Consider the following 112,801-nt stretch of genomic DNA (forward strand, 5'->3'; position numbering starts at 1 on the left):
GCACCGAGAACGAAGGCGCGGAGCACGCCGACCCCGAGGAGATGCCGGACACCGACGAGCTCGAAGAGCCCAGCGTCGCCAAGGAGCCCGGCGAGGAGCCGAAGGCGCCGCCTCAGCAGGACGAGGAGCCCAGCCACCACGCCGTCGGCATCGGCGTCATCGACTCCGACCCGAGCGAGACGGACGAGCCGGGGGCTTAGGACGCTTCACGCCCGCTGTCGGCCAGTGTCCCGGTCACATCCTGGCCGGGAACGACGAAGCACTGCACCATCCGGTCGTGGCGCCCGCCCTTCCATTCGCCCTCGAGCGGCGTGAAGTACGAGAAGTCGACCGACGAGCCCTCGAAAGGCTCCCCCACGAAATCCTCGAACTCGGCGTAGCAGCCCTCGTCCGCGGCCTGGACGACGGCGTCGTCGCCCGGGTACGGCTGCCGCGGCAACGAGAACACGTGGAAGACCTCGTACGGATGCGGGTCGTCGCACGGGATCGCGCGGACCTGCGAGACCTTCCCTTCCCCATCGGGACCGCCCTCCCCGTCGGAGTCGGCGAAGCAGTCCCCCGCGACCAGTTCGAAGACGTCGAGGTCGCCGCCCACCGTGATCGTGCCGCTGGCATCGCGATAGACCATGCCGGACATCTCGTAGAAGCTCGCCTCGCTGCAGCCAGTGAGCATCGGAACGGCGAGCAGGAGCCCCGCACCACCGGCAACCGAAGATCGCCTCATGATGTCTTCGCTCCGCTGCCCTCGGCGCTGCCCGTGACCATCTCCTCCTCGTGGCCGAGGACGCACAGGACCTGGCGGTCGCCGCGACGCCATGACTGCTCGGCGGGCGTGTAGTACCAGAATTCGAGCGGCGAGTCCTCGTACGCCTCACCGACATAGGCCTCGAAGGCCGGGTAGCAGACCTCGTCCGCCGCCGACCAGACGTCTTCTTCACCGGGATACTCGTTGTCGGGGAACTCGTCCGCCGGGAACCGCGACTCCGGCAGAACGATGTCCGCGTACAGCTCGTACATGTGGGGCTCGTCGCAGGGCACCGGGTAGACCGCCGAGCTCCACGAGGGCGCCGACTCGTCGAGCTCGGGGATGTCGTAGCAGTCGCCCACATCGAGCGCGTCCAGGCTGACCTGCAGGTGCGTCGACGGATCGTCGTCCGCCGGGGGGATGACCGGGCCGTTCTGAGCCTGCATCATCCCGCGAGCGACCCCGTACATCACCTCCGCACATCCCGCGAGCATCGGTGTGGCCACGAGGAGGATGACCCCCGCGGCCGCAGCGGCGGGAAGGCGCCCACGACGGGTTGCTGTCGACATGTGTTCCCCCAGGAGTGCGCGCCGAGCTGACGGCGCCAGCGTACCGCCCGGGGACCCATCCGCACACGATGCCGCCGATAGGATGGGGGCGTCCCCCGGCATCCCGAGTCTTGGAGCCCAGCCGCGTGAGCACCCCCGTCGCAGACACTGTTGAGAACGCCGTCGCCACGCCGGAGAAGGAGCAGCCGTACGCGGCGCTCGGCCTCAAGCCCGACGAGTACGACCGCATCCGCGAGATCCTCGGCCGCCGCCCCACCTCGGGCGAGCTGGCGATGTACTCCGTCATGTGGAGCGAGCACTGCTCCTACAAGTCCTCGAAGATCTACCTGCGCCGCTTCGGTCAGAAGGTCTCGGACGAGATGAAGGAGCGGCTCATGGTCGGCATGGGCCAGAACGCCGGCGTCGTCGACGTCGGCGAAGGCTGGGCCGTCACCTTCAAGGTCGAGTCCCACAACCACCCCAGCTACATCGAGCCGTTCCAGGGCGCCGCGACCGGCGTCGGTGGCATCGTCCGCGACATCATCTCGATGGGCGCGCGCCCCGTCGCCGTCATGGACCAGCTGCGATTCGGTGACATCGACGACCCCGACACCGCCCGCGTGGTCCACGGCGTCGTCAGCGGCATCAGCTTCTACGCCAACTGCCTCGGGCTCCCCAACATCGGCGGCGAGACCGTCTTCGACAAGGTCTACCAGGGCAATCCGCTCGTCAACGCGCTCGCGGTCGGCGTCCTCCGCCACGAGGACATCAAGCTCGCCAACGCCACCGGCGCCGGCAACAAGGTCGTCCTGTTCGGCGCCCGCACGGGCGGCGACGGCATCGGCGGCGCCTCGATCCTGGCATCCGACACCTTCGCCGACGGCGGCCCGACCAAGCGTCCCGCCGTGCAGGTCGGCGACCCCTTCGCCGAGAAGGTGCTCATCGAGTGCTGCCTCGAGCTCTACCAGGGTGAGCTCGTCGAGGCGATCCAGGACCTCGGCGCCGCGGGCATCTCGTGCGCCACGAGTGAGCTCGCCGCCAACGGCGGATCGGGCATGAAGGTCGACCTCGAGAAGGTGCTGCTGCGCGACCCGTCGCTCACGCCCGAGGAGATCCTCATGAGCGAGAGCCAGGAGCGCATGATGGCGATCGTCGCTCCCGAGAAGCTCGACGCCTTCCTCGCCGTCGTGCAGAAGTGGGATGTCGAGACGAGCGTCCTCGGCGAGGTCACCGGCGACGGCCGCCTGCAGATCTTCTGGCACGGCGAGCAGATCGTCGACGTCGACCCCTCGACCGTCGCAGTCGACGGCCCCGTCTACGAGCGTCCCGTCGCCTACCCGACGTGGATCGACGCGCTCCGCGACGACTCCGCCGCGCACCTCGAGCGCAGCGACGACCCGGGAGTCCTGCGCGAGCAGTTCCTGAAGCTGCTCGGCAGCCCGAACCTCGCCGACACCTCGTGGGTCACCAACCAGTACGACTACTACGTCATGGGCAACACGGCCCTCAGCTTCCCCGACGACGCCGGCATGATCCGCGTCGACGAGGAATCCGGCCTCGGCTTCGCCATCGCGACCGACTGCAACGGCCGCTACTGCCAGCTCGACCCGTACGCGGGTGCGCAGCTCGCCCTCGCCGAGGCGTACCGCAACGTCGCCGTCACCGGCGCCGAGCCCACCGCGGTCACGGACTGCCTCAACTTCGGCAGCCCCGAGAACCCTGAGGTCATGTGGCAGTTCGGGCAGGCCGTCGACGGTCTCGCCGACGCGTGCTTCGAGCTGGGCGTCCCCGTGACCGGCGGCAACGTCAGCTTCTACAACCAGACTGGCGACCAGCCCATCTTCCCGACCCCGGTGGTCGGTGTGCTGGGCATCATCGACGACGTCGCCCGCCGCATCCCCAGCGGCTGGCAGGATGCCGGCGAGAACATCTACCTCCTCGGCACGACCTCGACCGAGCTTGACGGCTCGGCGTGGGCCGACACCGTCCACAACCACCTCGGCGGCCGGCCGCCGAAGGTCGACCTGGCCGGTGAGAAGACCCTCGCGGGTCTGCTGCAGGCCGCGCGCGACGAGATGCTCGTCTCCAGCGCGCACGACCTCTCCTCCGGCGGCCTCGCGCAGGCTCTGGCCGAGGCGACGACCCGGTTCGGCGTCGGCGCCCGGGTCTGGCTGCGCGAGATCATGGAGCGCGACGGAGTGGATGCCGCGACCGCCCTCTTCAGCGAGTCGACCGGCCGCGTCATCGTGTCGGTGCCGCGCGAGGAGGACGTGAAGTTCCGCGGTCTGTGCGAGGGACGCGGGTACCCCGTCCTCCGCATCGGCGTGACCGACTCCGCACCCGAGGGTGAGCAGTCCACGCTCGAGATCCAGGACGTCTTCTCGATTGCGGTTCCCGAGCTGCGTCGAGTCGCGAAGGCGACGCTCCCCGCCGCGTTCGGACCCGTCGTCGACGAGGTTCCCGCGTGAGCGACGACCCGGAGTACGCCGAGTTCGTCGGGCGCAAGCGCGCCCGGACGAAGGTGATCGCGTGGACCGTGATCGTCTCGATGGTGCTCGTGGGCGGTGGGGCGACCGTCCTCACGCTCCTGTTCGGCTGACCCGGGTCATGGACGCCACCGCGCCTGCCCTGCCGGGTCGCGCGGTGCTGCAGCAGCGCTGGAGCGGCGCGTGCTTCCTGCACTGGCGCGTCGATCCGTCGGAGGTCGCGCCGCTGTTGCCGAAGGGGACCGAGCCCGACGTCTTCGACGGGTCGGCCTGGGTGGGCCTCATCCCGTTCGTCCTCAGCGAGTTCCGCTTCCTCCCGCTGCCGCCGGTACCCTTCGTGGGTCGTTTCGTCGAGATCAACGTCCGTGCGTACGCGAAGGATGCCGCCGGCCGCCGCGGCGTCGTCTTCCAGACGCTCGAGGCCGAGCACCTGCTGCCGGTGCTGGGCGCCCGGGCCGTCTTCGGACTGCCGTACCGGTGGGCGAATGCCGCGGTGCGCACGGAGGGAGATGCGATCGAGTACGCGTCGCGACGTCATCCGGGGTTCGGCGATCGGGTGCGCACCCGCATCCGGGTCATCCCCGGAGCCGAGGCCGTCGACGACGACCTGAGCCGGTTCCTCACGGCGCGGTGGGGCTTCCACGAGCGGCACCTCGGACGAACGATCTGGGCCGCGAACGAGCACGAGCCGTGGCCGCTCGTGCGAGCGGAGGTCGACCGCCTCGACGACGGTCTGCTGGCGGATGCCGGTTTCCCCGGTCTCGCGGATCGCGCACCCGACTCCGTGCTCGCGATGCCGGCCGGGCACCCCGGTGTGGTCACCCGGTTCTCGGGTGCGCGGGTGGTCGGCAGCTGAGAGCGCTGTCACCCCGCGCGGCTAGCATGGCGGCATGCAGCTCTGGATCGTCGCGATCGGGGCCGCGGTGGCGGAGTTCTGGTGGGTCGCTCCCGCCGCGGTCGGCGCCGGCGCGGCCAGCGTCTTCGGGGTGCGACGCGGCCGGAGCACCCGTGCACGACGACTCGGCCTGACCGCCGCGCAGCGCGAACTCCAGCAGGCGCGCTCCGAGGCGGTGGGCGCGCGCGCCGCGGCGCGCGTCGCGCAGGCCGAGCTCGTCCGCGCCGAAGCCGAGCGTGCCGCCGGCCGTGCGCGGCCCGACGACGTGCGCACCGCGCGTCGCGCGCTCGAGACCGCTCAACGGGCCAGAGCCGCGGCGACCGCGACGATCCGCGTCGCCCGTGCCCGGGTGAGCGCCGAGCGCGCCGCCGTCCCCGCCCGCGGCACCGACCCGAAGCACCTCCCCCTCGCGCGTCTCATGGCCGCCCACGATGCGATCGCCGCACGCTGGATGGAGTACGAGACGGATGCCGCCCGCCGCCTCGCCTTCCCCGCCCTGAGTGACGTGCGCGTCCCTGCGACGGCCGAGTTCCTGCGCCTCGAGGGCGTCGCCCGCGAGCACCGCCCGGCATCCCCCGCGGCGAAGCTGACCCCCGAGCAGTTCACGACCTATCGCGCGGCCGTCGACGACGTCGGCCGTGCCTTCGCCGCCGCCGAGCAGGAGGCCTGGCGCCGTGCCGGTCACCGGCCCGCCGACGCTCCGTCCGACGCTCCCGCCGCGCCCGTGTGGACGGTCATCGCGGGTGAGGCGATCGCGCGGTCGGTCGACGGCATCACTCGTGCGGCGGAGGGCGCAGCATCCGCTCTCGACGCCTACCGGTCGCGGCGCGGCGGTCGTGACGATCGACCCCGCACGTAAGGTGTAGCGGGTGGACGGATTCTGGGCCTTCGCCGGCAACTACTGGTGGCTCGTGTTCCCGCTCTTCGGTCTCGCCTCGGCCGCAAGCGGCTCGTGGGCGTCCGCCTCGAAGCGTCGGCACAAGCAGCGCCTGGAGATCATGAAGGCGAAAGCCGAGCTCACCGCCGCTCGCGCCGCAGCCAAGCGGGGAATCGGCTCGGCCTCCGCAGCCGAGATCGAGGCGCCGTCGCAGTCGCTCGCCGATCAGCTCGACGACCTCCGCGCGGTGCACGACGAGGTCACCCACCGCTGGCTCGACTACGAGCTCGACGTCGCGAAGCTCATCGCCTTCCCGTCGATGAGCGACGGCCGCGACCCTCTCACCGCCGGCTTCCTGCGCGCCAAGAAGGTCGCCGACCGCGCGCGCCCGGCGGACGGCGTCACGCCTTCCGCCGAGCAGGTGCGGGAGTACCGCAAGGCGGTCACCGACTTCGAGGTCGCCTTCGACCTCGCCGAGCGGGAGGCACGTCGGGTGCGGGACTCCGGATTGACGGATGCCGAGCGCAAGCGGCTCGCCACGGCATCCCGCATGCTCGCCGTCGCGACCGACGAAGCCGCCACCCCCGCCGAGCGGCACCTCGCCTACCAGCGCGTGCGCGAGGAGATCGACGGCCTCATCGCCCTGTCGGACGACGCCGTCAAGGTGCTCGAGAAGAAGGTCGCGCAACCGCTGACGGAGAGGCCCTCGACCGAGCCGCCCACGGCCTGAACGACGAAGGGGACCCGGCCGCAGCCGGATCCCCAGGAGGTCACTGACGGATCAGTCGGTGACGATCGTGTCGTAGGCGTCGGGGTTCGCCTCGAGCCAGGCGTCGACCGCCTCGGCTTCCTTGCCCTCGCCGTACTCGTTGACGACCATGTCCTCGAGGGAGGCGTACTGCTCGTCGTCGAGGGCGATGCCGGCGATGTACTCCGCGGCCTCCGGGTACTCCTCGGCGAAACCGTCGGTGCCGAGGAAGTGCAGCGCCTCAGCGTCACCCATCGCGCCCTTCGGGTCCTCGAGGTCCTTCAGGCCGTACCGGTCGTTGGCCCAGAACGGCCGCCACGAGGTCACGACGATGTCGCGCTGCGCCGCCTCGGCGCTGTCGAGCTCGGTCAGCATCGCCGCCGTGGACGAGGTGACGAGCTGGTAGCCGTCGCCGAGACCGTACTCGGGGATCATCGACTCCTGCGTCTGCTTGGTCAGACCGGCGCCCGGCTCGATGCCGTAGATCTTGCCGCCGAAGCGGTCGGCGTTGTCCTTCAGGTCCTCGATGGAGTCGATGTCGACGTACTCGGGCACGGCGATCGTGAGCTTCGCGCCGCCGTAGTACTCGCCGAGGTCATCGATCTTGTCGCCGTACTGGTCCATGTAGGACTTGTGGGTGAGCTCGGGCCAGGCCGACGGGTAGATGTCGACGTCGCCCTGCGCGAGACCGGCGTACAGCGGGCCGGCCTCGGTGAGCTCCTGCATCTTGACCGTGTAGCCGATCTTCTCGAGCTGGTCCTGCAGCAGGTACGCCGTGCTGAGGCCGTCGGTCCACGACGGCAGGTAGCCGAGCGTGATCGTCCCGAGGGAGGCGTCGCCGCCGTCCGAGCCGCCGGAGCTCGATCCGCCGGCGACGTCGTTGCCCGTCGCACAGCCGGCGAGGGCGAGGGATGCCGCCGCCCCGATCGCGAGGATGCCGGTCAGGTGTCGCTTGTTCATGAATGCCTTCCGTATGTGATTGCTGGTTCCGTATCGTGCAGGTCAGGGAGGGGTCAGGCGGTTGCGGGGACCGGCTCCGGCGCGGAGGCCGGACGCGCGTCCTTGGGGCCGCGGCGGCGCGCGAGCGCGCCGAGCAGTGAGCCGCGCTGCTCCTTCAGCGCGCCGAGGGCGCCGGTGAGGCGGTCGAGGTAGACGGCGAGGATCACGACGCTGAGGCCAGCCTCGACGCCCTTCGCGATGTCGACGGTGGACATCGCCTGGACGATCTCCTTGCCGAGACCGTCGGCGCCGGCGATGCCCGCGATGACCGCCATCGACAGCGCGAGCATGATCAGCTGGTTGACGCCCGCCATGATGCTCGGCATCGCGAGCGGGAGCTGAACACCGCGGAGGATCTGTCCCGGCGTGGCTCCGAATGCATGTCCGGCTTCGACGGTCTCGCTGTCGACGCCGCGGATGCCGAGCTCGGTGAGCCGCACGCCCGGAGGCAGCGCGAAGATGACCGTCGCGACGACACCCGGAACGACGCCGATGCTGAAGAAGACGATCGCGGGGATCAGGTAGACGAACGCCGGCATGCTCTGCATGAGGTCGAGCACGGGGCGCAGGATCGCGCTGAACGTGTCGTTGCGCGCCGCCGCGATGCCGAGGGGGACGGCGATGACGACCGCGATGATCGCTGCGACGAGCACGAGCGCGAGCGTCTGCATCGAGGTCACCCACTGACCCACGCCGAGGATCAGGGCGAAGCCGATCACCGTGACGAGCGCGAAGCGCCACGAGCGCAGCAGCCAGGCGAGGGCGGCGAACAGGACGATCACGGCGACGATCGGGAGCGAGAGCAGCGCGTTCGCCAGCGCGTCGACGAACCAGCCGACGACCGCCGAGACGCCCGACAGCAACCACCCGAGGGTGTCGCGGATCCAGGCGACGCCGGTCTCGGCCCACTCGCCGAGGGGGATGCGGAAGTCACCCATCAGCGCACCTCCTCCTTCTCGGATGCCGGAGCTCCGACGGCGAGCGCCTCGTCGATCTCGGCGCCCGGCACCGGGTCGAGGATGACGGGGATCTCGGTCGTCTCGGTCGTCGACGGGCCGAGGGCGGTGAGCAGCGTGATGCGCGGGATGACGCCGACGAGGCGACCCTCGGCATCCGTCACCGCCAGCGGCAGCGGCGACTCTGCAGCGGGGACGAACAGATCCATCAGGACGTCGTCCTGATGGACGGCCTGCGGCACCGGCCGGAGCAGCGCGGAGATCGTCGTCTCGCCGCGTCGCACGAGCTTGAGCGCGTCGCGGTCGGTGAGCATGCCCAGGAGCTTCCGGCTGCGGTCGGTGACGTAGACAGCGGCCATCCGGGCGTCGCGCATGGTGCGCAGCGCCGTTCGCGGACCTGCCGCCTCGGTCACTGAGACCGAGCCGGGGCGCTCCATGACGTTGGCGGCGGTCAGGACGCGGGCCCGGTCGACGTCCTGCACGAACTGCTCGACATAGTCGTTGGCGGGGTCGGTGAGGATGTCCTCGGGCGTGCCGATCTGCACGATGCGGCCGTCGCGCATGACGGCGATGCGGTCGCCGAGGAACATCGCCTCGTTCAGATCGTGCGTGATGAAGACGATCGTCTTCTGCAGGGTCTGCTGCAGTTCGAGCAGCTGCTCCTGCATCTCGCGGCGGATGAGCGGGTCGAGCGCGCTGAACGCCTCGTCCATCAGCAGGATGTCGGTGTCGGCGGCGAGCGCGCGGGCGATCCCGACGCGCTGCTGCATACCGCCCGACAGAGCGGACGGCAGCTTGTCGCCCCAACCCTCGAGGCCGACGAGGGCGAGGATCTCCTCCGCCTTCGCGAGGCGCTCGGCCTTGCCGACGCCCTGCAGCTCGAGCGGGTAGGCCACGTTGGCCGCGACCGTGCGGTGCGGCAGCAGGGCGAAGTGCTGGAACACCATCGCGATGCGCTCGCGACGGATGCCGCGGAGCTTCGCCGCCGGGATGCCGGTGATCGGCTCGCCGTGGACGAGCACCTCACCGTCGGTCGCGTCGTGCAGCCCGTTGAGCATGCGGATGATGGTGGACTTGCCCGAGCCCGACAGGCCCATGATCACGAAGATCTCACCCTTCTCGACGCGGAAGCTCGCGTCGATCACGGCAGCGGTACCCGCATCGCGGACGGCGTCCCGGCGTTCTCCCGCCTGCAGGCGCTTGACGGCCTGGGCGGGAGATCTTCCGAAGACTTTGAACAGGTTCTTCGCTTCGACAGCGGCAGTTGTCACGTGCTTCCCTCGGCGGGCGCGCACGCGTCCGCATAGGTAGCGCCCGGGTGGCGGTCACCGGCATCCGCACGAGCGAAAACGTCACTCGAGTGCAGCGCTCCGACGACGAACATCGGGCTCGTCATCCAGACCGCCGACCATACGCCCGCTCGTCGTCGACACCTCAGGATGTCGGTTCGAAGGGGCGCGGACTGGTCGTCGAGGGCGCGAGGCCCTTCTTCGACGGTAACGAAGATGGTTGATCGGGATCAAATCGATCCATCAGGTTGCATGAACATTCGGCGGTGGGTATCACGCGCGCGCCAGGGGCGATCATCTCGGCCCGATCGGCGAGAATCGGAGAGGCCGGGAAAAGGGAGCAGCATGAGCGATTTCGCACGACGCGTGGACGCGACGACCATCGAGCAGCTGCGAGCGACGGGGGCGACCAAGTGGTCCGCCGACGACGGGACGCTGGGCGCGTTCGTGGCGGAGATGGACTTCGGGATCGATCGGAAGATCACCGAGGCCCTCCATCGCGCGGTCGACGACGGCGCGTTCGGCTACATGCCGCGCGGGATCAGCGCCGACCTGTCCGAGGCGACGACCGAGTTCGTCGCCCGCCGGTACGGGTGGCAGGTGGCGGCATCCGACGTCCAACCGGTCCCCGACGTCATCATGGGTCTCGAGCTCGCCATGGAGCACTGCTCCGCGCCGGGCTCGAAGATCATCGTCCCGACACCGTCGTACATGCCGTTCCTCTTCGTGCCGCCGATGCGCGGGCGCGAGGTGATCGAGGTGCCGCTCGCCGTCCGCGACGGCCGCTACGAGTTCGACCTCGACGCCCTCCAGCGCGCCTTCGACGACGGGGGCAACCTCCTCCTGCTCTGCAACCCCTACAACCCGGTGGGGCGCGTGTTCTCGCGGGACGAGCTCCTCGCCATCTCCGAGGTCGTCGAGCGCAACGGCGGCCGCGTCTTCTCCGACGAGATCTGGGCCCCGCTCGTCTACAGCGGCGCGACCCACATCCCCTACGCGACGGTCTCGCCCGCCGCGGCGCAGCACACGATCACGGCGATGAGCGCGTCGAAGGCGTGGAACCTCCCTGGCCTCAAGTGCGCCCAGCTCGTGCTCACGAGCGACGCGGATCGCGAGACCTGGGAACGGCTCGGTCCCTTCGCCGGCCACGGCACGAGCAACCTCGGGGCCATCGCCAACGCGACCGCGTACCGTGACGGCGACCCGTGGCTCGCCGATCTCGTGCCCTACCTCGAGCAGAGCCGCGACACCCTCCTCGACCTGGTCGCCGAAGAGCTGCCCGGCGTATGGATGCCCGAGCCCGAGGGGACGTACGTCGGCTGGCTCGATTTCCGCACCGTCGGGCTCGGCGACCGCCCGGCGGACTTCTTCACCCGCGAGGCGGGAGTGACCCTCACCGAGGGCTCGATGTGCGGGATCGCCGGAACGGGCTTCACCCGCCTCATCTTCGCGACGCCGAGGCCGATCCTCGAGCAGATCGTGCGCCGCCTCGGGCAGGCCGTCCGGTCCGCCTGAGTCCCACCCACCCTTCGCCGCGCACGAGAGTCTTGACACCTTCTTGGTTCCATGGTTACCTACTCATGTAACTAACCAACGAACATCGCGGAGTCGGAATGGTCGATGAAGGACGCCCGCTCTTCCAGCAGATCGCGGAGAGCATCGAGGACTCGATCATCGACGGCAGCCTGTCCGAACAGGACCAGGCACCGTCGACGAACGAGCTCGCCGCCTTCCATCGCATCAACCCGGCCACCGCAGCGAAGGGGATCACGATGCTGACGGACAAGGGAGTGCTGGTCAAGCGACGCGGCATCGGCATGTTCGTCGCCGACGGCGCGCGCGACCTCCTGCTCACTGAACGCCGCGCGGCCTTCGCCGATCGCTACCTCGATCCCCTGATCACCGAGGCCCGCAAGCTCGGCCTCGGCCCCGACGACCTCGCGCGCCTGCTGGCGGAGCGCGCCACCGCATCCGGAACGAAAGGAACCGCACGATGACCGCCGTCATCGAGGTGAAGAACCTCACCAAGCGCTACCGTGACACCACCGCTGTGGACGACGTCTCGTTCACCATCGAGCGCGACTCGATCTACGGGCTGCTCGGCCGCAACGGCGCCGGCAAGACCACCGTCATGTCGATCCTCACGGCGCAGAACTTCCCGACCGCGGGCGAGGTCCACGTGTTCGGCGAATCGCCCTACGAGAACCCCGCCGTGCTCAGCCGCATGTGCTTCGTGCGAGAGAGCCAGAAGTACCCCGACGACGCGACGCCGCTGCACGCCTTCCGCATCGCACGCCTGTTCTACCCGCGCTGGGACCAGGCCCTCGCCGACACGCTCATCGCGGAGTTCCGACTGCCCGTGAAGACGCGGATCAAGAAGCTCTCCCGCGGTCAGCTCTCCGCCGTCGGCGTCATCATCGGCATCGCCGCGCGGGCCGAGGTCACCTTCTTCGACGAGCCGTACCTGGGCCTGGATGCCGTGGCCCGCCAGATCTTTTACGACCGGCTCCTCGAGGACTACGCGGAGCATCCGCGCACCATCATCCTGTCGAGCCACCTGATCGACGAGGTGTCGAACCTGCTCGAGAAGGTCATCGTGATCGATGCCGGCCGCATCGTCATGGACGAGGACACCGAGTCCGTCCGCGGGCGGGCCGCGACGATCGTCGGCGAGTCGACGGCCGTCGAGGCGTTCGTCGCCGGCCGCGAGGTCATCCACCGCGAGAGCCTCGGCCGCGTGACCAGCGCGACCATGATCGGCGAACTGAGCCGAGAAGACCGTGCCGAGATCGCGGCATCCGGTCTCGACGTCACTCCCGTCTCCCTGCAGCAGCTCATCGTTCGGCAGACGCAGAGCGCCGCCACCACCGACGAAGGAGCACTCCGATGAACCGCACCGTCAACGTCGTGCGCATGCAGCTGGTCAACCGCGCCACCTATGTCTGGGTGCCGTTGATCGTGCTGGGCGGCACGCTCGTGATCACGCTCGCCATCTTCGGTCTCATCGCGAGCAACGGGGTCGACGCGGAGATGTTCGGCGGCGGCGCCCAGGCACCCCTGTGGTACTTCGGCGTCGTCGGTGTGCAGGCGCTGACCCTGACCTTTCCGTTCTCGCAGGCGATGAGCGTGACGCGGCGCGAGTTCTACGTCGGCACCCTCCTGACGGCCGCGCTGACCGCTGTCGTCCTGGCCGCGCTGTTCATCGTGGGCGGACTCATCGAGCAGGCGACCGGCGGGTGGGGAATCGGCGGGTACATGTTCTACCTGCCGTGGGTGTGGTCGCAGGGGCCGGTCGTCGCAGGACTGTTCTTCTTCATCCTCGCGATGCTGTTCTTCGTGGTCGGATTCTGCGGCGCGACCGTCTACAAGCGCTGGGGCAACCTGGTGCTCACGATCGTCCTCGTCTCGCTGGGCTTCGTCCTCATCGGCGCCATGTGGCTGATCGGGCAGCTGCGGGCATGGGGCGACGTGTTCGGATTCTTCGGGTCGCTGACCCCCATCGCACTGACCGGCGTCATGGTCCTGGTCGGCGCGCTCCTCGCCGCTCTGTCGTACGGGATGCTGCGCCGCGCGATCGCCTGAGCAGAGACCGGCCACCGGCGCGGCCGGGGATCGTATCGACGGTCCCCGGCCGCGCTACGATGCGGATCACCGACCCGACGCTGGGAGCACCATGGCACGTCTGAGCCCCGATCCGACCAACGATCTCGACGCCGTCCGGGTGGCCGTCGCGGAAGAACTGGGCGGAGCGGACGCGGAGTTCACGGCGCGACTCGACGAGGCGCTTCCCGTCCTGCACGACCTGTTCCTCCAGCTCTACGGCGAGCGCGAGGACGGCCGGGAGTCGCTGGCAGCCGTGGTCGCGTCGGCGGCTGCGAGCTGGCGTGACCGACCCGCCGATCTGAAGGCGCTCGATCGACGGCGGATCGCAGACCCGGGGTGGTACCTGTCGGAGAGGATGCTCGGCGGCGTCTGCTACGTCGACCGGTACGCGGGGTCGCTGCGCGGCATCCGGGATCGCATCCCCTACTTCCAGGAACTGGGGCTCACCTACCTTCACCTCATGCCGCTGTTCGCCTCACCCGAAGGGAACAACGACGGCGGGTACGCGGTGTCGAGCTACCGGGCCGTCGACGAGGAGCTCGGCACGATGGCGGACCTCGCGGAGCTCGCAGCCGACCTGCGCGAGGCCGGGATCTCGCTCGTCGTCGACTTCATCTTCAACCACACGAGCAACGAGCACGAGTGGGCGCGGAAAGCGGTCGCGGGCGTCCCCGGGTACGAGGACTTCTACCTGATCTTCCCCGACCGGACGATGCCCGATCGGTACGAAGAGACCGTCCGCGAGATCTTCCCCGACGACCACCCCGGCGCGTTCGTGCAGCTGCCCGACGGACGCTGGATCTGGGCGACGTTCTACCACTTCCAGTGGGACCTCAACTATGCGAACCCCGCGGTGTTCCGCGCCATGGCGGGCGAGATGCTGTTCCTCGCCAACCAGGGTGTGGAGGTGCTGCGGATGGACGCCGTCGCCTTCATCTGGAAGCGGCTCGGCACGACGTGCGAGTCGCTGCCCGAGGCGCACCTGCTGCTGCGCGCCTTCAACCAGGTGCTGTCGCTCGGTGCGCCGTCGGTGTTGTTCAAGTCCGAGGCGATCGTGCACCCCGACGAGGTCATCAGCTACATCTCGACCGAGGAGTGCCAGCTCTCGTACAACCCGCTGCAGATGGCGCTCGGGTGGGAGGCGCTCGCGACCCGCGACGGCCGCCTGCTGCAGAAGGCTCTCGACGAGCGGCATGCCCTGCCCGCGGGGACAGCCTGGGTCAACTACGTGCGCAGTCACGACGACATCGGCTGGACCTTCGCCGACGAGGATGCCGCGACCCTCGGGATCGACGGCTACTCCCACCGCCGGTTCCTCAACGACTTCTACGTCGGCCGGTTCCCCGGCACCTTCTCGCGCGGGGTGCCGTTCCAGGAGAACCCGAAGACCGGCGACGCCCGCGTCACCGGGACGACCGCCTCGCTGGCCGGGGTCGAGGCGGGTGACCCGGGCGGCGAGGACCGCGTGATCCTCGCCCACGCGCTCGCGCTGTCGACCGGCGGCATCCCCCTGCTCTACCTCGGTGACGAACTCGGCCAGCTCAACGACTACAGCTACCGGGACGACCCGGCGCACGCGGACGACAGTCGGTGGGTGCACCGCCCCGCCGCCGATCCGGCCGCCTTCGCGGCGCGGCACGACCCGTCGACGGTCGCGGGCCGCATCCACTCACGCCTGACAGCGCTGATCGAGGCGCGTCGGCGGACGCCGGAGTTTGCCGACATCCCGCTGACGCCGTTCCACACCCCGCATCTGTCTGTCGTCGGTTTCCAGCGCATCGGTGGGGGCGTCGTGCTCGTGCTCGCGAACGTCGGCGACGACGCGGTGACGATCGACGCGCAGACGCTGTCGGGGTTCCGCGCCGACGCCACCGACGTCGTCACCGGCGATGGCGTCGACCTGTCGGGCGGGCTCGAGCTGCCGGCGCACGGGTTCCGTTGGCTGCGGGTGCGGCCGGTCTGACGCCGCCTGTCATGGGATGCAACGGATGCCGCGCGCCGCGCCGCGGCATCCGTCGCTGCGTCGGCGTGTCGCCGCGGATCCATTGCATCCGCTGACGGGACGTCAGACCGTGCGCACCGTCCCGCCGTCGACGACGTACTCGGCGCCGAGGATGGCGGACGCCCGGTCCGACACGAGGTATCCGATGAGGTCCGCCACCTCCTCGACCTCGGCGAAGCGTCCGAGCGGGACGCCCCCGAGCGAATCCATGACCCGCTGCTTCGCCTCGTCCCGCGTGATCCCGTTCGCCTCGGCGATGCGGTCCGCGAAGACCTCGTACCCCGCGGTGCGGATGCCGCCGGGGCTGACCGCGTTCACCCGCACACCCCGGGGGCCGACCTCGTTCGCGAGGCCCTTGCTGTAGGTCCGCAGCGCCGCCTTCGCGGCGGCGTAGGGCAGGGTCGCCTCGTGAAGCGGCTGCTCACGCTGGATCGACGTCACGTGCACGACGACTCCTGAACCCTTCTCGAGCATCGCCGGGATCAGCGCGCGGTCGATCCGCACGGCGCCCAGCAGGTTCAGCTGGAGCTCGGCGATCCACTGCGCGTCATCCGCGGCGGCGAAACCGCCGGGAGGCGTCGAGGACCCGCCGACGACGTGCACGATGATCTCGGCACCTCCGGCCTCGGTCAGGGCCGCGGCCACCCGGTCGGTGCCGTCGGCCGTTGTGGTGTCGGCGGCGACGAACCGGTCGGGGTGGGCATACTCCTCCGGCATCGACCGTGCCGTGACGTAGACATCGGCACCGAGTTCGCGCAGTCTCGCGGCGACGGCTGCGCCGGTACCCTTCGTGCCGCCGGTGACCAGTGCGCGGCGCCCGTCGAGGCGTTCGCGATCCGTGTTCGACATGCGTCTTCCCATCTCTCGTTCTTTCATGTCCTGCAGGACAGTAACATAACTACTGTCCTGTGAGACATGAATTCGAGAGACAGGTCAGTCCCGGGCGGGCAGCAGGCCTCGCTCCAGCATCCGCTCCGCCGATGCGATCGCATCGGTGACGAAACGGGCGGTGAGCGCCGTGTACTCGCGGACGTCCTCGTGGGACCACCCCTCGAGGACCTCCGCGATCATGCGGTCTCCGAGGGCGTAGACACCGTGCGCGGCCGCCTCGCCGGCCTCGGTCAGGGTGATCAGGGTCGCCCGACCGTCGGCGGGGTCCGTCGACCGGGTGACCCAGCCGGCAGCCTCGAGTCGGCGGATGATCTTGCTCACGTGCGACGCCCCGGTGCCGAGCACCTCGGACAGCGCGGTCGGGCGCATCGGCCCCCAGGCCAGGAGGTGCCGCAGCGTCGCGTGCGACTGCTGATCGATGCTCTCCCCTGTCTGGGCGAGCACCTTGCCCTGGAAAGCGGGCGAGTCCCACAGCAGGATCAGCGCGCTGAGGTTCGCCAGCAGATCGGAGCGGTACGGGAAGTCATCGGCCGTGCGGGGCCGGCGTGAGTCCGGGTCGGGTGTCTGTGCCACGCCAGAACTCTAGCGGCGCGGAGGGGAATTTATTGTCCCGAGCGACAGTTCTTGGTATTACTGTCCTGTGGGACGGTAATTCACACACAGACCACGAGGCGACTCGTGGATGAAGGGATGGACATCATGAGCAAGACACTCCAGATGCAGGAACTGCCCACCGCGGCGCGGGGGTTCGTGGACGCCTGGCAGGCGCACGACGCGGGCGGGGTGAAGGCGCTGTTCACCGAGGATGCGGTGGTGTCGGACGAAGGCCGCACGCACCGCGGGCGGGCGGAGATCGACACCTGGGTCGACGAGACGATCGACCTCTTCACGACGACCGTCACGTTCCTCGGCGCCCGTGAGGTCGACGACATGGTCGGCGCGTCGTACCGGCTCCAAGGGGACTTCCCCGGCGGCGTGGTGGCGCTCGAGTATCAGTTCTGGACCGACGACAGCGGCCGGATCACCAAGCTCGACTTCGCCGACACCGCGTTCTGACGGCGCCGATGCGTCACGGGATGCAACGGATGCCGCGCGCCTCGCCGCGGCATCCGCTGCACCGTCGGCGTGCCGCCGCACATCCATCGCATCCGCGAACGCCTGCGGAGCACAGACCGGGCTCAGCGCTCCTCGGCGGCCTCGGTGTGGTGACGGATGACCTCGGCCACGACGAAGTTGAACCATTTCTCGGCGAACTCGGGGTCGAGGTCCGCCTCGAGAGCGAGACGACGCAGGCGCGCGGTCTGCTGCTCCTCGCGCGACGGGTCGGATGCCGGCATCCCGTGCTCCGCCTTGAGGACGCCCACCTGCTTCGTGCAGCGGAATCGCTCGGCGAGCATGAAGACGAGGGCCGCATCGATGTTGTCGATGCTGGATCGCAGGATCTGCAGCTGGGCGTTCGGGTCGGTCATGATTCCTCCGGCGTCGAGCGTATCGCGACGGGCGCGGCCGCTCAGCCGTGCAGGAAGTCCTTGCGCGCCGGCACGGGCTCGGGCGCGAGCCACACCTTCACGACCACCCCGACCTCGGACGGCGCGGTCTCGGGCAGCGTGACCCGGAGCGCATCGACGCCCTGCGACCACTCGACGGCACCGGCGCCGAGCACGGTCAGCTCGGCGATCCGGCGGCCCAGCAGCCCGCTCCCGCGACCCCACGAGCGGATCGTCGCCATGCCGTCCTCCGGCCACCGCAGCACGACCGCGTAGACGTAGTCGCCCGTGACGTCGATGCGCGTCGTGAAGCGCACGTCCTCCGACGTGAACGGGGCGAAGCCGTCGTCGATCATCGACCCCGCGACCACCTCGGTCGGCCCCTCGCCGGGAATCAGCCACGGACGCGAGCCGAAGATCGCCTCACCGTTGACCGTCAGCCAGTCGCCGATGCCCTCGAGCAGCGCCCGCTCGGGTTCGGCGATCGTCCCGTCGGCCTTCGGGCCGATGTTCAGCAGCAGGTTGCCGTTCTTCGCCACGACGTCCACGAGCTCCCCGACGAGGTCGTCGAGGGTCTTGTAGTCGTGGTCCTCGATCCAGCCCCACGACGTCTTGCCGACCGACGTGTCGTTCTGCCAGACGTCGGGACGGATGCCGCTCATCGCGCCGCGTTCGATGTCGTAGACGGCGCTGCCCTCGGCGAACGCGGTCCACTTGTAGTTGATGACGACGCCACGGCCCCACTCCTGGCCGCGGTTGTAGTAGTACGCCGCAAGCTGCCGGATGTACGGCTCGAACGCGGGCTGCTCGAGCCACCAGTCGAACCACAGCACCTGCGGCCGATACCGGTCGATGATCTCGACCGTCCGCAGCAGCCAGTCCTCCAGGAACAGCTCGTTCGGGGCGGTCTCCTCGCGCTGGGCGGGACCGTAGAAGTCGGAGAACCGCGCGTCGCGGACGTCGGAGTCGAACCGCATCCCCCCGTTCATGAAGAACCAGTGCTCCGCCCGGTGCGAGGACGCCCCGCGCACCATCCACGTGTCGTCGACGGCCGTCATCAGGTCGCCGAACACGTCGCGGCGGGGGCCCATCTGCGTCGCACTCCACCGCGAACGCGCCGTGTCATACATCGTGAAGCCGTCATGGTGCTCCGCCACGGGCACGACGAACTGGGCGCCCGCGCGGCGGAACAGCTCTGCCCACTCGGCGGGGTCGTAGCGCTCCATCGTGAACGACGGGATGAAGTCCTTGTACCCGAACTCGTCGTGCGGGCCGTAGGTCTCGCGGTGGTGCGCGAAGGCGCCGTCGGCTTCGAGGTACATCGTGCGCGAGTACCACTCGCCCTGGGCGGGCACAGACGGGATGCCCCAGTGGATGAAGATCCCGAACTTCGCGTCGCGGTACCAGAGCGGCGGTTCGTACGCGCCGAGCGACTCCCACGTCGCCGAGTACGGGCCCGCGTCGACGACCGCCTGGACGGCGGCGAGGGCGGCGGCGTTGTCGCTCACATCGACGCGCGGAGGGAGGGATGCCGGGTCGAGCGGCTCGAGGGGGGATGCGGCCATTCCCCGATCCTTCCGCCCTCGCTCCGCGGAATGCAACGTTTACCGCGAAGGTGTCAGATGTCGACGCGGCGCCCGAAGCGGCGTTCCCCGCGCGGCCGCGGCGAGCAGGTCGCCGCCGTCCGCAGTCGGACGATCTCGTGCGGCTGCAGCCCTGCCGCCTCGCCGAACTGCTCGACCGAGACGAACCCGCCCTGCGTGGTGCGCGCCCGCACAGCACGGCGGGCCTTGGTCCGGTTCATCCCGGGCAGCTCCGCGATCTCGTCCGCCGACGCCGTCTGCACGTCGACGGGCTCGGCCGGCTCGCTCGTCTGCAGCAGATCGGCCGACGTCGCACCGACGGCGTCCGCGAGCCGGTTCTGCTGCGGCTGCGGCGCGGGCTTCGACGCTCGCTTCGAGCCTCGACGGCTGCGGCGGGACGGACGAGCGGATGCCGCCACGGGTTCCTCCGCTCGGCGCCACGCGGCGGGGCGGGCCTTGCTCGTCCGAGCGACGCGTCGCTCCCACAGGGTCCGCAGCCAGGCCGGGTTGAGCGCGAGGGCGACCACGATCCCGGCGAGGTGGACGACCGCGCCCACGACGGCACTGAACCCGCCCCACAGCTCGATCGCAACCGTGAACCCGAGCGCGCCGCTCGCGATGCCGGCGATGAATGCCGCCCGCCGCCGCGAGACGGCGCCGACGATGAGGAAGCCGATCCATGCGAATCCAGGTCCGAAGAACACCGGCACGAGCCACGAGCTGACGCCGAGCATCCACCCCCAGGTCGGCACCGCCTCGCGCGGCGATGTGCTCACGCCTGGTCCCGGACGTGCAGCACCATCGTGACCGTATCATCCTCGTCGCGGGTCTCGGAGACCAACTCGAACCCGGCCTGGTCGGCGCGGGCGCGGATGCGCTCGGCGACGGCCTGCTGCACGTGCCGTGCGTAGGCGGCATCCAATCGGGTCATGAGGTCGGCCGCCTCGGCCTCGGACACCTCATGCCCGTCGAGGCGCGACAGGTGGGCACCCCACACGTCGTCCTCGGTGCGCGACATCACGAGCTCGAGCCCGTCGACCGTCGCACTCAGCTCGCCGTCCACGAGCGATGCGTCGGTCGCGCCCAGGTCGCCGAGGGCCGCGGCGAGGAGGTTCGCGTCCTTCATCCGCGTCTGCACCGCGATCGGGACGGCTTCGGGCCGCGCCCCCGGCTCGGTCGTCGCGTCCTTGCTCTGCGCGACCGCACCGATCACACCGGTGCCGCCGAGGGCGGCCGCTGCGGCGAGCGCCGCGGGGACGAGGATCAGCGAGATGCTCATCGGGAGGGTTCCTTCCTGAGGGATGCGGCGCGGTCTCCGCGCACGCCCAGATCGTCCAGCAGCGCGGCGAGCGCCGCATCCGTCGCCCAGCCGTTCACCGCGACGGAGCCGTCGGCTCCGATGCGCACCTCGAGGGCGTCCCCACCGCCGTCGCGGGCGATCCGCTCGACCTCGACCGCGTACCGCGGAGTGAGGGCGCGGATCGACTGGTTGCGCGACCCGATCCACGGCCGGCGCGTGTCGGGCGAGTCGGCGAGATACGGACCGTCGCAGAGCAGATCGGTCGCGGCGAGCAGTCGAGCGATGTCAGGGCGATCCCGACCCCACTCCCGCAGCCGCTCGAGGGTGTAGCCCGAGAACGCCATCACACCGAGGCCGGCGAGGCGGAAGGCCTCGGCCACGACGGCGAGCGCAGCGGCCTGATCGAAGGGCTCGCCGCCGAGGAGGGTGATCCCCTCCGCGCCGGCGGACACGGCGGCATCGACCCACTCCGCAGCGAGCGCGGCCGGGTCGTCCAGCTGCGCGCCGCGGGTCGCCCAGAGGTGCGGGTTGAAGCACCCCGGGCAGTGCACGGCGCAGCCCTGCACCCAGACCGCGGCGCGAACGCCCGGGCCCTCCGCCGCGGTCGCGGGAACGAACCGCGACCACCGCAGGAACTCGGCACCCGTCGGGGGCGGCGCCGTGCCGAGGAGGCTCCGCTCCCCGCCCACGCCCCGAGATTCCGCGACGATCATCGTCCCCGGTCCTCCTGCCGCAGCTCGTCCTCGGCCGTCGCGGCGACCCGGGTGTAGTCCGCCGTGAACTGCGACGAGGCCGTCTCGGCGTCGAGCAGCGCCTCGAGCTGCTCGATGTAGTCGAGGCACTCCGGGCCGGTCATGCCGAACGTCTCTGCGGCGACGGACCCGTCCGCCTTCAGCTGCACCACGAGCTTCTTCATGCCGACTCCCCTCAGTAATCCACAGTCCGACCACCGCGACGCGATGACAGGATGCCGTCAGCCTCGTCGCCCGCGGGGGTGTCGTGCGCGTCGAGGTCTTCTGCCCCGGTCGCGCGCACGGCGCGCTGGGCAGCCCATGCACGGATGCGCTGGACCTCCTCGGCCTGCGTGACCGCGAGCGGGATCATCGACGCGACCACTCGCGTGACGATGTCGGCGGTGATGGTCTTGCGGCCACCGAACCCCTCATAGAGCGCGGCCACGACGGCCTGCTCGATCTCGGCACCGGAGTGGTTCTCGCTCGCGGCGACCAGCGACGAGACCGCACCGCGGTCCTGGGCGACCGCGGTGAGCCCGTTCGCAGGCGTCGCGTGCGCCGCGAGCTGCAGCGACCAGATCGCCTCACGCTCGACGGCCGTGGGCAGATCGACGAAGAAGATCTCGTCGAAGCGACCCTTGCGCATGAACTCGGGCGGCAGGGCGTCGATGTTGTTCGCCGTCGCGACGACGAAGACGGGATGGCGCTTCTCCTGCATCCACGTGAGGAACGTTCCGAACACGCGCGCCGTCGTGCCCGAGTCGCCCTGGCCGGTCGTGTTCGAGAAGCCCTTCTCGATCTCGTCGACCCACAGGATGCAGGGCGCCACCGCCTCGGCGGTCGCGATCGCGGTGCGCAGGTTCTGCTCGCTCGACCCGACCAGCCCGGAGAAGATGCGCCCGATGTCGAGGCGCAGCAGCGGCAGCCCCCACGACGCCGCCGTCGCCTTGGCGGTGAGCGACTTGCCGCAGCCGGGCACACCCGTGATGAGCACCCCCTTGGGAGCCGGCAGGCCGTACTCGTGGGCGCTCGGCAACCACGAGCCGTTCCGGCGCTCGAGCCACCGCTTGAGATTGTTGAGCCCGCCGACGTCGTCGAGGTCGATGTCGGCGGTGACGAATTCGAGCACGCCGGATTTGCGCACCACCTGACGCTTCTCGTCGAGCACGATGCCGATGTCGTCGGCCGTGAGCCGTCCGTCGTTGACCATCGCGCGCGCGAAAGCGTTCTCGGCCTCGGCCATTGTCAGCCCGAGCGCCGCCTGCACGAGCGCCTCGCGGGCCGCGTCGTCGGCGGCGACCCTGATCTCGCCGGCGTTGTTGTCGATCATCGTGTCGAGCAGGTCGCGGATCTCCGCGGCGGTCGGCAGGGGGAAGTCGAACAGGTGCGTCAACTCGTCGAGCTCGGGCGGGATCACCCGCACGGGTGCGGTGACGACGAGGGTGCGCGAGACATCGCCGTGCCGGAACTCGAGCGCGGTCTCGCGGACGGTGCGGACGATGGCGGGGTCGCCCTGCCGGTGCTCGCCGCCGAAGTAGGCGTGCAGGTCGCAGAAGATGAACACGCTCGGGTCGGTGACCCCGGCGGCGTGCTGCAGCGCCCGCGCCGGGTTCGTCGTGTTCGAGATGCTCTTGCCGTCCGGGCCGATGAGCCCGAGCGCCGAGGTCCAGGTCCATACCGCGCGGCGGTTGCGCTGCGCGTGGGCGGCATCGGTGATCGCGGCCACGGCACGCACCTCCTCACCGGTCTCGAGGTACAGCAGCGGCAGGCGCGCCTTGAAGGCGGCGTCCAGCGTGGCGTCGAAGGTCACGTCCGTTCCCTTTCCTGTCGTGATCATGATGTTCCGGATGCCGGTTCGTCCAGCGTGATGGTCCATCGCCCGGCGCCCTCGTCCGCGTCGACCCGGAAGATCACGCGCCCCTCCGCCGGCCAGGATTCCCGGATGTCGACACCGTCGACGGCGCGGACGAGGTCGATCGCCTCGCCGGGGAAGGCGGCGTCGACCGTGAAGAAGCCGTCACCGTCGAAGACGAAACGCGCGCTCAGCGCGTCGCCGTCGTAGGACAGCAGCGCCGGGCCCTCTCCGGTCGCGGTGCCGTCCTCGATGGGTGTCGGCGTCTCACGGCTGACCGTCGCCCGCCAGTCGGTCAGGCGGGGCGCGAACCACATGCGACCGTCCGTCCCGGCGGAGACGACGGTGACCTTTCGACTGCCGCTCACGAGTCCGAGGTAGTCGGGTCGGTCGTCGTCGAGACCGACTGTGGCATCGGGCTGCTGGTAGATGCTCAGGTAGTCGTCCGCGCCCTCGGTCAGCGGGCCGACCACCCAGACGTCGTCGCCCGCCGGAAGGTCGAGGAAGCCGCTCGCGGCGGTGCCGATCAGCTCGTCCCCCTGGAGCCGCACCTCCTGGGCGTCGGGGTCGTCCCAGGGCTCGTTCTCGTACCGGTTCGGGTCGGTGAACACGAGATCGCCGGTGCGCGGGTTGATCCCGACGACCGGCAGCAGGACGAAGGCGAGCACGACCGCGACGGCCGATCCCGCCAGCCAGGTGACCGTCGAGAAGCGACGGATCCGGGCATCCGCCGTGGTCACGGTGTCGCCTCTGGTGTCGGTGTCGGTGAGGACGTCGGTGTCGGCGTCGGCGAGGACGGCGGGAACTCGAGACGCCAGCCGGCGTCCTCCCATGCCTCGACGGAGAAGACGACGAGAGGCGCGTCGGGCCAGGCGATCGACTGGTCGAGGGGCGCGTCGCCGTCGAAGGCGTACTCGCTGCCGTGCGGCGTGACGACCTGGATGGAGACGTTGCCCTCGCCGCGTGCGCTGAGCCGCGCGGTCGACGCCTCGCCCGCGTGGGTGAAGACCGCGGACTCGAAGCCTGATGCGACGTCGTTCACCCAGCCGAGACCGCCGAACGTCACGCGCCCGCGCCAGGTCTCGTCGCTGAGGCCGTCGACCCACAGCTCGACGTCCGGCTGCTCCACCAGCACGATGACCCGATCGTCGGCCAGGGAGAAGAATCGTGGCGGCTCACCGTACTCGCCCTCCGTCACGATGCGTCCGCCGGGACCGGTGACCCGCACGCTGCCGATGTACGTCGCATCCTCGGGGGTCAGGACGACGGGGGTGTCGACATCGAGACCGGAGAGGCGGATGACCGCCCCGTCCGGCCCCTCGTAGACTCCCCCGCCGAGATCGTCCGCGACGATCGGGTCCGGACTCGTCCAGGGCTCCAGCGCGTAGTCCGCGTCGGCACCGACGGGGCCCGGGTCGAAGCCGCCTTCGTCCGCGTAGACGAGCGCGACGATTCCCGCCACGACCAGGCCCGCGATCCAGACGAAGGCGGTGAATCCACCCAGCCGCGCGATCGCCGTCCGGCTCGCGCCCGTCTGACCGCCCGCGCTCATGTTCCCCCTCCGCCCCGACACGTTACCGGGGACGCTGGTCAGGCGGAGAAGGGTAGGAGCGCCGTCGGCGACGGTGCTATTGTCCGGTGCCGGACCCGCCCCGGGACCCCGGTGCGTCCGTCGATCGCCAGCGAGACGACCTCGTCGGCCCGCTGCCCCGCGACCAGCAGGGTGTCCCGCGCCACGACGTGATGGCGCGGCCACGATGTGCCGGATTCGGCGAGCGCGACCGGCTGCAGCGTCTCGCCGCCACCGCGCACCTTGACGGTCGCGATCGTGTCACTGCCCCGGAGGCCCGCATACAGGTGCACGCCGTCTGAGGACATCGCGAGCTCGGCCCCCATGTCACCCGGGAAGGCACCCAGCTGCGCTCCGCCGACGAGGCGCCACTCCCCCTGGGCGTCCGGAGCGAGCGCGAACACCTCACCGGAGTACTCCGTCACGACGTACAGGTGGCCGCTCGGGTGAACACGCAGGTGTCGCGGTCCGGTGCCCGTCGGCAGGACGAGACGCTGCGCCTCGCGGCCGCCGCGCCAGAACCGGACGAGGTCGAGACCGAGATCCGAGGTCGCGATGACGCCTCCCGGCAGCGACGCCGCCTGGTGCGCGTGGGAGGGGCGGCCGGCGGCCTGGTGCGCAGGGGACGTCCGGCCCGCGGCATCCGTCTCGTCATCGGCGTGCGGGATGAGGTGCGCATACTCCGCCCCGGCCGCCGCGCGAAGGGCGCGGGCGGCAGCGGCGACATCGGATGTCGGGCCGCCCTCGGCGACGCCGGTCCAGGCTCGCGCGGTTCCCGGACGACCGTCCGGTGCGAGCCCGACGCGGACGACCGCGCCGTCGCCGTAGCAGGAGACGATCAGCGCGTCCTCGAGGGCGAGCACGTGGCAGGGGCTGTCGCCCACGACGACCTCGTGACCGAGCGGGACGAAGGTCCGTTCACCGGTCCGGAGGTACGCGCGGACGGCTCCGCGGCCTTCGAGCGTCGCGTAGACGACGTCGAGCGACGGATGCCGCGTGATCCACGACGGTGATTCCGCCGCGGCGATGTCGCCGCCGAATCCCAGCGGGCCGCTCGCCAGCGGCGAGTCGGCGGTGCCGGCATCCAGCAGTCCGATGCCCGTCGCCGACCCGCCCATGTCGGCGGAGTACCCGCCGAGCAGGAACCGCACGGGTCAGTCGAGCAGGTCGTGGCGCACGATGACCGCGTCGCGCGCGGCTCCGACGCCGATGACCGAGATGCGCGTGCCGCTCATCCTCTCGAGCGCGAGCACGTAGTCCTGCGCCGTCTGCGGCAGATCCTCGAACGTGCGCGCGGTGGAGATGTCCTCGCTCCAGCCGGGGAAGTTCTCGAGGATCGGCGTCGCGTGGTGGAAGTCGGTCTGGTTGACGGGCACCTCGTCGAAGCGCTGCCCGTCGACGTCGTACGCGACGCAGACGGGGATCTCCTTCAGCCCCGTGAGGATGTCGAGCTTGGTGAGGACGAGGTCGGTGATCCCGTTGATGCGGGTCGCGTAGCGGGTGATCGGGGCGTCGTACCAGCCGACGCGGCGCGGGCGGCCGGTGGTCGTGCCGAACTCGAACCCGCGCGAGCGCAGGAAGTCGCCGTTCTCGTCGAAGAGCTCCGTCGGGAAGGGCCCGGAGCCGACGCGCGTCGTGTAGGCCTTCACGATGCCGACGATGCGATCGAGGCGGTTCGGTCCGACGCCTGATCCGGTCGAGGCGCCGCCCGCGGTCGCCGACGAGGACGTGACGAACGGGTAGGTGCCGTGGTCGATGTCGAGCATGGTCGCCTGGCCGCCTTCGAAGACGACGACATCGCCGGCGTCGAGCGCATCGCTCAGCAGCAGGCCGGTGTCGGCGACCATCGGACGCAGGCGGTCGGCGTACGACAGGAGGTCCTCGACCACCTCGTCGACCGTGATGGCGCGGCGGTTGAAGACCTTCACCAGCAGGTGGTTCTTCTGGTCGAGGGCGCCCTCGACCTTCTGGCGCAGGATGTTCTCGTCGAACAGGTCCTGCACGCGGATGCCGGTGCGGTTGATCTTGTCGGCGTAGGTCGGGCCGATGCCGCGTCCCGTGGTGCCGATCATGCGCTTGCCGAGGAACCGCTCGGTCACCTTGTCGAGGGTGCGGTGGTACTGCGTGATGATGTGCGCGTTGGCGCTCACCTTGAGGCGCGAGACGTCGACGCCGCGGGCCTGCAGTGCGCCCAGCTCGGCGAAGAGGACCTCGAGGTCGATGACCACACCGTTGCCGATGACGGCGTTGACCCCGGGCGACAGGATGCCGCTGGGCAGCAGGTGCAGGGCGTACTTCTCGTCGCCGATCACCACGGTGTGGCCGGCGTTGTTGCCGCCGTTGAACTTGACGACCCAGTCGGTGCGCTCACCCAGGAGGTCGGTGGCTTTGCCCTTGCCCTCGTCTCCCCATTGAACGCCGACGATCACGATGCCTGGCATGGGCTCTCCCCCGTTATCGGACGGTTACACCCCATCCTATCGGGCGGGGTCGACGCCTCGAGCCGCCGCAACCGGCGGCGCAACGCGGCGTCACACGATTTGTCGCAGGCGGCACCGATTCGGTTGCATCGAAGGGACTGGGCGCACTCGCTGCCCGATGATCCCCACCCCGCATCCGAGAGGACGGCCGTTGATCGCGCTCGATCAGGTCTCGAAGCACTACGGCGGCGTACCCGCCGTGGACGACGTCTCGCTGACCATCCCCACCGGCGAGGTGTTCGGCATCGTCGGTCAGAGCGGCGCCGGCAAAAGCACCCTCGCGCGGATCGTCAACCTCCTCGAGCGGCCCGACCGCGGCACCGTGACGGTCGACGACGTCGAGCTCACCGCCCTCGGCGAGACCGAGCTCCGCGCCGCACGTCGACGGATCGGCATGGTCTTCCAGCGGTTCAACCTTCTCAGCAGCCGCACCGTGCGCGGCAACGTCGAGCTCGCCCTCGAACTGGACGGCGGCTCCCGCAGCGCACGTCGGGACCGCGCGCAGGAGATGCTCGACCTCGTGGGGCTCGGTCACCGCGCCGACGCCTCCATCCACGAGCTCTCGGGCGGTCAGCAGCAACGCGTCGGCATCGCCCGCGCCCTCGCCACGCGGCCGAGCGTGCTCCTCTCGGACGAGGCGACGAGCGCCCTCGACCCCGAGACGACCGAGTCGATCCTCGACCTCTACCGCCGCATCAACGAGGAGCTCGGGCTCACCGTCCTGCTCATCACGCACGAGATGGACGTCGTGAAGTCCAGCTGCCATTCGGCCGCCCTGCTCGAACAGGGCCGCGTCGTGGAACAGGGACGCCTGGTCGACGTCATCCGCACACCCGGCTCGCGCCTCACCTCGCAGCTGTTCCCCCTCGGCCCCGTACCCGACGGCGTACCGGCCGACGCGACCGTCATCGACATCACCTTCGCGGGCGGCACCGCCGATCGTCCGGTCATCGCACGTCTCGCCCGCGACCACGACGCCGATGTCTCTATCCTCGGCGCGGTCGTCGAGCGCATCGCGGGGACGCAGGCCGGCCGCACACGGCTCGAGGTCCCCGGCCACGTCGCGGCAGCCGTCATCGCCGACCTGCGCGCACAGGGCCTGCTCATCGAGGTCCTCCAGGGGGTGGCCGCATGAACCAGCAGCTGATCGACGTCCTCCTCAAGGCGACCGGCGAGACCCTCTACATGGTCGGCGTCGCCCTGCTCGTGACGATCGTCGTCGGGCTCCCCCTCGGTGTCGTCCTCGTCGGCACCGAGGCGGGGCGCTTCCTCGAGCGCCCGTTCGGATCGCGCGCCGCCGGTGTCGCGATCAACCGCACCCTCGACTTCATCGTCAACTTCGGCCGCTCGGTGCCGTTCATCATCCTGATGGTCGCCCTGATCCCCGTCACCCGGGCCATAGTCGGCACCTTCATCGGATCGACCGCGGCCATCGTGCCCCTGTCGGCCGTCGCGATCCCGTTCTTCGCCCGCATGGTCGAGATCGCGGTCAAAGAGGTCGACCCGGGTCTGCTCGAGGTCGCCTCCTCGCTCGGCGCGAGCCGGTGGCAGCTCGTGACGAAGGTCCTGCTCCCCGAAGCCGCACCCGCCGCCCTGCTGGGCCTGTCGACCACCGTCACATCGATCATCAACTTCTCGGCGATGGTCGGCACGGTCGCCGGTGGCGGCCTCGGCGACGTCGCGATCCGCTACGGCTATCAGCAGTACAGCTGGATCCACATCGTCGCGGTCATCGTCATCATCTTCGCGATCGTCATGGTGCTGCAGAGCCTCGCCGCCTGGGGTGCGAGGCGTCTCGGCCGCCGTGGTACCCGCCGCGGCGTGCGCGTCGCCGCGGCATCCGCCGTCTGACCCGACCCTCGAACCTCCGGCCGCCCCGACGCCGGTCCCCCGCACCATCGACGAAAGGCATCCCATGTCCCGCCCCCTCCGTACCGCCCTCCTGGCCTCCGCCGCCGCCACCGCGCTCCTGCTCTCGGGCTGCGCCTCGACGACCCCCTCCGCCGGTGGCGAAGGCGAGGGCGACGACCTCGGCACGCTCAAGGTCGGCGCGCTGCAGACGCCCGCGGGCGACATCCTCAACCACATCGCCGAGACGAGCGCCAAGGAGGCGGGGCTGACGATCGAGTTCGTGCCCTTCACCGACTACAACACGCCCAACACGGCGCTGGCCGACGGCTCGATCGACGCGAACCTGTTCCAGAACGCGACCTTCCTCGAGACCTTCAATGAGCAGGCCGGCGGCGAACTGGTCAGTGTCGGCGAGGCGTACCTGCCGAGCGCCGCGTTCTACTCCGACAAGGTGTCGAGCCTGGACGAGCTCGCCGACGGTGCGAGCATCGCGATCCCGAACGACCCGACCAACGAGGGACGTGCGCTGAAGCTCCTGGCATCCGAGGGCCTCATCGAGGTGGACGACGACGTCGTCGACCTGAGCGGCATCACCGCGAACCCCAAGGACTTCGAGTTCCGCGAGATTGAGAACGCCACACTCCCGCAGGCGCTGCCCGACGTGGATGCCGCCTTCGTCACGATCTCCTTCGCGCTGCCCGCAGGCCTCACGAGCGACAAGGCGATCCTGCTCGAAGGCGAGGACAGCCCGTACTACAACGTCCTCGCGACCCGGCCCGAGCTCGAGGACGACGCGCGCGTGCAGAAGCTCTACGAGCTGCTGACCTCGCAGGAGACGGCCGACTTCGAGAACGAGACCTGGGGAGGCCTCGTCGTCCCCGTCGTCAAGGGCTGACGACCTTCGGCTGCGCGCGGCCCGGATTCCCGGGCCGCGCGCTAGGGTTCGGTCATGCGCACCCGAACCTGGCCGACGGTGTGGTCGGTCGTCAGGCTGCTCGCCGCTGCGGTCCTGATGATCGCCGTCGTCGGACAATTCGTCACCACGATCCGCTTGGCAATCGCGAACGACCGCGACGTGACGACCACGATCGCGAACTTCTTCAGCTTCTTCACGATCCTGTCGAACCTCGTCGGGGCCATCTCCCTGCTGGCGGCGGTGATCTGGTTCTTCATGCGGCCGCCGCACGAGGACCGCGAGCCGCGCGGAATCGCGGTGGCCCTCGCCGCAGCCACCACCTATCTCGCGATCACCGGCGTGGTCTACAACCTGCTGCTGCGCGGCCTGCCGACCGCGGATGACCACGTCGCCTGGGCCAACGAGATCCTCCACGTCGTCGCACCGCTGTTCCTGGTGGTCGACCTGTTCGTGGCTCCCACCCACCGCGCCCTCCGATGGCGCTCTGTCCTCGTCATCCTGGCCGTGCCGATCCTCTGGATCGTCTACACGTTGATCCGCGGACCGTTCGTCACCGACCCGGTGCGCGGCGTCGCGTTCTGGTACCCCTATCCATTCCTCAACCCGAACGGCGTCGCCGGGTGGGGCGGCGTGTGGGCCTACGTCGCCGGCATCGCCGTGACCTTCGTCGTCGTCGGCGCGATCATCGTCGCGGTCGGGCGTCTGCGCGGACGCTCGTCGAGGACCGCCGCCGCCGTCTGATCGCGCGAGCCGGGCGTCAGCGCCGCGAGGATTCCCGCACGATCAGGTGCGTCGGCAGCGGGGTGTCCTCGGTGAGCCCATCCGGCTCCTCGACGGCGAGGAGGACCTTCTGCATCATGAGCTCGCCGAGGGCGCGGAAGTCCTGCCGCACGGTCGTGAGCGGCGGCGAGAGGTAGGCGGCTTCCGGCACGTCGTCGAAGCCCACCACGGCGATGTCTTCGGGCACCCGCAGACCGCGCGACCGCAGTGCCGACAGCAGGCCGATGGCCATGTGGTCGTTGCCGGCGAAGACGGCATCGCCCGGCGCCAGCTCAAGCGCCCGACCGATCTCGGCGCCGCTGGCTGCTGTCCAGTCACCGTGGGCCGGCGCGATCACGGTCAGCTGACGGGCCGCGAGCTCGTCCCGCCAGCCGCGGATGCGCTCGACCGCATCCGGGTTGCGGGCAGGGCCCGCGATGTGCTGAATGCGGCGATGCCCCAGTTCCGCGAGATGACGCACCGCCGACCGCGCGCCACGGTACTGGTCGATCGAGACGAGCTGCGGATGGCGGCGCTGCGTCGCCGCGGCGGCGACCATGGGGACCCCGAGGTCGAGGCCGCGCACGACTTCGAGGACCCCCAGGTCGGTGACGACCAGCACGATCGCATCCACGCGCTGCCGCAGCAGACCCTCGACGACCGACCGGACGCTCGCCGGATCGGTGTCGGGAGCCGTCACCGAGTCGACGGAGTAGCGCTCGACCCGGGCCGCGACGTTGAAGTGCATCGCGATCGACGTCGGACCGAAGTCCGCCGTGCCCGGTGTGATCAGGCCGATGGTCCGGGTGCGCTTGGTGACCAGGGCGCGCGCGGCCGGCGACGGGCTGTAGCGCAGCTGCGCCATCGCCTGCTCGACGCGGGCGCGCGTCGCGGGGCGGACGTTCGGCAGGTCGTTCAGCACCCGCGACACGGTCTGGTGCGAGACGCCGGCCAGGCGCGCGACGTCGAAGATGTTGGCGGACTTCGCGCCGCGCTCGTCGCTCACGACTCGTCCTCGGGGCGCGCGACGAGCGCCAGCAGCGAGTCGACGGTGAGCGAGTCCGCCGGGATGGTGTCGACGAGTCGACCGCCGCGCATGATCGCGATCCGGTTGGAGACCCGCAAGACCTCCTCGAGCTCCGCCGAGATGAAGAGCACCGACAGACCGTTGTCGGCGAGGTCGGCGACGAGCCGCTGGATCTCGACTTTCGCGCCGACGTCGATGCCGCGGGTCGGCTCGTCGAGAACGAGCACCCTCGGCGAGAGGGCGAGCAGGCGGGCGAGCAGCACCTTCTGCTGATTGCCGCCGGAGAGGGTGCCCGCCGGACGATCCGGGTCCGCCGGGCGGATGTCGAGGGCCTCGATCCAGCTGAGGGCGAGTTCACGTCGGCGTGCGCGCGACAGGCGGTGCAGGATGCCGCGGTCCGCCTGCAGCGCGAGCGTGATGTTGTCCTGCACGCTGAGCTCGCCGATGATGCCCTCGGTCCGCCGGTTCTCGGACGAGTAGACGATGCCCTGACCGATCGCCCGGCGGGGCGTCGCCAGCACCGCGGGCGTGCCGCGCACCTCGATCCCACCGGCATTCGGTCGGTCCACCCCGGTCAGCGCACGGGCCAGCTCGGATCGGCCTGAGCCGAGGAGCCCGGCGAGGCCGACGACCTCGCCCTCGCCGATCGTCAGGGTCGCCGCGGTGAGCCCCGTCCCCGAGGCGAGGTCGCGTCCGGCGAGGGCCACGGGCGCCGATGCCGCGGCATCCTCCCGCGGATGGACGTCGAGCTCGTCGGCGCCGCGTCCGAGCATCTTCTCGACGAGGTCGATGCGCAGCAGCTCGGTCGGCACGTACTCGCCGATCAGGCGGCCGCCCCGGAGCACCGTGATGCGGTCGCAGATCTCGTACACCTGGTCGAGGAAGTGCGAGACGAACAGCACGGCGACGCCGCGGGAGGTGAGTTCGCGGATGACGCGGAAGAGCTCGGCGACTTCGTCGAGGTCGAGGCTCGAGGTCGGCTCGTCGAGCACGACGACGCGAGCGTCGACCGAGATGGCCCGCGCGATCGCGACGAGCTGCTGGATCGCGAGCGAGTGCCGTGACAGACGCGTGCGCGGGTCGATGTCCAGTCCGAGACCTTCGAGGATCGCGCCCGCGCGGCGGTGCGTCTCGCGCCAGTCGATGGCGCCGAGCCGCCGGCTCTCGCGACCGAGCAGCACGTTCTCGCCGACCGAGAGGTTCGGCAGCAGGTCGATCTCCTGGTAGACGGCGCTGATCCCCGCGGCGAGCGCATCGGCGGGCGAGCCGAAGTGCACCGCCTCGCCGCCCACGCGGAGCGTCCCGGCATCCGGCCGGAGCGCACCCGTGATCGCCTTGATGAGCGTCGACTTCCCGGCGCCGTTCTCGCCCATGAGCGAATGGACCTCGCCGGGCAGCAACCGGAAGTCGACGGCGTCGAGCACCGTCTCGGCACCGAAGCGAACGGTCGCGCCGGTCACCTCGACGACCGGCGCGACCGCTGCTTCGCGCGCATCCATACGGACCATCATGCCCGCGGCGGACCTCCCCCGAGGTTCACCGCGACGTTCTCGCCGTCCGCGCCACGAGCAAGCGCTGCACGACGACGAAGACGAGCAGGAGCGCACCGATCGTGATGCGGGTCCACGACTGGTCGACACCGAGGAACGAGATGACCGTCTTGATCGTGCCGTAGACGAACACGCCGATCATCGAGCCGAGGACGAATCCGCTGCCACCGGTGAGGAGGGTGCCGCCGATCACCACCGCGGCGATGGTGTCGAGCTCGGTCCCGATGCCGTTCAACGGGTAGGACGCCCCGGTGTACGCCGTGAAGACGACCCCCGCGAGTCCGGCGCAGACACCGCTGATGACGTAGGCGAGGAGCTTCGTCCGGACGACCGGCAGGCCCATGAGACGCGCCGACTGCTCGTTGCCGCCGATGGCGTAGATCGTGCGTCCGAAGCGGGTGAACTGCAGGATCAGGATGCCGGCCAGCACGACCAGCAGCGCCAGGATGCCGGTCGGCGTCAGGTAGAAGCTGCCCGGCCCTCCCTGCATGCGGGTCGACTGCAGCCACAGGATCGCCGGCTCCTCGACACGAATGGACGACAGGCTCACCATGAACGCGAGACCGCGGGCCGCGAACATGGCCGCGAGCGAGGCGATGAACGGCTGCACCCCGAAGTACTGCACGAGCACCCCGACGAACAGACCCATGAGCGCCCCAAGGACGAGCATGACCGGGATGACGAGGGCCACCGGCATCCCCTGGCTCAGCATGCTGGCCCCCAGCATGCCGGTGAACGCCATCACCGCGCCGACGGAGAGGTCGATGCCACCGGTGAGGATGACGAAGGTCATGCCCACGGCGAGGATCAGCAGGTACGCGTTGTCGAGCAGGAGGGCGGACAGCACGCGCGGGGTCACGAAGTTGCCGAAGTAGGCCTGCGCCCCGATGAGCATTGCGACGAGGATGACGACGGCGGCGAAGACGGGCACCCACGACGCGTGCCGGCTGCGGAAGCGCTGCACCGTGTCGGCGAACCCGCCGGTACGACCGGGGTCTGCGGTGATCGCGCTCACGAGGCCACCTCCGCGGTGCGACGGGTTCCGCCCCGGACGGCATCGGCCCCCTTGGCGAACAGCGACCGCGTCCGCGGCGACTGCACGAGCACGACGATCACGACGACGATCGCGAGGAACAGCGGGCTGACCGCCGGCGGCACCCCGAGGAAGGTGATCGTGGCCTTCAGCGTCTGGATCGTGAAGACGCCGACGACGGTGCCTGCGATCGTGAACTTGCCGCCCATGAGGCTCGTGCCGCCGAGGACGACGGCGAGGATCGCGTCGAGCTCGATGTAGAGGCCGGCCGCGTTCGCGTCGGCCGCCATGATGTTGGACGAGTAGAGGATGCCGGCGAACCCCGCCAGCAGGCCGCTCGCCGCGTACGCGCCCCAGATGATGCCGCGCGAGCGCACTCCCGCGAGGCGGCTCGCCTCAGGGTTGATGCCGACCGCCTCGGTGAGGACGCCCAGCGCCGTGCGCCGCTGCAGGACCGCCACGATCACGATCGCGATGACCGAGACGTAGAACGCGAACGGCAGCCCGACGAGGTATCCCTGGGCCATGAATCGATAGGGCGCACTCGTGATCGTCGTGATGAAGCCGCCCGTGATGAGGAGGGCGACGCCGCGGCCGGCGAGCATCAGGACGAGGGTCGCGATGATCGGCTGGACGCCGACGACCGCGACGAGGAAGCCGTTCCAGACGCCGAGCACGAGGGCGACCCCGACGGCGAGCGCGATCGCGATGAGCACCGTCGAGAGGTCCTCGGGGGCCGGCGACGACGAGATGAACGTCAGCGCCACCGCGCCCGACACCGCCATGATCGCGCCGACCGAGAGGTCGATGCCGCGCGTCGCGATGACGAGCGTCATGCCGAGCGCGACCAGCATGAGCGGTGCGCTGTTGCGCAGGATGTCGATGAGCGGCCCGTAGAGCTGACCGTTCTGCACCGTGATCGAGATGAACGAGGGACGGGCGATCGTGTTGACGATCACGAGCACGAGCAGTGCCGCGATCGGCCAGACGAGACGGTGCGCCAGGAAGCGCTTCAGGGTCGGGTTCATGCCGCTGTCTCCGGGTTGAGGCGAGACGTCGTCGTCTCGCCGGACTCTTGCGCGATGAGGGCGACGAGGTCGTCGACCGTCACGTCGGTGGCGTCCAGTTCGCCGATCTTAGAACGGTCGCGCAGCACCACGATGCGCTGCGCGATGCGGACGACCTCCTCGAGCTCCGAGGAGATGAAGACGACGGAGAGACCCTCCGCCGAGAGCTCGGCGACCTTGCGCTGGATGTCGGCCTTCGCACCGACGTCGATGCCGCGCGTGGGCTCGTCGAGGATGATCAGCTGCGGCGCCGTGGCGAGCCACCGCGCGAGCAGCACCTTCTGCTGGTTGCCACCCGAGAGGTTGCGCACGAGCGCGTTCGGATCGGCGGGGCGGACGCCGAGCGCGGAGATGTACTCCGAGACGATGGCGTCGCGCTCGACCTTGCCGATGGGACGCATCGCGCCGCGCTTGGCCTGGATGCCGAGGACGATGTTCTCGGCGACGGTGAGGTCGGCGATGATTCCCTCGGCGCGACGGTCCTCGCTCGAGAAGGCGATGCGCTTGTCGATGGCGTTTCGCGGGTTGGTGATGCGGGCGGCATCCCCCCGCACCTCGTGGCTGCCCGCGTCGGCGCGGTCGGCGCCGTAGACGAGACGGACGAGTTCGCTCCGCCCCGAGCCGAGCAGGCCCGCGATGCCGACCACTTCGCCCTCGTAGACCTCCATGTCGACCGGCTCGATGACGTTCTTGCGTCCGAGACCGGCGATCCGCAGGACCGGTGTCGCGGTGCGGTCGATCTCGCGCTCGGAGGTCCGCGAGAGGGCCTCGAGCTCGTCGAGCTGCCGGCCGATCATCTTGGCGATGAGCTCGCCGCGGGGAAGCTCGGCGGGCAGGTACTCCCCCACGAGCTGGCCGTTGCGCAGCACCGTCAGGCGGTCGGAGATCTCGTAGACCTGATCGAGGAAGTGCGTGACGAAGAGGATGGCGACGCCGCGGTCGCGAAGGCCCCGGACGACGGCGAACAGCTGCTCGACCTCGCTGCGGTCGAGGCTCGACGTGGGCTCGTCGAGGACGAGCACGCGGGCGTCGGCGACGGTCGCGCGGCTGATGGCGACGAGCTGCTGGACGGCGATCGAGTGCGAGGAGAGCGCCGAGCGGGGATCGATGTCGAGCCCGAGAGCGGCGAGGTACCGCGTCGCCTCGCGGTGGGTGGCACGCCAGTCGATGAAGCCGGCCCGGCGCACCTCGCGCCCGAGCATGACGTTCTCGCCGACCGAGAGGTTGGTGCAGAGGTTGACCTCCTGGTAGACCGTGGAGATCCCGGATGCCTCGGCGTCGGCCGTCGAGCGGAACACCCGCTGCTCGCCGGCCACCTCGATCGTCCCACCGTCGATGGCGTAGACACCGGTCAGCGCCTTGATGAGGGTCGACTTGCCGGCTCCGTTCTCACCCATGAGGGTGTGGACCTCGCCGGCCCGCAGCGTCAGGTCGACCCGGTCCAGGGCGAGGACGCCGGGGAACCGGATGGTGACGTCCCGCATCCGCACGACCTCGTCGTGCGCGGGGACGGTGGCCGGGGACTCCGGCGTGGCTGCGACATCGACCATGACGCGCACCTTTCCGTGGTGACCGCCGGGGACCGGAATCCGGTCCCCGGCGGTGGTTCGGTGATCCGTACGGACCGTGGGGTTTCGTCGATCAGTAGGGGCGGGAGTCGAGGACCTCGGCGGCCTGCTCCTGCGTGAACGACTGGTCCTCGACGATCGTGCGCTTCTCGACCTCGTCGCCGGCGACGACGGCCTTGACGAGCTCGGCGGCCTTGTCACCGAGGAGCGGGTTGCACTCGACGATGAAGTTGAACTCGCCGCCCGCGAGGGCGGTCATGCCGTCCTTCACCGCGTCGATCGTGACGATCTGGATGTCCTTGCCGGGGGTCAGACCGGCGGCCTTGATGGCGTCGAGCGCACCCAGGCCCATGTCGTCGTTGTGCGCAAACAGGACGTTGATGTCCTTGCCGTACTTCTGGAGGTAGCCCTCCATGACCTTCTTGCCGCCGTCACGGGTGAAGTCGCCGGTCTGCGAGTCGAGCACGTTGACGTCGGTGCCTTCGATCGCCTCGTTGAAGCCCGTCGCCCGGTCGAGCGCGGCCGACGAACCGGTTGTGCCCTCCAGGACGACGAGGTTCGCGCCCTTGCCGTCGAAGTTCTCCTTGACCCACTCGCCGGCGGTGCGACCCTCCTGCTCGAAGTCGAGGCCGACCCACGAGGCGTAGAGGTCGTCACTGGCCGAGACGGTGCGGTCTTCGAGGATGACGGGGATCCCGGCATCCTTCGCCTCGGTCAGGACGTCGTCCCAGCCGTCGACCGTGATGGGGGCGATGACGATGGCGTCGACACCCTGGTTGATGAAGTTGCGGACGGCGGAGATCTGCGCCTCCTGCTTGTTGTCGGCCGCGTTGAAGATCAGCTCGAAGCCGTTCTCCGCCGAGAAGGCATTCTTCATCGACTCGGTGTTGGCGGCGCGCCAGCCCGACTCGGATCCGGTCTGTGCGAAGCCGACCTTGATGACGTCGTCACCACCGCCACCGCCGTTGCCACCGGCACCGGGTGCTGCACCGCCTGCGCAGCCGGTTGCGACGAGCGCGAATGCCCCCAACATGGCCGCTGCCGCGAAAACGCTCTTCTTCATCCCAAAACCTCCTTGTTCGGGTCCGGCTCACCGCCGGTGTTCCGGGCCGCCCTGGCTCTCGGATGCTCGAATGTTAGCCTTCACATTTCTTGCAGCGCTAGATTGTGAGCGATAACATTCCGGTAACGCAGCGCCGTTGTCGGACGCGGGTGCCCGGGTCTTCTCGGTGGCGGCCCGCTCCCATGTGAGCACTCACATCTCGGCCCCCCGTGCCAATCGACGCGGATCTTCGCAGACACGCGGCGCCGCGGCATCCGCTCACCGGCGCGTCGGGCGGATCTCCGCTGCACGGCCGGGGCGTAACCGCGCCGGAGGCCCGACCGCCCGCTCGATAGGATGGAGGCCATGTCGAAGGTCCTCCAGTCCCTGCCCGTCGGCGAGCGCGTCGGCATCGCCTTCTCGGGGGGTCTCGACACCTCGGTCGCGGTCGCCTGGATGCGCGACAAGGGCGCCGTCCCCTTCACCTACACCGGCGACCTCGGCCAGTACGACGAGGACGACATCGCCTCGATCCCCGGCCGCGCGCTCCAGTACGGCGCCGAGGGATCGCGCCTCATCGACTGCAAGCCGATGATGGTCGAGGAGGGCCTCGTCGCCCTCTCGTGCGGCGCCTTCCACATCCGCTCGGGCGGACGCACCTACTTCAACACGACGCCGATCGGCCGCGCAGTCACCGGCACCATGCTGGTGCGCGCTATGAAGGAGGACGGCGTCGACATCTGGGGCGACGGCTCCACGTACAAGGGCAACGACATCGAGCGGTTCTACCGCTACGGCCTGCTGGCGAACCCCGCGCTGCGCATCTACAAGCCGTGGCTGGATGCCGACTTCGTCACCGAGCTCGGCGGTCGCACCGAGATGAGCGAGTGGCTCGTCGCGCACGGTTTCCCCTACCGCGACTCCGTCGAGAAGGCGTACTCGACCGACGCGAACATCTGGGGCGCGACCCACGAGGCGAAGACGCTCGAGCACCTCGACGTCTCGCTCGAGATCGTCGAGCCCATCATGGGCGTCCGCTTCTGGGACCCCGCTGTCGAGATCGAGACCGAGGACGTGTCCGTCACCTTCGAGGCGGGTCGCCCCGTCGCGATCAACGGCGTCGAGTACTCGGATGCCGTGGCCCTGGTCATGGAGGCCAACGCGATCGGCGGGCGCCACGGCCTCGGCATGAGCGACCAGATCGAGAACCGCATCATCGAGGCGAAGTCCCGCGGCGTCTACGAGGCACCGGGCATGGCGCTGCTGTTCATCGCGTACGAGCGCCTGGTCAACGGCATCCTCAACGAGGACACCCTCGCCACCTACCACGAGCAGGGTCGGCGTCTCGGTCGCCTGATGTACGAGGGCCGCTGGCTCGAGCCGCAGTCCTTCATGCTGCGCGAGTCGATCCAGCGGTGGGTCGGCTCGGCGATCAGCGGCACGGTCACGCTGCGTCTGCGCCGCGGCGAGGACTACACGATCCTGAACACGGAGAGCCGCAACCTCTCGTACTCACCCGAGAAGCTGTCGATGGAGCGCGTCGGCGACGCCGCGTTCGGCCCGACCGACCGCATCGGGCAGCTGACGATGCGCAACCTCGACATCGCCGACTCCCGCGCCCGCCTGGAGCACTTCGTCTCGCTCGGCCTCATCGGCGGCGCGACCGGCGAGCTCGTGGGCGACCTCGAGCGCGGCGGCGCAGCCGCCATCACGGGGCACGCGCAGCCGTTCGACGAGGAGCGCGAGGGTCTCGCCGAGGCGTTCGACGAGGCCGGCGAGTCGGCGTCGTTCGACTTCGGCGCCGACTGACCGCGAGTCTCAGTCCCGGAGACCGCGGTAGGCGAGGCGCGCCGCCGTCTCACCGGGGTGACGGACGAGCCATGTCCCGCTGCGCCGCGCGAGTGCGAACGGCTCGTCGGTCAGCGGTCTCCCGTCGCGTTCGAGCGCGACCGAGGTGTCCCACGGCGACACGTTGATGACGTGCACGACCTCGACGCCGTCCGAGGTGCGGCACGGCACCGCGACGACACCGCGGCTGTCCGACGTGATCCGAACGGCGGGCGCGGCGTCGAGGCGTGCGAGCAGGGCGTCCCAGATCTCCGGCAGACACGGCAGGTCCGTCGCCGCCACCACGACGCGCCCGGCGCCGAGCGGCACCTCGACGACGCAGGGCTCGCCGCTGCGGGCGAGGTGCGCGAGCGGCGTGACACCGGCATCCGCTCGACGCGCGATGAGCGGCTGAGCGAACCCGACGGCGACCTCGGCACCGCGCCAGACCGGGCCGTCGGCGGTCGCCGTGGGGGCGACGAAGGGCGTGCGACCGGGTGTCGCCGCGTAGGTCATGGCGTGCAGACCCGATTCGTCGCGCACGCCGGCATCCAGTCCGAGCGCGTCCAGCAGGGCGGTCGCGGGTCGCCCCTCCATGTCGTGCTGGGGAATCGGCCCGCTCAGCAGCAATCGGCCGCCGCGACGCACCCAGTCGGCGAGCGCGCCCTGGACGTCGTCGTCGAGGAACGGCGTCGGGGCCAGCGCGAGCACCCGGTCGTTCGGCAGGTCGGCGAACGCGTCCGGTCCGTCGATCAGGGTCGCGTCGGGTGCGTATCCGCCGACCGCGAGCGCGCGGGTCATGATCTCGCGCGGACCCGAACCGCGGAAGCGTTCGAGCTCGGCGACGAACTCCGCCTCGCGAGGCGACCCCGGGTAGCGGTACTCCGTCATGTAGTGGTCGACGACGAATCCGATCGTCACCGGCGGGCGCTCGGGCCGCGCCGCGCGCAGCAGCTCGGCGGCGTCCGTCACTGCCTCGGTCAGGTGCACGGTCTCGGCGAACCACGGGGCGAGGTCGCCCTCGGGCTGGATCGGCGCCGCGAACCCGTGCCGCTCGCCCGTGAAGGCGATGCGGTCGTTGCCGTCGCCGACGGGTTCGAACAGCTCAGGGTTCCGGCCGCCCGCCAGCAGGTAGTAGTTGACGAGCGAGCTGCCCTGCGCGATCGCGAGCTGCAACTTGAGCCCCGCGGCCTCGGGCCCGGTCGTGACGTCGAGGGCCTCGCCGTAGTCCCCCGAGCCGACCTCGAACTCGAGCACTCCGTACGGCTGATCTTCCCGGCAGGTTGCCGCGAGGAACGCCGTCGACGCCCACAGCCCCGGGAGGGTGTCGAGGTCGAGGTCGCCGATGTAGATGTCGGTGCCGGGGACGGTCGCCCCGTCGGACCACGTGCGGTGCAGCTGCGAGATCCCGAGGGGGAACATCGTGGCGCGCTCCCCCCAGCACCCGTGGACGTTCACGAGCAGCGGCACGTCGCCACCGACGCCGCGGGCGCGCACGCCGTCCCGAAGGTGCTGCACATAGCGGGCGTAGCGGTCGCGCGTGAAGCGGCCGAGGTCACGGTGCAGCGCGAGCACCTGCTCCTCGACGGGCGAGCGGAGCGCCGGGCCCCACGTCTCCGGGTCCGCCACATGGAAGGATGTCGGGCCGACGCCGTACCGGGCCTGGACCGCCGCCGGCGAGCTCGCCGCGATGAGGCTCTGCACGAGCTCCGCGACGGTCCGGTCCGAGAGGTCGGGGCTGTTCGTCACCCAGGGCAGCATCCCGATCTCGTTGTCGAGCTGGATGCCGACGATCGGACCGCCGCGGTCGACCGTGCGCGCCGCAAGAAGGGGGATCACGGCGTCGAACCAGCCGTCCGCGGCCGCGAGGTAGGCGGGGTGGAGGTAGTCGACGATCGTCTCGGGCCGCGTCTGCGCGTCCCAGCCGATCGCGCGGATCTCGGGATGCCGCCGCAGCACGGAGTAGCCGAGGCCCTCGTTCTTCAACTCGGCCATCACGAACGGGCCGGGCCGCGCGATGACCGCCAGGCCGCGCTCCGCGCACAGACCGAGGAAGCGGCCCAGGTCTAAATGCGCATGCCGCTCGCCGAAGTCGAAGGAGCCGTCGGGCAGTTCGTGGACGAGCCACGGGACGTAGGTCGCGATCGCCGTCACGCCGGTGCGCAGGGCGGTGTCGAGTCGGTCGGCCCACTCGGCCGGATCGAGACGGAAGTAGTGGATCTCCCCCGAGACGACGAGATCACGGCGAAGGTCGGCGGGACGGTCGGCGGCGCGCATCGGGCGACGGTATCGCCGGTAAACGGTTACATCAAGCCGGCGCTGTGCGTTCGCTGAGTTATCTTGCACACGTATGTGCAAGATATTTACACTGGAGGCGTGACCGACACCGCCTCCCCCCGCCGCCCCCGTCGCGACGCCGTCGCCAATCGGGCAGGCCTCCTGTCCGCCGCCGCTCAGACCCTCGCGGCGGATCCGAACGCCTCCGTCGACACGATCGCGCGCGCTGCCGGCCTCAGCCGCCGCGCCCTGTACAGCCACTTCGACGACCGTGACGCCCTCATCCGAGAGATGATCCACGCCGGCGCCGAGCGCTTCAACGCCATCGCCGACACGGTCGACGACGAGGGACCGGCACCCCTGGCGCTCGCCCGCCTCGCCCTCGCCCTCTGGGAGGGCGCCGCGCACGTGCAGTTCGCCGCCGCCGTCGCGCTCGACGACACGCACGTCGGCGAGACCGCCGCCATCCTCACGCCGGTGCGCCGGCGCGTGCTCGAGATCGTCGACCGCGGACGGTGCGAGGGCACGCTCCGCGGCGACCTGCACGTCACGACGGTCGCCCGCCTCGTCGAAGAAGCGGCCCGCACCGTCATCACGCGGCTGGATTCGAGCCGACCGGATGCCGCGGGCGTCGCCGTCCGCGCCATCCTCGGCGTCGCGGGACTCGGGTGGCGTGAGGCCGACGCGGTGCTGACGGAGGCGCGCGCGTGAGGATCGATCTCGATGCAGTCGCGAAGGGGAAGGACGGCGGGGTCCTCCCGCCCACCTCGGTCTCCGTCGAGACGGGGCGCGTGACGCTCGCGACCGCCGAGACCGAGCAGCGCCCCTCGGTGCTCGGTCTCGTCGCGGTGGGGCGGATGCGACCGGATGCCGGCAGCGTGACCCTCGACGGCCGCCGCGGTGGCCGTCGTCTGCGCCGGGTGGCGGCCCTCGTCGACGCCCCCGAGGTCAACGATCCCGCGCCCGACGTCGCCGTCGTCGGTGTCGTGGAGGAGGAGCTCATGTTCGCAGGGCGGCGCGCCGACCCGCTGTCGGCCCGGCGCTGGCTCGACGGGCACGGCTGGCGTCACCTGACCCGCACGCCGATCGGCGAGGTCGCGGCGGACGTCCGCATCCGCATGCTCCTCGAGCTCGCCGCCCTCCGCCGCGGGATCGAAGCGCTCGTCCTCGTCTCGCCCGACCGTCACGGCGGCGATCCCCGCCAGTGGCAGCGGATCGCCGCCGACTTCGCGGGCCGCGGTTTCGCCGTTCTCGTCATCGCCGGCACCGCCTCGGCATCCGCCCTGGCCCCCACCTCCGCGCGTCCGCGCGTGGGGCGTCCACGGCTCCGCGCCGCCGGACTACGCGCGTCGCGCCGGCACCCGGCATCCGCCATCGCCCGCCGTTCCACCGGAAGCATCCGCTCGTGAAGATCCCCGCCCTGTTCGCCGCCGAGCTGCGGCGACTGACCTCGACCCGCATGCGCGTCATCGCGCTGATCGCGCTGATCCTCGTGCCCGTCCTCTACGGCGGGCTCTACCTGTGGGCCAATCAGGACCCGTACGGCAACCTGTCGCAGGTCCCGGTCGCTCTGGTCGTCAGCGACGACGGAGCCGCGCTCAACGGCAGCGATCGCAACCTCGGCGACGAGGTCGCGGACTCGCTCCTCGAGGACGGCAGCTTCGACTGGCACGAGGTGGATGCCGCCGGTGCCCGCCGCGGCCTCGATGAGGGCTCCTTCGACTTCGCCGTGACGCTGCCCGCCGACTTCACCTCGGCCGTCGCCTCTATCTCGTCATCGCACCCGCGGCAGGCCGAGATCGACCTCACGACGAACGACGCCAACAACTACCTCGCCTCGACGATCGGCACGCAGGCGGTCGAGCGGATCCGGACGACGATCAGCGAGAAGGTCGTCCGCGAGGCCGGCCTGACGATGCTCGATGCGCTGAACACGGTCCGCGTGAAGCTCCTCGACGCCGCGGACGGCGCCGGCACCCTGACCGACGGCCTCACGACCGCCGGCGACGGCGCCGACACCCTCGCCGACGGAGCGCACACGTTGGCGCAGGGCACGACGAAGCTCGAGAGCGGCGCGACCGAGCTCGCGTCCGGCGTCGACACGCTCGCCGGCGGCCTGCGCTCGCTCTCGTCCGGAGCCGAGCAGGTGTCGGGCGGCACGGCGAAGCTCCGCAGCGTCGCCGACCGGGTGGGGTCGGCCGCCGATCGGGTGTCGTCGGCTGTCCCCACCGTCCGCACCGACCTCACGAGCGCACTCGAGGCGCAGGGACTCGGTGAGGCGCAGATCAGGAAGGTCCTGGGCGTCCTCGATCCCCTCGGCGCCCGCGTCTCCGACCTCGACTCGCGCGTGCAGCAGGCGGTATGGCAGATCGACGCGCTCGACGACGGTGCCGCCCAGGTGGCCTCCGGCAGCGCGAAGCTCGCGACCGGGGCGGCGAGCGCCGCGACGGGTGCGCACACCCTCGCCGACGGCCTCGCGACGGCGGATGCCGGGGCCCAGAAGCTCGACACCGGCGCACATTCGCTGGCGACCGGCATCCACCGGCTGGAGGACGGTGCGGGCACGCTCCGCGACGCCCTGCGCGACGGAGCGCAGCAGCTGCCCGACGACAGCGCCGCGACCCGGGCCGCGCAGGCGGCGACCCTCGCCGACCCCGTCGGCGTCGCCGAGGACTCGCTCACCCAGGCGCAGAACTACGGCGCCGGACTGGCGCCGTTCTTCGCCGCCCTCGCCGGCTGGATCGGCATCTATGCCCTGTTCCTCATCGTCAAGCCGGTCTCGCGGCGCGCGGTGACGGCGCTCCGCTCCCCCGTCCGCGTCGCGATCGCGGGCTGGCTGACGCCGGCCGCCCTCGGCGCCGTGCAGATGGTGTCGCTGTTCGGGGTGCTCTCCATCGCGCTCGGCTTCTCGTTCACGCATCCGCTGCCGACCCTCGGCATCCTCCTGCTCGCGTCCGCCACCTTCGCCGCGATCATCCTCGCGCTCAACGTGTGGCTGGGCTCGGTCGGGCAGTTCCTCGGTCTCGTCCTGATGGTGCTGCAGCTCGTCACCGCCGGAGGGACCTTCCCCTGGCAGACGCTGCCGGCGCCGCTCGCCGCGCTGCACCACGTGCTGCCGATGGGCTACGTCGTCGACGCGATGCGGCAGGTCATGTACGGCGGCCAGGCCGGTCGGGCGTGGGCGGATGCCGCGGTCCTCGCGACGTGGCTCGTCGGTGCGCTGGTGCTCGCCGTCGCCGGCGTGACGCGGATGACGTTCCGACGCACGATGCGCGATCTGCAGCCGAGCCTGATCGGCTGAGGGTCAGCCGCCCGCGCCGGGCGGGGTTTCCTTCGCGTCGGCGAGCTCGTCGACGTGGAGGTTGCGGCGGTCGATCGTGCCGTTGCGATACGCCTGACGGCCCACCATGTGGGCCGACAGCGGAGCCGTGGCGAACTGGATCACGAGGACCGGGACGAGGAAGGCGACGACCGCCCACGACTGCAGCTCGATCCCGACCGCGATGGCGATGAGCAGCAGGCCGAGCACCTGCGGCTTGGTCGCGGCGTGCAGGCGGGTCGGCACGTCGCGGAAGCGCAGCAGCCCGATCGCGGCGGTCAGGCAGAGCAGTGCTCCCGCCAGGATGAGGACGAGAGACACGACGTGCAGGATCTCGGTCATCGCTCCGCTCCATCCCGGCGGGCGACGAACCGTGCGATCGACACCGAGCCGAACACACCGACGGCCGCGACGATCAGCAGGACCGGGAGCGTCCGGGTGTGGTGATTGATCGCCATCTCGGCGCCGAGCGCGCAGATGAGGAGCGTCAGCAGGACATCCGAGGCGACGGCGCGGTCGAGGATCGAGGGACCGACGATGATCCGCCAGACGGTGAGCAGGGCGGCGACGCCGAAGACGGCGCAGATGACGAAGATGAGGACGGCGATCACGAGCGCTCCTGCTTCCTGCCGTTCATTCCACCGGTACGGATCTCTGCCGCTCCGGAACGGGACGACCGGATCGCCTCGAGCTGCGCGGGCGAGCCGACGGCGCGCACGATGCGCGCCTCCCAGCGCTGCACCATCCGACGCTGCTCGTCGACCTCGGCGTCCGTCGCCGCACCGAGGACGTGGAGGTAGAGGACGCGGCGGTCGCGATCGGTTTCGAGGACGAGGGATCCCGGGATGAGGGATGCCGTGACCCCCACGTGCGCCATGATCAGGTCGTCGTCGGTCACGAGCGGCACGGCGACGACCGAGACGCCCGGCTGACGGCCGGGCCGCACGACCTGCCAGGCCACCACGAGGGAGCCCTTCACGACCGCGGCGAGGAACTGGACGAAGAAGACGATCAACCACCACGGGTTCAGGCGGCCGGAGAGCTCGACGGGCGGCAGGCGGAAGACGCTCGTCACGAAGACGGCGACGATCGTTCCCGTGAGGAAGGCGAGGACGGTGAACTGACCCCACAGCAGCATCCAGAGCGCGACGAGCCACAGGAAGAACGGCAGCTGTCGCCAGATCCCGGTCAGAGCGCTGCGCTTGACGTCAGTTCCCATCGTTCACCTCGTCCTGCAGCTGGGTGAGGGTCACGGGGTTCAGCAGCGACGACCCGATGCCCGCGCACAGGTTGTACAGCGGACCGGCGAAGACGGTGAGGGCGACCGTGACCGCGACCATGCCGGCGGTCGACGCGGTCATGATGCGCGGGATGACGCGACGTTCGGTCTGCACCCCGGCCGCGGGGGCGTCTCCGAGGTAGGAGATCCGGTCGACGACGCCCGACTCCTCGGTGAGGTCGTCCTCCTCGCGCCAGAACGCGAGGTTCCAGGCGCGCATGAGTGCCAGCAGCGTCAGCAGCGAGGTCACGATGCCCGCGACGATGAGGGCGTACATGAGCGGCGTCCCGACCTCGGCGGCCGCGTTGAAGAGCGCGTACTTTCCGATGAAGCCCGAGAACGGCGGGAGACCGCCGAGGTTGATCGCGGGGATGAAGTAGAGCACCGCCAGGACGGGCGCCGCCTTCATGAGCCCCTTCACCTTGAGGATCGACGTGGACCCCGCTCGACGCTCCACGAGGCCGACCGCGAGGAACAGGGTGGTCTGCACGACGATGTGGTGGACCATGTAGTAGATCGTGGCGCCCAGCGATGCGGGGGTCGCGATCGCGAGCCCGAAGACCATGTAACCGATGTGACTGACGAGCGTGAACGACAGGATGCGTTTGAGCTCGGCCTGCGCGACGGCACCGAGGATGCCAACCACCATCGTGGCGAGGGCCACGATCAGCAGCAGCTGGTTCACGTCGTTGTCGCGGAAGATCTGCGTCTCGGTGCGGATCATCGCGTAGACGCCGACCTTGGTCAGCAGGCCGGCGAACACCGCCGTGACCGGCGCCGGGGCGGTCGGGTACGAGTCCGGCAGCCAGAACGACAGCGGGAAGACCGCCGCCTTGATGCTGAAGGCGAGAAGGAGCATCAGGTGGAGCACGAGCTGCACCTCATCGGGGAGCTCCCCCATGCGGTCGGCCAGCTGCGCCATGTTGACGGTGCCGAGCGCCCCGTAGATGGCGGCGATCGCGGCCAGGAAGAGGATCGACGAAACCAGCGACACGACGATGTAGACCACGCCGGTGCGGATGCGGGACTCGGTGGAGCCGAGCGTGATCAGCACGTACGACGCGACCAGCAGGATCTCGAACCCGACGTAGAGATTGAACAAATCGCCCGCGATGAAGGCGTTGAAGATGCCCGCCGCGAGGATCAGGTACGACGGGTGGAAGATCGAGACCGGCGTCTCCTCGTCGCCGTCGGCTGCGCCCTGTCCGACCGAGAAGAGGAGGACCGCGAGCAGCACGATGCTCGAGACCAGGACGAGCAGCGCTGCGAGGCGGTCGACGTACAGCACGATGCCGAACGGGATCGGCCAGCCGCCGACCGAGACCGCCAGCGGCATCCCGCTCGCGTCGACGTACCAGAGGAGCACGGCCGCGATGGTCGCCGCCACGGTCAGGGTCACGATCGACACACCGACCTGGACGCGGCGTCGCCGGCCGAAGATGAGGGCGATGCCGGCGCCGAGGAGCGGCAGGGTGACCAGGAGCGGGACGAGCGCGGTCATCGCGGGCCTCCCGGGGTGTCCGTCGGGGCGTCGTCACGCAGTTCGGCGATGTCCTGCGCGTGGAGGATCACGATGGGCGAGGTCTCCGTCCCGATGAAGTCGGTCGTGGCGTCGTCGTCCTCGTCCGTGATCTCGTCGTCCATCGCCTCCTCGTCGCGGGCACCGCGCTCGCGCACCTCGCGGTCGGCCTCGTCGTCCGTGACGGTGTCCGCCTGACCGAGCTGCCACGACCGGTAGATGAGGGCGAGGAGGAAGGACGAGATCGCGAAGGTGATGACGATCGCCGTCAGCGAGAGCGCCTGCGGCAGCGGGTCGCTGAACGACTCGCCCTCCCCGGCGCTGCCGTAGAACGGCGCGACGCCCGGCGCGCCCATGACGATGAGGAGGAAGAGGTTCGCCGCGTTGCCGAGCAGGAGGAACCCGATGAGCACGCGCGTGAGGCTGCGTTCGAGCATCGCGTAGACCCCGGCGGCGAACAGCACGGCCATGATGATGACGAGGACGAGCGAGACGGTCATGCGCTCACCCGCTCCCGCTGCGCCTGCGTCTGACGGTCGACCTCGGCCCCGAGCGACCGCAGCACGTCGAGCACGAGGCCGATGACGACGAGGTAGACCCCGACGTCGAAGATCGTCGAGGTGACGAACTCGATCTCGCCGAGGATCGGCACATCCCACTCCCAGTAGGTGCTGGTGAGAGGCGCGGCGCCGAAGAACAGGGGCACGATGGCGCAGGCGAGCGCGAGGGTCATGCCGGCACCCAGCAGTCGACCGGCGTCCGTCGGCGCAGCCGCACCGAGCTCCCATCGTCCGCCCGCGACGTAGCGCATCACGAGGGCCATCCCCGCCACGAGTCCGCCCGCGAACCCGCCGCCGGGCAGGTTGTGACCGGCGAACAGCAGATACACCGACACGACGATGATCGAGTGGAACAGCACCCGGACGATGACCTCGAGCAGCAGCGAACGGTTCTCGGGTTTCACCTTGAGTCCGCCGACCAGCCACGCCTGACGGGTCGACCCGGGGGCGGTCGAGCGGGGCCGCGGACCGTCGGCCGTCTCGACGAGAGGGCGGCGGCTGCGACCGGTTCCGGAGGGAAGTGACGGCAGGATGCGGCTGTCGGAGCGGTTCGTGACGAACACGAGGGACGCGACACCGGTCGCCGCGAGGATGAGCACCGAAAGCTCCCCCATGGTGTCCCAGCCACGCAGGTCGACGAGGGTGACGTTGACGACGTTCCTGCCGTGCCCGATCTCGTACGCGAGGTCGGGGAACGGCCCGGAGACGGGGTCGGCGACCCGGGCGCCCGTCGCGATGAGGGCGACGGCGGCCATCGTGACACCGACGCCGATGCCGATGACGGCGCGGACGACGGGCAGGACCGACGCGTTGTGATCGCCGAGGCGGGCCGGGATGCGGCGCAGCACGAGTGCGAAGGCGATGAGGGTGACGGTCTCGACGAGGATCTGCGTGAGTGCCAGGTCGGGCGCGCCGCTGGTCGCGAACAGCAGGACCATGCCGAGACCTGTGACCGACACGAGCACGACGCCGGTGTAGCGCTTGCGCGCGCGGATGGCGACGAAGCCCGCCAGGATCATGACGGGCGCCGCCAGCAGCTGAGCCGGGCTCTGCCATGCGTCGACGGCGATGCGCCATTCGCTGCTCGCCAGCAGCGCGGTCGCCTCGGCGGCGATGAAGACGACGAAGATCGTCCCCACGTAGAACGGCAGGGACCCCCGCTGGGTGAGCGACGTCGTCCAGACCGACAGTCGGGCGATGCCGCGCAGCGACAGGTTGTAGGCGTCGTTCGCGGTGAACGGCAGGATGCGGGCCTTCAGCGCGCGGCGTTGGGTGATCCAGAACAGTACGGCGCCGAGGGCGATCGAGCCCAGCGACAGGAACAGCGCCGGCTCCCAGCCATGCCAGAGTGCCAGGTGGTACGCCTTCCCGCCCTCTTCGAGTGGGATGCCGTCGGCGTAGCCGGCGATCGCCGAATCGACCACGGGCGAGGCCACGCCCGCCACCATGGTGAGCCCGCTGAGCACGACGGGGGCGATGAGGAAGCCGATGGGCGGGTCGGGCCATTCGGTGCGCTCGCGCGGGGCGCCCGCGGCATCCTTCTTCGTCCAGAAGGCCCCCCACACGAAACGGATGCCGTATGCCGCCGTCAGCGCGGATCCGAGCAGGATGCCGATCAGCGGGATGAGCGCAGCCGGGTCGGCACCGCCCTCGAGGAAGGAGGTGAGCGCCGCCTCCTTGGCGACGAAGCCGACCGTGGGCGCGACGCCCGCCATCGAGGCGATCGCGATGATCGAGAAGGTCGCGAGTGTCGGCGCCTGGCGGCCCACGCCCGAGAGCTCGGCGATGTCGCGCGTGTTGAGCTGACGGTCGATCACGCCGACGATCAGGAACAGGGCCGACTTGAACAGGGCGTGTCCGACCAACAGCGCGAGGCCGGCGAGCGCGCTGTTGCGTTCCCCGTAGCCGAGCACGACCGTGAGCATGCCGAGCTGGCTGACCGTGCCGAAGGCGAGGATGCGCTTGAGGTCGGACTCCCGCAGCGCCTGGAAGCCGCCGAGCAGCATGGTGAAGATGCCGAGCCCGATGACGATGGGGCGCCACGGATCGGTGTCGGCGAAGGCCGGGGCGAAGCGGGCGATGAGGTAGATACCCGCCTTCACCATCGCCGCCGCGTGCAGGTAGGCGCTCACGGGGGTCGGCGCCGCCATCGCGCCCGGCAGCCAGAAGTGGAAGGGGAAGATGGCCGATTTGCTGAGCGCACCCACGAGCAGCATCACGATCGCGGCATCCAGGGCCACCGCCTGGCCGCCCTCGAAGACGGGACCGGTCTCGAGCATCGCCGCGATGCTCGTCGTGCCGTACAGGACGACGAGCATGACGACGCCGATGAGCATGACGAGTCCGCCGAGGGTCGTCACGAGGAGCGCCTGCAGCGCCGCTCGTCGGCTCGCGCCGCGGCGGTGGTAGAAGCCGATGAGGAGGTAGGAGAGGACGCTCGTGACCTCCCACAGCATGATGAGCACGACGATGTCGTCGGTGAGCACGAGCCCGTACATCGCGCCCGCGAAGGCCAGGAGCACGGCCGAGAAGGTCGCGAGGCCCTCGGTCTTCCCGGCGAAGTACCACCGGCAGTAGATCATCACCAGTGCGCCGACGCCGGTCACGATGAGCGCCATGACCCAGGACAGCACGTCCATCCGCATGGCGAGTTGGACGTCGAGGTCAGGAATCCAGCTGTATGTCTCGAACGGGATATCCCCCGCGATCACGGCGGGTGCCTGCAGCGCGGTGTGCACGAAGGCGGCGACCGGCACGACGGCGGCGACGAGGAAGGTGCGTGACCCGAGGCGCGCGACGAGTGCCGGCAGGAGGAGGGGCACGAGGGCGAACGCCGCGAGGAGGATCAGCAACCTGGCCTCCTCTGTGTCATCGGGGGTCGAGGCCTCCAGTCTACCGGCTGACCGACAGCGGGTGCCCGGCCGGCTCCCAGGTCAGGCCGGTACCGGACCCGTTGTGTTCCCTCGCCGGAATGTGCAGGTGAGGGTGAGGGATGCCGGCTCGCGCCCCTCGAGCATCGCGACGACGGCCTCGCCCGCGGCGCGTCCCTTCGCGATGGCGTCCTGGACCAGCGTCGTGAGGACGTAGGGCGCCAGACCGTCGACCGTGATGCCGTCGAACCCGGTCACGCTGAGGTCCTCGGGCACCCGCAGACCCGCCTCTTCGGCGGCCCTTATGACACCGGCCGCGAGCAGATCGCTCTGCGCGATGATCGCGGTCGGTCGGTCGCCGGCGAGGAGGACCCGGCCCGCGGCCAGACCCTCGTCGATCGAGCTCGCGCCGACCGCGTAGGCAGCCGCATCGGGGTAGATCTCCCGGGCGCCGCGCAGCCGGTCGCGCGTGACCTCGACGGCGATCTGCGCCGGATCGTCGATGAAGCCGCGGGGTCGGGTGGCGTCCTTCGTCAACGTGATGATCGCGACGTCCTCGTGCCCGAGCGAACGCAGGTGCTCCGCGGCGGTGCGCTGGGCCTCGACGTTGTCGAGAAGGATCTGCGGGACGTCCGGGCCGGCGTCGCCCTCGATGACGACGACCGGGATGCCGCGGCGCCCCAGGACGTCGACCGAGGACTGCAGGATCTCGTTGCAGCCGAGCAGGATCGCCGCATCGACGGGAGCCGTCGTGAGTGTGGGCGCCGACTCGACGGGCCCCTCGTCGTGCAGGAGCAGGACCCCGGCGCCGATCGGTGCGAGCGCGTCGGTGAGGCCGTCCATCATCGCCGCCGTCACGGGGTCGCGGAAGGCCGAGCCGAGGCGCTCACGGAAGAGCACCGCCACGACTCCGGCGCGCCCCGTCCGCAGTGACGCGGCTCGCGGATCCGGCCCCGTATAGCCGAGGATTTCGGCCGCCTGCAGCACCTTGGCGCGGGTGGCGTCCGACACCGACACCTTGCCGCTGAAGACGACGGATGCCGTCGACGCCGATACCCCGGCTTCACGTGCGACGTCGGAGATCGTCGCGCGGCGGGTGCTCATGGTTCGATCGTAACCGCTCGACCGGCGACTTCGAATCGATTCGGAGATCCCGCTAGAGTGACGTCCATGACCCTGCACCTCACCGCCGCCCGCCTGTGGACCTGGCGTCTCGCCGTGTTCGCGATCTTCACGGCGAGCGGTCTGAGCATCGCGACGTGGGCATCGCGGGTCCCGTCCATCAAGGCCGCGCTCGGCATCGAGAACTCCACGATCGGGCTGCTGCTGCTCGGGATGGGCGTCGCCTCCATCCTCGGCCTGTCGGTGTCGTCGGTGATCGCCGCCCGCATGGGCACCCGGCGCGGCATGCTCACCGTGATGCTGGTGCTGTCGGTGGGACTGTTCCTCATCGGCCTCGGAACCGACGTCGCGCCCTCGCTCCTCCTCGTCCTCGTGGGGCTCGCCCTCTTCGGGTTCGGCAACGGCGCGCTCGACGTGCTCATGAACGTGGACGGCGCCGCGATCGAGGTCGAGGTGGGCAAGACGATCCTGCCGCTGTTCCACGCCTTCTTCAGCCTGGGCACCGTCATCGGCGCCGGCATCGGCGCACTGGTGGCAGGTGCGCGCATCGCCGTCTTCCCGCACACCGCAGCCATTGCCGTCGCGATCGTCGTCATCGCGGTCGTCGCCTTCGCCTATGTGCCCCAGCGCGACTTCGGCGCACCCGACGCGGCTCCCAGCGGCTGGCGCTCCCGCCTCAGCGCGGCGCTGTCGGCCTGGCGCGAACCCCGCACGTACGTGCTCGGGATCGTCATGCTCGGCATGGCGTTCGCCGAGGGCGGGGCGAACGACTGGATGGCCCTCGGCGTCAGTGAGGATCACCAGGGCGGTGTCGCCCTCGGTGCCGCTGCGCTGACGGTCTTCTCGGTCGCGATGACCGTGGTCCGGGTCTTCGGGGGTCCGCTCGTCGACCGGTTCGGCCGCGTCGCGACGTTGCGGGTGCTCGCCGTCACGGCCGTGGTCGGCATCCTGCTCTTCATCCTGGCGCCGAACCTGCCTCTCGTCTTCGTCGGCGCCGCGCTGTGGGGCGTCGGAGCGTCACTGGGATTCCCGCTCGGGATGTCGGCGGCGGCGGACGACCCGGAACGGGCCGCCGCGCGGGTCAGCGCCGCCGCGACGATCGGCTACGTCGCCTTCCTGTGCGGGCCGCCGATCCTCGGCGTCATCAGCACGCACATCGGCCTGCTGAACACACTGTTCATCATCGCGGCGCTCGTCGCCGCCTCGGGGTTCGCCTCGGGCGCGGCCAAGCCCCTCCCGGGCACCCGCGGCACGAGCCACTGAGGCGCGGTCAGAACAGGCGGGGCGCTCCCGACTCGATGCCCTTCATCTCGTCGTAGTCGAGGGTGACGCAGCGGATGCCGCGGTCCGCCGCCAGAACCTTGGCCTGCGGCTTGATCTCCTGCGCGGCGAAGACCCCGGTGACGGGCGCGAGGTGCGGGTCGCGCCCGAGCAGTTCGAGATAGCGCGTGAGCTGCTCGACGCCGTCGATGTCGCCTCGGCGCTTCACCTCGACCGCGACGGTGCCCCCTTCCGGGTTGCGCAGAAGCAGGTCCACGGGCCCGATGGCGGTGGGGAACTCGCGGCGCACGAGGGTCAGGTTCTCCCCGATGACGCCGACCTGTTCGGCGAGCAGGCGCTGAAGGTCGGCCTCGACGCCGTCCTTCACCAGACCCGGGTCGACACCGAGCTCGTGCGAGGAGTCGTGCAGCACGTCGTAGATGCGGATCGTGAGCTCGTCGCCCGACTTGGCATGCGTGACCCGCCACTTCTCCACGACGTCGATATCGTCCTCGCCGGGCTCGACGACCGTCAGCGTGCACGGCGGGCTCATCCAGTTGAGCGGCTGGTGCTGGATGTCCCGGTGGAACGCGACCGTGCCGTCCGCCTTGACCATGATGAGCCGGGTGGCGGGAGGCAGGTGGGTGTTGAGGCGACCGGTGTAGTCGACGGAGCAGCGGGCGATGACGAGACGCACGGCGACGAGCCTACCCGCGGGTCTGTACGGGATCGTCCGGGAACGGGTGCTCGACCCGGGACTCCGGATCGCGGTCCGTAGCGTGGATGACGAGCAGGTGCCCGATGGCGGTCCGTCTCCGGGGGGAGCACGAGACCACCCACACCGTCCGGCTCCGTCGTGCACGCGTACTCGGGCTCGCGCGCAGCTCACTGCGGTGGCGCCGCGTCCGCATCCGCGACCCGGGTCGGGGGCGGCGCCTCCGCGCCTCTACGATGACGGTGTGGGGGGCTCCAGCGACACGGGTGCAGCGCGCGTCGACGAGCTGATCACGGAGCTCCGCACGCTGCGCGACGCGCGCGGCGTCTCGTATCGGGAGCTCGCGGCCAGGGTCACCGAGCAGCGCGTCTCCGCGGGCGCGAGTCCCGCCGCGGCGCGCGTCCCCCACACCACGATCTCGGACACGTTCCGGCTCGGGCGGCGACGCCTCAACGCCGGGCTCGTCGCGGAGATCGTCGAAGCTCTCGGCGAGGATGCCGCCGCCGTCGCCGCGTGGCGGGCTCGCGTGGCCGCCGCCCTCGCCGCTGGTCCGAGCGCGGTTGCCGAGCCTCGCCCCGAGACCCTGCCCCCCGAGCCGCCCGCCCCCGAGACGACCGGACGATCCTGGGGACGCCTCGTCGCCCTGATCGTCGCGGGCGTGCTGCTGAACTCGACCGGCAAGTTCGTGAACCCCCTGCTCGGCGATGTGTTCTTCTTCGACATGGTCGGCACGGCGCTCGTCGCGATCCTCGCCGGCCCCTGGGCCGCTGCGACCGTCGGGTTGGTGTTCATCGTCGTGGAGCTGCTCAAAGGCCAGGTCGTCGCCGCGGTGTTCTCGGTGACGATGGTGTCCGCCGGGCTCCTGTGGGGCTTCGGGGCGACACGGTTCCGCCTCGCCGCCACCCTCCCCCGCTTCCTCGGGTTGAGCGCCGTCGTGGCGGTGGCCACATCGGCGATCGCCGTCCCCATCACCGTCTTCTATCTGGGCGGCTCCACCGACCGCGGGCTCGACGCGCTGCGCGATCTCGTGATGGGGATGACCGGGGTGCACCCCGAGGTGGCCATCGGCATCGTGAACGCCACCATCTCGCTCATCGACAAAATGGTCGTCGGCGCCATCGCATACGCGCTCGCGGTCGTCGTCCGTCGGGCGCTGCGGCCCGCCCCTAGGCTGGGAGCATGACGGCGCGCTCCCCCTGGTCCTGCATCCTCTGGGACGTGGACGGCACCATCGTCGACGCATCCGACGGCATCCTCAGCCGTCTCGACCGCTGTCTGACCCACTTCGGGTACCCCGCACCGACGCGCGCGGAGCTGGTCCACTGGATCGGGCCGCCGATGTACGACTCGTTCCAGAAGAACGTCGGCATGACGCCGGAGCAGGCGTCCGAGGCCGTCTCGTACTACCGGGTCCTCGGCAAGCAGGACGGCTACACCGCTCGGACGCGGCTCTACCCGGGAGTCGGGGAGCTCATCGCCGAGATCTCGGCGTGCGGCATCCCGCAGGCGACGGCGAGTTCCAAGCCGGAGGTCCAGGTCGTCGCGCTGATGGAGCACTACGGTCTCGCGGAGCACATGCAGGCCATGGCGGGCGCGACTCCGGACGAGAAGACCCTCGCTACGAAGGCGGACATCGTCGCCGAGTCACTGCGCCGGCTGCGCGCGGTGGGCGTCGACACGAGTCGACCGATCCTCATCGGAGACCGCCATCACGACGTCGACGGAGGCGCGGCGAACGGCGTGCCGGTGATCTTCGTGCGGTGGGGCTTCAGTTGGCCCCACGAATCCGAAGGAGCGCAGGCGGCGGTCGACACGATCGTCGAACTCCGCCGCCTGCTCCTCACGGAAGAGGTGTGAAACCTCAGAGGGGACGGATGTTCTCCGCCTGAAGACCCTTGGGGCCCTGTGCGATGTCGAACTCGACTCGCTGGTTCTCCTCCAGCGAGCGGTAGCCCGAGGATTCGATGGCCGAGTAGTGGGCGAAGACGTCGGCGCCGCCTTCATCGGGAGCGATGAACCCGAAGCCCTTCTCCGAGTTGAACCACTTGACGGTACCGCTGACGCTCATGAACTGCCTTACTGATTGGTGCCGACGACACGTCCGCCGGTCGATCCCCAACCTAGCCGCCCGCGCCCTCGCTGTCTCCCCCTCCGTCCGAAGGTGACATAAACGTTGCCCGGCGTACACCTCTCGGCCCCCGGACGAGCTGCCCGTGATACCCCCAGGGGTATCGTGTCCTCATGCGAACCATCATCATCGGGGGGGTCGCGGCGGGAATGTCTGCGGCGACCCGGCTTCGCCGGCTCGACGAAGAGCGCGAGATCGTCGTGTTCGAGCGCGGCACTTTCGTCTCCTTCGCGAACTGCGGCCTCCCCTATTACGTCGGCGGCGTGATCGAGGATCGGTCGGCGCTGCTGCTGCAGACACCGCAATCCCTCAGCGCCCGCTTCGCACTCGGGGTGCACGTGCGGCACGAGGTGACTGCGATCGACACCGCGAGCAGGACGGTGACCGTCCGCGACCTCGACACCGACACCGAGCGGGAGGAGCCGTTCGACGACCTGGTGCTGGCCCTGGGAGCGGCGGCGACCGGCCGCATCCCGGGAGAGGGTGTTCCCGTCACCACCCTCCGCACCGTCGACGACGTCGATGAGATCGTCGAGATCCTCACCGGGCTCTCGCTGCCGAGAGTGGTCGTCGCCGGCGGCGGGTTCATCGGCGTGGAGGCGGTCGAGAACCTCGTGACCCGAGGTGCGCAGGTCACGCTCGTGCAGCGGGGAGCGCAGATACTGAGTCCGCTCGACCCCGAGATGGCGTCGCCGGTGCATCGGGCGCTGTCGGCCGCCGGCGTGGACGTCCGCACCGGGACCACAATCGCCCGCCTCGAGGCGGGCGGGGTCGTCCTCTCGGACGGCACGCGTGTCGCCGCTGACCTCGTGGTGGACGCCCGCGGCGTCCGCCCCGACGTGCGGATCGCGGTCGATGCGGGCATCGCCATCGGCCCGACCGGCGGCATCGCGGTCGACGACCACCACCGCACCAGCGTTTCGGGAGTCTGGGCGGTCGGCGACGCCGTCGAGAAGACCGACCACCTCGACGGCGCGGCGACGCTCGTGACGATGGCGGGTCTCGCCAATCGGCACGGCCGGGCGGCAGCCGACGACATCGCGGGCATCGCCACGGATGCGGCGGCACCCGCGCTCGGGACGACGGTCGTCGGCATTCTCGGCCTGACCGTCGGACTCGTGGGGTGGAGCGAACGGCGATTGCGCGCCGAAGGCCGCGCGCACCGCATCGTCCACACGCACCCCTTCTCCCACGCGACGTACTACCCGGGTGCGGATCAGATGGCGATGAAGCTGCTCATCGACGCCGAGACCGACCTGATCCTGGGCGCGCAGATCGTGGGGCGCGCCGGTGTCGACAAGCGGCTGGACGTCCTCGCCGTCGCGATGACGGCCGGGCTCACGGCATCCGCACTGTCTCAGCTGGAACTCGCGTACGCGCCGCAGTACGGGTCGGCGAAGGACCCGATCAACATGGCCGGGTATGTCGCGGAGAACCTCGCGATGGGGACGGACCGCACGATCCAGTGGCACGAGGTGGATGCCGCCCGCGCGGCCGGCGCCGTGGTGGTCGACGTGCGCACCGCCGAGGAGAACGAGGCGGGTTCGATCCCCGGGGCCGTCCTCCTTCCCCTTGACGAGATCCGCCGGCGTCATGGCGAACTGCCCGTCGCGCCGCTCATCGTCCACTGCCGCGTGGGTCAACGAGGGCACACCGCGAGCCGACTCCTTCAGCAGCTCGGGCACGACGTCCGCAACCTCGACGGCGGATGGCTCACCTGGACCGACGGCCTCGAGGCAGCCGCACGCGAGGAGGCCTGACGATGTCGACCGCCCTGCATGACGAGGATGCCGTGCGCCGGATCGCCAATCGGCTGAAGCGGGCCCAGGGCCAGCTGGCGGCCGTCATCGCGGCGATCGAGGAGGGCGGGGACTGCCGAGAGGTGGTGACGCAGCTCTCCGCCGTGTCGGGCGCGATCGACCGAGCGGGGTTCGCGGTCATCGCGGCGGCGATGCAGCAATGCGTCGAGGACGACGATTCGGAGCTGCGCATGGCCGAGCTCGAGAAGCTGTTCCTCTCGCTCAGCTGAGCGGCGGTCAGTGGCATCCGCTCTGTTCAGGCCGCTACCGAGCGGTCTACGGTGAGCGGATGACCGGTCTCACCCCGTACCTGACGTTCCCCGGTTCGGCGCGCGACGCGCTCACCTTCTATCAGGGTGTCTTCGGCGGCGACCTCGTGCTGAACACGTTCGCCGACTTCGAGCGTGTCGACGGTCCGGGCGACTTCATCGCACACGGAATGCTCACCGGGCCGGTGCCCCTGTTCGCATCGGACGGCGGGCCGGGCGACGAGGCCTTGCAGCTGCGCGGCGTGATGTTCGCCTTGCTCGGAGCGGCGGAGCCCGCCGTGCTCGAGACGTGGTTCGGGCGGCTCGCCGAAGGGGGTCGGATCGTCGACGATCTGCAGCTGCGCGCCTGGGGCGATCATGACGGAACGGTGACCGATCGCTTCGGCGTGACCTGGCTTATCGGCTATCAGGGCTGACGTCGGATGAGCGCGGAGGCGACCGCCACCGCCGTCCCCGCGATGATGCCGACGAGGGTCTCCGCCAGTCGATCGGTCAGGAGGACGGTCGCCGTCGTGGGCGCCGCGAGCTGCACCATGAGCAGCGCGAGGGGCGTGATGAAGATCATCGCGATCGCGTAGTTGCGGCCGACGAACAGTTCGGCGCCCGCCTGCAGTGCGACGGCGGTGAGGATGACCGCGAGCGGCGGCAGGCCGAGAGCGAGGATGCCGGCCGCCACGAGCACGCCGACCACGGTGCCGAGGAGGCGCTGCAGGCCTCGGATCACCCGGGCTTTCACGTGCGGCCCGCTGACCGCGGCGACCGCTCCCACCATCGCCCAGTACCAATGCGAATCGAGCAGGAGGTATCCCGCCGTGCCCGCGAGGAGGGTCGCAACCGCGACCGTCACCGCCATCTCCACGGCCACGGCACCGACAGAGAGCCGATTCTTCGTGCGCGGGAGCCGCGGGAACGACCTCTGGCTCACCGTCTCAGCGGCGAGCGTCACGAGGACGGAGAAGGCGACGGCCGCGAGACCGACGATGAGCACGTCGCCGAAGCGGGCGGCACCCGCCGGGATGGATGCCGTCGCACCGGCGGAGAAGACGACGAAGAGCGCTCCGGGTGGATGCCACTGCGTCGCGTACGCGAGCAAGGTCGCCGTCGCGGCGACTGCTGCCACCACGGCGACGGCCCCCAGGGCGGCAAGCCCCGACACCGACACGGCGGTGCCGATGAGCATCGCGGCGACCATGACGGTGCCGGCGGCCCCCTGCATCCGCATCCGGTCGCCGATCGCATCCGTCCGGCCGTACAGCGCCGCGAAGGCCCCGAAACTCGCGTAGATGCTGAGGTCGAGCCGCCCGATGGACCAGAGGACGAGCAACGGCACACCCACGCTGACAGCGGCGCGGATCGCGACGGTGTGGTCGCGATCGTACGGAGCGACGCGGATGACCCCGGTCCAGATCCGGCCGCGCGACGTGCTCACCGTACGAGCCTACGAGGCGCGCGACATCACCCGGAAACGACGAAGCCGGTCGGGGTTCTCACCACCGACCGGCTTCGTGTCGCACTGTCTGTGCGCGAGGGGGGAGTTGAACCCCCACGCCCTTTCGGGCACTGGCACCTGAAGCCAGCGCGTCTGCCTATTCCGCCACTCGCGCGAACCCGTGTCGCCACGGGATCAACTTTCCGAGGATATCATGGCGCGAGCCCGCCGGAGAAACGGCCGCAGCTGTGTTCCCCAGACCCTGCCAGGGTCGACAACTAGCATGTGAGCACCGGTCCAGACTGCCTGAGGAGCCCCGTGGGACTACTTGACAGCTTCGAGAAGGGAATCGAGCGCGCCGTCAACGGTGCGTTCGCGAAGACCTTCCGCAGCGGTGTGCAGCCTGTCGAGATCGCGTCCGCACTCCGTGCCGAACTCGACGCGAAGGCCGCCGTCGTCTCGCGCGACCGCATCCTCGTGCCCAACACCCTCGTCGTCCGACTCGCCCCCGCCGACCACGAGCGGATGGGCGCCCTCGGCCGCACTCTGCACGACGAGCTCGTGCAGCTCGTCGAAGGTCACGCCAAGGCGCAGAAGTACAGCTTCGCCGGCCCCGTCTCGCTCGCCATCAACCCCGATGAGTCGTTGACGACCGGAACGGTGCGTGTGGACTCCCGGTCCGCGTCGGCCGAAGAGGTCTCGTGGCACGGCGTCGTGGAGATCGACGGCACGCAGCACCCGCTCACCGGCAGCCGCACCGTGATCGGTCGCGGAACGGATGCCGACATCACGATCCCCGACGCCGGCACCAGCCGCCGGCACGTCGAGATCCTGTGGGACGGTCGCCGGGCGATGGTCCGCGACCTCGGCTCCACCAACGGCACGCAGCTCAATGGTCAGAAGGTGTCGGAGGCCGCGCTGGACCCCGACTCCGTCATCACCATCGGGCGCACGCGCATCACCTTCCGCGTCGTCGCGCAGGCATCCCGCATCCCCCCGCGGCCGCAGGATCCCGCGACCCGCTTGTTCGACCTCGGAGGCCAGGCATGAGCGAACTGACACTCCTGCTGCTGCAGATCGGGTTCCTGATCCTGCTGTGGTTCTTCGTCTTCGCGGTGGTCTACTCGCTGCGCGCCGACCTGTTCGGCGTCAAGGTCCGGAAGATGCCCGAACCCGCTCCGGCGGCTCCCGGCCCCGTCGCGACCGCCCCGGCCAACGCCGAGACCTCCATCGTCTCGCCGGTCATGACGCGCCCGGCGGCACCGTCCGGCCCGCAGAAGGCGACCGTGAACACGGTCTCGCGCATCGTCATCACGAGCGGCCCCAAGGCGGGACTCGAGCTCCCTCTCGGGAACGAGCCCCTCACGATCGGCCGCTCGAGCGAGTCGGGACTGGTCATCCGCGACGACTACACCTCGAGCCACCACGCCCGTCTCGTGCTGTGGGGCGAGCAGTGGATGGTGCAGGACCTCGACTCGACGAACGGCACCTGGCACGACGGCGAACGCGTCGCCTCTCCCGTCCCCGTGACCGTCGGCGCCCCGATCAAGGTCGGCGCCACGACGTTCGAGCTGCGGAAGTAACGGCCCGCACCGATGGTCTTCGAGGGCTCGAGCGCCGCCATCTCGCATACCGGGAAGGTCCGCTCCAACAACCAGGACTCGGGCTTCTCGGGCTCGAACCTGTTCGTCGTCGCCGACGGCATGGGTGGTCACGCCGGCGGCGACATCGCCTCGAGCATCGCCGTCCACCACCTCGAAGGCCTCGACCACGCGTTCCCCACACCGGCCGAGGCCGAGCGGGAGCTGCGCGAGTCCATCGTCGACGCCGCCCACGTCCTCGTCGACACGGTCGCCGAGCGTCCCGAGCTCGCCGGGATGGGCACGACCGTCAGCGCCGTGCTCATGGTCGACGACTACGCCGTCATCGCCCACATCGGCGACTCCCGCGTCTACCTCTTCCGCGACGGCGCCCTCACGCAGATCACGACGGACCACACGTTCGTCCAGCGCCTCGTCGACTCGGGACGCATCACCCCCGAAGAGGCCCGCTACCACCCGCGCCGCTCGGTCCTCATGCGTGTGCTCGGCGACATGGGCACCGACCCCGAGGTCGACGCCTTCATCATGCAGACCCAGCCGGGCGACCGCTGGCTCCTCTGCTCCGACGGTCTCTGCGGTGTCGTCGACGACGCGCAGACCGCGAAGGTCCTGCGGCAGGATCTCGCCCCGGGGCGCACCGCGGACATGCTCCTGAAGCTGGCTCTGGATGCCGGTGCCCCCGACAACGTCACGATCGTCCTCGTCGACGTGGGCGGCCGCCATCCGATGTTCAGCGGCACAGCGACCGTCGTCGGTTCCGCCGCCACCCCCAAGGGGATCGAGGTCCCGGTCGCCCGCCCGGCGCGCACCGGCTGGTTCCAGACCGGTCGGCAGGCGGCCAACGAACCCAGCCACTTCGAACCCGCCGCCGAGTACCTCGAGGAGCTCATCGAGGAGGACCGTCGCCGTGCGCGCCGGCGCCGCGTCTGGTGGTTCGTCGGCTTCATCGCGATCGTCGCCGTCCTCGCCGCGGGCGTCTTCGCCGGGTACGCCTGGACGCAGACCCGCTACTTCGTCGGCCCCGACGACGACAGCGTCGTGATCTACCGCGGCATCCAGCAGGACATCGGCCCGATCTCGCTGTCGACGCCCTACGAGGACACGAACATCCTCCTCGCCGACCTGCCCGCGTATCAGCGGCAGTCCGTCGAGCAGACCATCTCCGCCCGATCGCTCGCCGACGCGCAGGCGATCGTCGACAACCTCCGCCAGGGGACCCCATGACAGCGGCCGTAGAGACCGACACCACGGTCATCAAGGCGCTCCGGAAGCTCCGGATGCCGGCGACCCAGCGCAACCGCGAGCTGGGTCTGCTCCTCTTCGCCATCGCGATCACGACCGTGGCCGTGCTCCTCGTCCAGCTCGGCGCGCGCGACGAGATCGACCCGACCTTCCTCTCCTACTGCGGATGGCTCGCGGGACTGTCCTTCGCCCTCCACATCGTGACGCGCATCTGCGCGCGCGACGCCGACCCTTTCGTCCTCCCCATCGCCACCCTCCTCACCGGCATCGGCGTCGCGATGATCTACCGACTCGACATCGCGGAGGACCGCGTCGGCTGGTCGTCCCTCGGGTTCCGCCAGCTCGTCTGGGCGGCGATCGCGATCGGCGGTGCGATCCTCATCGTGGTGTTCCTGCGCAACTACCGCGTGCTCTTCCGCTACACCTACGTGTTCGGACTCAGCGGCATCCTGCTGCTCCTGCTCCCGTTCGTGCCCGGGCTGGGCATCGAGGCGGGCGCGGACGTCTGGGTGTCGGTGGCCGGTGTCTTCTCGTTCCAGCCCGGTGAGCTCGCGAAAATCTGCCTCGCGGTCTTCTTCGCGGGCTACCTGGTGCGCACCCGCGAGGCCCTCACCTCGGTGGGCACGCGGTTCCTCGGGATCACGTGGCCGCACGCCCGCCAGCTCGGACCCCTGCTGATCGTCTGGGGCGTCTCGCTGGGCATCATCGTCCTGCAGCGCGACCTCGGTACCGGCATCCTCATCTTCGGGATGTTCATCGCGATGCTCTACGTCGCGACGGGCAAGGCGAGCTGGGCGATCCTCGGTGTCCTGCTCGCCGTCGCCGGAGCGCTGGCGGCCTCGCAGATCCTGCCCTACGTCGCGTCGCGATTCTCGAACTGGCTCGACGCGTTCAACCCCGACTACATCAACGGCAGCAGCTTCCAGCTCGTCTCCGGCATCTTCGGCCTCGCGCACGGCGGCCTCATCGGAACCGGCTGGGGCCTGGGGCGGCCCGACCTGACCCCGCTCGCCCACAACGACTACATCCTGCCGAGTCTCGGCGAGGAGCTCGGCCTGGTCGGCGTCTTCGCGATCCTCGCGCTCTACATGGTGTTCGTCAGCCGCGGCATCCGCATCGGCATCGCCGGGCAGGACGACTTCGGGAAGCTGCTGGCGACGGGACTCTCGTTCACGCTCGCGCTGCAGGTGTTCATCATGGTCGGCGGCGTCACCCGTCTCATCCCGCTGACGGGTCTGACGATGCCGTTCCTCGCGGCCGGCGGTTCGTCCCTCATCGCGAACTTCCTCATCATCGCGATCCTGCTGAGGATCTCGGATGCCGTCCGCTCCAGGCCCCGGGTGGTGATCGGATGACCAAGCAGCTCCGACGACTGAGCGTCGTCGTCCTCCTCATGTTCCTCAGCCTGTTCGCCTCGACGAGCGTCATCCAGGTGGCCCTGGCAGGTCAGCTGAACGAGAACCCCGAGAACCGGCGCACGCTCTACGACTCCTACGCGGTGCAGCGTGGCACGATCTTCGCCGGCAGCACGGCGATCGCCTCGTCCGCGCCCAGCGACGACGTGTACAGCTGGATCCGGACCTACCCGGATGCCGAGATGTGGGCGCCCGTGACGGGGTTCATCAACCCCGTGCTCCGCTCCTCGACCGGCCTCGAGTACGCGATGAACGCCGCCCTCGCCGGCACCGGCAGCCAGCAGTTCCTCACCCGCCTCGACCAGATCGTCAGCGGTCAGCCTCCGCGCGGGTCGAACGTACTCCTCTCCCTCGACCCCGAGCTGCAGAAGGTCGCCTACGACGCCCTCGACGGCCTGGAGGGCGCGGTCGTCGCGATGGAGCCCGACACCGGCCGCATCCTCGCGATGGCCACGAGCCCCAGCTTCGACACGAACAAGCTCGCGTCGCACAACAGCTCGGCGGTCAACGCCGCCGATCAGGAGCTGCAGGCCGACCCGCTCCGACCGCTCACCAACCGGGTGACCCGCGAGACGGAGCCCCCCGGATCGACCTTCAAGCTCGTGGTCGCCTCCGCGGCGCTCGCATCGGGTGAGTACACACCCGAATCCGAGTTCGACAACCCGGCGACCTTCACGCTCCCCGGCACGGACAACGTCCTGCACAACTTCGACCGCGGGACCTGCGGCCCGGGCGAGAAGACGACCCTCGAGACGGCCCTGCGCCTGAGCTGCAACATCCCGATGGCGGAGCTCGCGCTCGAGCTGGGTACCGACGCGATCCGGGAGCAGGCGCAGAAGTTCGGATTCAACTCCGCCTTCGAGATCCCCCTCGACGTGACCGCGTCCAGCTACCCCGAGGGCTTCGACGAGCCGCAGACCGCCCTGAGCGGCATCGGTCAGACCGACGTGCGCGCCACCCCGCTGCAGATGGCGATGGTCGCGGCCGGCATCGCGAACGACGGCGTCGTCATGAACCCGCGGATGGTGGACCGCGTCGTCGCCGCCGATCTGACGGTGCAGGACGAGCCCGCGAACACGCAGTTCGGCGAGGCGCTGAGCCGCGAGGTGGCCGAGACGATGACGACCATGATGATCGGCAATGTCCAAAACGGCGCCGCGTCGGGTGCGAGAATAGACGGCGTCGACGTCGCCGGGAAGACCGGAACGGCGGAGCACAATCCGGGGGACCCTTACACGCTCTGGTTCACCGGTTTCGCGCCCGCGGAGGACCCGGAAGTGGTCGTCACGGTGATGGTGGAGAACGGTGGTGGGCTCGGTCAGAACGGCACGAGCAACGGGATCGCGGCCCCGATCGCGAAGAAAGTGATTGAGGCGGTGCTGAGCGAATGAGACCGACGCAGGGTGTGAGCTTCGGCGGACGGTACGAACTGGACTCGCGGATCGCGATCGGCGGCATGGGGGAGGTCTGGGAGGCCACCGACCACGTCATCGGCCGTACGGTCGCCATCAAGATCCTCAAAGACGAGTACATGGGCGACCCGGGCTTCCTCGAGCGCTTCCGCGCCGAGGCCCGTCACGCCGCGCTCGTGAACCACGAGGGCATCGCCAGCGTCTTCGACTACGGCGAGGAGAACGGCTCCGCCTTCCTCGTCATGGAGCTGGTCCCCGGCGAGGCACTCTCGACGATTCTCGAACGCGAGGGCGCCCTGTCGACCGACAAGACCCTCGACATCGTCGCGCAGACCGCCTCGGCGCTGCAGGCGGCGCATGCGGCCGGCCTCGTGCACCGCGACATCAAGCCCGGCAACCTCCTCATCACCCCTGACGGCCGCGTCAAGATCACCGACTTCGGCATCGCCCGCATCGCCGACCAGGTGCCGCTGACCGCGACCGGCCAGGTCATGGGCACGGTCCAGTACCTCTCGCCCGAGCAGGCATCGGGGCACGCGGCATCCCCCGCCACCGACATCTACTCGCTCGGCATCGTCGCGTACGAACTCCTCGCGGGCCGTCGTCCCTTCACGGGCGAATCGCAGGTCGCCATCGCGATGGCGCAGATCAACGACACTCCGCCGCCGCTTCCCGACACCGTGTCGGAGCCGGTCCAGCGCTTCGTGATGAGCATGATCGCGAAGAAGCCCGAGGACCGTCCGGCCTCGACCTCCGCCGTCGCGCGCGCCGCCGGTGCACTGCGCCGCGGAGACGTCGCGGGCGCGGCGGCCATCGTCCCGGCGATCGCCGGGGCCGCCGACGCGGACGCGTTCACGCAGCTGTTGACCCCGACGCCGGGGTCGGATGCCACGACCCGCCTCCTTCCCTCGGGTGGGGCAGCGGCCGCCGGTGTCGGAGCGGCCGCCGCCGTCGGGACGGGGACGGCCGCGCTGTCCACCGATCAAGCAGCGCCCGATCAGGGGCAGCGCAAGAAGAAGCGCAGCCCGTGGACCTGGCCCCTCGTCGCGCTCATCGTTCTGCTCACGATCGTCCTCGTCGGCTTCCTGATCACGCTGTTCATGCCGCAGAACTCGGCGGGACCCGTGCAGAGCTCGTCGAGGCCTCCGGCGGTGTCGAGCCCCGCGGCATCCTCGCCGACGCCGACGCCGACCGAGACCGAAGTGACGAACCCCAACCCGGCGACGCTCGGGCTCGAGGGCAAGACGTGCGATGAGGCGACGAAGATCCTCAACGACAACGGGTACCCGAACGTGGTGTGCCAAGACGGAGACGCTGCGGATTCCGACGCTCAGGTGGGGCTGGTCTACCGGGTGAACCCGACGGGCAACCCCGAGCCGACAGAGCGCATCACGCTCACTCTGTACACCGAGGCGGCCGAGATGGCGACCCCCGCGGCCCCCCGCATCGAGGGCGGCAACGGCGACGGCACGGTCACCGCGGGTTCGACCGTCCAGGTCATGTGGGACAGCTACACCTGCCCCGCGGGTGCACCGACGGCGTCGAGCTACACGATGACGCTGTCGGGAGGCGTGTTCGACACCAACGGGGAGTCGACGGCGAGTTTCGACATCGATCAGCGCCCGGCGAGGATCGTCGTGGACGACAACGGCAGCCAGGCGCTCTCGGTGACGTACACCGTGACGTGCTCGGGCGAGAGCACCGAGCGCGAGTCCGGGAGTTCTCCGGAAGCGTCCGCGTCGATCGTCGCCGCACCCGAGGAGACGCCGCCGGCCGACGGCGGGGACGACGGCGCCGACGGCTGATCACGTCCGCTTTCAGCAGGCTTTAGAGCGGGGTCGGATAGGCTGTCCGGGTTCCATTCCGGGGAGTGATGTGTCCGTACAGCAACGCGTGCTTTCGGGCCGCTACCGCGTCGATGACCTCATCGGCCGAGGCGGCATGGCTTCGGTGTACCGCGGGCAGGACCTCACCCTGGGGCGCGAGGTCGCGATCAAGATCCTCGAGCCGGATCTCGCCGCGGACGGCGCGTTCCGCACCCGGTTCCGCCTCGAAGCGCAGTCCGCGTCGCGCATGTCGCATCCGGCGATCGTCCGCGTCTTCGATGCCGGCGAGCAGACGCGAACGGATGCCGCGGGGCAGCCGCATCCCGAGCCGTACATCGTCATGGAGCTGGTCTCCGGGCGTCTGCTGAAGGACATCATCAGCGAGGGTCCCGTTCCGATCGAGGACGCCCTGCGCTACACCGACGGCATCCTCGAAGCCCTCGAGTACTCCCACCGTGCCGGCGTGGTCCACCGCGACATCAAGCCCGGCAACGTCATGGTGACGGATGCCGGCCAGGTGAAGGTCATGGACTTCGGCATCGCCCGTGCCGTCTCCGACTCGTCGTCGACGGTCGCCGAGACCACGGCGATCATCGGCACCGCCTCCTACTTCTCGCCCGAGATGGCCAAGGGCGACCCGGTGGACGCGCGCGCCGACATCTACTCCGCCGGCATCGTCCTTTACGAACTGCTGACGGGCCAGCCGCCGTTCCGAGGCGAGAACCCGATCGCCGTCGCGTACCAGCATGTGTCCGAGGCTCCGGTCCCGCCGTCCGAGGTGGTCGACACCGTTCCGCGTTCCCTCGACACGCTCGTCCTGCGTGCACTCGCGAAGGACCCGTTCCAGCGCCCGCAGACGGCGGTCGCGTTCCGCGACGCCCTCGCCGCGGCGACCGGTCGCAAGGCCCCCAGCAAGCGGCGGGTCGAGCACCTGAGCAACGAGCTCTACGGCCCCGACCCGAAGCAGGCCGCCGAGACGGCCCGCTCGCTGCGCCAGCTCACGAGCGACGACACGATGCGACGCACCCAGGCCGGTCCTCCGGTCGCGTGGGTGTGGGCGGGCATCGCGATGCTCGCCGTCCTTCTCGTGTCCGTCTTCATCTGGGTGGGCACCATCCGCCCCGAAGAAGGCACCGTCACCCCGAACGCCCTCACCGTTCCCGATGTGGTCACGATGACCTGGGACCGTGCGCAGCAGGTTCTCGACAAGGACCAGCTCGAGTCCCAGCAGGTGGGTGAGACGAGCGCCGACATCCCCGAGGGCGCCGTCGTGCGCACAGACCCCGTCGCCGGCACCACCGTCGCACCGGGTGATCAGGTCACCGTCTACGTGTCGGAGGGTGTCGAGACGGCCGCGATCCCCACACTCGTGAACCTCACCGTCACCGAGGTGACCGCCGCGCTCGAGCAGGAAGGCCTGAAGCTCGGTTCCGTCACGCGACGCAACGACCCTGACCGCGCGGCCGATGTCGTCATCAGCGGAGCGGTGGACGGTGCGGCGGCGAACCCCGGCGACGAGGTCCCGCTGGGCACCGCCGTCGACCTCGTCGTGGCCACCGGCACGGTGACCGTCGAGGACTTCGCGCTGAACTACACGGTCGACAAGGCCGTCGAGATCCTGAGCTCGGACGAGTACGGCCTCGAGCCCGTCGTCCAGGAGGATGCGTCGTGCCCGGCCACCGACCCGCGGATGGTGAAGGTCCAGTCGGCCATCGGCGAGGTGCCTGTGGGCTCCGAGATCGTCCTCACGACCTGCAGCGGCTGACCCGGTCGATCACACCACGGTCCGGTGCGGCGAGAGCCGGGCGCCGCGCGCGGCGGCATCCGTCACGCCGATGCTCTCCAACCACGTGCCCAGCAGCTGATAGCCGCCCTCGGTGAGCACGCTCTCGGGATGGAACTGCACGCCCTCGATCGGCAGCGACCGATGGGCGAGGCCCATGACCGTCCCCGGTGCGGTCCAGGCCGTCACCCGCAGCTCGGCCGGAACACCGCCGCGCTCGACCGCGAGCGAGTGGTAGCGCGTGGCGGTGAACGGATCCGGCAGTCCGGCGAACACGCCCGCGCCCTCGTGGTGCACGGCCGACGTCCGCCCGTGCATGAGATCGGGTGCGTGAGAGACGACGCCGCCGAACGCCGCGGCGATGGCCTGGTGTCCGAGGCAGACGCCCAGCAGCGGCGTCACCGTCGTCGCACATCGACGGACGACCTCGATCGACGCGCCCGCGTCCTCCGGCGTCCCCGGGCCGGGCGAGATGAGGACGCCGTCGGCAACGTCGATGCGGGAGAGGACGTCGGCGGCATCCGATTCGACCATCTCGACATCGGCGCCCAGCTCGACGAGGTAGCCGATCAGGGTGTGGACGAAACTGTCGTGGTTGTCGACGACGAGAACCCGGATGCCGGCGGTCACCCGCCGCCGCCGACGGTGGACTCCTCGCTCGGCCAGAGCGTGTGGAAGACCCACGGGAATGCGTAGTAGAAGAGCAGGTACAGGATGATCGCCGCCAGCACGATCAGGATGAGCACCCGCACCCACCACGGACCGGGCAGTACGCGCCAGAGAGCCGCGTACATCAGGCGTCCACCCCGCCGGTCAGCGACGACGGCGGTCCGTCGGCGGCGGGAGTGAACTCATCGAACACGGCGTAGGCGATGATGCGCTCCAGGGAGTTCAGTTTCGGCGCGCAGCTGGTGAGCGTGAGGTAACGGCCGTTCGCGGCGACGTCCGGCTCGTTGGGGACCGGAAGCAGCACCTCCACCTGGGTCTCCTGCACGTACTCGAGCGAGCGGAATCGGTAGGTGTACCAGCCCGCCTTGGTCTGGATGACGATCGCGTCGCCGATGACCAGGCGATCGATGGGGTCGAAGGGAGCGCCGGAGGTCCACCGGTGCGCGGCGTAGGCGGTGTTCCCGACCGCTCCGGGCATCGCGGTGTCGGGGTAGTGCCCGATCTCCCCGCGATCGAGGATGTCGGGTCGGGTGATGCCGGAGGCGATCTTGAACTGCCAGTTCGCCCCGAACCGCGGCACCTTCATGATCCCGAACACGTCGCCGTGCGACTGGTCGCCGAGGACGGGGATCGCCGCCGGCGATCCGGGCTCCGCCGTCACGTCCGGCGCCGGAGTCTCGGACGGTGCCGGCTGCTCCTGGGCCTCATTCGCCCATTCGTCGGCGAGCGCCTGCGCCGCAGCATGCTGCTCGCTCTGCACGATGGCGTCGCCGATCCAGGTGTGCCAGGACACGTAGAGCAGCGTCAGCACGCCGAAGGTGAGGAGGATCTCGCCGAGGACGCTCGCCACCGTGGCGCGACGACGAGGACGCGGGCGACGCGAACGTCGGGTGGGGTGCTCCATGGGCGAGGAGTCGGTCACGATCGGAGTTTAGCCAGCGAAGGCTGAATCCGGGCTGGCAGGTAGACTTCCCCCCATGGCACGTGGAGACAAGGACGACGACCGACTCGTCCAGACCGAGGGCGAAGCCGCCCCCAACCCCGTCTGGTTCAAGCCGATCATGCTCGGGCTGATGCTCATCGGTCTGATCTGGATCATCGTCTTCTACCTGAGCGGCCAGGCCTTCCCGATCCCCGACATCGGACCGTGGAACCTCGCGATCGGCTTCGGCATCGCGTTCATCGGGTTCTTGATGACCACTCGCTGGCGCTGAGCCGGCGTCATCCCTCTCTTCCGACCGGAATTACACCCGTGTGATTCATCCCCACCTGGGGATGAATCTGTGGATAACTCAGAGGTAGAGCAGACCGGGCACCGTGACCGCAAGGGCGACGAGGCCGATCGCGACCGCGATGAGCAGGAGCGCCTGCAGCTTCTGACGGTTCTGCGCGCGGGTACGCGCGAAGACGAATCCGACCAGCAGGCCGACGAGGCCGCCGCCGATGTGTGACTGCCACGAGACCCCGGCGCCCACGAACGAGAACACCAGGTTGATCCCGAGCAGGATCGCGATCGGCAGGATGTTCGCACCGACGTGGCGCCCGATGATGAGCATCGCCGTCAGCAGGCCCCACACCGCACCGGATGCGCCGACGACCGCCGAGCCCGGCGCGATCAGCGCCACGAGGACCGACCCGCCGATCGCGCTCAGGAGATAGAGGGCCAGGAACCGGACCTTGCCGAGCAGGGGCTCGAGGCTGCGTCCGAGCGCCCACAGCGCGAGCATGTTGAGGGCGACGTGGAAGGGCAGCGGTGTCGAATGCACGAGGGCCACCGTCACCATCCGCCAGGGTTCGAAGGGCGCACCGCTGGCCGGCACGACATAGGGCGGGGCGAATGCGAGAGCACCCGTGACCGCGCCGCCGACGACGGGGATCAGCTGCACCAGGTAGACCGCGACCGTGACGATCATGATGGCGTAGGTGACGACGGGGCGGTCGCTGCGCATCTTGCGTGCGAACCGCCCCGGCATCCGCCGCACCTCGGCCGACCGCGCGCCCTTCTGCTGCTCCGCCAGGCACTCCGGGCAGATGACCCCCACCGGGAGCGGGGTCTGGCACTCGGGGCAGATGGTGCGGAGGCATCGCTGGCAGAGCACGAAGCTCTGACGGTCGGGATGCCGGTAGCAGAAGTTGTCCGGATTGGTCCGGGGGTCGGCCGAGGTCACGAAGGGATCAGGCCTCGGAGATGTCGATCGACGAGATGACGACGGGCTCGATCGGACGGTCCTGCGCACCGGTCGGGACGGCGCTGATGGCGTCGACCACAGCGCGGGACGCGTCGTCGGCGACCTCGCCGAAGATCGTGTGCTTGCCGTTCAGCCACGGGGTGGGGTCGGTCGTGATGAAGAACTGCGAGCCGTTGGTGCCCTCGGCCTTGCCCGTGATCGCGTTGCGACGCAGGCCCGCGTTGGCCATGGCGAGAAGGTACGGCGTGCCGAAGTTCAGCTCGGGGCTGATCTCGTCATCGAAGTTGTAGCCGGGTCCGCCGATGCCCTGACCGAGCGGGTCGCCGCCCTGGATCATGAAGCCGGGGATGATGCGGTGGAAGATGACGTCGGTGTAGAGCGGACCCTCGCCCGGCTTGCCGGTGGCGGGGTGCGTCCACGCCTGGGATCCGTCGGCGAGACCGATGAAGTTCTTGACGGTGCGCGGCGCCTGATCGCCGAACAGGTTGACGATGATGTCGCCGTGGTTGGTGTGCAGGGTTGCGACAGCGGAGTGAATCGGCATACCCATCATCCTCTCACTTGCAACCCCCCTCACAGCCTGAATGCGTCTGGCAGTATGGACCCACTACGTCCCCGGATGAACCCCGAAAAGGGAGGGCCCCGTGAGCCTCAACCGCAAGACCAAGAAGGAACTCCGCAAGCTGCAGAAGCAGGCTGCGAACCTCTGGGAGTCCCAGCAGGTGCTGGTGGGCCAGGCCGGTGAGGTCGCGCGCGAAGCGGGCCGCCAGCTCGGCAAGTACAACCACGACCACGTGGTGCCCGCCGCCAAGCACTCCTACGAGCGTTACGCCGCTCCGTACGTCGGCCGCGGTGTCGAGACGGGCCGCAAGGTCCTCAACGGCGCCATCGTCCCCGCGGCGGGCGCCGTCGTGGGCACCGCGCTGTCGGTGTGGGATGTCGCCAACGACCAGCGTCACCGCCTGTCGAAGGGCAAGGGCCTCGGCGGCTTCGACGCCGAGGACTTCCGCAAGAAGGCGAAGAAGGCCGGCAAGAAGGCGAGCAAGAAGCTCAGCGTCCCCGAGAAGAAGAGCGGCCCCGGTGCCGGCGGCGTCATCGCCCTCATCCTCGGCATCGCCGCGGCAGCGGGTGTGCTCTACGCCGCGTGGCAGACGCTGCGCGCCGATGACGAGCTGTGGGTGGCGGACGACCCGCTGCGCGCCCCGGATGCCTGAATCCACGCCCGTACCGTCGGAGCGCGTCGCTGAAGCGGCGCGCTCCCGGTCTTTGTCGGTCGAGTTCGTCGCCCGCCCGGCGGCGGGGAGCCTGGAGGAGGCGGCCACGCTCCTGGGCCTCGCGGCATCCGACATCGTGAAGACGCTCGTCGTCAAGCGCAGCGACGACACCTACCTGTTCGCCCTCATCCCTGGCGACCGGGCCATCTCGTGGCCGAAGCTGCGCGCCGTCGTCGGCGTGAACAAGCTGCGGCTGCCCGAACCCGAACTCGCGCTGGCCGCCACGGGTTTCGAGCGCGGCACGATCACGCCCATCGGCAGCACGACGGACTGGCCGGTCTATGCGGACGAGTCCATCGTCGGCCGACGCATCGCGATGGGCGCCGGTGCCCACGGGTTCAGCCTGTTCGTCGACGCCGACGATCTCATCCGCGCATACGGTGCGACGGTCGCCGACATCTCCCAGCCGATGGGCGGGCGTCAGGCCTGAGGGAGCAGCCCCGCCATCCGCAGCGCGGTGTCGACGAGACCGACGCGGGTCAGACCCGGGACATCGGCGAGGGGGAACCAGGCCGCCTCATCCGTCGACCCGTCCTCCTCGTTCCGAAGGTCGCCGCCGACGACGTGCGCGCGGTAGACGATACGGAGCGCCTGGATGGGTCCCTCGCCGTGCAGTCTGTCCTTCGCGGCGATCACCTGCGAGTCGGTGCCGAGGATGCCGTCGAGTTCCACGTGGAACCCCGTCTCCTCGAGGACCTCCCGGACCGCGGCATCCTTCGGATCCTCGCCCGGGTCGATGCCACCGCCGGGCATCGTCCAGGCCGGTCGCGTGGGGCTGTTCCAGTGGGCGAGCAGGATGCGATCCCCGTCGGTGACGACGGCGTACGCGGCGACGCGGATGTCCACGCGTTCACCCTACGCGTCCCCTCGGCGCCGTGGGACTGCCTGGGGTGCGAGCTCCCCAGCCACGCACCCCAGGCCATGTCGCGGCAGAGCCCCCAGACACTCCGCGTCCCCCCGCGGAGTTGCTGCTCTTCGGTGGATCCGACTTTCGGGGCGTCGTCTCCAACGGCGACATCATTATGGTGTCGCCGCCGCCGCAAGCTCAGCGCAACGTCACCTCAAGATAAGCGCAAGATTCGTCAGGCGTCGGCGTGGTGTCGCTGCGGAGCACCCTCCTGTGCCTCCAATTCGCGCACGAGCGGGATGACCTTCTGGCCGAACTGCTCGAGCTCCTCCTGGAAGTGCAGGAAGCCGAGGAGGAACAGATCGACTCCGCGCCGCCTGTATTCGACGATGCGTCGAGCCACCTGCTCGGCGGTACCGATGAGCTGCGTGCGGAAGCCGTCGTTGTACTGCACGAGGTCCTCGAAGCTCGAGTCGGCCCACATGCCCTTGCGATCCGCGGTGGCAGCGCCCGCCTGCTGCACCGACTTCCGGAAGCCCTCGACAGCCTCGGTGTCGGCCTTCGCGATGATCTCGCGCAATTGCTCCCGCGCCTCCGCCTCGGTGTCGCGCACGATCGCGAACCCATTGAGACCGAAGCGCACGCGCCTGCCGTGCTCGGCCGCGATCCGCGTCACCTCGTCGTACTGCTCGGTGAAGCCGTCGAAGTCCTTGCCGTTGGAGAAGTACCAGTCCGCGTAGGCACCGCCGTTGAATCGGGCGGCCGTCGAGTTGCCACCCTGGAAGATCTCCGGATGCGGCCGCCCCGGGACCTCGTACGGTCCGGGCCGCAGGGTGAAGTCGTTCACCCGGTAGAAGTCGCCGGCGAAGCGGACGTTCTCCTCGGTCAGGAGCTTGCGCAGGACCTGGAGGAACTCGCCGGAGCGCCGATAGCGCTCGTCGTGGTCGAGCCAGGGGAGTCCGAGCTTGGTGAACTCGTCCTTGAACCACCCGGAGACGACGTTGACGGCTGCGCGACCCTTCGAGAAGTTGTCGGCCGTGAGCAGGAACTTCGCGAGGACCGCCGGTTCCCACAGACCCGGGTGCACGGCGGCGATGACCTTCAGCTTCTCGGTGGCGAGGAGGAGCGCGAGACTCGTCGACGTGGATTCGTGCTGCTGCGCGGCGCCGTAGCTGGACAGGTAGCGGACCTGGCTGAGGGCGTACTCGAAGCCGACGCGCTCCGCGGTGCGGGCCAGCTCGATGTTGTAGTCGAGGTCGAACGACGTCCGCTGCTCGATGGACGACACCACCAGCCCACCCGACACATTCGGCACCCAGTAGGCGAACTTCGTGGGCTCTGCGGCCTCCGTCATCTCGGTCATCATCCGCTCCCTTCCGCCTCGTGGTGAGGACTCCGGGAACGACTCTCGGACCGCAGCGGCGACGCGTCAAACACGACGACGATCCGTGACGCGGCGTGACGGGATGTGACGCCACGCGAGACGCGAAACGCCGGACCCGAACGGGTTCCGGCGTTCCTGTGATTGTGGAGCCTAGGAGATTCGAACTCCTGACATCCTGCTTGCAAAGCAGGCGCTCTACCAACTGAGCTAAGGCCCCCGGTGCGGTGACGGTGGGGCTACCAGGACTTGAACCTGGGACCTCTTCATTATCAGTGAAGCGCTCTAACCGCCTGAGCTATAGCCCCGTCGCTGCCGGCTCGCGCCTGCAACCTCCAAGACTTTACCCGAAGAGGACGTCGTTTGACGAATCCGCGTCGGACGCGGCCCGCGGCATCCGCTCGTTCTGATTCACTGGCCTCATGAGCACGACCACCCCGCGCGAACCCGCCCACCGCGAGCCGCAGGGTGCGGGCCTCGGACAGCGACTGAACTGGCTGCGCGCAGGAGTGCTGGGCGCGAACGACGGCATCGTCAGTGTCGCCGCCGTCGCCGTCGGCGTGGCGGGGGCGACGAGCGATCTCGGCCCCATCCTGACGGCGACATCCGCCGCGCTCGTGGGTGGCGCCATCTCCATGGCCCTCGGCGAGTACGTCTCGGTCAGCAGCCAACGCGACACCGAGCGTGCGCTCATCGCCAAGGAGACCCGCGAGCTGGCCGAGATGCCCGAGGAGGAACTGGCCGAGCTCGCCGAGCTCTACCGGGAGAAGGGCCTGACGGAGGAGACCGCACGGAAGGTGGCCGAGGAGCTGACGGCGCACGACGCTCTGCGCTCCCACCTCGACATCGAACTCGGCATCGACCCGGATGAACTGACCAGCCCGTGGCAGGCGGCCGTCTCGTCCGCCATCGCGTTCACACTCGGTGCGCTGCTGCCGTTCCTCGCGATCCTGCTGCCGCCGGCAGAGTGGCGGGTCGCGACGACCTTCGTCGCCGTGCTCATCGCGCTCGGACTGACCGGCACCATCTCCGCGACTCTCGGCGGAGCCGGCAGGCGTCGCGCCGTCGTCCGTCTCGTCGTCGGCGGCGCGCTCGCCCTCGCCGTCACGTGGGGATTGGGGCTGCTGCTGGGCACCTCCGTCGCGTGACGGGATGCCGCGGCATCCGACTCAGTTCGAGGTGAAGCCGACGAGCAGGCCGCCGGTGACCTTGACCATGAGGTTGTAGATCCCCGCGAGGACCGCACCCAGCACCGTGACGACGATGAGGTTCAGGATCGCGACGACCGCGGCGAACGCCATCACCTGCGGCAGGTTCAGGATCGACGCGAGCGTGAACGTGTTCTCACCGTTCACCGCGCCGAGCAGAGCATCGACCTGACCGACGAGACCCGTCGAGCTGATCACGAGGTAGACGAGCAGCGTCGAGATGACGGTGACGATCGCGAGGGCGACGGCCGCCAGGAACGACAGCTTCACGGCCGACCAGAAGTCGACGTAGACGAGACGGAGGCGGACCTGCTTCGCGGTCGTCCGGCTCGAGGACTTCTTGGCCAGCTTGTCGGCTACGGAGCTCATGCGTCACTCTCTTCGGTGGTCTCGGGAGTCGCAGCGGCCTCATCGGCCTCCGCACTCTCAGCCAGTCCACGCTCGCCGTTTCGGGCGATCGCGAGGATCCGGTCGTCGTCGTCGGGGCGAGCGAAGACGACACCCATCGTGTCGCGACCCTTCGCAGGCACCTCAGCAACGGCCGAGCGTACCACCTTGCCGCTGGCAAGAACCACGAGGACCTCGTCGTCGGAGCTGACGATCAAGCCGCCGGCGAGCTCGCCGCGGTCGTCGTGCAGCTTGGCGACCTTGATGCCGAGACCGCCACGGCCCTGCACCCGGTACTGGTCCACCGAGGTGCGCTTGGCGTACCCACCCTGGGTGACGACGAACACGTACCCCTCGTCCCGGACGACGGATGCCGAGAGCAAGCTGTCTCCCTCACGGAAGGACATGCCCTTCACACCCTCGGTCGACCGGCCCATGGGACGCAGGGACTCGTCGTTCGCCGTGAAGCGCAGCGACATCCCGAGGCGAGACACGAGCAGGAGGTCATCGGTCGAGTCGACCAGCATCGCGCTGACGAGCTCGTCGCCGTCCTCCTCGTCCTGACCGCGCAGGCGGATCGCGATGATGCCGCCCTGCCGGTTCGTGTCGTACTCCGAGAGCGCGGTCTTCTTGATCTTGCCGTCACGGGTGGCGAGCACGAGGTACTCCGCCGCCGCGTAGTCGCGGATGTCGAGGATCTGCGCCACGTCCTCGCCCGGCTGCAGCGCGAGCAGGTTCGCGACGTGCTGCCCCTTCGCATCGCGTCCGCCCTCGGGGAGCTCGTAGCCCTTGGCGCGGTAGACGCGGCCCTTCGTCGTGAAGAACAGCAGCCAGTGGTGCGTCGTCGAGACGAAGAAGTGCTCGACGATGTCATCGGCGCGCAGCTGCGCGCCCTTCACACCCTTGCCGCCGCGGTGCTGCGAGCGGTAGTTGTCACTGCGGGTGCGCTTGACGTAGCCGTTGCGGGTGACGGTGACGACGATCTCCTCTTCGGGGATCAGGTCCTCCATCGACATGTCGCCGTCGTACCCGTGCAGGATGTGGGTGCGGCGCTCGTCGCCGAACTTCGCGACGATCTCGCTGAGCTCCTCGGCGATGATCGTGCTCTGCCGATCACGCGACGCGAGGATGTCGTTCAGGTCGGCGATCTTGATCTCGAGCTCTGCGGCCTCGTCGATGATCTTCTGGCGCTCCAAGGCGGCGAGGCGACGCAGCTGCATCGTGAGAATCGCATCGGCCTGGTCGGTATCGATGTCGAGGAGTGTCTTCAGACCCTCGCGCGCCTCGTCGACGGTGGGGGAGCGGCGGATGAGCGCGATGACCTCGTCGAGCGCATCGAGCGCCTTGAGGTAGCCGCGCAGGATGTGCATGCGCTTCTCGGCCTCGCGCAGGCGGTAGCGCGTGCGACGGACGATCACCTCGAACTGGTGCGCCAGCCAGTAGCTGATGAACCCGTCGAGGGGGAGGGTGCGCGGCACCCCGTCGACGATCGCGAGCATGTTCGCGCCGAAGTTCTCCTGCAGCTGGGTGTGCTTGTACAGGTTGTTGAGGACGACCTTCGCGACGGCATCCCGCTTGAGGACGATCACCAGTCGCTGACCCGTGCGGTCACTGGTCTCGTCGCGGATGTCGGCGATGCCGCTGAGCTTGCCCTCCCGAGCGAGCGCCGTGATCTTCGCCGCGACGTTGTCGGGGTTCACCTGGTACGGCAGTTCCGTGATCACCAGGCACGTACGGTTCTGGATCTCCTCGACGTTCACGACCGCGCGCATCGTGATCGAGCCGCGGCCGGTGCGGTAGGCCTCGCGGATCCCCTTCGTGCCGAGGATCTGCGCACCGGTGGGGAAGTCGGGGCCGGGGATGCGCTCGATCAGCGCGTCGAGGAGCTCCTCACGGGTCGCATCCGGGTGCTCCAGTGCCCACAGCACACCGTTCGCGACCTCGCGCAGGTTGTGCGGCGGGATGTTGGTGGCCATGCCGACGGCGATGCCGACGGATCCGTTGACCAGGAGGTTCGGGAACCGCGAGGGGAGCACGACCGGCTCGCGCGTGCGGCCGTCGTAGTTGTCCTCGAAGTCGACGGTCTCCTCGTCGATGTCGCGCACCATCTCGAGCGCGAGCTGAGCCATCTTGGTCTCGGTGTACCGCGGGGCCGCGGCGCCCATGTTGCCGGGGGAGCCGAAGTTGCCCTGGCCGTCGGCGAGCGGGTAGCGCAGCGACCACGGCTGGACGAGGCGGACGAGGGCGTCGTAGATCGCGCTGTCACCGTGCGGGTGGTACTGACCCATCACCTCGCCGACGACGCGCGCGCACTTGGAGTAGCTCTTGTCGGGACGGTACCCGCCGTCGTACATGCCGTAGATGACACGGCGGTGCACGGGCTTGAGGCCGTCTTCGACGCGCGGCAGCGCACGACCCACGATGACGCTCATCGCGTAGTCGAGGTAGCTCCGCTGCATCTCGACCTGGAGGTCGACCTGGTCGATGTTGCCGTGGTTGTATCCGGCGTTCGGGTCGGGACGCTCTTCGTCAGCCATGTTCTCTCAGTTCGTTCGTCGTCGGAGTGCCGGGGCGGGATGCGGGCGGACTCAGATGTCCAGGAACCGCACGTCCTTGGCGTTGCGCTGGATGAACCCGCGCCGCGCCTCGACGTCCTCGCCCATGAGCACCGAGAAGATCTCGTCGGCCGCGGCCGCATCGTCGATGGTCACCTGACGCAGCGTGCGCGTCTCGGGGTCCATCGTCGTCTCCCACAGTTCCTTCGGGTTCATCTCACCGAGACCCTTGTAGCGCTGCACGCCGTTGTCCTTCGGGATGCGGCGGCCGGCCGCGACGCCCTCGCGCAGCAGCGCGTCGCGCTCGGCGTCGCTGTAGACGTACTCATGCGGAGCGTTCGACCACTTCAGGCGGTACAGCGGCGGCTGCGCGAGGTACACGTACCCGGCCTCGACGAGTCCGCGCATGTAACGGAACAGCAGGGTGAGCAGCAGCGTCGTGATGTGCTGGCCGTCGACGTCGGCATCTGCCATCAGGACGATCTTGTGATACCTGGCCTTCTCGACGTCGAAGTCGGGCCCGATCCCGGCACCGAAGGCCTGGATCATCGCCTGGATCTCGGCGTTGCCGAGCGCGCGGTCGAGCCGGGCCTTCTCGACGTTGAGGATCTTGCCGCGCAGCGACAGGATCGCCTGCCGCTCGGGGTCGCGTCCCGACACGGCGGACCCACCGGCGGAGTCGCCCTCGACGAGGAAGATCTCGCTGATCGAGGGGTCCTTGCTCGTGCAGTCCTTGAGCTTCTCGGGCATGGATGCCGACTCGAACACGCTCTTGCGACGTGCGGTCTCGCGCGCCTTGCGCGCCGCCATCCGCGCGGTCGCCGCCTCGACGGCCTTCGTGATGACGAGCTTCGCCTGCTGCGGGTTGCGGTCGAGCCAGTCGGTGAGCTGGTCGCCGACGACCTTCTGGACGAAGGCCTTCGCCTCGGTGTTGCCGAGCTTGGTCTTGGTCTGACCCTCGAACTGGGGCTCCGACAGCTTGACGGAGATGACCGCGGTGAGGCCCTCGCGGATGTCCTCGCCCGCCAGGTTGACGTCCTTCTCCTTCAGCATCCCCTTCTCGCGGGCGTACCGGTTGATCTGGGTCGTCATCGCCGCGCGGAAGCCCTCTTCGTGGGTCCCGCCCTCGTGCGTGTTGATCGTGTTGGCGAAGGTGAAGACGTTCTCGGTGTACGTCGTCGTCCACTGCATCGCCAGCTCGAGCGAGATGTGTCGGACGGTGTCCTCGGCCTCGATCTCGATGATCTCGTCGTTGACGACGTCGGCCTTGCGCACCTTGTTCAGGTACTCGACGTAGTCGACGAGGCCGCGCTCGTACAGGAAGTCGTCGTGCCGCTGGACGGTGTCCGACCCGCCCTCGGGGAGGTCGACGACGTCGACTGCGTCCGCGCGCTCGTCGGTGAGCGTGATGCGCAGCCCCTTGTTGAGGAACGCCGTCTGCTGGAAGCGGGTGCGCAGCGTGTTGTAGTCGAAGTCGGTCGTCTCGAAGATCGATCCGTCCGGCCAGAACGTGATGGTCGTGCCGGTCGTCCCGCTCTCCTCCCCCTTCACGAGGGGACCCTCGGGCTTGCCGCCGCCGGAGAACGTCTGGCGCCAGATGAATCCCTGGCGCGCGATCTCGACCTCGAACCGCGTGGACAGCGCGTTCACGACGGACGAGCCGACGCCGTGCAGACCACCCGAGACGGCGTAACCGCCGCCACCGAACTTGCCGCCCGCGTGCAGGACGGTGAGCACGACCTCGACCGTCGACTTGGTGGGGTCGGAGGAGTGCGGATCGACGGGGATGCCGCGACCGTTGTCGACGACGCGCAGACCGCCGTCGGCGAGGATCGTGATCTGGATCGTGTCGCAGTAGCCGGCGAGGGCCTCGTCGACGGAGTTGTCGACGATCTCGTAGACCAGGTGATGCAGGCCGCGCTCACCGGTCGAGCCGATGTACATGCCGGGGCGCTTGCGGACGGCCTCCAGGCCCTCGAGGACCTGGATCTCGTCGGCCCCGTACTCCGCGGGGATCCGGGGTGCGGCGGGTGGGTCGAGATCCTCGGGAGTGTTGTCGGGGGTATCTGACGTCATCGGTTTCGCGCGCTCCACATCCATCGTCTGGGCTTCTTCCCAGTCTAGTGCCTCGCACCGCTTGTGCGCCGCTGAACGCCGCTGTGGCGGCCCGAAACGTTTCCGAAGGGTCCGGGACGTCGGTCAGCCGTAGGTATCGCGCGGACCCCGCCCTGGAACGGCTCTGGGGCCCCATTTCCAGGAGGGGACGTCGGGTCCCACGAATCGAACCGACTCGACACCGGCCTCCGGGAAGCGTCGAATGAGCTCGGTGACGATCGTCGCGCGCATGAGGTGGAGGTTCTTCGCCCACGCCGTCGAATCGCACTGCACGGTGAGGACGCCGTCGCTGAGGGCGACCGGATCGGCGTGACGAGCCGTCTCCTCGCCGGCGACCTCGGCCCACTGGAGGACCAGGTCCTCTTTCGCGAGCTGGGCGTCCCACCCCGACGAGCGGGTGAGGTCCGCGAGCAGGTCGCCGACCCCCTTGGGATCGCGACCCGGGGTGAAGGGCTGGTTCTCGTCGTCGTCGTTCCGCCGCTTGCGGCGGCGCTTCTTCGCGGCCGACGGCTCGAGACCGCGCAGTCGCAGGTAGGTCGCGACCGTCTCGGGGATGCCGGCGGGATCAGACATCGGCATCCGTCACGATCGTCCCCGCCTCGACACGGACGGTGCGGACCCGCAGCGACGCGGGGACGTCGCCCTCGACCGCCGCGGTCACGATGACCTGCTCGAAGTCCGCGACGACGCCGGCCAACCGCGCACGTCGGTCGGCGTCGAGCTCGGCGAAGACGTCGTCGAGGATGACGATCGGGTCGCCGAGGCGCAGCTGATCGCGCAGGAGCTGTGCCGAGGACAGCCGCAGCGACAGCGCCGTCGACCAGGACTCGCCGTGCGAGGCGTACCCCTTCACCGGGAGCCCGCGCAGTCGCAGGAGCAGGTCGTCGCGGTGCGGTCCCACGAGGGTGACGCCGCGCTCGAGTTCCTGACCCCGCTTGGCGGCCAGTCCCGCGCGGAAGGATGCCGCGACAGCATCGGCGCCGATCGCGGAACCGGTCTGCGACACCGGTGCGGCGTCGTCCTCGGGGTCGGCGCCCTCGACGGTGAGCACCCACTCGAGCTGCGGATCGTGGTCGGCGCCGGCGATCGCCTCGTACGCGTCGCGCATCGGCTGGGCGAGATCCTCGGCCAGCCGCAGGCGGGCGAGGATGATCTCGGTCCCGAGCGAGATGAGCTTGTCGTCCCACACGTCGAGGGTGGTGAGCTGATCGGCTTTGAGCCCTCGGGCCCGGGCGGACTTGAGAAGCGCGGTGCGCTGCTTAAGCACGCGGTCGTAGTCGGCGAGAACACCGGTCATGCGCGGCGCGCGCTGGACCAGGAGCTGATCGGCGAACCGACGACGCGCGGAGGGGTCGCCACGGACGATCTGCAGATCCTCGGGGGCGAACAACACGACCTGCGCGTATCGGGGGAGTTCGGACGTGCGGACAGGGGCCCCGTTGACCCGTGCCTTGTTCGATCCCGAACGATTCAGCTGCGCCTCGAGCTGGATGCGGCGGTCGCCGTACCCCAGGCGTGCCCGGACGAACGCGGCATCCGCCCCGTACCGCACCATCGGCGCGTCCTGCGAGACCCGGTGCGATCCGAGCGTCGCGAAGTAGCCGATCGCCTCGGCGAGATTGGTCTTGCCCTGGCCGTTGCGGCCGACGAAGACGTTCGGACCGGCCGCCAGACTCACGTCGGCCGCCGCGTAATTGCGGAAGTCGACGAGACTCAGGTGCTCCACGATCACCAGATCACCCTCCCTCGAGGCACCGACACGCCTCGATGTGGACGGACGCCGGGTCAGCGCAGCAGGAGGTTCGGCTGCAGCAGGTACTTGAAGCTCTCGGGGGTGCCCGAGGTCTGCGGCGTGATGAGGACCGGACTCAGCTTGTTCGCGTTCTCGCTCGAGGTGAACGTGATGCGGGTGAACTCGCTCTTCACGGCGCCGAGCGCCTCGAGCAGGTACTGCGGGTTCAGACCCAGGGTCACCTCGTCGCCGGCGAGCGTCGCGTCGACCGATTCGGTGGCGCGGGCCTGCTCGGTGCCGGCGGCATCCATCGACACACCCTCGTCCGAGAACGTGAACCGCAGCGGGGCGGACCGGTCGAGCACGAGCGAGACACGACGGACGGCCTCGCCGAGCTCGGCCGTGTTGACGACGGCGTAGTGCTCGGTCTGTGCAGGGAACAGCCGGCGGACCGGGGGGAAGTTCCCCTTGATGAGAAGAGAGGTGACGGTCTTGTTGCCCGCCGTGAACGCGATGATCTCGCGGTCGCCGGAACCGGAGAACGAGATCTGGATGTCGCCGGAGTGCGCGAAGGTCTTGCCGACCTCGGTGAGCGTGCGCGCCGGGACGAGCGCGGTCGTCGCCTCCTCGCGAGCGACGGCGCCGCTGTCGAAGTTGATCTCGCGCAGCGCGACGCGGTAGCGGTCGGTCGCCACGAGGCTGAGCTCGTTGCCGGTGACCTCGAGCTGGACACCGGTGAGCACGGGGGTGACGTCGTCGCGGGATGCCGCGAACGCGACCTGCGCGATCGCGGTCGAGAAGTCGTCGCCGGGGACGAGACCCGAGTCGCCCGAGACCTCCGGGATCGCCGGGTACTCCGCGACGGGCATCGCCGCGAGGGTGAACCGCGCGGAGCCGCACGTCAGGAGGATCTCACCGTCGGCATCCTGCGTGATCTGGATCGGCGCGTTCGGCAGTCGGCTCGCGATCTCGGACAGGAGTCGTCCGTGGACGAGGATCGTGCCCGGCTCGTCGACCGTCGCCTCGATGCGGGTGCGAGCGGATGCCTCGTAGTCGAACGCGGCCAGCGAGAGACCGTCGTCACCGGCCTCGATGAGGACACCGGCGAGGATCGGCTGCGGGTTCCGCTGCGGGAGCAGTTTTACGACGAACGACACGGCTTCGCTGAATACATCGCGGTTGACGTGGAACTTCACTGATGCTCCCTTGACGGCGAGATGGGCCCTCTCATGCTAGTGCCCACGACAGGACGCTCCGGAAGCCGTCCTTCGGAGCTGCTCGCGGCCCGACCGCACCGGTGGGTGTGATCGAACCGGGCTTCCAATAGAGAGAGATCTGTCTTCTTGTTAACAGCTGTGGAAACTGTGGATAAGTCGGTGGATGCCAGTCGTCGAGCCGGAACCACATCCGTGTAACTTGTGCACTGACTGCGGAAACACGCGTGAGTCGCGCCGGCGCCGCACGATTCTCTTCAGCCGTTCATCCACAGGCTGTCGCCGTTCGTTCACATTCGAGGGCCCGCGACGCACAGTTATCCACAGGCTTTCCACACTGTGGGAAACGGCATTTTGGTGGTCGCGCGGCACACGTGTCAAGTGCGGCCGCACAACCGGGCGTGTGGGCCGTCAGCGAGCAGATCGACCCAGCTGCGACGTGATCTCGGACACCTGGTTGTAGATCGAGCGACGCTCCTTCATGAGTTCGCTGATCTTCTTGTACGCGTACATGACGGTCGTGTGGTCGCGGTTGCCGAAGAGCTGCCCGATCTTCGGCAGGGACAAGCTGGTGCGCTCGCGGCACAGGTACATCGCGATCTGGCGGGCGGTGGCGACGGACTGCGAACGGCTGGACCCGTAGAGGTCGTCGACCGTGAGGCGGAAGTACTGCGCCGTCGCCGAGATGATGTCGGTCGGCGAGATGACGTTCGCGTCATCCTGATCGACGATGTCCCGGAGAACCGTCTGTGCGAGCGAGATGTCGAGGTTCGACCGGTTGAGGCTCGCAAACGCCGATACTCGGATGAGGGCGCCCTCGAGTTCACGGATGTTGCTCGACACCTTGGTCGCGATGTACTCGAGCACGTCGTCCGGCACCTGGAGACGTTCGGACTGCGCCTTCTTGCGGAGGATCGCGATGCGCGTCTCGAGGTCGGGGGCCTGCACGTCGGTGATGAGGCCCCACTCGAAGCGGCTCCGCATCCGGTCTTCGAAACCGGTGAGGTGACGCGGCGGCACATCGCTGGTGATCACGACCTGCTTGTCGTGGTCGTGCAGCTGGTTGAAGGTGTGGAAGAACGCCTCCTGCGTCTCGGCCCGGCCCTGCAGGAACTGGATGTCGTCGATGAGGAGGATGTCGACGTCCCGGTACCGCGCCTGGAACGCCGAAGCGCGGTTGTTGACGATCGAGTTGATGAAGTCGTTCGTGAACTCCTCGCTCGAGACGTACCGAACCTTGATGCCCGTGTAGAGGTTGATCGCGTAATCGCCGATCGCGTGCAGGAGGTGGGTCTTGCCGAGGCCCGAGTCCCCGTAGATGAAGAGCGGGTTGTACGCCTTGGCCGGAGCCTCGGCGACGGCGACGGCCGCAGCGTGGGCGAACCGGTTGGACTGGCCGATGACGAAGTTGTCGAACGTGTACTTCGGGTTGAGCCGGGTGTCGTTGCGGGATGCCGGCGCCGCCTGCTCGCTGTAATCCTCGGCGTTCGGGCGGGTCGGGGCCGAGGGTGTGGGCGACAGAGCGGACTGCACCGGGACGGGGGCGGTCAGGTGCGCGTCACCGAGCTCGGGGTTGACGACCACGCGGAAGGTGCTCGCGGCCGGCTCGGCGTCGACCTGCGCGAGAGCCTCCATGATCGGCCCGCGCAGACGCTTGTTGAACTGCCCGGCTGTCAGGTCGTTGGGCACATCGAGGTAGAGCGTGCCGCTCATCACTCCCTGCGCGACGGCGAGGTTCACGAAGCCGTGCAGCTGCGGGGTCACCCGGTCGTCGTTCGCCAGCACGTCGAGCACGGCGCTCCAGACGGGGACATCTGGAAGTTCGTGCTCGGACATGACCCTCCCGGGGTGTGGACAGTGGTGTGCACGGTACTGTGCACAACCTGTGGATAAGTGTCCGGATCACGCTAGTCATCGGCGCTCCGCAAGGCAAAACCCACTGTAGAACCGGCCCGCGTGTCGTCGCCAGCAGCCTCCCGGCGTCGGTGGATAATGGCCGGTCGGCGTCCCGGTTTGGGATCTCAGGAATCTCGACGTATCCTAGGTCGGTTGACTTGCGCCTTTTCGACGCGAGTCCCCCATGTACCTGTGTCCCCGGTCTCGAGCGTTCGGGTGACCCCGCCCATCCGGAGTGATCTTCATGAGCAAGCGCACGTTCCAGCCCAACAACCGCCGCCGCGCCAAGAAGCACGGCTTCCGCGCCCGTATGCGCACCCGCGCCGGCCGCGCCATCCTCTCGGCTCGTCGCGCCAAGGGGCGCACCGAGCTCTCGGCCTGACACCACGCGGTGCTGGCGCGCGGGAACCGCATCACCCGCGGGGCGGACTACCGTTCCGTCGTCCGCGGAGGTTCCCGCTGTCCGGCGACACACACCGTGACCCACGTGGTCAGCACGTCTGAACAGCGCCCCCCACGCTTCGGCTTCATCGTGAGCAAGCAGGTGGGGGGCGCTGTCGTGCGCAACACGGTGCGTCGCCGACTGAAGGCGATCTGCGCCGAGGTCCTGCCGGGCGTCCGGCCCGGGGCGGATGTGGTCATCCGCGCGCTGCCGGCCGCGGCATCCGTCGACTTCGCGACGCTTCGCGCCGAGGTCGTCCGCTGCATCGAGCGGAAGGCTGCGGCGTGAGCTCGGCTCCTCTTCCGTCTTACACACGCGGGGACGCGGTGATGGATGCCGGCGCACTGCCGGCGGCGATCGCGCTGCTCCCCCGCAATGCGGCCATTGCGCTGCTGCACGGGTACCGGGCGACGGTCTCCCAGCTGTACGGCGATGTGTGCAAGTACTATCCCTCGTGTTCGGCCTACGCGCTGGGCGCCGTGCAGCAGCACGGGGTCCTCAAAGGGTCGGCACTCGCGGCTGCCCGTCTTGCGAGATGCCACCCCTGGGCCGCGGGCGGCATCGATGACGTCCCCGCTCACACGCACTTCCGGCACGACTTGACTTCGCACGGCTACGTCGTGCCCCGCAGAAAGGATTGATCCTTGGTGGATCTCTTCGCCGCGGCGACCCTCCCGCCGCTTCCGAACCCGACCACACCCGAACCCGGTGATCCTGACTTCTTCAGCATCATCCTGTGGCCGTTCAAGTTCGTCGTCGAGGCGATCCTCGTCTTCTGGCACTGGATCTTCACGTCCATCGGACTTGCACCGGATGCCGGTCTGACCTGGGTTTTGTCCATCATCGGTCTCGTCGTGGTGGTCCGCGCCGCGTTGATCCCGCTGTTCGTGCGCCAGATCAAGAGCCAGCGCAAGATGATGGAGCTCGCGCCGGAGATGCGCAAGATCCAGGAGCGCTACAAGGGCAAGCGCGACCAGCTGTCCCGCGAGGCGATGAGCCGCGAGACGATGGCGATGTACAAGAAGCACGGCACGACACCGCTGTCGAGCTGCCTGCCGCTCCTCGTGCAGATGCCCATCCTCCTCGGCATGTTCTACACACTCAGCGAGGTGAAGCGGCACGCCGAGTGGGGCGTGGGAGGCACCGGCCTGCTGAACGCGACGCTGACACGCGAGTTCTACAACGCCGAGCTGTTCGGCGTCGCACCGCTGCACGTCAACATGATCGACGCGATCAACACGAATCAGACGGCGACCGTCGTCATCCTGGTGATCCTCGTCATCCTCATGATCCTGTCGCAGTTCTTCACGCAGCTGCAGATCATCTCGAAGAACCTCTCCCCCGAGGCCAAGACCGGCCAGGCCTACCAGATGCAGCGGATCATGCTGTACGTCCTGCCGCTGGCCTTCATCTTCTCGGGTGTCTTCTTCCCGCTCGGCGTCGTCATGTACTGGTTCACGTCGAACATCTGGACCATGGTTCAGCAGTTCGTCGTCATCCGTAACCTTCCGACCCCCGGCTCCGAGGCGGCGAAGGCCCGCGAGGAGCGACTGGCGAAGAAGGGCAAGGCGCTGGATGCCAGCGGCAAGGTGATCCCGCTGGCCAAGTACGAGGCCGAGCAGCAGCGCCTGTTCGAAGAGGCGGAGCGCGCGAAGGCGCAGGCTCCCAAGCGCCAGCAGCCGGTGAGCAAGCAGCGCGCGAAGAAGCAGGCTCAGAAGGGCAAGCAGGACGGCACGTCCTGACGAGGACTGAAGGATCGATCGATGACGACCACTGACCAGACCCCCGGTGCCCGCGCGGTGCCCACCGTCGACGAGCTCGAGCAGGAAGGCGACATCGCCGCGGACTTCGTCGAAGGCATCCTCGACATCGCGGACATCGACGGCGACCTGACGCTCGACGTGCGCGCCGGCCGTGCCTACGTCTCCGTCGAGAACGACCAGCCGGAGGCGCTGGCCCTGTTGTCGGACCCCGACACGGTGCAGGCGCTTCAGGAACTGACGCGGATCGCCGTCCAGACCAAGACCGGCCGATTCTCACGCCTCATCCTGGACGTCGGTGGGTCCCGCGACGCGCGACGCACTCAACTGCAGAAGCTCGTCGAGCGCGCGGTGGAGCGCCTCGACGATGGCGCGTCCCAGGCATCTCTGCCTCCGATGTCGAGCTACGAGCGCAAGCTCGTGCACGATATCGCGGCTGAGCACGGCCTGGTCTCGGAGTCGTACGGCGAGGGCGCGGACCGCCACACCGTTCTCCGCCGTGGCTGACGTTTCACGTGAAACATCCGAGCGCGAACCGGGTGCCGCGGCATCCGTCTTCGGTGACCGGATCGACCTGGCGAGGCGCTTCACTCAGTCGCTGATCGCGCAAGGGGAGGAGCGAGGCCTGATCGGCCCACTGGAACTCCCCCGCATCTGGACGCGCCACATCCTGAACAGCGCCGTCGCTGCACCGCTGTTCACTGCAGGATGGCGCGTCGGCGACATCGGATCGGGAGCCGGCCTACCGGGTCTCGTGCTCGCCATCGCGCGTCCCGACGTGCGCTGGGTGCTCATCGAGCCGATGGAACGTCGGATCGCATGGCTCACCGAGCAGAAGGACGAGCTCGGGCTCGACAACGTCGAGATCGTCCGTGCACGCGGCGAGGACTGGTCCGAGGGGGCCGTCCTGGACGCGGTGACCGCTCGGGCCGTGAGCGCGTTCCGGACACTGATCCCGATCACGGCGCCGCTGGTGCGCGATGGCGGCGAGCTCATTCTGCTGAAGGGTGCGAACGCGGCGAACGAGATCGCCGCTGCGGAGAAGGCGATTCGGCGATTCCGACTGTCGGACGTGCGCGTCGAGCCGATCGGTGATGGCGTCGTCGCGGAGCCGACCCGCGTGATTCGGGCCACCGTCCGCTGACATCCCGCCGTGATGTTTCACGTGGAACGTCGCTCCCGGGGACCGGCGACTCCGAGCGTTTCACGTGAAACGTCGCGGTACGGCAGCCGGATCGTTTCACGTGAAACATGGCCCGCGCAACAGGGCGGTCAACAGCCTCGACTACAGTGGAAACGTCCTCGACACGACAGGAGTAACAGGTGCCGGATCCGGAGAACACCAGCTCTCCCGCACCCTTCTCTTTCGACGACAGTCCGATCGCACGTGAACTTGCGAATCTGACGTCGCGCAGGAAGGCCCTCGCCGAGGTGCAGGTCGACTTCGACGGATCCACCCGGGTGTTCACGGTGTCGAACCAGAAGGGTGGCGTGGGGAAGACCACGACGACCGTCAATCTGGCGGCAGGTCTCGCCTCCGTCGGCGCTCGCGTGCTCGTCATCGACCTCGATCCCCAGGGGAACTCGTCGACGGCTCTCGGGATCCCGCACAGTGCGGACGTCGCGAGCATCTACGACGTCCTCATCGACGGGGAGCCGCTCGCGGAGGTCATCCAGACCAGCCCCGAGTCGGAGAACCTCCTCTGCGCTCCTTCGACCATCCACCTCGCGGGCGCGGAGATCGAACTCGTCTCGCAGGTCGCGCGGGAACACCGCTTGAGGACGGCACTCGAGACGTATCTCGCGGAGAACCACGTCGACTTCGTCTTCATCGACTGCCCGCCGTCGCTGGGTCTCCTCACCATCAACGCCTTCACGGCAGCGACCGAGGTGCTCATCCCGATCCAGTGCGAGTACTACGCACTCGAAGGCCTCAGCCAGCTGCTCGGGAGTGTGTCGATGATCCAGAAGCATCTGAATCCCGCACTCCACCTCTCGACGATCCTGCTGACGATGTACGACGGCCGGACGCGGCTCGCTCAGCAGGTCGCGGACGAGGTGCGCACGCATTTCCCCGACCGGGTGTTGACCACCGTCATCCCGCGCTCGGTCCGTGTCTCCGAGGCGCCGAGTTTCGGTCAGACGGTCATCGCGTACGACGGTCAGTCCGCCGGTGCCGTGGCGTACCGAGAGGCGGCCGTCGAGATCGCGCGTCGCGGACGCGCACAGAACTCAGAAGAAGGAGCCCCCTGATGGCGAAGCGAACCGGATTGGGACGGGGCATCGGAGCACTCATCCCCACGCAGGACACGTCGGAGGCCCGTCCCGTCGACGTGTTCTTCCCCGGTGCGTCCCGATCGGCGACGGAGACGGATGGGGGGACCCCAGAGGCGCCTGCGACCGCGGCGGCGGAGGACGACCTCGTCGCCGTCCCCGGCACGCGCCTCATCGAGGTCGACCCGAACGCCATCGTCCCCAACCCGCGGCAGCCGCGGACGAACTTCGACCCGGATGACCTGGCGGAGCTCGTCCACAGCGTCCGCGAGTTCGGCGTCCTGCAGCCCGTCGTCGTCCGTCGCAACGAGGAGGGCGAGTACGAGCTCATCATGGGTGAGCGTCGTACCCGCGCAGCGCGCGAAGCGGGACTCACCGCCATCCCCGCGGTGCTGCGGGAGACGGAGGACGAGCACCTCCTGCGCGATGCGCTCCTCGAGAACCTGCACCGGTCGCAGCTGAACCCTCTCGAAGAGGCGTCGGCGTACCAGCAGCTGCTCGAGGACTTCGGAATCACGCAGGAGGAGCTGGCGACCCGCATCGGACGATCTCGGCCGCAGATCAGCAACACCATCCGCCTGCTCAAACTGCCGGTACCGGTCCAGCAGCGCGTCGCCGCCGGTGTGCTGAGCGCCGGCCACGCGCGTGCCATCCTCTCGGTCGACGACGCGGAGCACATGCAGCGTCTGGCCGACAAGATCGTGAACGAGGACCTGTCCGTCCGCGCGGCGGAGGCGGCGGCCAAAACCATCGGCAATCGGGTGCGCCCGCTCCCCAAGGCCGGCGCGCGCCGCGCGCACCTCGACGACGTCGCTGAGCGGCTCGGTGACCGACTTAACACAAAGGTGAAGATCTCGCTGTCGGCACGTAAAGGCCAGATCAGCATTGATTTCGCTACCATTCAGGACCTGAACCGCATCCTCGCGGAACTGGGAGAGACGGAATACGGCGCCTCCTGATCCGGCCCCGTTCGCACGGGTCCACGCGTAGGCTGGAAGGGTGACCGATCGTCCCAACCTCCCTCGACGCGCGAGCCTCGAGGTGCTGCGCGCAGAGGCGTCGGACGAGTTGTCGGTGCTGGTCGAGGAGCGTCTGCGCGACGGGGAGGACCCATGGTCTTTCATGGAGGACCTCCCCTCGGTCGACGAGTTGGTTGTCCTGACGCTGCGTGCCGAGAACATCGCCGCGGATGGGGGACAGCGTCCGACGCAGGCCCGGAATTACCGCGTGCTGCGTCAGATCGCCCTCGACTATCCGCCACTCAGCGCTGCGGTGTGGCGTCTGCTGGGGAGCGAACCCCACCGCACATGGAATGTCTCGGTGCGAGCGTCCTGACCGTTCCACGTGAAACACACTCGGTCGTGAGGGTCCGCGTGTGAGCGAGCGGGACGTGAGGGCGGCGATCCTCGACATCGCCCCGTCCAGCGGTGTCGTCCTGGACGTCGTCACGGTGTCGGCGGCGCTGCGAGAGCGCGGTGTCGTCGCGGTCGTGGGTGAGGAGGACGGCGCCGTGACCGCCCGGGTCGCCGTCACCCCCAGCGGCGGCCTCGTCGTGGCGTCCCAGGAATCCCTGTTCGACACGGCGCCACAGCCTGTTCTCGACGCACTTGCACGCACGTGGGGGACCGATGTCCTCCTGGAAGCGCAGGACCTCTTCCTCGTCGCTCGTGGCCGGGGTGCCGAGGAGGACGCGGCGACCCGCCTGGTGAATGACGAGGTGGTCCGCGTGCACGTGGTGCTTGGAACCCATGCCCAGCCCTACGCATCGCTTTCACGGCAGCTGGAGGCATCCGTCACCGCAGCTGAGGCCGGCGGTGCGTTGCTCGTCATGGCTCACGAGCGGGGCCGGGATGCGTGGCCGCCGGCGCAGCGCCCCGTGGTCACGATCAGCCGCTCCCGGACGAGTGTCCTCGTCGAGGTGTTCAGCGTCGCTGGACTGGCCGCCTTCCCCGACACGGAGCGGATGCGGGGACGCGGCATCCCTGATCTGACCCTGTCATGGCCGGCCCGGTGGATGTCCGTCCTCGGGGACGACGGACCCGCGGGGGAGGTGCTGCGGTCGTTGCGTCAAGCCTCCCTGGAGCGGATCCCGGAGCTGATGGATGAGCGTGAGGTGCTCGCCGAGTTGCAGGTGACGCAGTTCGAGCTGGATCGCCTCCGTCGGTTCGAGAACGACGACGACCTGGTCGGGCGGATCGTGCGGACGTTCCATCTTCCCGAGATCGTCGCCGACATCGTGACCAGTCGAACGGAGATCGGGTCCGTGCCGGGCGCCCAGCGCGTCGAGCGCACGGACTGGGGTCGTCGCGCGCGGGAACTGACGACGCGACCGTCGTTGTGGTCGCGGCTGTTCGGGCGAGGGTGAAACGACGAAGGACCCGGCGACCGGGGTCGCGCGGGTCCTTCGGGAAGTGAGCTGCTCAGCCGATGTAGTCGGCGAGGTCCTGCTCGAGGGCGAACTTCGGCTTCGCGCCGATGATCGTCTTCTCGACCTCACCCTTGTTGAAGACCTTCATCGCCGGGATCGACGTGATCTGGTACTCCATGGCGAGGTTCGGGTTCTCGTCGACGTTGAGCTTCAGAACCGTGATCTTCTCGGGGTTCTCGGTCTGGATCTCGTCGAGGATGGGGCCGACCATGCGACAGGGTCCGCACCACGCCGCCCAGAAGTCCACCAGAACGGGGCCTTCGGCGTCGATGACGTCCTGCTGCCAGGTGCTCTCACTCGTGGCCTTGGCGGTCATATGTCTGTCTCCTTAGGAATCGACACGTCGGTGTCAGGGAAAAGAACGCAGCGGATGCCGGAATTGTTCCGCGCTCAGGCCGCGTCGGCCTCGGCATCGGGGCGATCGTCGATGACGGCGGCATCCTGCGCCGGTGCACCCGCATCGCCGCGCGCGGCGAGGTAGTGCTCGAGGTCGAGCGCGGCGACCGTCCCGCTGCCGGCTGCGGTGACCGCCTGGCGGTAGGTCGGGTCGATGACGTCACCCGCGGCGAAGACACCGGGGACCGAGGTCTTCGAGGTGCGGCCGTCGACCCACACCGTGCCGTGCTCCGTGATGTCGAGCACGTTGTGCACGAGGTGGGTGCGGGGGTCGTAGCCGATCGCGACGAACACACCGTCGAGGGCCAGGTCGCGCTCGGAGCCGTCGACGGTGTCGCGCAGGCGGACGCCGCTCACGGCATCCGCTCCCAGGACGTCGATGACCTCGCTGTTCCAGACGAACTCGATCTTCTCGTTCGCCTTGGCGCGGTCCTGCATGATCTTCGAGGCGCGCAGTTCGTCACGACGATGGATGACGTAGACCTTCGAGGCGAACTTGGTGAGGAACGTCGCCTCCTCCATCGCGGAGTCGCCGCCACCGACGACGGCGATGACCTTCTCGCGGAAGAAGAAGCCGTCGCACGTGGCGCAGTAGGAGACTCCGCGCCCGGACAGGCGCGACTCGCCCTCGATGCCGATCTTGCGCGGAGCGGAGCCCGTCGCGAAGACGACCGCCTCGGCCTCGTGCGTCTCGCCACGGCCGAGGGTGACCTTCTTGATGTCACCGGAGACGTCGAGCGAGACGACGTCGTCGTAGACGACCTCGGCGCCGAACTTCTCGGCCTGCTCCTGCATCTTGGTCATGAGGTCGGGACCCATGATGCCCTCGGGGAACCCGGGGAAGTTCTCGACCTCGGTCGTGTTCATCAGCTCTCCGCCGGCCTCGACCGAGCTCGCGACGACGAGGGGCGACAGGTTCGCGCGCGCCGCATAGATCGCCGCGGTGTAGCCCGCCGGACCCGAGCCGATGATGATGACCTTGCGCACGATGAATCCTCTCTTCGTCTGGGCGATGTTCGCGCCCGGACAGTTCAACCCATGGTAGCCGCGTGGCATTCCACGGACCTGGGGCTCACCGGCCGGGGAGGAAGCGGCGCGCGGCGCGGAACGCGACGCCGAGTTCGGGGGTGCGGAACAGGGCCAGGATGCCGCCGTAGACGAGCAGAGTGACGCCGCCGATGAGCGCGGCGCCGACGAAGCCGAGGAGACCATTCGCGGTTGTCCATCCCGACACGCCTCCGGCCAGGAGGAAGACGGCGACACCCGCACCCGCGGCCGGAACGGCCGCGAGGAGGAAGCGGACCACGGCGCGAGCGGCCGCGCCCAGCCCGAGCGGACCGATCTTGCGTCGGAGCAGCGTCACTGCGAGCGAGAACTGCACGATGTTCGCCACCGACTGGCCGAGCGCGATGGCCACTGCCAGGAGCGTCACGGGCAGGACCCCGCCACGCAGCAGCGCACTCGCGGTGAGCGCGGAGGCGATGACGAGCACGGCCTGCACGAGCGTGTAGAAGAACGGCGTCCGCGTGTCTTTCAAGGCGTAGAACGTGCGCTGCAGTCCGAACTGGAACGACAGCGGCAGCAGTGCGACGAGATAGGCCGCGAGGACGGATGCGAACGCGATCGCATTCTCGGGGCTGTTGGTGAAGATGCGGGAGAGGGGGACGATCGCGGCCACGATGGCCGCGAGCACGCCCACCATGAAGATGCCGACCGTGCGGGTCAACGACGCAAGATCCCGCGTCACCTGGTCGGTGCGTCCCTCCGCCACGTGCTCGCTGAGCCGTGTGTAGTACGGGGTGCCGAGGGAGAGCACGATGACAGAGAAAGGCAGCATGAAGAGCAGCCAAGCGAACTGCAGGCTCGCATTCGCTGCGCCGGTTCCGGACGCGGCACCGACGATGTTGACCTGGAACACTCCCGCCACCTGGCCGACGACGACCATCAGGAAGGTCCATCCGGCGAGACGACCGATGTCACCCAGGCCGAGACCACGCCACTGGAAGTCGGGGCGGACGCGCAGACCCGCACGACGCCAGAAGAGAAGCAGGATCACGGCCTGAACGACGATGCCGAGTGTCGCCGTGCCTCCGAGGAGCGCGACCATGCCGGGCGTCCAGCCGACGACCTCTTCGTGAGGCCCGAAGATCCAGATGAACGCGCCGAAGCCCACGATGGACACGAGGTTGTTGACGATCGGCGACCATGCGAAGGGTCCGAACACCCGATTCGCGTTCAGCACTTCGCCCACGAGCGCGTACAAGCCGTAGAAGAGGACCTGGGGGATGCACCAATACGCGAGGGCGAGCGTCAGGGCCTGCTTCTCCGGCGAGAACTCCCCGCCGTAGAGGAGGATCAGCAGCGGCGCCGCGATCACCGCGATCACCGTGACCGCCGTGAGGACGACCATCCCGAGGGTGAGCAGCTTGGAGACGAAAGCGTCGCCGCGGTCGTCGTGCGTCCGCACCGCCTTCACGATTTGCGGCACGATCACGCCGGCGAGGAGGCCGGAGGAGATCAGGTTGAACACCGTGTTGGGGAGCGCGTTCGCTACCGCGAATGCGTCGGCCGCGCCACCGGCGACGACCGGAAGCGCTGCCGCCAGCACGATGTTGCGGATGAGCCCGGTGATCCGGGACGCCATGGTCCCGGCGGCGACGGTGGCGCTCGCGCGTCCGAGGCCGGCCATCAGGCGTCCACCGGCATCCGCTTGCGACGCCGGATCGTGCGGACGACGCCGAAGACGAGCAGCGCCGAGACGAGGACGCTGAGGATGACGAGGGCGACCGACTCCCACTCGGCGCGCACCGACACCTCGACGCTCTCGCTCGGACCGATCTCGACGCCCGCGGGGGTACGCAGCTGCAGGTCGACGGAGGACTCCCCGCTGCCCACGAGGGCGGAGACGGGGATCGCGACCCGGCTGGTCTGCTGTGCGCCGATCTCGACCTCGGTCGACGCCTCGATCACCAGACGCGCATCGCCGGGTGCGGCCAGCAGGTCGACGCGCGCGGGCCACGGGAGGTCGTTGCGGACGGTGAAGACGAGGGGCGCGGAGGAACCCGCCAGGGTGATGGGACCGCCGAGGACCAGAGCCACCCCGTCGGTCCACGTGGCGATGCGCTCGCGCTGGGCCTGGATCGCGGCATCCCATGCGTCACGATCGTCGAGCCAGCCGTTGCCGAGCAGCTGCAGCTCGGTCGCGCGCTCCGACGACGTGAGCAGTGAGGAGTCCTCGAGCACGCCGGCGATGCGCTGCAGCCCACCCTGAGCCGCGCGGAACTCGTCGATCACCGCGACGCGGTCGACGTCGGCGGGGACGGAATCGAGGTCGACCATCGCCGCAGGTGTGGCGAGAAGGCCGTCGAGGTCCGTCGCGGTCCATCCGGGCAGGTCGGTGGCGGCATCGATCGCGGCGCTGAGGGCCGCCGCGGATCGTTCGTTCGCGCGGTCGACCGTCACGAGCAGGGGCGCAGCCGGCTCGCTCAGCGCTGCCCGTGCGGTGAACTCGGCCAGGACGGCAGCTCGTGCGGTCTCCGCATCCGTCGTCGAGGCATCCTCGAGCAGGCGCGAGAGGTCGGCGTCGTAGACGAGCAGGTCGGCGTCACCCGAGACCGCGTGGGCTCCGGCATCCGATCGCACGACCGATGTCGGGAGCAGGGTGACCGGGGCGTCTTCACCACCGGTGACCGCGCCGAGCGCGGCGGCTGTCTCGGCGCCGGCCGTGCCGGTGGCCGGCCAGAAGACGGTGTCGCGATCGGCGCCGATGTCGAACAGCTCCTCGAGGGTGGGGAGCACCGCGTCGACGGGTGCCGCGGTCGGGGTGGGTGTCGCACCGGCGCCGTCGGTCGCGGCGCCGAAGTTCGACGGGTCGAGGTAGGCGGCGAACGAGACCGGACGGACGGGGGATGCCTCACCGGCGCCGATCTGCGCCGCGAGATCTGCGTCGCCGTACTGCAGCGCGAACCGGTCGTTGGGAAGGGCCAGCAGATCGTCCAGCCAGGCGACGGCGTCGGTGGGAGCCGCGGAGCCGAGCGCGCGGATGGACGCCGTGATCGCCGGATCGACGGCGAGGATCGCAGGCGTGCCCGTCACGGCATCCAGCTGGTCGCGGAGCCCGCCCCCGTCGGCGGTGAGCTCGGCGAGGGACTCGGAGCTGATGACGCCACCGGATTGCGGCCCCGCGGTGATCGGGACGACGACACCGATCTGCCGCGTGGTGCCACCGGTCTCGGGCACCACGAGGACGGTGCGGGTGCGGACGGCGTCGTCCCCCGCGCCGTACACGGCTCGCACCGGGTACACGCCGGGGTCGAGGTCGTCGACGGCCGCGTCGTCTGCCTCGATCACGAGAGAGGAGGATGCCGACTGCTCCGACGCGATCTCGGGCATCGCGATCTCGCCGACCGCGTCGAACGAGGCCCCCGTGGAACCGCTGTCGAGCCACGAGGTCAGTGCCGCAGCCGACCCGATCGGTTCAGCCCCGATCTCGACACTCGCCGCGCCGGCGGGGAGGGTGTCGGGCCCCGGGTTGTCGGCCGTGAGCGTCAGGGTGAGCTCGCCGACGGCCGGGACCGCGCCGCCGTCGCTCGGCGCGAGCGAGGCGGTGACCGTTTCGTCGGCCGGGTCGTCGACCGCCGCGAACGCTGCCGGTGCGGGCACGGCGAGGGCGAGCACGGCCGTCGTGGCCGCCGCGGCGCGCAGCCACCGGGATCGGCGAGGCGGACGTCGGCCCGGAGCAGGCGAGATGAAGGTCATGAAGAGGTCGATTCCCGTGCGATCGATGACCGCACCATCGGGAGTGATTCTAGGGTCCCGGTCCTGCGGACCCCCTGATTGCCCCCGAGGGCCGGTTGAATGGGACGGTGAGCGACACCCGGCATCCCGACCCGTTCTTGATCGCTGCGCTGCGCGCGGACCTCGCCGCCGCCGGGTACACCGCCGACGCGGTCCGAGCGGCGTGGGGCCCGCTGGCCGACGACGCGATCGGCCGCGGCCTGCTCGCCCCCGCGCGCCGGTCCCTGGAGGGGCGCGACGACGCGCTCGCGGTGCTGTGCCGTGCCCTCTTCCTGGGCGACAGTGCCCCGACCGCAGCGCTCGACCGCGCGTTGCCGACGGCCGGCGCGACCGGTCTCGCCGGCGTGGGCCTCGTGCGGATCGAGGGTGACACCGCGACACCGCTCGTGCTCCTGCGCCCCCAGGACTTCGCGGATGCCGCGGGTGCGGGCCAGTGGTGGATCGTGAGCGACCTCGACGAGGCGGCGCTGGGCGGGGCGCTCCCGACCGGGCACGTCCTCGGCGTGGGTGGAGCGTCGCTCACTCTTGCCGGCCTGCAGCTCGACACCCCCGCGCAGCGCGTGCTCGACATCGGGACGGGATGCGGCATCCAGTCCCTCCGGGCACGGCGCACCGCCTCGAGTGTCGTGGCGACCGACGTCTCGGAGAGGGCGCTGCAGTTCACGCTCCTGAACGCCGCGCTGAACGACGTCGACGGGATCGAGGTGCGCCACGGCAGCCTGTTCGAGCCGGTCGTGGGTGAGGAGTTCGACCGTGTGGTCTCGAACCCGCCTTTCGTCATCACGCCGCGCGTCGCCGGGGTGCCCGAATACGAGTACCGTGATGCGGGCTTCGCGGGCGACGACCTCGTCGCGGCGTTCGTGACCGGTGTCGGCGACGTGCTGACGCCCGGCGGCACGGCCCAGCTGCTCGGGAACTGGGACTACCGCGACGGCCAGGACGGTCTCGACCGCGTGCGCACGTGGGTCGCGGCATCCGCGCAGCCGCTCGACGCGTGGATCGTCGAACGCGAGCAGCTGGACCCGCTCGCCTACGCCGAGCTGTGGGTGCGTGACGGCGGCACGACGCCGGGGAGCCCCGACTACGCCCGGCTCATCGACGCCTGGCTCGCCGACTTCGCCGAGCGGGGCGTCACGGCGATCGGGTTCGGCTACCTGCTGCTTCGACGGACGCCGATCGGGATGCCGCCGCTTGCCCGCTACGAGCGGATCACCCAGCCGGTCGCCGGTGCCCTCGGACCGCACCTGGGATCCGCGCTCGCGGCGTGGGACCGCCTCGGCCTGCTCGACGACGACGGCCTGGCCGAGGCGACCGCGATCGTCGCGCCGGACGTCACCGAGGCGCGCCATCACCGGCCGGGTGCCGAGGAGCCGTCGGTGATCGAGCTGCGTCAGGGAGCGGGGTTCGGCCGCGTGCTGAACGTCGACCCCGCGCTCGCCGCCCTCGTCGGCGCGTGCGACGGGGATCTGCCGCTGGGCGTGCTGATCGACGCCATCGCGGACCTGCTCGAGGTCGACGCGGCAGCGCTGCGCGCCGACCTGCTGCCGCGCGTGCGCGAACTGGCGTTCACGGGGTTCCTCCGCGTCGTATGAGCCGGCGCGACTCGCGCGGCTGGCGTGCGCGGATGCAAGGGATGCGCGGCGACGCGCCGGGGACGGATGCCGGGGCGCGGCGTGTCGCGCAGCATCCATCGCATCCGCGAGCGGCACGCCCGAGCGGCGCCCGGGCCCGCGGCGCGGCCGGCCGGCCTCGGTAGGCTCGTAGGCATGCTGAACATGGCCGAGGGTCTCGCGCGCCTGGGTGCGCTCGCCGAGGCTCCCGTGTCGGCCACGCTCGCCCGCGCCTTCGCGGATGCCGGTTTCGAGCTCGCCGTCGTCGGCGGGCCCGTCCGCGACGCGCTGCTCGGCCGCACGGTCAACGACCTCGACTACACGACGAACGCCCGCCCCGACGACATCCTGCGGATTGTGAAACCGCTCGCGACGGCGACGTGGGACATCGGGCGTGCGTTCGGCACGATCGGCGCGAAGGTCCGCGGCGAGCAGGTCGAGATCACGACGTACCGCGCCGACAGCTACGACGGCACGACCCGCAAGCCCACGGTCGAGTTCGGCGACACGCTCGAGCAGGACCTGGTCAGACGCGACTTCACGGTCAACGCGATGGCCCTCCGCATCCCCGGTCCGTCGCTCGTCGACCCGACCGGCGGCGTCGAGGACCTCGTCGGCGGGTCGCTGCGCACGCCGACCGACCCGGACGTCAGCTTCGGCGACGACCCGCTCCGGATGCTGCGCGCCGCGCGCTTCGCGAGCCAGCTCGGCATGGACGTGCACCCCGCGACGCTCGAGGCGATGAGCCGACTTGCGCCGAGCCTGTCGATCGTGAGCCCGGAGCGAATCCAGGGCGAGCTCGTGAAGCTCCTGTCGACGGATGCGCCGGACCGCGGCATCCGTCTGCTCGTCGACACGGGCCTCATGGCGCTGTTCCTGCCCGAGGTGCCGGCGCTGCGCCTCGAGGTCGACGAGCACCATCACCACAAGGACGTCTACGAGCACTCGCTGACGGTGCTCGCGCAGGCGATCGACCTCGAGAAGCAGCGGCACCCGGGGCAGGCACCCGACGTGACCCTGCGCCTGGCGGCGCTCCTGCACGACATCGGCAAGCCGGCGACCCGCAAGCTCGAACCCGGCGGCGCGGTCAGCTTCCACCACCACGACGTCAAGGGCGCGCGCATGGCGCGCAAGCGCCTGCAGGCTCTGCGGTTCGACGGTGCGACGACGGATGCCGTGTGTCAGCTCATCGAGCAGCACCTGCGCTTCTTCGGGTACGCCGAGGGCGCGTGGACCGACTCGGCCGTCCGGCGGTACGTCCGCGATGCGGGCGAGCAGCTCGAGCGGCTGCACATCCTGACGCGAGCCGACGTGACGACCCGCAACAAGCGGAAGGCGACGCGCCTGCGCACGGCGTACGACGACATCGAGTCGCGCATCGCGGCCCTCGCCGAGCAGGAGGAGCTCGACGCGATGCGCCCGGAGCTCGACGGCAACCGGATCCAGGAGGTCCTCGGCATCCGTCCCGGCCGGGAGGTCGGCGAGGCGTACCGTTTCCTGCTCGACATCCGCCTCGACGAGGGCGTCATCGGGGCGGAGGCCGCCGAGCAGCGCCTGCGCGAGTGGTGGGCCGCACGGGGCTGAGCGCCGCGCCGGCCTGACCCTCAGCGCAGTCGGCGCGCGGCCGTCAGGTCGATGACGAACAACGCGGCGCCCTGGATGATGACGGCGAGGCCGTGTCCGCGGGCCTGCGCGGGGCTCAGCCGGCCGCCGAAGGACGGGGTGCGGGCTGCGAGGTGGCCGCCGGTCGCGACGTACCCCACGTCGAGGGCGGTGTTGACGAGGAGGATGCGGCGCAGCATCCGCTTCTTCGGAACGCCGTCCTGCCGTCGGGTGAACTCCGCGAGGGCCACGTCGATCGCCCCCCACATCAGGTTCTGCAGACCGAAGGCGCGGGTGCGCGGCAGCAGGGCGAGCGCGCCGCCGATGACGACGGATGCCGTGCCCCACCGTGTCAGGCGGTGGACGACGGTGGCGGCGACGGTCTTCGCGGAGCTCATGGCTTCATCATCGTCCAGCCAGGGGATCCGAGGGCCGCTCGCCCGTCACGATCTGCGGCCCCCCGCGGCGCGTCGTGACGGGCGAACGACGGGTGGTCACGCTGCGCGCGAGGCTGCCAGCATGCGGCCGGCGTCGACCGCGGCCTGCTCGGCGCCGGCTTTGAGCTCGGCGGCTGCGTCGGTGAACGCGTCGAGCGCGGGGTTCACACCGACGAGCGTGAAGGGGCGGTGGACGACGGTGAGGTCCAGACCCCAGACATCCTCGAAGACGCGGCGGAGCCAGCCGGTCGAGTGGTCCCAGCCTTCCTTCGGGCTGCCCGGCTCGTAGTTGCCGCCGAGAACGGTGACGAGGGTGGCCGGCTTGCCGCGCAGGGCGGTGCCCTGCGGGTCGATGCGCGGGTCGGTGTAGGCGAGGTCGAACCACGTCTTCACGTGCTGCGAGACGCCGTAGTTGTAAAGCGGCACGGTGAACAGCAGCGCGTCCGCGCCGATGAGCTCGTCGGCAAGCTCGGTGCGGAGGGCGATCGCCGACCGCTGCCCGTCGGTGTGCTGGTCGGCGGGGGTGAAGCCCGAGGTCACCGAGTCGCGCCACGAGGTTGCGGGGATCGGGTCGGCGGCGACGTCGCGCCGGACGACGTCGCTCGAGGGGTGGGCGGCGAGCCACTCGGCCTCGACGAGGTCGCCGAGCTCGCGGCTCGCGGACGTGGCGGGCAGGATGCTGGCATCCAGACGGAACAGGGTCATGTGCTTCTCCGATCAGAGTCACTATGAAAAAGAAAGCGGCTTCGGGAACGCTAGCACACGTACGATGGAGGCATGGCCGACGGACACGATGCGCGACAGTGCGACGCCGCCGTCTCGCACGCGTTCTCGGTGCTCGGCAAGCGCTGGAACGGGATGATCCTCGACGTCCTCGGGCAGGGCGAGCTGTCGTTCTCGGGTGTCCGACGCGCCGTCGCCGGCATCAGCGACGCCGTCCTGTCCGACCGCCTGACCGAACTGGCGGATGCCGGGCTCATCGCCCGCCATGTCGATGCGGGCCCCCCGGTCGCCGTCTCGTACGCGCTCACCGAGGCGGGCTGCCGCCTCATGCCGATCCTGAGCCAGCTCGGCGAGTGGGCCGACGGCAACCTCGTGCGTCGCTGAGACCTGTCGCCCGCCGGCACGCCGATCTAGACTGACCGGCACCGCTCCTTCGACGATGATCGGAGCCCCATGAGCTCGCCGTGGTCCGCCCGGGTCGAGGTCGCGCCCGCCACCTCGCGCCTGCTGATCGAGCGTGCGCACGAAGAGCTCCTCGCCGGGAACGCCGGCGACCCGCGACTCGAGGACGTTCGGCCGCTGGTCCGGGAGTCGTGGCGCAGATCGCTGGCCTCGGATGCCGCGGCCGAAGGGCTTCCACGGCTCGACATGACGGCCGACGAGCTCGAGGCCTATCGGCGCGAGCACCCGCTCGCCGGGGTCATGGAGATGGTCCGCTCCCTCCTGCTGCCGGGCTCAGCGGAGGATTCCGGAGTGATCGTCGCGGTCGGCGATGCGTCGGGTCGCCTCCTGTGGGTCGAGGGAGACCGCGGGGTGCGGACACTGACCGGCGACATGGGCTTCGTCGCAGGCGCGGACTGGGCCGAGGCATCCGTCGGCACGTCGGCACCCGGCACGGCGCTCGCGCTCGACCGGGCCGTGCAGATCCGGCAGGCCGAGCACTTCAACCGCTTCGTGCAGCCGTGGTCGTGCACGGCGGCGCCGGTCCACGACCCCGAGACCCGCCGGCTGCTGGGTGTCATCGACGTGACCGGCGGCAGTGAGGCCGTCACCCCGCAGGCACAGCTGCTCGTCGACGCGACCGCACGCGCGATCGAGGGCGAGCTGCTCGTCGGCCGGCTGCGCTCCCGCGCCGAGACGATCCGGCGCCCTCCGTCGCGTCCGGCGGCCGTGCGGCATGCGACCCTGCGGGTGCTGGGACGCGACCGGGCGCTGCTGGAGACCGAGGGGGATGCCGCGGCATCCGTCGTCGAGCTCAGCGCGCGGCACGCGGAGATCCTGCTCATGCTCGCGAGCCACCGCGAGGGCCTGTCTGCCGAGGCGCTCGCCGATCTCGTCTACGGCGAGCCCGCCGTCGAGACGCTGCGGCCCGAGATGGTGCGCCTGCGGAAGGTGCTCGAGAAGCGCGCGCCGCACCTCGTGCCCCTCTCGCGGCCGTACCGGCTGCCCGCAGATCTCGAGACCGATGTGCACCACGTGGTCTCGCTGCTCGGCCGCGGTGCGCACCGGGTGGCCCTCGCCGCCTACACCGGACCGGTGCTGCCCGACTCCGTCGCGCCGGGAGTCGAGGAGCTGCGGACCTCGGTACGCGCGACCCTGCGCGAGACGATGGTCGGTGAGGCCGGCATCGAGGCGCTGCTGGCCTACGCCGACAGCGCCGACGGACGGGAGGATGCCGAGGTGCTGCGCCTCTGCCTGCGCATGCTGCCGGCGCGCTCGCCGCGCCGCCCCGGGCTCGTCGCCCGGCTCGAGGCGCTGGGGGCGTAGACCCCGAGCGTTGGCCGCACTCGCCGGTTGGCCGCGTTCGCCGATGCAACGGATCCGCGGCGACACGCGGGGGTGGGATGCCGCGGCGCGGCGTGTCGCGCGAGATCCCTTGCATCCGCGCACACCGCGGCCGCGCGGCGCCCCCGCAACCGGATGCAACGTTGCGCGGCGTAGCGTGCCCGGCATCCGATCCGCGGCGACGTCGCCGCATCCATGTCCGTCGAAGGAGACAGCATGACCATCGTCGAAGAGGGCGTCTCGAGCGTCTACGCCGCACCCGGCCAGCGGGGAGCGGTGGCGGAGTACCGGGCACGCTACGGCCACTACATCGGCGGCGAGTTCGTCGAGCCGGTCAAGGGCCAGTACTTCGAGAACATCACCCCCGTCACCGGCAAGCCGTTCTGCGAGGTCGGCCGCGGCACCGTCGAGGACATCGACCGCGCGGTCGACATCGCGTGGAAGGCGTTCGCGTCGTGGAAGAAGACGACTCCCGCCGAACGCGCCGTCATCCTCAACAAGATCGCCGACCGCATCGAGGAGAACCTCGAGAAGATCGCCGTCGCCGAGACGTGGGAGAACGGCAAGCCCGTCCGCGAGACGCTCGCCGCCGACATCCCGCTCGCCGTCGACCACTTCCGCTACTTCGCGGGCGTCCTGCGGGCGCAGGAGGGCACGCTCAGCCAGCTCGACGACGACACCGTGGCGTACCACTTCCACGAGCCGCTGGGCGTGGTCGGGCAGATCATCCCGTGGAACTTCCCGATCCTCATGGCCACGTGGAAGCTCGCCCCGGCCCTCGCGGCGGGCAACTGCGTCGTGCTCAAGCCCGCCGAGCAGACCCCGGCATCCATCCTGTTCCTCTTCGAGATCATCGGCGACCTGCTCCCTGCGGGCGTCGTGAACATCGTCAACGGGTTCGGCATCGAGGCCGGCGCCCCGCTCGCCTCGCACAAGCGCATCCGCAAGATCGCGTTCACCGGCGAGACCACGACCGGGCGGCTCATCATGCAGTACGCGTCGCAGAACCTCATTCCGGTGACGCTGGAGCTCGGGGGCAAGAGCCCGAACCTGTTCTTCGAGGACGTCGCCCGCAGCACCGACGACGCGTACTACGACAAGGCGCTCGAAGGGTTCACGCTGTTCGCGCTCAATCAGGGCGAGGTCTGCACCTGTCCGTCACGCTCGCTCATCCAGCGCTCGATCTACGACTCGTTCCTCGCCGACGGGCTCGATCGCGTGTCGAAGGTCGTCCAGGGCAACCCGCTCGACCCGGCCACGATGATCGGCGCGCAGGCCTCCAACGACCAGCTCGAGAAGATCCTCAGCTACATCGACATCGGCACGCAGGGCGGCGCGAAGCTGCTCACCGGCGGCGAGCGGGTCGACCTCGGCGGCGACCTGAGCGGCGGCTATTACGTCGCCCCGACGGTCTTCGAGGGAACGAACGACATGCGCATCTTCCAGGAGGAGATCTTCGGCCCGGTGCTGTCGGTCACGAGCTTCGACGACTTCGACGACGCGATCTCGCTGGCCAACGACACCCTCTACGGCCTCGGCGCCGGTGTCTGGAGCCGCTCGGGCGACATCGCGTACCGCGCGGGCCGGGCGATCGAGGCGGGTCGCGTGTGGACGAACACCTATCACCAGTACCCCGCCCACGCGGCGTTCGGCGGGTACAAGCAGTCCGGCATCGGGCGCGAGAACCACCTGCGGATGCTCGACCACTACCAGCAGACGAAGAACCTTCTCGTGTCCTACGCCGAAGGCGCCATGGGCTTCTTCTGAGCCGACACCATGACCGACACCACCTACAGCAGGGTCGCCGTCTCCGACGAGGCGGCGGCCCTGCTGCGCACCCTCACCGCCCAGCACGGTCCGCTGATGTTCCATCAGTCGGGCGGATGCTGCGACGGCAGCAGTCCCATGTGCTACCCCGTGGGCATGTTCCTGACCGGACCGGGGGACGTGAAGCTCGGGGAGATCGACGCGGGTCTGGACGATCCGATCGAGGTCTTCATGTCGGCATCCCAGTTCGAGTACTGGAAGTACACGCACCTCACGATCGACGTGGTTCCGGGCCGGGGGGCGGGGTTCTCGGTCGAGGGGCCGACGGGCATGCGGTTCCTCATCCGGTCGCGGATGCTGACGGACGAGGAGGCCACGGCCTTCGGGCTCGCCTGAGCGCGACAGCGATCGTTCACCCGGACGCCACCTTCCGGTCACGCCCGCTTGTTTGTATCGCGGCGTGTCCTCACCGATCGTGACCGTCATCCTGCCGGCGAAAGACGCCGGCCCGTACATCGGCACGACCGTCACGACCCTCGGCCGTCAGTTCGAGGACCCGAGCCGCCTGCGCCTCGTGGTCGTCGACGACGGATCGACCGACGACACCCGCGCGCAGGTGCAGCACTTCGCGCGGGAGATGCCCCACGTCGAAATCATCTCGAACCCGCAGCCCGTGGGTCTGGCAGCCGCGCGCAACCAGGGGCTCGACCTCGTCGATACCGAGTTCTTCTGCTTCGTCGACGGCGATGACTGGATGCACCCGGACCGTCTCGAGAGCCTCGTGGACTCGATGCGACGCCTGGGATGCGACTTCGTCCGCACGGATCATGTCACCGACACCGACGGTCGACGCCGCCTCATGCGCGCGCCGCACGGACGACGCGGACGGGTCGTGTCGCCCCGCGACGCCATCATGCCCGCCGACGAGACGACGATGGTCGACTACCCCTATGCCTGGGCGGGCATGTTCCACCGCCGGGTGCTCGACCGTGGCCTCGCGCACTTCGAGCCGGGCCTGTTCACGGCGGAGGACCGCCCGTGGATCTGGCGCCTGCACCTGCGCGCGGAATCGTTCGCGGTCGTGGACGCCCCCGCGATCCTGTACCGCCGCGGCGTCACCACCTCGCTCACGCAGGTGCTCGACCGGCGCCAGCTCGACTTCCTCCCGGCTTTCGCCGAGGCGATCCGCGTCGTCGAGGAGGACGACGATGCGGACCGCTTCCTCCCGAAGATCGCGACCACGACCATGTCGGTGTGCGCCTACCACCTGTTCCGCGCCCGGGCGATGTCGACCGCCGACCGCACGGCGCTGCGGACCGGCATCCGGGATCTGCTGCGGGCGATCCCGGCGGAGCAGATCGACCCGGCGCTGTCGAGATTGTCGGATCGTCGTCGCCGCATCCTTGCGCGCCTGGTGCGCGAGGTGCGCACGGCATGACGCAGATCTTCGTCCTGAACTCCGCGTACGGACTCATGACCGCGGTCGCGGCCATGGATGCCGGGGCGATTCCGGCATCCCCGTCGGGCCGCATCCTCATCGCGGTGAACGCGGCAATCATCCCCGAGGCCGCGCCCGGCATCGTCGAGGCCCGCGAGCTCACGACTCTGCGGGCGCGATTCGACCGCGTCGTCGACCTCAACGAGCTGCTCGCGCCCACGCGCCCGCCGCACTGGCGCGTGACCGCGAACGAGGCGCCCGTGCTCGAGCGACTGCTCCGGCAGGCCTGGGACATCGGCGGCGAGGTCGAGCTCTTCCTGCAGAGCCCCCAGGTCGCGCCGTCTCGCGTCTTCATCGACGTGTTCGCCGGTGCGGATGTCGCGATCATCGGCGACGGTCTCATGACGTACTCGCCCATCCGCAACCGCTGGCCGCACACGGTCGCCGGTCGGGTGAGCGCCGTCGTCTACGCCGATACCGTGCCGGGGGTCGAGCCCCTCCTGTTCCCGGACGCCGACCGGATGCCGGTGGCACCCGCCGCCCTGCGCGCGGTCGTCGACGAGGTCGCCGCGGCGACCGACGATCCCGAGATCGGCGCGCTCGCCGGGCTCGACCGCCCGGCGCTGATCCTCGGTCAGTACCTCTCGGCGTTGAAGCTCATCACGCCCGACGAGGAGCTGCGGATGCAGTGCGAGATGATCGACCGGGCGCTCGAGTGGAGCCCCGGCACGATCGTCTTCAAGCCGCATCCGTCGTCGGCCCCCGCGCTGATCGACGGACTCGCCGCGCACGCGGCCGAGCGCGGTGTCGCATTCACCGTCTTCCGGGGCGGCACTCCGGCCGAGGTCCTCGCTGTCCGGGCTCCGTTCGTCGGCGCCGTCGCGGGGTTCTCGACCGCGCTGCCGACCCTCCGCGCGCTCACCGGCCTGCCGATCGCCGCCGTCGGGACCGAACTGCTGCTGCAACGGCTCACCCCGTTCGAGAACGGCAACCGCATCCCGGTGACAATCATCGACGCGCTCACCCGGCCAGACTCCCCCCATGCAGGTGAGCGGATGCAGCTGCTCGTCGATGCGGTCGGCTACGCCATGCAGCCCGTCATCGCCGCGCACCTGCGTTCGCGCGCCGAGGAGTTCCTCGCCGCGGCGACGGCCGCTGAACGCCAGCGGTACTTCGCACGCAGCCGCCTGACCTCGCTCGGGCTCCCCGGGGGAGGCGCTCCTGGCCTGCTCGCGCGCGCCCTCGGCCCGCGGGACGGCGCGAGCCGGATCACCGAGGTGCAGCTCGCGCTCCGCGGCGCGCAGCGGCGCAGCAGACGTGCCTGGAAGGCCCTACGAGGAGGATGACCGTGACCCGGACAACCGTCGAGACGGTCGCCGTCATCCCCGCCCGCGGTGGGTCGAAAGGCGTGCCGGGCAAGAACGTGGCCCGCGTCGGCGGCATCCCCCTCGTCGCGCGTGCGGTGCGGGCCGCGCTGGCCTCACGGGCGATCGATCTCGTCGTCGTCTCGACCGATGACGGCGCGATCGCCGACGCCGCACGCACCGCCGGTGCCCGGATCGTCAAGCGACCCGCCGAGATATCCGGCGATCAGGCGAGCTCCGAGAGCGCCCTCCTGCACGCGCTCGACACCCTCGGGGCGGACGGCATCACACCGCGCGTCACGGCGTTCCTGCAGGCGACGAGCCCGTTCATCCCCGCCGAGGCGCTCGCCCGGGCGGTGGCGCTCGTGCGCGACGGCCGCGCCGACAGCGCCTTCTCGGCGCGGGAGAGCTACGAGTTCGTGTGGCGGAGGGATGCCGACGGTGCGGCATCCGCTCTCGGTCACGATGCGGCGCACCGGCCGCGCCGGCAGGACCGCGATCCCCACTACGTCGAGACGGGCGCGTTCTACGTCTTCACGACCGACGGCTTCCGCGCGGCGCGGCACCGCTTCTTCGGACGCACGGAGATCGTGGAGGTCCCCGAGGAGACCGCGATCGAGATCGACGACCCGGCGCAGCTGCGCACGGCGCAGACCCTCGCCCACCTGCTCGAGCCGCCGGCGCCGCTGGCGGCCCGGGTCGTCGTGACGGACTTCGACGGCGTCCACACCGACGACACCGCCTGGGTGGATGCCGCCGGCACCGAGCACGTGCGGGTCAGTCGCTCCGACGGCATGGGTGTCGCCCTCCTGCGGCGCGCGGGTGTCCCTGTGCTGATCCTCTCGACGGAGCAGAACGCCGTCGTGCGGGCCCGGGCCGAGAAGCTGCAGGTCGAGGTCATCCACGGCGTCGACGACAAGGCGGCCGTGCTGCGGCGATGGGCCGCCGAGCGCGGGGTAGACCTCGCCGAGACCGCCTACCTCGGCAACGACGTCAACGACCTGCCCGCCATGGCCCTCGTCGGCTGGCCCGTCGCCGTCGCCGACGCGCGACCCGAGGTGCTCGCCGCCGCGCGGGTCGTGCTCGCGCGCGCGGGCGGGGCCGGAGCGGTGCGCGAGCTGGCCGACCGCGTCCTCGCGTCACGCTGACGCACGCACCCGACAGCCAGTCGTCCGGTCCTCGCCACCGGGGGTTCATCCGTCATTCACGGTCGGAACCCACGCTGGGGACAGCAACGACGAAAGGACTCGCCATGACGGTGACCATCGGAAACCACGTGCTCGGCGGCGGACACCCCGTGTACGTCATCGCCGAGATCGGCCTCAACCACAACGGCGACGTCGAACTCGCCAAGCGACTGATCGATGTCGCCGCCGACGCCGGCGCGAACGCCGTCAAGTTCCAGAAGCGCACCCCCGAGATCGCGACGCCCGCGCACATGCGCGACACCCTGCGCGAGACCCCGTGGGGCACGATGACCTACCTCGAGTACCGCTACCGCGTCGAGTTCGACCGCGACCAGTACATCGAGATCGGCGACCACGCCACGATGCGCGGCCTCGACTGGTTCGCCTCGCCGTGGGACGTCCCGAGCGTCGACTTCCTCGAGGACCTCGGCGTCGTCGCCCACAAGGTCGCCTCCGCCAGCCTCACCGACGTCGAGCTGCTCGAGGCACTCCGCGCGACCGGCAAGCCGATCATCCTCTCGACCGGCATGTCGACCATCGAGCAGATCGACCGCGCGCTCGAGGTCCTCGGCACCGACCGCACCGTCCTCCTGCACGCCACCTCGACCTACCCGATGGAGCCCGAGGAGGCGAACATCAAGATGATCGCCTCGCTCCGCGACCGCTACGCCGGCATCCCGGTGGGGTACTCGGGTCACGAGCGCGGCCTGCAGATCTCGCTCGCCGCCGTCGCCCTGGGTGCCGTCGCGGTCGAGCGCCACATCACCCTCGACCGCACCATGTGGGGATCGGACCACGCCGCCTCGCTCGAGCCGACGGGCCTCGAACACCTCGTGCGCGACATCCGGGTCATCGAGACGGCCCTCGGCGACGGTGTGAAGCGCATCTACGACGGCGAGCTCGCGCCCATGGCGAAGCTGCGGCGCGTCCCGGCATGACCATGCGCGGTGACCGTCCGGGACGCGTGCGCGTCGTCGCGATCGCCGACGCCGACTCCTTCGTGAAGTGGTCGGCGGCGCTCATCGACTCCGCGCCGTCGGTGGATCCCCACCTGCTGCTCGTGCGTACCCCGCTCACGGTGAGCGTGGCGCAGGAGCACGCGGCGCTGGCGGGCACCGGCATCCGTCCCGAGGCGGTCACCCGCCTGGCCTGCGATGACATCGCGGCCTGGCTCGCGAAGGACCGGCCCGACGTCGTGGTCATCGGTGGACGCGGGCCGTTCGTACGGCTCGTGATGCGCCAGATCGACCGCGTCGCTCCGCGTCCGGTCGTGGTCTCGGGGCTGCCCGGCATCTCGATCCCCGCCCAGCGCGGGGCGGCGATGTACCGCAAGCACTGCGATCTCATGATCGTGCACTCGCAGCGGGAGCGACGGGCCTTCCGCCACCTCGCGCAGCGGCTCGGCATCGAGCTGCGCGTCGGTCTCGCGACCCTGCCGTTCGCGCGACCCTCCCGTCCGTCCGGGGGTGGCACGGACCTCGTCTTCGCCGCGCAGGCGATCGTCCCCCGCGAGCCCGCCGACCGGGTCGCGATCGCGGGCATCCTGCGCGCGGCGGCGCTCGCCGACCCGTCCCGCCGCGTCGTCGTCAAGCTGCGCTCACGCCCCGAGCTCGGCGAGACCGAGACGCACTACGAGCGCACCGAGCTCACCGAACTGCTGCGGGACCGCCCCGACAACCTCGTCTTCTCGCACGAGCCGATGGCGCAGGCCCTCGCGCACGCCGAGGGCCTCATCACCGTCAGCTCCACGGCGGCGATCGAGGCGATGGCGATGGGGGTTCCGGTGATCGCGCTCGACACCTTCGGTGTCACCA

General features: G+C 69.8%; 113 protein-coding genes and 3 tRNA genes (2 of these 116 cut by a window edge). 58 read left to right on the forward strand and 58 right to left on the reverse strand.

All coding sequences use genetic code 11. From position 1 onward, the window contains the following. Positions 1-200, forward strand: the 3' portion of a protein-coding gene (locus tag AB0259_RS09790) for a hypothetical protein (RefSeq protein WP_251577502.1). 16 nt of this gene lie to the left of the window's left edge; only the last 200 of its 216 coding nucleotides appear in the window; its start codon lies off the left edge, out of view; it ends in the stop codon at positions 198-200. Here the strand turns inward: AB0259_RS09790 and AB0259_RS09795 are convergent. After that, positions 197-724 carry a septum formation family protein gene (locus tag AB0259_RS09795; protein ID WP_251577500.1) on the reverse strand — a complete coding sequence of 176 codons (528 nt, stop codon included), beginning with the start codon at positions 722-724 and terminating at the stop codon, positions 197-199. The two genes, AB0259_RS09790 and AB0259_RS09795, sit on opposite strands and share 4 nt — an antisense overlap. Next, the gene (locus AB0259_RS09800) at positions 721-1,314 is read right to left on the reverse strand and encodes a septum formation family protein (RefSeq protein ID WP_366221996.1); all 594 of its coding nucleotides are present in this window, start codon (positions 1,312-1,314) and stop codon (positions 721-723) included. The genes AB0259_RS09795 and AB0259_RS09800 overlap by 4 nt, the downstream gene beginning before the upstream one ends. A 68-nt stretch (positions 1,315-1,382) precedes the next feature. Between AB0259_RS09800 and purL the strand changes: the two genes are divergently transcribed. From purL to AB0259_RS09825, 5 genes are read left to right on the forward strand one after another with little or no spacing between them, the layout of a single operon-like run. Then, the gene (purL, locus tag AB0259_RS09805; RefSeq protein WP_251577496.1) at positions 1,383-3,761 is read left to right on the forward strand and encodes a phosphoribosylformylglycinamidine synthase subunit PurL; all 2,379 of its coding nucleotides are present in this window, start codon (positions 1,383-1,385) and stop codon (positions 3,759-3,761) included. Continuing rightward, the gene (locus tag AB0259_RS09810) at positions 3,758-3,892 is read left to right on the forward strand and encodes a hypothetical protein (protein ID WP_285875672.1); all 135 of its coding nucleotides are present in this window, start codon (positions 3,758-3,760) and stop codon (positions 3,890-3,892) included. Before purL ends, AB0259_RS09810 begins: the two co-directional genes overlap by 4 nt. 8 nt (positions 3,893-3,900) lie before the next feature. Beyond that, the gene (locus AB0259_RS09815) at positions 3,901-4,635 is read left to right on the forward strand and encodes a DUF2071 domain-containing protein (RefSeq protein ID WP_366221994.1); all 735 of its coding nucleotides are present in this window, start codon (positions 3,901-3,903) and stop codon (positions 4,633-4,635) included. Between the two features lie 34 nt (positions 4,636-4,669). Next, entirely contained in the window at positions 4,670-5,533 is an 864-nt protein-coding gene (locus AB0259_RS09820) for a hypothetical protein (protein ID WP_366221993.1), read from the forward strand. A 10-nt stretch (positions 5,534-5,543) separates the two neighbouring features. Further along, complete coding sequence (locus tag AB0259_RS09825) at positions 5,544-6,281, forward strand: hypothetical protein (protein ID WP_366221991.1); 738 nt, start codon at positions 5,544-5,546, stop codon at positions 6,279-6,281. Positions 6,282-6,332: 51 nt separating this feature from the next. On the opposite strand, the gene AB0259_RS09830 is transcribed toward AB0259_RS09825, so the two are convergent. From AB0259_RS09830 to AB0259_RS09840, 3 genes are read right to left on the reverse strand one after another with little or no spacing between them, the layout of a single operon-like run. Continuing rightward, positions 6,333-7,259: a glycine betaine ABC transporter substrate-binding protein gene (locus tag AB0259_RS09830; RefSeq protein WP_366221989.1), complete on the reverse strand. Its 927-nt coding sequence runs from the start codon at positions 7,257-7,259 to the stop codon at positions 6,333-6,335. 53 nt (positions 7,260-7,312) lie between these two features. Beyond that, entirely contained in the window at positions 7,313-8,236 is a 924-nt protein-coding gene (locus AB0259_RS09835) for an ABC transporter permease subunit (RefSeq protein WP_251577488.1), read from the reverse strand. Further along, entirely contained in the window at positions 8,236-9,525 is a 1,290-nt protein-coding gene (locus AB0259_RS09840; protein ID WP_366221986.1) for a betaine/proline/choline family ABC transporter ATP-binding protein, read from the reverse strand. Before AB0259_RS09840 ends, AB0259_RS09835 begins: the two co-directional genes overlap by 1 nt. A gap of 363 nt (positions 9,526-9,888) precedes the next feature. Between AB0259_RS09840 and AB0259_RS09845 the strand changes: the two genes are divergently transcribed. The 5 genes from AB0259_RS09845 (at position 9,889) to AB0259_RS09865 (ending at position 15,109) form a co-directional block, all read left to right on the forward strand. After that, positions 9,889-11,058, forward strand: a complete 1,170-nt coding sequence (locus tag AB0259_RS09845) for an aminotransferase class I/II-fold pyridoxal phosphate-dependent enzyme (RefSeq protein WP_366221982.1) — start codon at positions 9,889-9,891, stop codon at positions 11,056-11,058. Between the two features lie 98 nt (positions 11,059-11,156). Beyond that, positions 11,157-11,540 (forward strand): GntR family transcriptional regulator, encoded by a 384-nt coding sequence (locus AB0259_RS09850; RefSeq protein ID WP_251577481.1) that lies wholly within the window; start codon positions 11,157-11,159, stop codon positions 11,538-11,540. Beyond that, complete coding sequence (locus AB0259_RS09855) at positions 11,537-12,433, forward strand: ABC transporter ATP-binding protein (protein ID WP_366221975.1); 897 nt, start codon at positions 11,537-11,539, stop codon at positions 12,431-12,433. The genes AB0259_RS09850 and AB0259_RS09855 overlap by 4 nt, the downstream gene beginning before the upstream one ends. Beyond that, positions 12,430-13,125, forward strand: coding sequence for a hypothetical protein (locus AB0259_RS09860; RefSeq protein ID WP_251577478.1), 696 nt, complete (start codon positions 12,430-12,432; stop codon positions 13,123-13,125). The genes AB0259_RS09855 and AB0259_RS09860 overlap by 4 nt, the downstream gene beginning before the upstream one ends. 91 nt (positions 13,126-13,216) lie before the next feature. Beyond that, entirely contained in the window at positions 13,217-15,109 is a 1,893-nt protein-coding gene (locus tag AB0259_RS09865) for an amylosucrase (protein ID WP_366221973.1), read from the forward strand. A gap of 102 nt (positions 15,110-15,211) precedes the next feature. On the opposite strand, the gene AB0259_RS09870 is transcribed toward AB0259_RS09865, so the two are convergent. Continuing rightward, the gene (locus AB0259_RS09870) at positions 15,212-15,997 is read right to left on the reverse strand and encodes an SDR family oxidoreductase (RefSeq protein ID WP_366221971.1); all 786 of its coding nucleotides are present in this window, start codon (positions 15,995-15,997) and stop codon (positions 15,212-15,214) included. Positions 15,998-16,081: 84 nt separating this feature from the next. Continuing rightward, positions 16,082-16,612, reverse strand: coding sequence for a MarR family transcriptional regulator (locus AB0259_RS09875; protein ID WP_251577472.1), 531 nt, complete (start codon positions 16,610-16,612; stop codon positions 16,082-16,084). Between the two features lie 126 nt (positions 16,613-16,738). Between AB0259_RS09875 and AB0259_RS09880 the strand changes: the two genes are divergently transcribed. Continuing rightward, a complete protein-coding gene (locus AB0259_RS09880) occupies positions 16,739-17,095 on the forward strand; it encodes a nuclear transport factor 2 family protein (protein ID WP_251577470.1) in 357 nt (118 codons plus the stop codon). Positions 17,096-17,217: 122 nt separating this feature from the next. On the opposite strand, the gene AB0259_RS09885 is transcribed toward AB0259_RS09880, so the two are convergent. Genes AB0259_RS09885 through AB0259_RS09935 form a run of 11 tightly spaced genes read right to left on the reverse strand, consistent with a single transcriptional unit; the run spans position 17,218 to position 27,006 of the window. Then, the gene (locus AB0259_RS09885; protein ID WP_251577468.1) at positions 17,218-17,508 is read right to left on the reverse strand and encodes a chorismate mutase; all 291 of its coding nucleotides are present in this window, start codon (positions 17,506-17,508) and stop codon (positions 17,218-17,220) included. 41 nt (positions 17,509-17,549) lie between these two features. Then, the gene (locus tag AB0259_RS09890; protein WP_366221968.1) at positions 17,550-19,091 is read right to left on the reverse strand and encodes an alpha-L-fucosidase; all 1,542 of its coding nucleotides are present in this window, start codon (positions 19,089-19,091) and stop codon (positions 17,550-17,552) included. 53 nt (positions 19,092-19,144) lie between these two features. After that, on the reverse strand, positions 19,145-19,885 hold the full coding sequence (locus tag AB0259_RS09895; protein ID WP_366221966.1) for a helix-hairpin-helix domain-containing protein: 741 nt from the start codon (positions 19,883-19,885) through the stop codon (positions 19,145-19,147). After that, positions 19,882-20,388, reverse strand: coding sequence for a hypothetical protein (locus tag AB0259_RS09900; protein ID WP_366221964.1), 507 nt, complete (start codon positions 20,386-20,388; stop codon positions 19,882-19,884). Before AB0259_RS09900 ends, AB0259_RS09895 begins: the two co-directional genes overlap by 4 nt. Beyond that, a complete protein-coding gene (locus AB0259_RS09905; RefSeq protein ID WP_366221962.1) occupies positions 20,385-21,122 on the reverse strand; it encodes a 4Fe-4S single cluster domain-containing protein in 738 nt (245 codons plus the stop codon). Before AB0259_RS09905 ends, AB0259_RS09900 begins: the two co-directional genes overlap by 4 nt. Further along, positions 21,119-21,325 (reverse strand): DUF2997 domain-containing protein, encoded by a 207-nt coding sequence (locus AB0259_RS09910; RefSeq protein WP_366221960.1) that lies wholly within the window; start codon positions 21,323-21,325, stop codon positions 21,119-21,121. Before AB0259_RS09910 ends, AB0259_RS09905 begins: the two co-directional genes overlap by 4 nt. Positions 21,326-21,336: 11 nt before the next feature. After that, positions 21,337-22,953: an AAA family ATPase gene (locus AB0259_RS09915; protein ID WP_366221958.1), complete on the reverse strand. Its 1,617-nt coding sequence runs from the start codon at positions 22,951-22,953 to the stop codon at positions 21,337-21,339. A gap of 23 nt (positions 22,954-22,976) precedes the next feature. After that, the gene (locus AB0259_RS09920; RefSeq protein ID WP_366235819.1) at positions 22,977-23,735 is read right to left on the reverse strand and encodes a hypothetical protein; all 759 of its coding nucleotides are present in this window, start codon (positions 23,733-23,735) and stop codon (positions 22,977-22,979) included. After that, positions 23,732-24,547: a hypothetical protein gene (locus AB0259_RS09925; protein WP_251577452.1), complete on the reverse strand. Its 816-nt coding sequence runs from the start codon at positions 24,545-24,547 to the stop codon at positions 23,732-23,734. Before AB0259_RS09925 ends, AB0259_RS09920 begins: the two co-directional genes overlap by 4 nt. A gap of 38 nt (positions 24,548-24,585) precedes the next feature. Next, a complete protein-coding gene (locus AB0259_RS09930; RefSeq protein ID WP_366221954.1) occupies positions 24,586-25,716 on the reverse strand; it encodes a beta-propeller fold lactonase family protein in 1,131 nt (376 codons plus the stop codon). A 3-nt stretch (positions 25,717-25,719) separates the two neighbouring features. Beyond that, positions 25,720-27,006, reverse strand: coding sequence for an adenylosuccinate synthase (locus tag AB0259_RS09935; RefSeq protein ID WP_251577448.1), 1,287 nt, complete (start codon positions 27,004-27,006; stop codon positions 25,720-25,722). 190 nt (positions 27,007-27,196) lie between these two features. Between AB0259_RS09935 and AB0259_RS09940 the strand changes: the two genes are divergently transcribed. From AB0259_RS09940 to AB0259_RS09955, 4 genes are all read left to right on the forward strand, one after another. Beyond that, the gene (locus AB0259_RS09940) at positions 27,197-28,180 is read left to right on the forward strand and encodes an ATP-binding cassette domain-containing protein (protein ID WP_251577447.1); all 984 of its coding nucleotides are present in this window, start codon (positions 27,197-27,199) and stop codon (positions 28,178-28,180) included. Next, entirely contained in the window at positions 28,177-28,896 is a 720-nt protein-coding gene (locus tag AB0259_RS09945; RefSeq protein ID WP_251577445.1) for a methionine ABC transporter permease, read from the forward strand. The genes AB0259_RS09940 and AB0259_RS09945 overlap by 4 nt, the downstream gene beginning before the upstream one ends. Positions 28,897-28,960: 64 nt before the next feature. Further along, a complete protein-coding gene (locus AB0259_RS09950) occupies positions 28,961-29,791 on the forward strand; it encodes a MetQ/NlpA family ABC transporter substrate-binding protein (protein ID WP_366221950.1) in 831 nt (276 codons plus the stop codon). 54 nt (positions 29,792-29,845) lie between these two features. Continuing rightward, on the forward strand, positions 29,846-30,553 hold the full coding sequence (locus tag AB0259_RS09955) for a Pr6Pr family membrane protein (protein ID WP_366221948.1): 708 nt from the start codon (positions 29,846-29,848) through the stop codon (positions 30,551-30,553). 16 nt (positions 30,554-30,569) lie between these two features. On the opposite strand, the gene AB0259_RS09960 is transcribed toward AB0259_RS09955, so the two are convergent. The 6 genes from AB0259_RS09960 to AB0259_RS09985 form a co-directional block, all read right to left on the reverse strand. After that, positions 30,570-31,577 carry a LacI family DNA-binding transcriptional regulator gene (locus AB0259_RS09960; RefSeq protein WP_251577439.1) on the reverse strand — a complete coding sequence of 336 codons (1,008 nt, stop codon included), beginning with the start codon at positions 31,575-31,577 and terminating at the stop codon, positions 30,570-30,572. Beyond that, on the reverse strand, positions 31,574-33,097 hold the full coding sequence (locus AB0259_RS09965; RefSeq protein WP_366221945.1) for a sugar ABC transporter ATP-binding protein: 1,524 nt from the start codon (positions 33,095-33,097) through the stop codon (positions 31,574-31,576). Before AB0259_RS09965 ends, AB0259_RS09960 begins: the two co-directional genes overlap by 4 nt. Positions 33,098-33,134: 37 nt before the next feature. Further along, a complete protein-coding gene (locus tag AB0259_RS09970) occupies positions 33,135-34,163 on the reverse strand; it encodes a sugar ABC transporter permease YjfF (protein ID WP_366221943.1) in 1,029 nt (342 codons plus the stop codon). Further along, a complete protein-coding gene (locus AB0259_RS09975; RefSeq protein ID WP_251577433.1) occupies positions 34,160-35,209 on the reverse strand; it encodes an ABC transporter permease in 1,050 nt (349 codons plus the stop codon). Before AB0259_RS09975 ends, AB0259_RS09970 begins: the two co-directional genes overlap by 4 nt. Next, a complete protein-coding gene (locus tag AB0259_RS09980; protein WP_366221941.1) occupies positions 35,206-36,798 on the reverse strand; it encodes a sugar ABC transporter ATP-binding protein in 1,593 nt (530 codons plus the stop codon). The genes AB0259_RS09975 and AB0259_RS09980 overlap by 4 nt, the downstream gene beginning before the upstream one ends. Positions 36,799-36,889: 91 nt before the next feature. Then, positions 36,890-37,879: an ABC transporter substrate-binding protein gene (locus AB0259_RS09985; protein ID WP_366221939.1), complete on the reverse strand. Its 990-nt coding sequence runs from the start codon at positions 37,877-37,879 to the stop codon at positions 36,890-36,892. Positions 37,880-38,224: 345 nt separating this feature from the next. Between AB0259_RS09985 and argG the strand changes: the two genes are divergently transcribed. Then, on the forward strand, positions 38,225-39,667 hold the full coding sequence (argG, locus tag AB0259_RS09990) for an argininosuccinate synthase (RefSeq protein WP_251577427.1): 1,443 nt from the start codon (positions 38,225-38,227) through the stop codon (positions 39,665-39,667). A 9-nt stretch (positions 39,668-39,676) separates the two neighbouring features. Here argG and AB0259_RS09995 read toward each other — a convergent pair whose 3' ends face one another. Then, the gene (locus tag AB0259_RS09995; protein ID WP_366221936.1) at positions 39,677-41,962 is read right to left on the reverse strand and encodes a beta-galactosidase; all 2,286 of its coding nucleotides are present in this window, start codon (positions 41,960-41,962) and stop codon (positions 39,677-39,679) included. Between the two features lie 99 nt (positions 41,963-42,061). On the opposite strand from AB0259_RS09995, the gene AB0259_RS10000 reads away from it, so the two are divergent. Genes AB0259_RS10000 through AB0259_RS10010 form a run of 3 tightly spaced genes read left to right on the forward strand, consistent with a single transcriptional unit; the run spans position 42,062 to position 45,263 of the window. Next, positions 42,062-42,673 (forward strand): TetR/AcrR family transcriptional regulator, encoded by a 612-nt coding sequence (locus AB0259_RS10000; protein ID WP_251577423.1) that lies wholly within the window; start codon positions 42,062-42,064, stop codon positions 42,671-42,673. After that, a complete protein-coding gene (locus AB0259_RS10005; protein ID WP_366221933.1) occupies positions 42,670-43,371 on the forward strand; it encodes a hypothetical protein in 702 nt (233 codons plus the stop codon). The genes AB0259_RS10000 and AB0259_RS10005 overlap by 4 nt, the downstream gene beginning before the upstream one ends. Continuing rightward, the gene (locus tag AB0259_RS10010) at positions 43,368-45,263 is read left to right on the forward strand and encodes a YhgE/Pip domain-containing protein (protein WP_366221931.1); all 1,896 of its coding nucleotides are present in this window, start codon (positions 43,368-43,370) and stop codon (positions 45,261-45,263) included. The genes AB0259_RS10005 and AB0259_RS10010 overlap by 4 nt, the downstream gene beginning before the upstream one ends. Positions 45,264-45,266: 3 nt before the next feature. On the opposite strand, the gene mnhG is transcribed toward AB0259_RS10010, so the two are convergent. The 7 genes from mnhG to AB0259_RS10045 form a co-directional block, all read right to left on the reverse strand. Beyond that, on the reverse strand, positions 45,267-45,623 hold the full coding sequence (mnhG, locus tag AB0259_RS10015) for a monovalent cation/H(+) antiporter subunit G (RefSeq protein WP_251577417.1): 357 nt from the start codon (positions 45,621-45,623) through the stop codon (positions 45,267-45,269). Continuing rightward, positions 45,620-45,889: a monovalent cation/H+ antiporter complex subunit F gene (locus AB0259_RS10020; protein WP_251578969.1), complete on the reverse strand. Its 270-nt coding sequence runs from the start codon at positions 45,887-45,889 to the stop codon at positions 45,620-45,622. Before AB0259_RS10020 ends, mnhG begins: the two co-directional genes overlap by 4 nt. Then, positions 45,889-46,500, reverse strand: coding sequence for a Na+/H+ antiporter subunit E (locus AB0259_RS10025; RefSeq protein ID WP_366221929.1), 612 nt, complete (start codon positions 46,498-46,500; stop codon positions 45,889-45,891). Before AB0259_RS10025 ends, AB0259_RS10020 begins: the two co-directional genes overlap by 1 nt. After that, positions 46,490-48,061 (reverse strand): Na+/H+ antiporter subunit D, encoded by a 1,572-nt coding sequence (locus tag AB0259_RS10030; RefSeq protein WP_366221927.1) that lies wholly within the window; start codon positions 48,059-48,061, stop codon positions 46,490-46,492. Before AB0259_RS10030 ends, AB0259_RS10025 begins: the two co-directional genes overlap by 11 nt. Next, complete coding sequence (locus AB0259_RS10035; RefSeq protein ID WP_251577412.1) at positions 48,058-48,579, reverse strand: Na(+)/H(+) antiporter subunit C; 522 nt, start codon at positions 48,577-48,579, stop codon at positions 48,058-48,060. Before AB0259_RS10035 ends, AB0259_RS10030 begins: the two co-directional genes overlap by 4 nt. After that, entirely contained in the window at positions 48,576-51,491 is a 2,916-nt protein-coding gene (locus tag AB0259_RS10040) for a Na+/H+ antiporter subunit A (protein ID WP_366221924.1), read from the reverse strand. Before AB0259_RS10040 ends, AB0259_RS10035 begins: the two co-directional genes overlap by 4 nt. A gap of 81 nt (positions 51,492-51,572) precedes the next feature. Beyond that, entirely contained in the window at positions 51,573-52,613 is a 1,041-nt protein-coding gene (locus AB0259_RS10045; protein WP_251577408.1) for a LacI family DNA-binding transcriptional regulator, read from the reverse strand. A 66-nt stretch (positions 52,614-52,679) separates the two neighbouring features. Between AB0259_RS10045 and AB0259_RS10050 the strand changes: the two genes are divergently transcribed. Further along, positions 52,680-53,894, forward strand: coding sequence for an MFS transporter (locus tag AB0259_RS10050; protein WP_251577406.1), 1,215 nt, complete (start codon positions 52,680-52,682; stop codon positions 53,892-53,894). Positions 53,895-53,901: 7 nt separating this feature from the next. Here AB0259_RS10050 and nucS read toward each other — a convergent pair whose 3' ends face one another. Next, the gene (gene nucS / locus AB0259_RS10055; RefSeq protein WP_251577403.1) at positions 53,902-54,588 is read right to left on the reverse strand and encodes an endonuclease NucS; all 687 of its coding nucleotides are present in this window, start codon (positions 54,586-54,588) and stop codon (positions 53,902-53,904) included. A gap of 262 nt (positions 54,589-54,850) precedes the next feature. Here nucS and AB0259_RS10060 point away from each other — a divergent pair, with 262 nt between their 5' ends. Next, complete coding sequence (locus AB0259_RS10060; protein WP_366221921.1) at positions 54,851-55,789, forward strand: hypothetical protein; 939 nt, start codon at positions 54,851-54,853, stop codon at positions 55,787-55,789. Then, complete coding sequence (locus AB0259_RS10065; RefSeq protein WP_251577399.1) at positions 55,786-56,463, forward strand: HAD hydrolase-like protein; 678 nt, start codon at positions 55,786-55,788, stop codon at positions 56,461-56,463. Before AB0259_RS10060 ends, AB0259_RS10065 begins: the two co-directional genes overlap by 4 nt. A 4-nt stretch (positions 56,464-56,467) precedes the next feature. Here the strand turns inward: AB0259_RS10065 and AB0259_RS10070 are convergent, their stop codons facing one another. After that, the gene (locus tag AB0259_RS10070; RefSeq protein WP_064002832.1) at positions 56,468-56,674 is read right to left on the reverse strand and encodes a cold-shock protein; all 207 of its coding nucleotides are present in this window, start codon (positions 56,672-56,674) and stop codon (positions 56,468-56,470) included. 173 nt (positions 56,675-56,847) lie between these two features. On the opposite strand from AB0259_RS10070, the gene AB0259_RS10075 reads away from it, so the two are divergent. The 3 genes from AB0259_RS10075 to AB0259_RS10085 are packed head-to-tail and all read left to right on the forward strand — an operon-like array spanning position 56,848 to position 59,218. Further along, the gene (locus AB0259_RS10075; protein WP_366221919.1) at positions 56,848-58,494 is read left to right on the forward strand and encodes an FAD-dependent oxidoreductase; all 1,647 of its coding nucleotides are present in this window, start codon (positions 56,848-56,850) and stop codon (positions 58,492-58,494) included. A 2-nt stretch (positions 58,495-58,496) separates the two neighbouring features. Beyond that, on the forward strand, positions 58,497-58,763 hold the full coding sequence (locus tag AB0259_RS10080; protein ID WP_251577395.1) for a metal-sensitive transcriptional regulator: 267 nt from the start codon (positions 58,497-58,499) through the stop codon (positions 58,761-58,763). Between the two features lie 59 nt (positions 58,764-58,822). Further along, the gene (locus AB0259_RS10085; protein ID WP_366221918.1) at positions 58,823-59,218 is read left to right on the forward strand and encodes a VOC family protein; all 396 of its coding nucleotides are present in this window, start codon (positions 58,823-58,825) and stop codon (positions 59,216-59,218) included. On the opposite strand, the gene AB0259_RS10090 is transcribed toward AB0259_RS10085, so the two are convergent. Then, positions 59,209-60,231, reverse strand: a complete 1,023-nt coding sequence (locus AB0259_RS10090; RefSeq protein ID WP_366221916.1) for an FUSC family protein — start codon at positions 60,229-60,231, stop codon at positions 59,209-59,211. The two genes, AB0259_RS10085 and AB0259_RS10090, sit on opposite strands and share 10 nt — an antisense overlap. A gap of 91 nt (positions 60,232-60,322) precedes the next feature. Next, positions 60,323-60,406 (reverse strand) — tRNA-Leu (locus tag AB0259_RS10095). A 143-nt stretch (positions 60,407-60,549) separates the two neighbouring features. Between AB0259_RS10095 and AB0259_RS10100 the strand changes: the two genes are divergently transcribed. The 7 genes from AB0259_RS10100 (at position 60,550) to pknB (ending at position 69,492) form a co-directional block, all read left to right on the forward strand. Next, the gene (locus tag AB0259_RS10100; RefSeq protein ID WP_251577390.1) at positions 60,550-61,281 is read left to right on the forward strand and encodes a DUF3662 and FHA domain-containing protein; all 732 of its coding nucleotides are present in this window, start codon (positions 60,550-60,552) and stop codon (positions 61,279-61,281) included. Continuing rightward, a complete protein-coding gene (locus AB0259_RS10105; RefSeq protein ID WP_251577388.1) occupies positions 61,278-61,814 on the forward strand; it encodes an FHA domain-containing protein in 537 nt (178 codons plus the stop codon). The genes AB0259_RS10100 and AB0259_RS10105 overlap by 4 nt, the downstream gene beginning before the upstream one ends. A 12-nt stretch (positions 61,815-61,826) precedes the next feature. Continuing rightward, positions 61,827-63,056 (forward strand): PP2C family serine/threonine-protein phosphatase, encoded by a 1,230-nt coding sequence (locus AB0259_RS10110; protein WP_251577387.1) that lies wholly within the window; start codon positions 61,827-61,829, stop codon positions 63,054-63,056. Then, on the forward strand, positions 63,053-64,429 hold the full coding sequence (locus AB0259_RS10115; RefSeq protein ID WP_366221912.1) for an FtsW/RodA/SpoVE family cell cycle protein: 1,377 nt from the start codon (positions 63,053-63,055) through the stop codon (positions 64,427-64,429). Before AB0259_RS10110 ends, AB0259_RS10115 begins: the two co-directional genes overlap by 4 nt. Further along, positions 64,426-65,880 carry a penicillin-binding transpeptidase domain-containing protein gene (locus AB0259_RS10120; protein ID WP_366221910.1) on the forward strand — a complete coding sequence of 485 codons (1,455 nt, stop codon included), beginning with the start codon at positions 64,426-64,428 and terminating at the stop codon, positions 65,878-65,880. Before AB0259_RS10115 ends, AB0259_RS10120 begins: the two co-directional genes overlap by 4 nt. Next, the gene (locus AB0259_RS10125; protein ID WP_366221908.1) at positions 65,877-67,706 is read left to right on the forward strand and encodes a protein kinase; all 1,830 of its coding nucleotides are present in this window, start codon (positions 65,877-65,879) and stop codon (positions 67,704-67,706) included. The genes AB0259_RS10120 and AB0259_RS10125 overlap by 4 nt, the downstream gene beginning before the upstream one ends. A gap of 88 nt (positions 67,707-67,794) precedes the next feature. Beyond that, the gene (gene pknB / locus AB0259_RS10130; RefSeq protein WP_366222706.1) at positions 67,795-69,492 is read left to right on the forward strand and encodes a Stk1 family PASTA domain-containing Ser/Thr kinase; all 1,698 of its coding nucleotides are present in this window, start codon (positions 67,795-67,797) and stop codon (positions 69,490-69,492) included. Positions 69,493-69,501: 9 nt separating this feature from the next. On the opposite strand, the gene AB0259_RS10135 is transcribed toward pknB, so the two are convergent. Genes AB0259_RS10135 through AB0259_RS10145 form a run of 3 tightly spaced genes read right to left on the reverse strand, consistent with a single transcriptional unit; the run spans position 69,502 to position 71,101 of the window. Further along, a complete protein-coding gene (locus AB0259_RS10135) occupies positions 69,502-70,140 on the reverse strand; it encodes a gamma-glutamyl-gamma-aminobutyrate hydrolase family protein (RefSeq protein WP_366221906.1) in 639 nt (212 codons plus the stop codon). Next, positions 70,137-70,304 carry a hypothetical protein gene (locus AB0259_RS10140; protein WP_251577382.1) on the reverse strand — a complete coding sequence of 56 codons (168 nt, stop codon included), beginning with the start codon at positions 70,302-70,304 and terminating at the stop codon, positions 70,137-70,139. The genes AB0259_RS10135 and AB0259_RS10140 overlap by 4 nt, the downstream gene beginning before the upstream one ends. Continuing rightward, positions 70,304-71,101, reverse strand: coding sequence for a class E sortase (locus AB0259_RS10145; protein ID WP_366221904.1), 798 nt, complete (start codon positions 71,099-71,101; stop codon positions 70,304-70,306). The genes AB0259_RS10140 and AB0259_RS10145 overlap by 1 nt, the downstream gene beginning before the upstream one ends. 55 nt (positions 71,102-71,156) lie before the next feature. Here AB0259_RS10145 and AB0259_RS10150 point away from each other — a divergent pair, with 55 nt between their 5' ends. Beyond that, positions 71,157-71,393, forward strand: a complete 237-nt coding sequence (locus tag AB0259_RS10150) for a cell division protein CrgA (RefSeq protein WP_251577380.1) — start codon at positions 71,157-71,159, stop codon at positions 71,391-71,393. A gap of 78 nt (positions 71,394-71,471) precedes the next feature. Here AB0259_RS10150 and AB0259_RS10155 read toward each other — a convergent pair whose 3' ends face one another. Together AB0259_RS10155 and AB0259_RS10160 are read right to left on the reverse strand one after the other, a co-directional pair. After that, complete coding sequence (locus tag AB0259_RS10155; RefSeq protein WP_366221902.1) at positions 71,472-72,347, reverse strand: rhomboid family intramembrane serine protease; 876 nt, start codon at positions 72,345-72,347, stop codon at positions 71,472-71,474. 7 nt (positions 72,348-72,354) lie between these two features. Then, the gene (locus AB0259_RS10160; RefSeq protein ID WP_366221900.1) at positions 72,355-72,912 is read right to left on the reverse strand and encodes a peptidylprolyl isomerase; all 558 of its coding nucleotides are present in this window, start codon (positions 72,910-72,912) and stop codon (positions 72,355-72,357) included. Positions 72,913-73,012: 100 nt separating this feature from the next. On the opposite strand from AB0259_RS10160, the gene AB0259_RS10165 reads away from it, so the two are divergent. Together AB0259_RS10165 and AB0259_RS10170 are read left to right on the forward strand one after the other, a co-directional pair. Beyond that, positions 73,013-73,582, forward strand: coding sequence for a DNA helicase (locus AB0259_RS10165; protein WP_366221898.1), 570 nt, complete (start codon positions 73,013-73,015; stop codon positions 73,580-73,582). Then, complete coding sequence (locus tag AB0259_RS10170) at positions 73,575-74,072, forward strand: YbaK/EbsC family protein (protein ID WP_366221896.1); 498 nt, start codon at positions 73,575-73,577, stop codon at positions 74,070-74,072. Before AB0259_RS10165 ends, AB0259_RS10170 begins: the two co-directional genes overlap by 8 nt. Here AB0259_RS10170 and AB0259_RS10175 read toward each other — a convergent pair. The 4 genes from AB0259_RS10175 to AB0259_RS10190 all read right to left on the reverse strand — a co-directional run bounded on the left by AB0259_RS10175 (position 74,063) and on the right by AB0259_RS10190 (position 76,178). Beyond that, the gene (locus tag AB0259_RS10175; RefSeq protein WP_366221894.1) at positions 74,063-74,488 is read right to left on the reverse strand and encodes an NUDIX hydrolase; all 426 of its coding nucleotides are present in this window, start codon (positions 74,486-74,488) and stop codon (positions 74,063-74,065) included. The genes AB0259_RS10170 and AB0259_RS10175 overlap by 10 nt on opposite strands. A gap of 236 nt (positions 74,489-74,724) precedes the next feature. Further along, complete coding sequence (sfnG, locus tag AB0259_RS10180) at positions 74,725-75,852, reverse strand: dimethylsulfone monooxygenase SfnG (RefSeq protein WP_366221892.1); 1,128 nt, start codon at positions 75,850-75,852, stop codon at positions 74,725-74,727. Between the two features lie 165 nt (positions 75,853-76,017). Beyond that, positions 76,018-76,090, reverse strand: a tRNA-Ala gene (locus AB0259_RS10185). Positions 76,091-76,104: 14 nt separating this feature from the next. Continuing rightward, a tRNA-Ile gene (locus AB0259_RS10190) sits at positions 76,105-76,178 on the reverse strand. A 114-nt stretch (positions 76,179-76,292) separates the two neighbouring features. Between AB0259_RS10190 and AB0259_RS10195 the strand changes: the two genes are divergently transcribed. After that, positions 76,293-77,018, forward strand: coding sequence for a VIT family protein (locus AB0259_RS10195; RefSeq protein WP_251577369.1), 726 nt, complete (start codon positions 76,293-76,295; stop codon positions 77,016-77,018). Between the two features lie 21 nt (positions 77,019-77,039). Here AB0259_RS10195 and AB0259_RS10200 read toward each other — a convergent pair whose 3' ends face one another. The 7 genes from AB0259_RS10200 to dnaA all read right to left on the reverse strand — a co-directional run bounded on the left by AB0259_RS10200 (position 77,040) and on the right by dnaA (position 86,917). Next, complete coding sequence (locus AB0259_RS10200) at positions 77,040-77,447, reverse strand: DUF3566 domain-containing protein (RefSeq protein WP_251577367.1); 408 nt, start codon at positions 77,445-77,447, stop codon at positions 77,040-77,042. Beyond that, on the reverse strand, positions 77,444-80,002 hold the full coding sequence (gene gyrA, locus AB0259_RS10205) for a DNA gyrase subunit A (RefSeq protein ID WP_366221889.1): 2,559 nt from the start codon (positions 80,000-80,002) through the stop codon (positions 77,444-77,446). The genes AB0259_RS10200 and gyrA overlap by 4 nt, the downstream gene beginning before the upstream one ends. Positions 80,003-80,053: 51 nt before the next feature. Next, on the reverse strand, positions 80,054-82,096 hold the full coding sequence (gyrB, locus tag AB0259_RS10210; protein WP_251577363.1) for a DNA topoisomerase (ATP-hydrolyzing) subunit B: 2,043 nt from the start codon (positions 82,094-82,096) through the stop codon (positions 80,054-80,056). A gap of 123 nt (positions 82,097-82,219) precedes the next feature. After that, positions 82,220-82,714 carry a DciA family protein gene (locus AB0259_RS10215; protein WP_251577361.1) on the reverse strand — a complete coding sequence of 165 codons (495 nt, stop codon included), beginning with the start codon at positions 82,712-82,714 and terminating at the stop codon, positions 82,220-82,222. Then, positions 82,701-83,867 (reverse strand): DNA replication/repair protein RecF, encoded by a 1,167-nt coding sequence (gene recF, locus AB0259_RS10220; protein ID WP_251577358.1) that lies wholly within the window; start codon positions 83,865-83,867, stop codon positions 82,701-82,703. Before recF ends, AB0259_RS10215 begins: the two co-directional genes overlap by 14 nt. Positions 83,868-83,920: 53 nt before the next feature. Continuing rightward, positions 83,921-85,063, reverse strand: coding sequence for a DNA polymerase III subunit beta (dnaN, locus tag AB0259_RS10225; RefSeq protein WP_251577356.1), 1,143 nt, complete (start codon positions 85,061-85,063; stop codon positions 83,921-83,923). Positions 85,064-85,492: 429 nt separating this feature from the next. Further along, positions 85,493-86,917, reverse strand: coding sequence for a chromosomal replication initiator protein DnaA (dnaA, locus tag AB0259_RS10230; protein ID WP_251577354.1), 1,425 nt, complete (start codon positions 86,915-86,917; stop codon positions 85,493-85,495). A 304-nt stretch (positions 86,918-87,221) separates the two neighbouring features. Between dnaA and rpmH the strand changes: the two genes are divergently transcribed. The 10 genes from rpmH (at position 87,222) to AB0259_RS10280 (ending at position 93,818) form a co-directional block, all read left to right on the forward strand. After that, positions 87,222-87,359: a 50S ribosomal protein L34 gene (rpmH, locus tag AB0259_RS10235; RefSeq protein ID WP_022879826.1), complete on the forward strand. Its 138-nt coding sequence runs from the start codon at positions 87,222-87,224 to the stop codon at positions 87,357-87,359. Between the two features lie 9 nt (positions 87,360-87,368). Beyond that, positions 87,369-87,707 carry a ribonuclease P protein component gene (gene rnpA, locus AB0259_RS10240; protein WP_366221885.1) on the forward strand — a complete coding sequence of 113 codons (339 nt, stop codon included), beginning with the start codon at positions 87,369-87,371 and terminating at the stop codon, positions 87,705-87,707. 41 nt (positions 87,708-87,748) lie between these two features. After that, positions 87,749-88,060 carry a membrane protein insertion efficiency factor YidD gene (yidD, locus tag AB0259_RS10245; RefSeq protein WP_251578959.1) on the forward strand — a complete coding sequence of 104 codons (312 nt, stop codon included), beginning with the start codon at positions 87,749-87,751 and terminating at the stop codon, positions 88,058-88,060. 6 nt (positions 88,061-88,066) lie between these two features. Beyond that, positions 88,067-89,161, forward strand: coding sequence for a membrane protein insertase YidC (yidC, locus tag AB0259_RS10250; RefSeq protein WP_251578956.1), 1,095 nt, complete (start codon positions 88,067-88,069; stop codon positions 89,159-89,161). A gap of 21 nt (positions 89,162-89,182) precedes the next feature. After that, complete coding sequence (locus AB0259_RS10255) at positions 89,183-89,686, forward strand: R3H domain-containing nucleic acid-binding protein (protein ID WP_251577350.1); 504 nt, start codon at positions 89,183-89,185, stop codon at positions 89,684-89,686. Continuing rightward, entirely contained in the window at positions 89,679-90,323 is a 645-nt protein-coding gene (rsmG, locus tag AB0259_RS10260; protein ID WP_366221882.1) for a 16S rRNA (guanine(527)-N(7))-methyltransferase RsmG, read from the forward strand. Before AB0259_RS10255 ends, rsmG begins: the two co-directional genes overlap by 8 nt. 179 nt (positions 90,324-90,502) lie before the next feature. Beyond that, a complete protein-coding gene (locus AB0259_RS10265; RefSeq protein ID WP_366221880.1) occupies positions 90,503-91,432 on the forward strand; it encodes a ParA family protein in 930 nt (309 codons plus the stop codon). Beyond that, entirely contained in the window at positions 91,432-92,412 is a 981-nt protein-coding gene (locus tag AB0259_RS10270; RefSeq protein WP_251577346.1) for a ParB/RepB/Spo0J family partition protein, read from the forward strand. Before AB0259_RS10265 ends, AB0259_RS10270 begins: the two co-directional genes overlap by 1 nt. 40 nt (positions 92,413-92,452) lie before the next feature. Continuing rightward, on the forward strand, positions 92,453-92,788 hold the full coding sequence (locus tag AB0259_RS10275) for a tryptophan synthase subunit alpha (protein ID WP_251577344.1): 336 nt from the start codon (positions 92,453-92,455) through the stop codon (positions 92,786-92,788). Between the two features lie 40 nt (positions 92,789-92,828). Beyond that, positions 92,829-93,818: a hypothetical protein gene (locus AB0259_RS10280; protein ID WP_366221877.1), complete on the forward strand. Its 990-nt coding sequence runs from the start codon at positions 92,829-92,831 to the stop codon at positions 93,816-93,818. A gap of 55 nt (positions 93,819-93,873) precedes the next feature. Here AB0259_RS10280 and trxA read toward each other — a convergent pair whose 3' ends face one another. The 4 genes from trxA to AB0259_RS10300 all read right to left on the reverse strand — a co-directional run bounded on the left by trxA (position 93,874) and on the right by AB0259_RS10300 (position 99,035). Beyond that, positions 93,874-94,197: a thioredoxin gene (gene trxA / locus AB0259_RS10285; protein ID WP_251577341.1), complete on the reverse strand. Its 324-nt coding sequence runs from the start codon at positions 94,195-94,197 to the stop codon at positions 93,874-93,876. Between the two features lie 74 nt (positions 94,198-94,271). Next, positions 94,272-95,264 carry a thioredoxin-disulfide reductase gene (gene trxB, locus AB0259_RS10290; protein WP_251577339.1) on the reverse strand — a complete coding sequence of 331 codons (993 nt, stop codon included), beginning with the start codon at positions 95,262-95,264 and terminating at the stop codon, positions 94,272-94,274. A gap of 85 nt (positions 95,265-95,349) precedes the next feature. Further along, a complete protein-coding gene (murJ, locus tag AB0259_RS10295; RefSeq protein ID WP_366221874.1) occupies positions 95,350-96,966 on the reverse strand; it encodes a murein biosynthesis integral membrane protein MurJ in 1,617 nt (538 codons plus the stop codon). Next, positions 96,966-99,035: a DUF6049 family protein gene (locus AB0259_RS10300; protein WP_366221872.1), complete on the reverse strand. Its 2,070-nt coding sequence runs from the start codon at positions 99,033-99,035 to the stop codon at positions 96,966-96,968. Before AB0259_RS10300 ends, murJ begins: the two co-directional genes overlap by 1 nt. Before the next feature lie 107 nt (positions 99,036-99,142). Between AB0259_RS10300 and AB0259_RS10305 the strand changes: the two genes are divergently transcribed. Both AB0259_RS10305 and AB0259_RS10310 read left to right on the forward strand, forming a co-directional pair. After that, the gene (locus AB0259_RS10305; protein ID WP_366221870.1) at positions 99,143-100,666 is read left to right on the forward strand and encodes a methyltransferase; all 1,524 of its coding nucleotides are present in this window, start codon (positions 99,143-99,145) and stop codon (positions 100,664-100,666) included. Between the two features lie 174 nt (positions 100,667-100,840). Then, the gene (locus AB0259_RS10310; protein ID WP_366221868.1) at positions 100,841-102,268 is read left to right on the forward strand and encodes a CCA tRNA nucleotidyltransferase; all 1,428 of its coding nucleotides are present in this window, start codon (positions 100,841-100,843) and stop codon (positions 102,266-102,268) included. A gap of 20 nt (positions 102,269-102,288) precedes the next feature. Here the strand turns inward: AB0259_RS10310 and AB0259_RS10315 are convergent, their stop codons facing one another. Together AB0259_RS10315 and AB0259_RS10320 are read right to left on the reverse strand one after the other, a co-directional pair. Beyond that, the gene (locus tag AB0259_RS10315; protein WP_366221866.1) at positions 102,289-102,684 is read right to left on the reverse strand and encodes a hypothetical protein; all 396 of its coding nucleotides are present in this window, start codon (positions 102,682-102,684) and stop codon (positions 102,289-102,291) included. 96 nt (positions 102,685-102,780) lie between these two features. Further along, positions 102,781-103,428: an NAD(P)H-dependent oxidoreductase gene (locus AB0259_RS10320; RefSeq protein WP_366221864.1), complete on the reverse strand. Its 648-nt coding sequence runs from the start codon at positions 103,426-103,428 to the stop codon at positions 102,781-102,783. Between the two features lie 72 nt (positions 103,429-103,500). Between AB0259_RS10320 and AB0259_RS10325 the strand changes: the two genes are divergently transcribed. The 9 genes from AB0259_RS10325 to AB0259_RS10365 all read left to right on the forward strand — a co-directional run. Beyond that, entirely contained in the window at positions 103,501-103,830 is a 330-nt protein-coding gene (locus AB0259_RS10325; protein WP_251577324.1) for a helix-turn-helix domain-containing protein, read from the forward strand. Between the two features lie 69 nt (positions 103,831-103,899). Then, entirely contained in the window at positions 103,900-105,213 is a 1,314-nt protein-coding gene (locus tag AB0259_RS10330; protein WP_251577322.1) for a helix-turn-helix domain-containing protein, read from the forward strand. 234 nt (positions 105,214-105,447) lie between these two features. Then, positions 105,448-106,998, forward strand: coding sequence for an aldehyde dehydrogenase family protein (locus AB0259_RS10335; RefSeq protein WP_366221861.1), 1,551 nt, complete (start codon positions 105,448-105,450; stop codon positions 106,996-106,998). A 9-nt stretch (positions 106,999-107,007) separates the two neighbouring features. Beyond that, positions 107,008-107,394: a DUF779 domain-containing protein gene (locus tag AB0259_RS10340; protein ID WP_251577318.1), complete on the forward strand. Its 387-nt coding sequence runs from the start codon at positions 107,008-107,010 to the stop codon at positions 107,392-107,394. A 64-nt stretch (positions 107,395-107,458) separates the two neighbouring features. Beyond that, on the forward strand, positions 107,459-108,436 hold the full coding sequence (locus AB0259_RS10345) for a glycosyltransferase family 2 protein (protein ID WP_251577316.1): 978 nt from the start codon (positions 107,459-107,461) through the stop codon (positions 108,434-108,436). Continuing rightward, the gene (locus AB0259_RS10350; RefSeq protein WP_366221858.1) at positions 108,433-109,782 is read left to right on the forward strand and encodes a polysialyltransferase family glycosyltransferase; all 1,350 of its coding nucleotides are present in this window, start codon (positions 108,433-108,435) and stop codon (positions 109,780-109,782) included. Before AB0259_RS10345 ends, AB0259_RS10350 begins: the two co-directional genes overlap by 4 nt. After that, complete coding sequence (locus tag AB0259_RS10355; protein ID WP_366221856.1) at positions 109,779-110,948, forward strand: acylneuraminate cytidylyltransferase; 1,170 nt, start codon at positions 109,779-109,781, stop codon at positions 110,946-110,948. Before AB0259_RS10350 ends, AB0259_RS10355 begins: the two co-directional genes overlap by 4 nt. A gap of 104 nt (positions 110,949-111,052) precedes the next feature. Continuing rightward, positions 111,053-111,925 (forward strand): N-acetylneuraminate synthase family protein, encoded by an 873-nt coding sequence (locus AB0259_RS10360; RefSeq protein WP_251577311.1) that lies wholly within the window; start codon positions 111,053-111,055, stop codon positions 111,923-111,925. Beyond that, positions 111,922-112,801, forward strand: partial view of a DUF6716 putative glycosyltransferase gene (locus AB0259_RS10365; protein ID WP_366221854.1) — the 5' portion only. The gene runs 461 nt beyond the window's last position; only the first 880 of its 1,341 coding nucleotides appear in the window; it begins with the start codon at positions 111,922-111,924; the stop codon falls past the right edge of the window. Before AB0259_RS10360 ends, AB0259_RS10365 begins: the two co-directional genes overlap by 4 nt.

The sequence above is a fragment of the Microbacterium sp. NPDC080005 genome (genome assembly GCF_040702445.1).
GTDB lineage: Bacteria > Actinomycetota > Actinomycetes > Actinomycetales > Microbacteriaceae > Microbacterium > Microbacterium oleivorans_D.

Excerpts from the sequence above, each read along its gene's own strand:
- AB0259_RS09795 (WP_251577500.1), bottom strand. The coding sequence starts at position 724 with ATGAGGCGATCTTCGGTTGCCGGTGGTGCGGGGCTCCTGCTCGCCGTT.
- AB0259_RS09800 (WP_366221996.1), bottom strand. The coding sequence starts at position 1,314 with ATGTCGACAGCAACCCGTCGTGGGCGCCTTCCCGCCGCTGCGGCCGCG.
- purL (WP_251577496.1), top strand. The coding sequence starts at position 1,383 with ATGCCGCCGATAGGATGGGGGCGTCCCCCGGCATCCCGAGTCTTGGAG.
- AB0259_RS09815 (WP_366221994.1), top strand. The coding sequence starts at position 3,901 with ATGGACGCCACCGCGCCTGCCCTGCCGGGTCGCGCGGTGCTGCAGCAG.
- AB0259_RS09820 (WP_366221993.1), top strand. The coding sequence starts at position 4,670 with ATGCAGCTCTGGATCGTCGCGATCGGGGCCGCGGTGGCGGAGTTCTGG.
- AB0259_RS09830 (WP_366221989.1), bottom strand. The coding sequence starts at position 7,259 with ATGAACAAGCGACACCTGACCGGCATCCTCGCGATCGGGGCGGCGGCA.
- AB0259_RS09835 (WP_251577488.1), bottom strand. The coding sequence starts at position 8,236 with ATGGGTGACTTCCGCATCCCCCTCGGCGAGTGGGCCGAGACCGGCGTC.
- AB0259_RS09845 (WP_366221982.1), top strand. The coding sequence starts at position 9,889 with ATGAGCGATTTCGCACGACGCGTGGACGCGACGACCATCGAGCAGCTG.
- AB0259_RS09850 (WP_251577481.1), top strand. The coding sequence starts at position 11,157 with ATGGTCGATGAAGGACGCCCGCTCTTCCAGCAGATCGCGGAGAGCATC.
- AB0259_RS09855 (WP_366221975.1), top strand. The coding sequence starts at position 11,537 with ATGACCGCCGTCATCGAGGTGAAGAACCTCACCAAGCGCTACCGTGAC.
- AB0259_RS09860 (WP_251577478.1), top strand. The coding sequence starts at position 12,430 with ATGAACCGCACCGTCAACGTCGTGCGCATGCAGCTGGTCAACCGCGCC.
- AB0259_RS09865 (WP_366221973.1), top strand. The coding sequence starts at position 13,217 with ATGGCACGTCTGAGCCCCGATCCGACCAACGATCTCGACGCCGTCCGG.
- AB0259_RS09870 (WP_366221971.1), bottom strand. The coding sequence starts at position 15,997 with ATGTCGAACACGGATCGCGAACGCCTCGACGGGCGCCGCGCACTGGTC.
- AB0259_RS09880 (WP_251577470.1), top strand. The coding sequence starts at position 16,739 with ATGAGCAAGACACTCCAGATGCAGGAACTGCCCACCGCGGCGCGGGGG.
- AB0259_RS09885 (WP_251577468.1), bottom strand. The coding sequence starts at position 17,508 with ATGACCGACCCGAACGCCCAGCTGCAGATCCTGCGATCCAGCATCGAC.
- AB0259_RS09890 (WP_366221968.1), bottom strand. The coding sequence starts at position 19,091 with ATGGCCGCATCCCCCCTCGAGCCGCTCGACCCGGCATCCCTCCCTCCG.
- AB0259_RS09900 (WP_366221964.1), bottom strand. The coding sequence starts at position 20,388 with ATGAGCATCTCGCTGATCCTCGTCCCCGCGGCGCTCGCCGCAGCGGCC.
- AB0259_RS09905 (WP_366221962.1), bottom strand. The coding sequence starts at position 21,122 with ATGATCGTCGCGGAATCTCGGGGCGTGGGCGGGGAGCGGAGCCTCCTC.
- AB0259_RS09910 (WP_366221960.1), bottom strand. The coding sequence starts at position 21,325 with ATGAAGAAGCTCGTGGTGCAGCTGAAGGCGGACGGGTCCGTCGCCGCA.
- AB0259_RS09925 (WP_251577452.1), bottom strand. The coding sequence starts at position 24,547 with ATGAGCGCGGGCGGTCAGACGGGCGCGAGCCGGACGGCGATCGCGCGG.
- AB0259_RS09935 (WP_251577448.1), bottom strand. The coding sequence starts at position 27,006 with ATGCCAGGCATCGTGATCGTCGGCGTTCAATGGGGAGACGAGGGCAAG.
- AB0259_RS09945 (WP_251577445.1), top strand. The coding sequence starts at position 28,177 with ATGAACCAGCAGCTGATCGACGTCCTCCTCAAGGCGACCGGCGAGACC.
- AB0259_RS09950 (WP_366221950.1), top strand. The coding sequence starts at position 28,961 with ATGTCCCGCCCCCTCCGTACCGCCCTCCTGGCCTCCGCCGCCGCCACC.
- AB0259_RS09955 (WP_366221948.1), top strand. The coding sequence starts at position 29,846 with ATGCGCACCCGAACCTGGCCGACGGTGTGGTCGGTCGTCAGGCTGCTC.
- AB0259_RS09965 (WP_366221945.1), bottom strand. The coding sequence starts at position 33,097 with ATGGATGCGCGCGAAGCAGCGGTCGCGCCGGTCGTCGAGGTGACCGGC.
- AB0259_RS09975 (WP_251577433.1), bottom strand. The coding sequence starts at position 35,209 with ATGAACCCGACCCTGAAGCGCTTCCTGGCGCACCGTCTCGTCTGGCCG.
- AB0259_RS09980 (WP_366221941.1), bottom strand. The coding sequence starts at position 36,798 with ATGGTCGATGTCGCAGCCACGCCGGAGTCCCCGGCCACCGTCCCCGCG.
- AB0259_RS09985 (WP_366221939.1), bottom strand. The coding sequence starts at position 37,879 with ATGAAGAAGAGCGTTTTCGCGGCAGCGGCCATGTTGGGGGCATTCGCG.
- argG (WP_251577427.1), top strand. The coding sequence starts at position 38,225 with ATGTCGAAGGTCCTCCAGTCCCTGCCCGTCGGCGAGCGCGTCGGCATC.
- AB0259_RS09995 (WP_366221936.1), bottom strand. The coding sequence starts at position 41,962 with ATGCGCGCCGCCGACCGTCCCGCCGACCTTCGCCGTGATCTCGTCGTC.
- mnhG (WP_251577417.1), bottom strand. The coding sequence starts at position 45,623 with ATGACCGAGATCCTGCACGTCGTGTCTCTCGTCCTCATCCTGGCGGGA.
- AB0259_RS10025 (WP_366221929.1), bottom strand. The coding sequence starts at position 46,500 with ATGGGAACTGACGTCAAGCGCAGCGCTCTGACCGGGATCTGGCGACAG.
- AB0259_RS10030 (WP_366221927.1), bottom strand. The coding sequence starts at position 48,061 with ATGACCGCGCTCGTCCCGCTCCTGGTCACCCTGCCGCTCCTCGGCGCC.
- AB0259_RS10035 (WP_251577412.1), bottom strand. The coding sequence starts at position 48,579 with ATGACCGTCTCGCTCGTCCTCGTCATCATCATGGCCGTGCTGTTCGCC.
- AB0259_RS10045 (WP_251577408.1), bottom strand. The coding sequence starts at position 52,613 with ATGAGCACCCGCCGCGCGACGATCTCCGACGTCGCACGTGAAGCCGGG.
- AB0259_RS10050 (WP_251577406.1), top strand. The coding sequence starts at position 52,680 with ATGACCCTGCACCTCACCGCCGCCCGCCTGTGGACCTGGCGTCTCGCC.
- AB0259_RS10065 (WP_251577399.1), top strand. The coding sequence starts at position 55,786 with ATGACGGCGCGCTCCCCCTGGTCCTGCATCCTCTGGGACGTGGACGGC.
- AB0259_RS10070 (WP_064002832.1), bottom strand. The coding sequence starts at position 56,674 with ATGAGCGTCAGCGGTACCGTCAAGTGGTTCAACTCGGAGAAGGGCTTC.
- AB0259_RS10075 (WP_366221919.1), top strand. The coding sequence starts at position 56,848 with ATGCGAACCATCATCATCGGGGGGGTCGCGGCGGGAATGTCTGCGGCG.
- AB0259_RS10080 (WP_251577395.1), top strand. The coding sequence starts at position 58,497 with ATGTCGACCGCCCTGCATGACGAGGATGCCGTGCGCCGGATCGCCAAT.
- AB0259_RS10085 (WP_366221918.1), top strand. The coding sequence starts at position 58,823 with ATGACCGGTCTCACCCCGTACCTGACGTTCCCCGGTTCGGCGCGCGAC.
- AB0259_RS10105 (WP_251577388.1), top strand. The coding sequence starts at position 61,278 with ATGAGCGAACTGACACTCCTGCTGCTGCAGATCGGGTTCCTGATCCTG.
- AB0259_RS10110 (WP_251577387.1), top strand. The coding sequence starts at position 61,827 with ATGGTCTTCGAGGGCTCGAGCGCCGCCATCTCGCATACCGGGAAGGTC.
- AB0259_RS10115 (WP_366221912.1), top strand. The coding sequence starts at position 63,053 with ATGACAGCGGCCGTAGAGACCGACACCACGGTCATCAAGGCGCTCCGG.
- AB0259_RS10120 (WP_366221910.1), top strand. The coding sequence starts at position 64,426 with ATGACCAAGCAGCTCCGACGACTGAGCGTCGTCGTCCTCCTCATGTTC.
- AB0259_RS10125 (WP_366221908.1), top strand. The coding sequence starts at position 65,877 with ATGAGACCGACGCAGGGTGTGAGCTTCGGCGGACGGTACGAACTGGAC.
- AB0259_RS10140 (WP_251577382.1), bottom strand. The coding sequence starts at position 70,304 with ATGTACGCGGCTCTCTGGCGCGTACTGCCCGGTCCGTGGTGGGTGCGG.
- AB0259_RS10150 (WP_251577380.1), top strand. The coding sequence starts at position 71,157 with ATGGCACGTGGAGACAAGGACGACGACCGACTCGTCCAGACCGAGGGC.
- AB0259_RS10160 (WP_366221900.1), bottom strand. The coding sequence starts at position 72,912 with ATGCCGATTCACTCCGCTGTCGCAACCCTGCACACCAACCACGGCGAC.
- AB0259_RS10170 (WP_366221896.1), top strand. The coding sequence starts at position 73,575 with ATGCCTGAATCCACGCCCGTACCGTCGGAGCGCGTCGCTGAAGCGGCG.
- sfnG (WP_366221892.1), bottom strand. The coding sequence starts at position 75,852 with ATGACCGAGATGACGGAGGCCGCAGAGCCCACGAAGTTCGCCTACTGG.
- AB0259_RS10195 (WP_251577369.1), top strand. The coding sequence starts at position 76,293 with ATGAGCACGACCACCCCGCGCGAACCCGCCCACCGCGAGCCGCAGGGT.
- AB0259_RS10200 (WP_251577367.1), bottom strand. The coding sequence starts at position 77,447 with ATGAGCTCCGTAGCCGACAAGCTGGCCAAGAAGTCCTCGAGCCGGACG.
- gyrA (WP_366221889.1), bottom strand. The coding sequence starts at position 80,002 with ATGGCTGACGAAGAGCGTCCCGACCCGAACGCCGGATACAACCACGGC.
- gyrB (WP_251577363.1), bottom strand. The coding sequence starts at position 82,096 with ATGACGTCAGATACCCCCGACAACACTCCCGAGGATCTCGACCCACCC.
- AB0259_RS10215 (WP_251577361.1), bottom strand. The coding sequence starts at position 82,714 with ATGCCGATGTCTGATCCCGCCGGCATCCCCGAGACGGTCGCGACCTAC.
- dnaA (WP_251577354.1), bottom strand. The coding sequence starts at position 86,917 with ATGTCCGAGCACGAACTTCCAGATGTCCCCGTCTGGAGCGCCGTGCTC.
- rpmH (WP_022879826.1), top strand. The coding sequence starts at position 87,222 with ATGAGCAAGCGCACGTTCCAGCCCAACAACCGCCGCCGCGCCAAGAAG.
- yidD (WP_251578959.1), top strand. The coding sequence starts at position 87,749 with ATGGATGCCGGCGCACTGCCGGCGGCGATCGCGCTGCTCCCCCGCAAT.
- AB0259_RS10255 (WP_251577350.1), top strand. The coding sequence starts at position 89,183 with ATGACGACCACTGACCAGACCCCCGGTGCCCGCGCGGTGCCCACCGTC.
- AB0259_RS10270 (WP_251577346.1), top strand. The coding sequence starts at position 91,432 with ATGGCGAAGCGAACCGGATTGGGACGGGGCATCGGAGCACTCATCCCC.
- trxA (WP_251577341.1), bottom strand. The coding sequence starts at position 94,197 with ATGACCGCCAAGGCCACGAGTGAGAGCACCTGGCAGCAGGACGTCATC.
- murJ (WP_366221874.1), bottom strand. The coding sequence starts at position 96,966 with ATGGCCGGCCTCGGACGCGCGAGCGCCACCGTCGCCGCCGGGACCATG.
- AB0259_RS10300 (WP_366221872.1), bottom strand. The coding sequence starts at position 99,035 with ATGACCTTCATCTCGCCTGCTCCGGGCCGACGTCCGCCTCGCCGATCC.
- AB0259_RS10310 (WP_366221868.1), top strand. The coding sequence starts at position 100,841 with ATGCTGAACATGGCCGAGGGTCTCGCGCGCCTGGGTGCGCTCGCCGAG.
- AB0259_RS10315 (WP_366221866.1), bottom strand. The coding sequence starts at position 102,684 with ATGAGCTCCGCGAAGACCGTCGCCGCCACCGTCGTCCACCGCCTGACA.
- AB0259_RS10320 (WP_366221864.1), bottom strand. The coding sequence starts at position 103,428 with ATGACCCTGTTCCGTCTGGATGCCAGCATCCTGCCCGCCACGTCCGCG.
- AB0259_RS10325 (WP_251577324.1), top strand. The coding sequence starts at position 103,501 with ATGGCCGACGGACACGATGCGCGACAGTGCGACGCCGCCGTCTCGCAC.
- AB0259_RS10330 (WP_251577322.1), top strand. The coding sequence starts at position 103,900 with ATGAGCTCGCCGTGGTCCGCCCGGGTCGAGGTCGCGCCCGCCACCTCG.
- AB0259_RS10335 (WP_366221861.1), top strand. The coding sequence starts at position 105,448 with ATGACCATCGTCGAAGAGGGCGTCTCGAGCGTCTACGCCGCACCCGGC.
- AB0259_RS10340 (WP_251577318.1), top strand. The coding sequence starts at position 107,008 with ATGACCGACACCACCTACAGCAGGGTCGCCGTCTCCGACGAGGCGGCG.
- AB0259_RS10350 (WP_366221858.1), top strand. The coding sequence starts at position 108,433 with ATGACGCAGATCTTCGTCCTGAACTCCGCGTACGGACTCATGACCGCG.
- AB0259_RS10355 (WP_366221856.1), top strand. The coding sequence starts at position 109,779 with ATGACCGTGACCCGGACAACCGTCGAGACGGTCGCCGTCATCCCCGCC.
- AB0259_RS10360 (WP_251577311.1), top strand. The coding sequence starts at position 111,053 with ATGACGGTGACCATCGGAAACCACGTGCTCGGCGGCGGACACCCCGTG.